This window comes from Streptomyces sp. NBC_00466, assembly GCF_041433995.1.
GTDB lineage: Bacteria > Actinomycetota > Actinomycetes > Streptomycetales > Streptomycetaceae > Streptomyces.
Map to the genome: position 1 here is coordinate 2,241,623 of NZ_CP107896.1, position 115,343 is coordinate 2,356,965.

General features: G+C 70.9%; 96 protein-coding genes (2 of these 96 running past the window's edge). 45 read left to right on the forward strand and 51 right to left on the reverse strand.

Annotated features, from left to right (window positions below):
* The 3 genes from OG210_RS09765 to OG210_RS09775 all read left to right on the forward strand — a co-directional run.
* Positions 1–489: the end of an aldehyde dehydrogenase family protein gene (locus tag OG210_RS09765; protein WP_328330444.1), read on the forward strand. It extends 939 nt beyond the left edge of the window; 489 of the gene's 1,428 nt are visible here — the last part of the coding sequence; its start codon lies beyond the left edge, outside the window; it ends in the stop codon at positions 487–489.
* The gene (locus tag OG210_RS09770) at positions 486–1,580 is read left to right on the forward strand and encodes an NAD(P)-dependent alcohol dehydrogenase (RefSeq protein ID WP_328330442.1); all 1,095 of its coding nucleotides are present in this window, start codon (positions 486–488) and stop codon (positions 1,578–1,580) included. The genes OG210_RS09765 and OG210_RS09770 overlap by 4 nt, the downstream gene beginning before the upstream one ends.
* Before the next feature lie 169 nt (positions 1,581–1,749).
* Positions 1,750–2,658, forward strand: coding sequence for a class I SAM-dependent methyltransferase (locus tag OG210_RS09775; RefSeq protein WP_328330440.1), 909 nt, complete (start codon positions 1,750–1,752; stop codon positions 2,656–2,658).
* Positions 2,659–2,743: 85 nt separating this feature from the next.
* Here OG210_RS09775 and leuE read toward each other — a convergent pair whose 3' ends face one another.
* From leuE to OG210_RS09810, 7 genes are all read right to left on the reverse strand, one after another.
* Positions 2,744–3,403 (reverse strand): leucine efflux protein LeuE, encoded by a 660-nt coding sequence (gene leuE / locus OG210_RS09780; protein ID WP_328330438.1) that lies wholly within the window; start codon positions 3,401–3,403, stop codon positions 2,744–2,746.
* Between the two features lie 176 nt (positions 3,404–3,579).
* Entirely contained in the window at positions 3,580–5,178 is a 1,599-nt protein-coding gene (locus tag OG210_RS09785) for a methylmalonyl-CoA mutase family protein (RefSeq protein ID WP_328330436.1), read from the reverse strand.
* A 640-nt stretch (positions 5,179–5,818) separates the two neighbouring features.
* Positions 5,819–6,850, reverse strand: a complete 1,032-nt coding sequence (locus OG210_RS09790) for a hypothetical protein (RefSeq protein WP_328330434.1) — start codon at positions 6,848–6,850, stop codon at positions 5,819–5,821.
* On the reverse strand, positions 6,850–7,524 hold the full coding sequence (locus OG210_RS09795) for an RNA polymerase sigma factor (protein ID WP_328330432.1): 675 nt from the start codon (positions 7,522–7,524) through the stop codon (positions 6,850–6,852). Before OG210_RS09795 ends, OG210_RS09790 begins: the two co-directional genes overlap by 1 nt.
* Before the next feature lie 394 nt (positions 7,525–7,918).
* On the reverse strand, positions 7,919–8,263 hold the full coding sequence (locus OG210_RS09800) for a hypothetical protein (protein WP_328330430.1): 345 nt from the start codon (positions 8,261–8,263) through the stop codon (positions 7,919–7,921).
* 325 nt (positions 8,264–8,588) lie between these two features.
* Positions 8,589–9,038: an ATP-binding protein gene (locus OG210_RS09805; protein ID WP_328330428.1), complete on the reverse strand. Its 450-nt coding sequence runs from the start codon at positions 9,036–9,038 to the stop codon at positions 8,589–8,591.
* A 505-nt stretch (positions 9,039–9,543) separates the two neighbouring features.
* Positions 9,544–9,966: a DUF6003 family protein gene (locus OG210_RS09810; protein WP_371535832.1), complete on the reverse strand. Its 423-nt coding sequence runs from the start codon at positions 9,964–9,966 to the stop codon at positions 9,544–9,546.
* A gap of 268 nt (positions 9,967–10,234) precedes the next feature.
* Here OG210_RS09810 and OG210_RS09815 point away from each other — a divergent pair, with 268 nt between their 5' ends.
* A complete protein-coding gene (locus tag OG210_RS09815; RefSeq protein WP_371535835.1) occupies positions 10,235–10,459 on the forward strand; it encodes a hypothetical protein in 225 nt (74 codons plus the stop codon).
* A 194-nt stretch (positions 10,460–10,653) separates the two neighbouring features.
* On the opposite strand, the gene OG210_RS09820 is transcribed toward OG210_RS09815, so the two are convergent.
* Complete coding sequence (locus tag OG210_RS09820) at positions 10,654–10,845, reverse strand: thiomuracin/GE37468 family thiazolyl RiPP peptide (protein WP_328330422.1); 192 nt, start codon at positions 10,843–10,845, stop codon at positions 10,654–10,656.
* 236 nt (positions 10,846–11,081) lie between these two features.
* Here OG210_RS09820 and OG210_RS09825 point away from each other — a divergent pair, with 236 nt between their 5' ends.
* From OG210_RS09825 to OG210_RS09860, 8 genes are all read left to right on the forward strand, one after another.
* The gene (locus OG210_RS09825) at positions 11,082–12,125 is read left to right on the forward strand and encodes a hypothetical protein (protein WP_328330420.1); all 1,044 of its coding nucleotides are present in this window, start codon (positions 11,082–11,084) and stop codon (positions 12,123–12,125) included.
* Between the two features lie 68 nt (positions 12,126–12,193).
* The gene (locus OG210_RS09830; protein ID WP_371535840.1) at positions 12,194–13,651 is read left to right on the forward strand and encodes a nitroreductase family protein; all 1,458 of its coding nucleotides are present in this window, start codon (positions 12,194–12,196) and stop codon (positions 13,649–13,651) included.
* A gap of 149 nt (positions 13,652–13,800) precedes the next feature.
* Positions 13,801–16,527: a lantibiotic dehydratase gene (locus OG210_RS09835; RefSeq protein ID WP_371535844.1), complete on the forward strand. Its 2,727-nt coding sequence runs from the start codon at positions 13,801–13,803 to the stop codon at positions 16,525–16,527.
* Positions 16,521–17,489 (forward strand): lantibiotic dehydratase C-terminal domain-containing protein, encoded by a 969-nt coding sequence (locus tag OG210_RS09840; RefSeq protein ID WP_371535847.1) that lies wholly within the window; start codon positions 16,521–16,523, stop codon positions 17,487–17,489. Before OG210_RS09835 ends, OG210_RS09840 begins: the two co-directional genes overlap by 7 nt.
* A 135-nt stretch (positions 17,490–17,624) precedes the next feature.
* Positions 17,625–18,932, forward strand: a complete 1,308-nt coding sequence (locus OG210_RS09845; RefSeq protein WP_371535850.1) for a thiopeptide maturation pyridine synthase — start codon at positions 17,625–17,627, stop codon at positions 18,930–18,932.
* Positions 18,929–20,257, forward strand: a complete 1,329-nt coding sequence (locus tag OG210_RS09850; RefSeq protein WP_371535853.1) for a nitroreductase family protein — start codon at positions 18,929–18,931, stop codon at positions 20,255–20,257. The genes OG210_RS09845 and OG210_RS09850 overlap by 4 nt, the downstream gene beginning before the upstream one ends.
* 52 nt (positions 20,258–20,309) lie before the next feature.
* Entirely contained in the window at positions 20,310–21,821 is a 1,512-nt protein-coding gene (locus OG210_RS09855) for a hypothetical protein (protein WP_371535857.1), read from the forward strand.
* The gene (locus OG210_RS09860; RefSeq protein ID WP_328330406.1) at positions 21,814–23,793 is read left to right on the forward strand and encodes a TOMM precursor leader peptide-binding protein; all 1,980 of its coding nucleotides are present in this window, start codon (positions 21,814–21,816) and stop codon (positions 23,791–23,793) included. Before OG210_RS09855 ends, OG210_RS09860 begins: the two co-directional genes overlap by 8 nt.
* Before the next feature lie 104 nt (positions 23,794–23,897).
* Here the strand turns inward: OG210_RS09860 and OG210_RS09865 are convergent, their stop codons facing one another.
* Complete coding sequence (locus OG210_RS09865; RefSeq protein ID WP_328330404.1) at positions 23,898–24,365, reverse strand: lamin tail domain-containing protein; 468 nt, start codon at positions 24,363–24,365, stop codon at positions 23,898–23,900.
* A gap of 334 nt (positions 24,366–24,699) precedes the next feature.
* Here OG210_RS09865 and OG210_RS09870 point away from each other — a divergent pair, with 334 nt between their 5' ends.
* A complete protein-coding gene (locus tag OG210_RS09870; protein WP_328330402.1) occupies positions 24,700–25,392 on the forward strand; it encodes a TNT domain-containing protein in 693 nt (230 codons plus the stop codon).
* A gap of 9 nt (positions 25,393–25,401) precedes the next feature.
* Positions 25,402–25,638, forward strand: coding sequence for a hypothetical protein (locus OG210_RS09875; protein WP_328330400.1), 237 nt, complete (start codon positions 25,402–25,404; stop codon positions 25,636–25,638).
* A 72-nt stretch (positions 25,639–25,710) separates the two neighbouring features.
* On the opposite strand, the gene OG210_RS09880 is transcribed toward OG210_RS09875, so the two are convergent.
* The 3 genes from OG210_RS09880 to OG210_RS09890 all read right to left on the reverse strand — a co-directional run bounded on the left by OG210_RS09880 (position 25,711) and on the right by OG210_RS09890 (position 28,661).
* Positions 25,711–25,965 carry a hypothetical protein gene (locus OG210_RS09880; protein WP_328330398.1) on the reverse strand — a complete coding sequence of 85 codons (255 nt, stop codon included), beginning with the start codon at positions 25,963–25,965 and terminating at the stop codon, positions 25,711–25,713.
* A gap of 188 nt (positions 25,966–26,153) precedes the next feature.
* Positions 26,154–26,801 carry a hypothetical protein gene (locus OG210_RS09885; RefSeq protein ID WP_328330396.1) on the reverse strand — a complete coding sequence of 216 codons (648 nt, stop codon included), beginning with the start codon at positions 26,799–26,801 and terminating at the stop codon, positions 26,154–26,156.
* A 261-nt stretch (positions 26,802–27,062) separates the two neighbouring features.
* Entirely contained in the window at positions 27,063–28,661 is a 1,599-nt protein-coding gene (locus OG210_RS09890) for a glycoside hydrolase family 20 protein (RefSeq protein ID WP_328330394.1), read from the reverse strand.
* 232 nt (positions 28,662–28,893) lie between these two features.
* Between OG210_RS09890 and OG210_RS09895 the strand changes: the two genes are divergently transcribed.
* The 8 genes from OG210_RS09895 to OG210_RS09930 all read left to right on the forward strand — a co-directional run bounded on the left by OG210_RS09895 (position 28,894) and on the right by OG210_RS09930 (position 34,765).
* Positions 28,894–29,460: a 2-oxo-4-hydroxy-4-carboxy-5-ureidoimidazoline decarboxylase gene (locus OG210_RS09895; RefSeq protein WP_371540236.1), complete on the forward strand. Its 567-nt coding sequence runs from the start codon at positions 28,894–28,896 to the stop codon at positions 29,458–29,460.
* A 168-nt stretch (positions 29,461–29,628) separates the two neighbouring features.
* Positions 29,629–30,009 (forward strand): succinate dehydrogenase, cytochrome b556 subunit, encoded by a 381-nt coding sequence (sdhC, locus tag OG210_RS09900; protein ID WP_164258559.1) that lies wholly within the window; start codon positions 29,629–29,631, stop codon positions 30,007–30,009.
* A gap of 7 nt (positions 30,010–30,016) precedes the next feature.
* Positions 30,017–30,493, forward strand: a complete 477-nt coding sequence (locus tag OG210_RS09905; protein ID WP_328330390.1) for a succinate dehydrogenase hydrophobic membrane anchor subunit — start codon at positions 30,017–30,019, stop codon at positions 30,491–30,493.
* A gap of 26 nt (positions 30,494–30,519) precedes the next feature.
* Positions 30,520–32,274: a succinate dehydrogenase flavoprotein subunit gene (sdhA, locus tag OG210_RS09910; RefSeq protein ID WP_327295746.1), complete on the forward strand. Its 1,755-nt coding sequence runs from the start codon at positions 30,520–30,522 to the stop codon at positions 32,272–32,274.
* Positions 32,274–33,050, forward strand: coding sequence for a succinate dehydrogenase iron-sulfur subunit (locus tag OG210_RS09915; protein WP_328330388.1), 777 nt, complete (start codon positions 32,274–32,276; stop codon positions 33,048–33,050). Before sdhA ends, OG210_RS09915 begins: the two co-directional genes overlap by 1 nt.
* A gap of 174 nt (positions 33,051–33,224) precedes the next feature.
* Positions 33,225–33,632 (forward strand): hypothetical protein, encoded by a 408-nt coding sequence (locus tag OG210_RS09920; protein ID WP_328330386.1) that lies wholly within the window; start codon positions 33,225–33,227, stop codon positions 33,630–33,632.
* A 6-nt stretch (positions 33,633–33,638) separates the two neighbouring features.
* The gene (locus OG210_RS09925; RefSeq protein ID WP_328330384.1) at positions 33,639–34,049 is read left to right on the forward strand and encodes a DCC1-like thiol-disulfide oxidoreductase family protein; all 411 of its coding nucleotides are present in this window, start codon (positions 33,639–33,641) and stop codon (positions 34,047–34,049) included.
* Positions 34,050–34,060: 11 nt separating this feature from the next.
* Entirely contained in the window at positions 34,061–34,765 is a 705-nt protein-coding gene (locus OG210_RS09930; protein ID WP_328330382.1) for a TetR family transcriptional regulator, read from the forward strand.
* A 49-nt stretch (positions 34,766–34,814) separates the two neighbouring features.
* Here the strand turns inward: OG210_RS09930 and OG210_RS09935 are convergent, their stop codons facing one another.
* The gene (locus OG210_RS09935; protein WP_328330380.1) at positions 34,815–36,368 is read right to left on the reverse strand and encodes an ABC transporter substrate-binding protein; all 1,554 of its coding nucleotides are present in this window, start codon (positions 36,366–36,368) and stop codon (positions 34,815–34,817) included.
* 361 nt (positions 36,369–36,729) lie between these two features.
* On the opposite strand from OG210_RS09935, the gene OG210_RS09940 reads away from it, so the two are divergent.
* Both OG210_RS09940 and OG210_RS09945 read left to right on the forward strand, forming a co-directional pair.
* A complete protein-coding gene (locus OG210_RS09940) occupies positions 36,730–36,969 on the forward strand; it encodes an SCO4848 family membrane protein (RefSeq protein WP_328330378.1) in 240 nt (79 codons plus the stop codon).
* Between the two features lie 50 nt (positions 36,970–37,019).
* Entirely contained in the window at positions 37,020–38,330 is a 1,311-nt protein-coding gene (locus OG210_RS09945) for a D-alanyl-D-alanine carboxypeptidase (protein WP_328330376.1), read from the forward strand.
* Here the strand turns inward: OG210_RS09945 and OG210_RS09950 are convergent.
* The 4 genes from OG210_RS09950 to OG210_RS09965 form a co-directional block, all read right to left on the reverse strand.
* Positions 38,233–39,192: a YihY/virulence factor BrkB family protein gene (locus OG210_RS09950; RefSeq protein ID WP_328330374.1), complete on the reverse strand. Its 960-nt coding sequence runs from the start codon at positions 39,190–39,192 to the stop codon at positions 38,233–38,235. The two genes, OG210_RS09945 and OG210_RS09950, sit on opposite strands and share 98 nt — an antisense overlap.
* On the reverse strand, positions 39,180–39,602 hold the full coding sequence (locus tag OG210_RS09955; protein ID WP_328330372.1) for a GtrA family protein: 423 nt from the start codon (positions 39,600–39,602) through the stop codon (positions 39,180–39,182). Before OG210_RS09955 ends, OG210_RS09950 begins: the two co-directional genes overlap by 13 nt.
* Positions 39,603–39,690: 88 nt before the next feature.
* Positions 39,691–40,695: a decaprenyl-phosphate phosphoribosyltransferase gene (locus OG210_RS09960; protein WP_328330370.1), complete on the reverse strand. Its 1,005-nt coding sequence runs from the start codon at positions 40,693–40,695 to the stop codon at positions 39,691–39,693.
* Entirely contained in the window at positions 40,679–41,167 is a 489-nt protein-coding gene (locus OG210_RS09965; RefSeq protein WP_328330368.1) for a phosphatase PAP2 family protein, read from the reverse strand. The genes OG210_RS09960 and OG210_RS09965 overlap by 17 nt, the downstream gene beginning before the upstream one ends.
* A gap of 491 nt (positions 41,168–41,658) precedes the next feature.
* On the opposite strand from OG210_RS09965, the gene OG210_RS09970 reads away from it, so the two are divergent.
* Entirely contained in the window at positions 41,659–43,005 is a 1,347-nt protein-coding gene (locus OG210_RS09970; protein ID WP_328335581.1) for an FAD-binding oxidoreductase, read from the forward strand.
* 139 nt (positions 43,006–43,144) lie between these two features.
* Entirely contained in the window at positions 43,145–43,900 is a 756-nt protein-coding gene (locus tag OG210_RS09975; RefSeq protein WP_328330366.1) for a decaprenylphospho-beta-D-erythro-pentofuranosid-2-ulose 2-reductase, read from the forward strand.
* Between the two features lie 108 nt (positions 43,901–44,008).
* Here the strand turns inward: OG210_RS09975 and OG210_RS09980 are convergent, their stop codons facing one another.
* A complete protein-coding gene (locus OG210_RS09980; RefSeq protein WP_328330364.1) occupies positions 44,009–44,596 on the reverse strand; it encodes a 2'-5' RNA ligase family protein in 588 nt (195 codons plus the stop codon).
* Positions 44,597–44,705: 109 nt separating this feature from the next.
* On the reverse strand, positions 44,706–45,719 hold the full coding sequence (trpS, locus tag OG210_RS09985; protein ID WP_328330362.1) for a tryptophan--tRNA ligase: 1,014 nt from the start codon (positions 45,717–45,719) through the stop codon (positions 44,706–44,708).
* Between the two features lie 244 nt (positions 45,720–45,963).
* Here trpS and OG210_RS09990 point away from each other — a divergent pair, with 244 nt between their 5' ends.
* Together OG210_RS09990 and rocD are read left to right on the forward strand one after the other, a co-directional pair.
* Positions 45,964–46,605 (forward strand): sigma-70 family RNA polymerase sigma factor, encoded by a 642-nt coding sequence (locus OG210_RS09990; protein ID WP_328330360.1) that lies wholly within the window; start codon positions 45,964–45,966, stop codon positions 46,603–46,605.
* A gap of 611 nt (positions 46,606–47,216) precedes the next feature.
* On the forward strand, positions 47,217–48,422 hold the full coding sequence (gene rocD, locus OG210_RS09995; RefSeq protein WP_328330358.1) for an ornithine--oxo-acid transaminase: 1,206 nt from the start codon (positions 47,217–47,219) through the stop codon (positions 48,420–48,422).
* Positions 48,423–48,437: 15 nt separating this feature from the next.
* Here rocD and OG210_RS10000 read toward each other — a convergent pair whose 3' ends face one another.
* Together OG210_RS10000 and OG210_RS10005 are read right to left on the reverse strand one after the other, a co-directional pair.
* Positions 48,438–49,625 (reverse strand): glutathionylspermidine synthase family protein, encoded by a 1,188-nt coding sequence (locus OG210_RS10000; protein WP_328330356.1) that lies wholly within the window; start codon positions 49,623–49,625, stop codon positions 48,438–48,440.
* 47 nt (positions 49,626–49,672) lie between these two features.
* Positions 49,673–49,981: a hypothetical protein gene (locus OG210_RS10005; RefSeq protein WP_328330354.1), complete on the reverse strand. Its 309-nt coding sequence runs from the start codon at positions 49,979–49,981 to the stop codon at positions 49,673–49,675.
* 152 nt (positions 49,982–50,133) lie between these two features.
* On the opposite strand from OG210_RS10005, the gene OG210_RS10010 reads away from it, so the two are divergent.
* A complete protein-coding gene (locus tag OG210_RS10010; RefSeq protein WP_328335580.1) occupies positions 50,134–50,961 on the forward strand; it encodes a hypothetical protein in 828 nt (275 codons plus the stop codon).
* A 160-nt stretch (positions 50,962–51,121) separates the two neighbouring features.
* Here OG210_RS10010 and OG210_RS10015 read toward each other — a convergent pair whose 3' ends face one another.
* Positions 51,122–52,513 carry a PLP-dependent aminotransferase family protein gene (locus tag OG210_RS10015; RefSeq protein WP_328330352.1) on the reverse strand — a complete coding sequence of 464 codons (1,392 nt, stop codon included), beginning with the start codon at positions 52,511–52,513 and terminating at the stop codon, positions 51,122–51,124.
* 82 nt (positions 52,514–52,595) lie between these two features.
* Between OG210_RS10015 and OG210_RS10020 the strand changes: the two genes are divergently transcribed.
* A complete protein-coding gene (locus OG210_RS10020) occupies positions 52,596–53,135 on the forward strand; it encodes a carboxymuconolactone decarboxylase family protein (RefSeq protein ID WP_328330350.1) in 540 nt (179 codons plus the stop codon).
* Between the two features lie 32 nt (positions 53,136–53,167).
* Positions 53,168–53,884: an isocitrate lyase/phosphoenolpyruvate mutase family protein gene (locus OG210_RS10025; protein WP_328330348.1), complete on the forward strand. Its 717-nt coding sequence runs from the start codon at positions 53,168–53,170 to the stop codon at positions 53,882–53,884.
* Positions 53,885–54,032: 148 nt separating this feature from the next.
* Here OG210_RS10025 and OG210_RS10030 read toward each other — a convergent pair whose 3' ends face one another.
* The 3 genes from OG210_RS10030 to OG210_RS10040 form a co-directional block, all read right to left on the reverse strand.
* On the reverse strand, positions 54,033–55,022 hold the full coding sequence (locus tag OG210_RS10030) for a malate dehydrogenase (protein ID WP_266854112.1): 990 nt from the start codon (positions 55,020–55,022) through the stop codon (positions 54,033–54,035).
* A 594-nt stretch (positions 55,023–55,616) separates the two neighbouring features.
* Complete coding sequence (locus OG210_RS10035; RefSeq protein ID WP_328330345.1) at positions 55,617–56,222, reverse strand: DUF3017 domain-containing protein; 606 nt, start codon at positions 56,220–56,222, stop codon at positions 55,617–55,619.
* 121 nt (positions 56,223–56,343) lie between these two features.
* Entirely contained in the window at positions 56,344–57,198 is an 855-nt protein-coding gene (locus OG210_RS10040; RefSeq protein ID WP_328330343.1) for a bifunctional methylenetetrahydrofolate dehydrogenase/methenyltetrahydrofolate cyclohydrolase, read from the reverse strand.
* A 213-nt stretch (positions 57,199–57,411) separates the two neighbouring features.
* Here OG210_RS10040 and OG210_RS10045 point away from each other — a divergent pair, with 213 nt between their 5' ends.
* Positions 57,412–58,020, forward strand: a complete 609-nt coding sequence (locus tag OG210_RS10045; RefSeq protein ID WP_328330341.1) for an RDD family protein — start codon at positions 57,412–57,414, stop codon at positions 58,018–58,020.
* Positions 58,021–58,153: 133 nt separating this feature from the next.
* Here OG210_RS10045 and purH read toward each other — a convergent pair whose 3' ends face one another.
* Positions 58,154–59,782 (reverse strand): bifunctional phosphoribosylaminoimidazolecarboxamide formyltransferase/IMP cyclohydrolase, encoded by a 1,629-nt coding sequence (gene purH, locus OG210_RS10050; RefSeq protein WP_328330339.1) that lies wholly within the window; start codon positions 59,780–59,782, stop codon positions 58,154–58,156.
* Complete coding sequence (gene purN, locus OG210_RS10055) at positions 59,694–60,392, reverse strand: phosphoribosylglycinamide formyltransferase (protein WP_328330337.1); 699 nt, start codon at positions 60,390–60,392, stop codon at positions 59,694–59,696. The genes purH and purN overlap by 89 nt, the downstream gene beginning before the upstream one ends.
* Positions 60,393–60,549: 157 nt before the next feature.
* Here purN and OG210_RS10060 point away from each other — a divergent pair, with 157 nt between their 5' ends.
* Entirely contained in the window at positions 60,550–61,494 is a 945-nt protein-coding gene (locus OG210_RS10060; protein ID WP_328330335.1) for a hypothetical protein, read from the forward strand.
* Positions 61,495–61,527: 33 nt separating this feature from the next.
* Here OG210_RS10060 and OG210_RS10065 read toward each other — a convergent pair whose 3' ends face one another.
* Entirely contained in the window at positions 61,528–63,528 is a 2,001-nt protein-coding gene (locus tag OG210_RS10065; protein WP_328335579.1) for a DUF6350 family protein, read from the reverse strand.
* Between the two features lie 279 nt (positions 63,529–63,807).
* Here OG210_RS10065 and OG210_RS10070 point away from each other — a divergent pair, with 279 nt between their 5' ends.
* The gene (locus tag OG210_RS10070) at positions 63,808–64,743 is read left to right on the forward strand and encodes a DNA-directed RNA polymerase sigma-70 factor (protein ID WP_371535879.1); all 936 of its coding nucleotides are present in this window, start codon (positions 63,808–63,810) and stop codon (positions 64,741–64,743) included.
* A gap of 158 nt (positions 64,744–64,901) precedes the next feature.
* On the opposite strand, the gene sucD is transcribed toward OG210_RS10070, so the two are convergent.
* The 6 genes from sucD to OG210_RS10100 all read right to left on the reverse strand — a co-directional run bounded on the left by sucD (position 64,902) and on the right by OG210_RS10100 (position 74,430).
* Positions 64,902–65,789: a succinate--CoA ligase subunit alpha gene (gene sucD / locus OG210_RS10075; protein ID WP_328330331.1), complete on the reverse strand. Its 888-nt coding sequence runs from the start codon at positions 65,787–65,789 to the stop codon at positions 64,902–64,904.
* A gap of 20 nt (positions 65,790–65,809) precedes the next feature.
* Positions 65,810–66,985, reverse strand: a complete 1,176-nt coding sequence (gene sucC / locus OG210_RS10080) for an ADP-forming succinate--CoA ligase subunit beta (RefSeq protein ID WP_327295775.1) — start codon at positions 66,983–66,985, stop codon at positions 65,810–65,812.
* 776 nt (positions 66,986–67,761) lie between these two features.
* The gene (locus OG210_RS10085; RefSeq protein ID WP_371535882.1) at positions 67,762–68,151 is read right to left on the reverse strand and encodes a hypothetical protein; all 390 of its coding nucleotides are present in this window, start codon (positions 68,149–68,151) and stop codon (positions 67,762–67,764) included.
* A gap of 1,084 nt (positions 68,152–69,235) precedes the next feature.
* Positions 69,236–70,396, reverse strand: coding sequence for a VWA domain-containing protein (locus OG210_RS10090; RefSeq protein ID WP_371535886.1), 1,161 nt, complete (start codon positions 70,394–70,396; stop codon positions 69,236–69,238).
* Positions 70,397–70,615: 219 nt separating this feature from the next.
* The gene (locus tag OG210_RS10095; protein ID WP_371540240.1) at positions 70,616–73,207 is read right to left on the reverse strand and encodes a DUF5682 family protein; all 2,592 of its coding nucleotides are present in this window, start codon (positions 73,205–73,207) and stop codon (positions 70,616–70,618) included.
* Positions 73,208–73,326: 119 nt separating this feature from the next.
* Positions 73,327–74,430, reverse strand: a complete 1,104-nt coding sequence (locus OG210_RS10100; RefSeq protein ID WP_371535889.1) for an AAA family ATPase — start codon at positions 74,428–74,430, stop codon at positions 73,327–73,329.
* 118 nt (positions 74,431–74,548) lie between these two features.
* Between OG210_RS10100 and OG210_RS10105 the strand changes: the two genes are divergently transcribed.
* Both OG210_RS10105 and OG210_RS10110 read left to right on the forward strand, forming a co-directional pair.
* Positions 74,549–75,940, forward strand: a complete 1,392-nt coding sequence (locus OG210_RS10105) for an SWIM zinc finger family protein (RefSeq protein WP_371535892.1) — start codon at positions 74,549–74,551, stop codon at positions 75,938–75,940.
* A 203-nt stretch (positions 75,941–76,143) separates the two neighbouring features.
* Positions 76,144–77,772 carry a DUF5691 domain-containing protein gene (locus OG210_RS10110; RefSeq protein WP_328330319.1) on the forward strand — a complete coding sequence of 543 codons (1,629 nt, stop codon included), beginning with the start codon at positions 76,144–76,146 and terminating at the stop codon, positions 77,770–77,772.
* A gap of 280 nt (positions 77,773–78,052) precedes the next feature.
* Here OG210_RS10110 and OG210_RS10115 read toward each other — a convergent pair whose 3' ends face one another.
* Positions 78,053–78,466, reverse strand: a complete 414-nt coding sequence (locus tag OG210_RS10115) for a cobalamin B12-binding domain-containing protein (RefSeq protein ID WP_266854138.1) — start codon at positions 78,464–78,466, stop codon at positions 78,053–78,055.
* A gap of 351 nt (positions 78,467–78,817) precedes the next feature.
* Here OG210_RS10115 and OG210_RS10120 point away from each other — a divergent pair, with 351 nt between their 5' ends.
* Together OG210_RS10120 and OG210_RS10125 are read left to right on the forward strand one after the other, a co-directional pair.
* Entirely contained in the window at positions 78,818–79,813 is a 996-nt protein-coding gene (locus tag OG210_RS10120) for an alpha/beta fold hydrolase (protein WP_328330317.1), read from the forward strand.
* 266 nt (positions 79,814–80,079) lie between these two features.
* Positions 80,080–81,663 carry a M23 family metallopeptidase gene (locus tag OG210_RS10125; RefSeq protein WP_371535896.1) on the forward strand — a complete coding sequence of 528 codons (1,584 nt, stop codon included), beginning with the start codon at positions 80,080–80,082 and terminating at the stop codon, positions 81,661–81,663.
* Between the two features lie 74 nt (positions 81,664–81,737).
* Here the strand turns inward: OG210_RS10125 and pcrA are convergent, their stop codons facing one another.
* A complete protein-coding gene (gene pcrA / locus OG210_RS10130; protein WP_328330313.1) occupies positions 81,738–84,233 on the reverse strand; it encodes a DNA helicase PcrA in 2,496 nt (831 codons plus the stop codon).
* Positions 84,234–84,808: 575 nt separating this feature from the next.
* Between pcrA and OG210_RS10135 the strand changes: the two genes are divergently transcribed.
* Positions 84,809–85,963 (forward strand): C40 family peptidase, encoded by a 1,155-nt coding sequence (locus OG210_RS10135; protein WP_328330311.1) that lies wholly within the window; start codon positions 84,809–84,811, stop codon positions 85,961–85,963.
* Positions 85,964–86,026: 63 nt separating this feature from the next.
* Here the strand turns inward: OG210_RS10135 and OG210_RS10140 are convergent, their stop codons facing one another.
* Positions 86,027–86,380: a hypothetical protein gene (locus OG210_RS10140; protein WP_328330309.1), complete on the reverse strand. Its 354-nt coding sequence runs from the start codon at positions 86,378–86,380 to the stop codon at positions 86,027–86,029.
* Between the two features lie 530 nt (positions 86,381–86,910).
* Between OG210_RS10140 and OG210_RS10145 the strand changes: the two genes are divergently transcribed.
* Positions 86,911–88,020: an NlpC/P60 family protein gene (locus OG210_RS10145; RefSeq protein ID WP_371535901.1), complete on the forward strand. Its 1,110-nt coding sequence runs from the start codon at positions 86,911–86,913 to the stop codon at positions 88,018–88,020.
* Here OG210_RS10145 and OG210_RS10150 read toward each other — a convergent pair.
* Positions 87,975–89,150: an alpha/beta hydrolase-fold protein gene (locus tag OG210_RS10150; RefSeq protein ID WP_328330305.1), complete on the reverse strand. Its 1,176-nt coding sequence runs from the start codon at positions 89,148–89,150 to the stop codon at positions 87,975–87,977. The two genes, OG210_RS10145 and OG210_RS10150, sit on opposite strands and share 46 nt — an antisense overlap.
* A 380-nt stretch (positions 89,151–89,530) precedes the next feature.
* On the opposite strand from OG210_RS10150, the gene OG210_RS10155 reads away from it, so the two are divergent.
* Both OG210_RS10155 and OG210_RS10160 read left to right on the forward strand, forming a co-directional pair.
* On the forward strand, positions 89,531–90,460 hold the full coding sequence (locus tag OG210_RS10155) for an SPFH domain-containing protein (RefSeq protein WP_328335577.1): 930 nt from the start codon (positions 89,531–89,533) through the stop codon (positions 90,458–90,460).
* Positions 90,461–90,564: 104 nt separating this feature from the next.
* Positions 90,565–90,870 (forward strand): hypothetical protein, encoded by a 306-nt coding sequence (locus OG210_RS10160; protein ID WP_371535904.1) that lies wholly within the window; start codon positions 90,565–90,567, stop codon positions 90,868–90,870.
* Between the two features lie 119 nt (positions 90,871–90,989).
* Here OG210_RS10160 and OG210_RS10165 read toward each other — a convergent pair whose 3' ends face one another.
* On the reverse strand, positions 90,990–91,748 hold the full coding sequence (locus tag OG210_RS10165) for a LuxR C-terminal-related transcriptional regulator (protein ID WP_371535907.1): 759 nt from the start codon (positions 91,746–91,748) through the stop codon (positions 90,990–90,992).
* Positions 91,745–93,031 (reverse strand): PspC domain-containing protein, encoded by a 1,287-nt coding sequence (locus OG210_RS10170; RefSeq protein WP_328330299.1) that lies wholly within the window; start codon positions 93,029–93,031, stop codon positions 91,745–91,747. Before OG210_RS10170 ends, OG210_RS10165 begins: the two co-directional genes overlap by 4 nt.
* Positions 93,032–93,161: 130 nt before the next feature.
* Here OG210_RS10170 and OG210_RS10175 point away from each other — a divergent pair, with 130 nt between their 5' ends.
* Positions 93,162–94,454 (forward strand): PspC domain-containing protein, encoded by a 1,293-nt coding sequence (locus OG210_RS10175; RefSeq protein ID WP_328330297.1) that lies wholly within the window; start codon positions 93,162–93,164, stop codon positions 94,452–94,454.
* A 333-nt stretch (positions 94,455–94,787) separates the two neighbouring features.
* Here the strand turns inward: OG210_RS10175 and OG210_RS10180 are convergent, their stop codons facing one another.
* Together OG210_RS10180 and OG210_RS10185 are read right to left on the reverse strand one after the other, a co-directional pair.
* Complete coding sequence (locus OG210_RS10180; protein ID WP_328330295.1) at positions 94,788–95,315, reverse strand: DoxX family protein; 528 nt, start codon at positions 95,313–95,315, stop codon at positions 94,788–94,790.
* A gap of 163 nt (positions 95,316–95,478) precedes the next feature.
* The gene (locus tag OG210_RS10185; RefSeq protein WP_328330293.1) at positions 95,479–96,582 is read right to left on the reverse strand and encodes a WYL domain-containing protein; all 1,104 of its coding nucleotides are present in this window, start codon (positions 96,580–96,582) and stop codon (positions 95,479–95,481) included.
* 174 nt (positions 96,583–96,756) lie between these two features.
* Between OG210_RS10185 and OG210_RS10190 the strand changes: the two genes are divergently transcribed.
* Positions 96,757–97,155 carry a VOC family protein gene (locus OG210_RS10190; protein ID WP_328330291.1) on the forward strand — a complete coding sequence of 133 codons (399 nt, stop codon included), beginning with the start codon at positions 96,757–96,759 and terminating at the stop codon, positions 97,153–97,155.
* A 67-nt stretch (positions 97,156–97,222) separates the two neighbouring features.
* Here OG210_RS10190 and OG210_RS10195 read toward each other — a convergent pair whose 3' ends face one another.
* The 3 genes from OG210_RS10195 to guaA form a co-directional block, all read right to left on the reverse strand.
* Positions 97,223–98,506, reverse strand: coding sequence for a hypothetical protein (locus OG210_RS10195; protein ID WP_371535911.1), 1,284 nt, complete (start codon positions 98,504–98,506; stop codon positions 97,223–97,225).
* A 224-nt stretch (positions 98,507–98,730) separates the two neighbouring features.
* Positions 98,731–99,546, reverse strand: a complete 816-nt coding sequence (locus OG210_RS10200; protein WP_328330287.1) for a class II aldolase/adducin family protein — start codon at positions 99,544–99,546, stop codon at positions 98,731–98,733.
* A 359-nt stretch (positions 99,547–99,905) separates the two neighbouring features.
* A complete protein-coding gene (gene guaA, locus OG210_RS10205; RefSeq protein ID WP_328330285.1) occupies positions 99,906–101,480 on the reverse strand; it encodes a glutamine-hydrolyzing GMP synthase in 1,575 nt (524 codons plus the stop codon).
* Positions 101,481–101,892: 412 nt separating this feature from the next.
* On the opposite strand from guaA, the gene OG210_RS10210 reads away from it, so the two are divergent.
* The gene (locus tag OG210_RS10210) at positions 101,893–102,183 is read left to right on the forward strand and encodes a chorismate mutase (RefSeq protein WP_371540242.1); all 291 of its coding nucleotides are present in this window, start codon (positions 101,893–101,895) and stop codon (positions 102,181–102,183) included.
* 839 nt (positions 102,184–103,022) lie between these two features.
* Here OG210_RS10210 and OG210_RS10215 read toward each other — a convergent pair.
* From OG210_RS10215 to OG210_RS10240, 6 genes are all read right to left on the reverse strand, one after another.
* Positions 103,023–104,894, reverse strand: coding sequence for a GMC family oxidoreductase (locus OG210_RS10215; RefSeq protein WP_328330283.1), 1,872 nt, complete (start codon positions 104,892–104,894; stop codon positions 103,023–103,025).
* A 117-nt stretch (positions 104,895–105,011) separates the two neighbouring features.
* A complete protein-coding gene (locus tag OG210_RS10220) occupies positions 105,012–106,634 on the reverse strand; it encodes a succinic semialdehyde dehydrogenase (protein ID WP_328330281.1) in 1,623 nt (540 codons plus the stop codon).
* 264 nt (positions 106,635–106,898) lie between these two features.
* Positions 106,899–108,731 carry a serine/threonine-protein kinase gene (locus tag OG210_RS10225; protein WP_328330279.1) on the reverse strand — a complete coding sequence of 611 codons (1,833 nt, stop codon included), beginning with the start codon at positions 108,729–108,731 and terminating at the stop codon, positions 106,899–106,901.
* A gap of 188 nt (positions 108,732–108,919) precedes the next feature.
* Positions 108,920–110,698: a serine/threonine-protein kinase gene (locus OG210_RS10230; protein WP_328330277.1), complete on the reverse strand. Its 1,779-nt coding sequence runs from the start codon at positions 110,696–110,698 to the stop codon at positions 108,920–108,922.
* A gap of 106 nt (positions 110,699–110,804) precedes the next feature.
* Complete coding sequence (locus OG210_RS10235) at positions 110,805–113,771, reverse strand: protein kinase (protein ID WP_371535917.1); 2,967 nt, start codon at positions 113,769–113,771, stop codon at positions 110,805–110,807.
* Between the two features lie 133 nt (positions 113,772–113,904).
* On the reverse strand, positions 113,905–115,343 hold the 3' portion of the coding sequence (locus OG210_RS10240; protein ID WP_328330273.1) for a serine/threonine-protein kinase. It continues 475 nt past the right edge of the window; the window shows 1,439 of its 1,914 coding nt (coding positions 476–1,914); its start codon lies off the right edge, out of view; its stop codon occupies positions 113,905–113,907.

Consider the following 115,343-nt stretch of genomic DNA (forward strand, 5'->3'; position numbering starts at 1 on the left):
GATCCGGGCACGCAGCTGGGGCCGGTCAACAACGCCCCCCAGCTGGCACGGGTCGAGCGCTGCACGGCCCAGGCCCTGGCGGACGGCGCCCGGGCCGCGGCCGGTGGCCACCGGCTGGACCGGCCGGGCTACTTCTTTGCCCCGACCGTTCTGTCCGATGTGCCGCCCGCCGGACCGCTGGTGACGGAGGAACAGTTCGGCCCGGTCCTGCCCGTACTGCCGTACAGCAGCCTCGACGAAGCCGTCGACGCGGCCAACGGCACCGGGTTCGGTCTTGGCGGCTCGGTGTGGGGGACCGACCTCGACCGGGCCGAGGAGGTGGCCGGCCGACTGGAGTGCGGCACGGCCTGGATCAACCACCACGCCGAACTCTCCCTCGCCCAGCCCTTCGCCGGCATCAAGGAGAGCGGAGTCGGCGTCGCGGGCGGGCCGTGGGGGCTCTACGGAAACCTCAGGCCGTTCGTCGTGCACCGCCCGGAGGAGGCGTGACGACGCGGTTCGGCGCGGCGGTACTGCGCTCGTACGAGAGCCGCTTCGCCCTGGAGGAGGTGGTCCTGACCACCGGGCCGGCCGACGGCGAGGTCCTGGTCAGGATCGCGGGCTGCGGGATGTGCCGGACCGATCTCGCGGTCCGGCGTTCGGCCGGCCGCTCACCGCTGCCGGCCGTGCTCGGCCACGAGGGGGCCGGAGTCGTGGTGGGGACCGGCGGCCCGGCCACCGGCCTGAGCACCGGCGACCACGTCGTGCTGAGCTTCGACTCCTGCGGGCACTGCCGGAACTGCACGGCCGCGGCCCCCGCCTACTGCGACTCCTTCGCCTCGCTCAACCTCTTCGGCGGACGTAGGGAGAACGCGGGCCGGTTCACCGACGCGGCCGGGGGCGCACTGGCCCCCCGGTGGTTCGGCCAGTCCTCGTTCGCCGAGTACGCGATGGTCCCGGCCCGCAACGCCGTACGGGTCGATCCCTCGCTGCCCGTCGAACTCCTCGGACCACTCGGCTGCGGCTTCCTCACCGGCGCCGGAGCGGTCCTCAACTCCTTCGGTGTCCGTCCCGGTGACACCCTCGCGGTGTTCGGCGCGGGCGCGGTGGGCCTGGCCGCGGTGATGGCGGCCACCGCCGCCGGAGCGGTGGCCGTGGCAGTCGACCGGCACCCGGAACGGCTGGCCGTCGCCGAGCGGTTGCACGCGATCCCGCTCGACGCCGCATCGCCCGGCCTGCCCGACCGCATCCGGCGACTCACCGGCGGCGGTGCGCGGTACGCCCTGGACACCACGGGCTCCGCCCGGCTGATCAACGACGCGCTCAGGGCCCTGCGCCCGAAAGGCCACCTCGGTCTGGTGGCACGGCTCCACACCACGCTGCCGCTCGAACCGGGGGCGCTCGACCGGGGCCGCAGGATCTCGCACATCTGTGAGGGGGACGCGGTACCGGGGCTGCTGATTCCACGGCTGACCGGGCTGTGGCAGGCCGGGCTGTTCCCTTTCGACCAGCTGATCCGTACGTACCCGCTCGCCGACATCAACGAGGCCGAACGCGACTGCGACGCGGGCCGCGTGGTGAAACCCGTACTGATTCCGTAGGAGGGAGGGGTGGGGGGGACGGTGAGCGCCCCACTGCCCTGCTGACCGGCCTGTTGGGCGACCGGCTGACCAACCCGCTGACCGACCAGCTGACCGACCGGCTGACCGACCGGCACACGATCCCTGTTTCCCGCTTTTCGTGGTCCCTGCTCGTACCAACGGAGGACGCATGACCGGCACAGCACATCGGAGCACCAGTGCGGAGGGCGTAGCGGGGGGTGTCGGTCTGACCGCTCTCCTGGTCGCCGCGGCACGGGCGATCGAGACCCACCGCCACGACAGCCTGGCGCAGGACGTCTACGCGGAGCACTTCGTACGCGCCGCACCGGCGTGCGCGGGCTGGCCTGTCCGCCTGCGACAGGTCCCGGACGGGGACGCGGACCCGCTGTGGGGGCGTTTCGCCCGCTACTTCGGTCTGCGGACGCGGGTCATGGACGACTTCCTGCTGCGGTCGGTTCGTGACGGGGGTGCCCGTCAAGTCGTCCTGCTCGGGGCGGGGCTGGATACGCGGGCCTTCCGGCTCGACTGGCCTCCCGGCTGCGTGATCTTCGAGATCGACAGGGAAGGCGTGCTGGCCTTCAAGCACCAGGTGCTCGGCGGGCTGTCGGCCACCCCGAAGGCCACGCGGGTACCGACCCCCGTCGACCTGCGTGCCGACTGGGCCGGAGCACTGACCGGCGCGGGCTTCGACCCGGCCGCGCCCAGCGTCTGGCTGGCCGAGGGGCTGCTGTTCTACCTGCCCGTCACCGCCGAGACCCACCTCATCGACACAGTGGACCGGTTGAGCACCGGGGGAAGCGCCCTGGGGTTCGAGGTCAAGCTCGACAAGGACCTGCTGGAACACCGCGACAGCCCGCTCTACACCTCCACGAAACAGCAGATCGGCATCGACCTTCTCGACCTGTTCGACCGGGCGCCACGGCCCGACTCCGCGGGCCGGCTGGGGAGCAGGGGCTGGTCCACATCGGTCCACACCCCCTTCCAGTTCACCCATCGCCACGGCCGCGGCCCGCTGCCCGAGCCGAACGACGCGCTGCAGGGCAACCGTTGGGTGTTCGCGGACAAGCCCCGGGGGTGACGCGGCGGTCAGGAGCGGCAGTGGAGGGACTGTTCCGCTACCTCACACTGCTGCTCCCTTCGCTGCCTCTGCTCACTTCGCTGTCTCACACACTGCTGAGCGAGAGCTTCACCGCGAAGCCCAGGAAGAGCGCGCCCGCCGCCGTCGTCACCCCGGCCGAGAGACGCCTGCGGCGGCGGAAGGCGGCGGCGAGGCGGGTGCCGCCGAATATCAGCAGGGTGAGGTACAGGAAGCTCGCCAGCTGCGCCAGCCCGCCGAGCACCACGAAGGAGAGCGCCGGGTAGGCGTAGTGCGGGTCGACGAACTGCACGAAGAAGGAGATGAAGAAGAGGATCGCCTTCGGGTTGAACAGGCTGACCACCAGGGCCCTGCGGTACGGCCGCTCCAGCGCGGTCGCCTGCTCGTCGGTGGACTCCGCGGCCGGCTCGCTCCGGTCACGCCGGTCGCGCCAGAGCCCCCGGGCGGTGCGGACCATGCCGAACGCCAGATACGTGAGGTAACCGGCGCCCGCGTACTTCACCAGACCGAACAGCAGCGGATTGGCCTGGAGCAGCGAGGCGACCCCGGCGGCGGAGAGCGTCATCAGCACGGTGTCCCCGCAGAACACCCCGGCGGCCGCCGTGTATCCGGTACGGACGCCACGCCGGGCGGCAACCGAGAGCACATACAGCGAGTTGGGGCCCGGCAGCAGAATGATCAGCGCGAGGCCGGCGAGATAGGTCGGGAGATCCGTGACACCGAGCATGGACCGAGTCTCGCACGCGGGTACGACAGTGCGGGAGTGACCCTCAGCACCCCGGAAACCCGGAGCGGCCACCAGCGCCTCAGAGCCTCAGAGCCGCAGGACCACCGCACCTCAGCCCCTCGGCCCCGCAGCCCCGCAGCACCCCCTCGGCACCTCCTCGGCAGCTCCTCGGCACCTCAGAAAGCGTCGACCGGTACGTACGTCCCCCACACGTCCCGCAGCGCGTTGCAGACCTCGCCGACCGTGGCCCGTGCCCGCAGCGCGTCCTTCATCGGGTACAGGACGTTGTCCGTTCCCCCGGCCGCCTTCTTCAGCGCGGCGAGCGCCGCGTCCACGGCCGGCTGGTCGCGGTCGGCGCGCAGCGCGGCCAGCCGGGCCGCCTGCTGGGCCTCGATGGCCGGGTCGACGCGCAGCGGTTCGTACGGTTCCTCGGTGTCCATCTGGTAGCGGTTGACGCCGACCACGACCCGTTCGCCGCTGTCGGTCTCCTGCGCGATCTCGTAGGCGCTGCGCTCGATCTCGCTCTTCTGGAAACCGTTCTCGATGGCGCTCACCGCACCGCCCATGTCCTCGACCCGTGCCATCAGCGCAAGGGCCGCCGCCTCCACGTCGTCGGTCATCGCCTCCATGACGTACGAGCCGGCGAACGGGTCGACGGTGGCGGTGACGTCCGTCTCGTACGCGAGGACCTGCTGGGTGCGCAGGGCCAGCCGGGCCGACTTGTCGGTGGGCAGGGCGATGGCCTCGTCGAAGGAGTTGGTGTGCAGTGACTGCGTACCGCCGAGGACCGCCGCGAGACCCTGGACGGCGACCCGCACCAGGTTGACCTCGGGCTGCTGGGCGGTGAGCTGGACGCCCGCGGTCTGTGTGTGGAAGCGCAGCATCAGCGATTTGGGGTTCTTCGCGCCGAACTCCTCGCGCATCACCCTGGCCCAGATCCTGCGTGCCGCACGGAACTTGGCGACCTCTTCGAGGATCGTCGTGCGCGAGACGAAGAAGAAGGAGAGGCGGGGTGCGAAGTCGTCCACGTCCATCCCGGCGGCGACGGCGGTCCGTACGTACTCGATGCCGTCGGCGAGCGTGAACGCGATCTCCTGCGCGGGCGAGGCCCCCGCCTCCGCCATGTGGTATCCGGAGATGGAGATGGTGTTCCAGCGGGGGATCTCGGCCCGGCAGTACTTGAAGATGTCCGCGATCAGCCGCAGTGAGGGCTTGGGCGGGAAGATGTATGTCCCACGCGCGATGTACTCCTTGAGGACGTCGTTCTGGATGGTCCCGGTCAGCCGGTCGGCGGCCACGCCCTGTTCCTCGCCGACCAGTTGGTACATCAGCAGGAGCAGGGCCGCCGGGGCGTTGATCGTCATCGACGTGGAGACCTGGTCCAGCGGGATCCCGCCGAACAGCACCCGCATGTCGTCGACCGAGTCGATCGCGACCCCGACCTTCCCGACCTCCCCCGACGCGATGGCGGCGTCGCTGTCGTGGCCCATCTGCGTCGGCAGGTCGAACGCGACGGACAGACCCGCCGTCCCGTGGGCGATGAGCTGCTTGTAGCGGGCGTTGGACTCGGTGGCCGTACCGAAACCGGCGTACTGGCGCATGGTCCAGGGCCGGCCCGTGTACATCGACGGATACACACCCCGGGTGAAGGGGTACGCGCCGGGCTCGCCCAGCTTCTCGGCGGGGTCCCAGCCGTCCCGCGTGTCGGGGCCGTACACCGGCTCGATCGGAAGTCCGCTCTCGGTCAGCCGGTCGCTGCCGGTTTCGCGTGCCATCTGCTGCTGCCTCCCGCATTGAAAGGTTGCCCACCAGGAAAGCCGCTCCGGAAAGTTACCTCGCAGTAAGCCCTGGCTCTCGCGACGGACTGTAGCGGCGGGGGTGCAGCGGGTGGAGACGCACACGCTGGGACCTTGCTCACAGCATGGGCTTCGCGGCGCCCGGAGGGGGAATCACCCGGTACGAGGCCGGAGAAGAACGCTGAAGCGAGAAGAGCGAAGAGAGAGAAGAAAGAGGTGGTCGTGTACAGGTGAAGGGACCGGTGAGCCCGAGGGCTCCCGAGGGCTCCCGGGAGTTCCTCGGAAAGGTTGGGGGCGCGGGTGGGTCCGGGGGAACGTAACCCACCCGCGCCGGGTGCGCGGAGCCGAAGGTACGGGGGGAACCCCGGCTCACACGCGGCCGATGACCAGTCGGCTCACTCTCTACTGCGCCGGGCTCCCGGAAAGTGTCACACCCGCGGATCGGTACGGCGGCGGAGCCGGTCGGATGCGGCGGTCAAGCCGGTCGGATACGGCGGCGGAGGCGATCGGTCACAGCGGCGGAGCCGGTTCCGGCGAGGCCGTCAGCCGTTCCCAGCGAGCCAAGCAGCCGTTGCGGAGGCGGTTCCAGCGAGCCCGTCAGCCGTTCCCGACGAGCCCGTCAGCCGTTCGCCGTTGCGCCGTTCCCGTCGCTCGGTGAGGGCGAAGCCGGAAGGTCCAGCGTCGGCGAGGGGCCGGGCGACAGGGAGGGCGCCGGCGCGGGAGACGTGGCAGGGGCGGCGGGGGTGAGCGGAGACGGGGGCGTGAACGAGACCCGGTGGCCGCCGGAGCCGCCGTTGCCCAGCACCCGTCCGCAGAACTTCTCGACGTTCGCCGCGCCGCCGGCCTTCGACTCCAGAGCCCGTCTGCGCTCGGCGCCACCCCGGCCCGCGCGGTAGTCACGGCAGGCCGAGGCCAGCTTGTGCAACACCCCGGCGCCCGGCTGGTGGCTGCCTCCGGGCGGCGTCGGCCGGCCCTGGTTTCCGGCGCCGGGACCCCGCCCGTTGCCTGCGGACGGGGTCCCGTGCCGACTGCCCTCTCCCTTGCCGCTGTCCCCGTCGCTCGCGTCGCCGCTGGGCTCGCTCGCCGGGGGCGAGGTCCGCGGGCTGTGCTGTCCTGAGCCGGGCTTCCCGCTGCCGGGGCTGTTGCTGTCCGGCCCCGGCGAGGCGCTGGCGGACGTACCGGAGGAGGATCCGGAGATGAGCGGCCGCGGTGTCGCGGCGGACGAAACGGACGAGGCGGGCATCGGTTCGCTGCGGCCGAAGGGAGAAGGCAGCATGCCGGTCCCCGCGGCGACCGCCACCCCGCTCAGTGCGCAGCCCGCCACCAGGGCGGCGACACTGAACCGCACCGGCCGGCCCCAGCGACCGGCGGCCGACGCCCGCGCCGGTTCCTGCGCCTGCGCCCTACGCCGCAGCGGTCCGAGCGCGTCCGCGCCGCCGTCCCTGGCCAGCCGGAATGCCTCCAACGCCGCTTTCTCGCCGGGGAGTTCATCGGTCTCGGCCCAGCCGGCCGACGGCACCGCACCGTCCAGCGCGGCGTGCAGCCGCGCGGCCTGCGCCCTCGCCTGATCGTCGACGGCGCCGACAGGCCCACCGCTCAGCAGCCGCTCAGCCGTGTCCTTGTCAAGCCATTCGCACCGCTCGTCGGCCATCACATGTCCTTCTGCGTCCACGGACGCGAATGCGTCACACCGACCGCGGCTTTCGGCCCCTCTTGCTTCGACCCCTCGCGTGAGGAGCGCTGCGTGGGTACGGCGTCGAGTCCGTGCGGGCCCGCCTCGGGGCCGAGCAGTTCGGCGAGCTTCTTCAGCCCTCGGTGCGCGGCGGTCCGCACCGCACCGGGCCGCTTGCCGAGCGCCCTGGCGGCGCTCTTCGCGTCCAGGCCGACGACGACCCGCAGCACCACCGCTTCGGCCTGGTCCTGCGGGAGCTGGGCGATGAGCCGCATCGTACGGCCGGTGGCCAGGGCTTCGATGGCCTCTCCCGCGGTGTCCGAGTCACCCGGCTCCGCCACCAGTTCGGACTCGTCGCCGCCGCCCGCGGGGCGCCTGCCCCGCATCCGTATGTGATCGAGCGCGCGGTTACGGGCTATCCGGGCAGCCCAGCCACGGAACCGGTCCGCGTCGCCGCTGAACCGCCGGAGGTCGCGGGCGATCTGCAGCCACGCCTCGGACGTGACGTCCTCGGCATCCGGATCGCCGACCAGCGTCCGTACGTACCCGAGCAGTCGCGGGTGCACCGCGCGGTACACAGTCCGGAAGGCGTCCTCGTCCCCGTCCTGCGCCGCGAGCACCGCGGTGGTCAGCTCCGCGTCGTCCCCCAGCACTCCCTCAACCTGTCCTGCCGCACCGCTCCCCCACTGTGCAGCTGGTCGCCACTGTCGCGCCGCTTTGCGCAATCCGTCACGCTACGGCCTGTGCCCGGCCCACGTCCACGACTTGTACGACCTGCGACAACGCGCTGACTCTGCGCGGTGTGACAGAAAACGCACGTTCGGCGCTGAGAGAGATACGGGACCGTACCGCGGCTCCCGCGGACGACGACCGGGGCCTCTCCTGTGGGGGGTGGCGGCCCCGGTCGTCCTCCCGTTCCGCACCGCCCCGGCTTCGCCACCGTGCACTGACCTGGCCGGCGTCCTGCGGGCCCCCGGGCCTGACCCCGTCCGCGCGGAGCAGGTACCCGTCCCGCGCGGTCCGGGCAGCGCAGTCCTCCACGGTTACTCATCGCTCGGCGTCCCCTTGCGGATCGTTGTCGCTCTCCTCGATTCCGTACTCCCCGCGGTGCTGCGCGACCCGCTTGTCCTCCGTTCCGCGCCGCGCCAACAGACCGGAGATCAGCGCGGCGCCCCCACCGACGACGAGTGCTGTTGCCGCTACCAACACGGCGCGGAGTACAGGCGACAGCTGGTGGTGCGCCGACAGCTTCCATGCGATGTACGCGCTGGCGCTCAGCGCGCAAACGCCCCACACGACGGAGACGCAGCCATTTACCTGCCGTTCTGTGTACTTCTCCGCAACTCCGGGCCCGAAGATGTACTTGCCGGCAGGGGCAGGGGGTTCAGTCATGCTAGTTGCTCACCACTCGTACTCGTCGTTTCAGGGCGGTAGTTGCTACCGACCCCACCACTCCTGTTGTGCTCAGGGAAAGAACAATCGGCCTACCCAACTCCCCGACTCACACACCCGCATAGGACGACGTCTGAGCCCGTTCGGTGATGCGAACGGTGAGGACCAGGGTGCCGTCGGGCCTGCGCGAGCTCAACACCAACCCGACCGCGCTGACTCGACATAGCCGGTCAGTCGCACCGGGTTCGGGGCTTTGGCGCGTGGACACGGCCTCCGTGGAGGGGTTCTCCGGGAGAGGGACGGGGGCATGGCTGCACGGTTGCTGTCAGCGGTGCGGCGACGGTGCTGTCCTTGTCGGCAGGCGTCGTGTAAGGCGGGCGTGCATGGTTTTCCCCTGCCCGGGGCCGGGCGTGGTGGTCACGCTGTCGGTGAGGCGGCGAATCATGTGCCAGCCGAAGCCCCCGGTCCCGCCGTTCAGGTCAGGGGTGCGTTCGCGCGGGGGCGTGGGGCTGGGGTCGCTGACAGCGAGGCACACCGCTTCAGGGGTGACGGTGAGGCGGAGGGTGTAGCGGCCGCCACCGTGGCGCAGTGCGTTGGTGGCGAGTTCCGAGACCACCAGGGCGAGAGTGTCCGCCATTTCAGTGTCCAGGGAAGGGTCGAGGTTTTCGGCGAAGGCGCGGGCTGCGTCGCGGGCGCGAGGGATGCCGCCCGGGCTGTCGCCCTCGATAGCGAGGGTCGGGGGAGCTGCCGTTCCGGTCGTTTTCGTGCTGTTCATGCGCGATCCACCCCACTGTTGTCGGTTGTGTCGCTGAACAGTGCTTCTGCCCGGCCCTTTGGCTTTCACGCTCGCGGCACATGAGGTTCCCTCGCGCAGGTGCCATAGAAGGCCCGTTCTCCGCTTCGGAGGAAATCGATTGTGGCCACAGTAGAAATTCGGTGTTTGTTCTGGTGAGATTTTTCACCTAATGCATGAACTGGCGTGCGTGCAGGTTCGAAGTCCGAAGCGGACCGGCGCATCGTCATCCTCGAAGACCAGCTCGAAGAAGCGCTGCGTCACCGCCACGTCGAACGGAGTCAGACGCCACCCGTACCCGGCCGGTGAAGTCGCCGAGGTCGAATCCGAGCCGGGGGGCGGCGCTGTTGTAGGCGGCGCCCAGGCCGGTTTCGCCCTGAGGGCGAACGCATACCGGAGTAGCTCTGCGGCGCAGGAGCCATCACCCGCAACAAACACCCGCGGCGGCTCAGCCGATCCACGCGGTGGCCGCTTTTCGCCGCTGAGGTCACACGGTCAGACGGCCGATGTCCTGCGGGTCCAGACCGGTCAGCTGGACGATGCGCGGGGCGGGAATCCCTGCGGTAAGCGCCCGGTGGACCAGCCCCTCCCAGTCCTGGGTCGTCTCCCGGAACTCCAGCAACTCGCTCTCCATATCCGTGACGGACTGGGGCGCACACTCCTTCCCGACCCGCAGGATCTCTTCCTCGCTCAGGGGGACAGGCAGGCGCTCTGCGTCCTCAGGGATAAGTCTCTCCGCGTCGGCGGGGACGATCCGAACCCGCTCGGAAGAGGCGGAGACATTGTGAGCCTGCAGCCAGCCGTGTACGGCTGGTGATTCCGCGCACTCCACCATGCCGACGGCAGCAAGGGCTGCCCCCAGCTGAGGATGCCGGTCGGGGAGGAGGAACAAATAAGCGTCATCGGCCATAGCGCGGAATCGCCTTTTCGATGGGACATCAGCGGCCCACTGATGCTAGCGCCCCTGCCGCAACAACCACGCCCGCTCGCAACGACCGTGGTGCACAGGACAGAGCCCCGCCGCTTCAGTGGCGGGGTTGTAATGTTCCGGAGGCTGACGCGAGCCCGGTAAGAAGAACGGCGCTGCTCCGTCGTCGGTGGTGACGGTAGATGACATGCCTCGTCGACGTCGTATGCGAGACGTCAAATCCCTTGTGAAACGGCTGCTTTCAGGGCTCTTGGCGCTGGTCACCGATGATGTGGCGGAGGACAGCGAGGCAATCCGAGGCAACGACATCACCGCCCGCACCAACCGCGTCGTCCCGCACACCCCGCGGATCTCGCTGTCTTGCCCGCAACGGTCGCTCGCCACCGTGTGGGCGGCCCCGCTGCACATAACCGCCGAGGACACTCACCTCTTCGAGGAAGAACGCCGAAACCGCTGGATCCCGGGGTTGTTCTGACGGTTCCACCAACCACCGACGGATCTGACTTCCTTCCGGGCAGCCTGCGGAACGGGGCGCGAAGCCGGGCACGGAGTGCGCGCACCGAGACAGGCGGCGGCTTCGGACGGCTCGGAAGGCCAAGGCCGGCCGGGGCCGACGGAGCCGACGCGCGTGCCGGGCAGGGTGTCCGCCGCCCGGCACGCGCTACTTGCTCAGGAACAGCTGCAGTTACAGCAGTTCGGCGGCGGAGCGCAGCAGAAGGACGCACTCGCCTCCGTCATGCCGTGGCCCGCCGTGAGCGACTGGCTGTGCTCGTCCCCGGCCAGCGAGCCCAGGTCGAGGTCCAGCGCGAGGTCGGCCACCGCGGCAGCGAGCGACGGTGAGCCGTTGGTGTTCTCGTTCATCAAAGCCCTCCTTTCGAACGTAATGGAGCATCAACAGACATGTTCGGGCGCCCAGTTCGGACATTAGCGTGACAGTTGGGAACTGTGAAGGGGATGGACTAGACCATTTGGCTCCGCTAGTGTCGGCCGCCCGGAGGCCCCGGGCGCAGCTTCGTCCGGCGGCCCTGCACAGCTTCTTCCGGCGCTTTCACGCCTGCGAAAGCGCGTTCCCGCTGAGGAATCCGATGGAGGTGGTGATGAGGCCGAGGCTCCTTCCCGACACGCATCTGCTGCCGTCCGACCGGGGCGTGGTGATCAGCGGGCCCCGGCACACTGCTGCCTTCGCGCTGCCGGGGATCCACCCATGGCTGGAACGGCTGCGGCCGTTCCTGGACGGTCGCAGCAGCCTGGACCAGCTCACAGCCGACCTCCCGCCACAGGCGGCGCAGCATGTCCGCGCACTGGTGGAACTGCTGGCCCGGGAAGGTTTCGTACGCGATGCCACGGTGGATCTGCCCCACGGGCTGAGCCCGCAGGTCCGTGCGCACCACGCCGCGCTGATCGACTTCATCGCTGCGCGCGCGGACTCGCCCGAGCACCGCTTCGAGCGATATCGCGAATGCGCTCCCCTGGTGGTCGGTACCGGACGGATGGCGAGTGCACTGGTCCTCGCCCTGCTCGCCTCGGGTGTGGCACATGTCCGGCTCGGCGGGCCTGTCCGGCTCGGCCCGGCCGAAGAGAGTTCCGGGGCCGCGACGGATGTGGCCCGGCTGCACGAATGTGTCGCGTTGCTCCAGCAGGAGGGTGGGTGCTTCCGCTACGAACAGCTGAGCGGCGACCTTTCCGAACTGCCCGCGGACGTCGGTGTGGTGCTGCTCGGCTCGGACGTGTCCGACCCGGAGCCGGCGGACCGGGCCCGCGCGCTCGCGCTACGTGGCGGGGCGCGGTACGGACAGGCGGTGGGACGAGGCGAACACATCGTGATCAGTGCGGTGAGTGACCCCGGAGGCGCATCCGAACCTCCAGCCACCGGTGGGTCGCCGGGCAGTGGGCCCGATCGCCACGGAGCAGGCGGCGCGGGTGCGGATGCGGGTGCGGGGGATCCGACTCGTGCACGTGAGCCGAGCCCGTACCTCGGTGGTCCGGTCGCGGCCCTCGCCGCCAACCAGCTCTGCCTGCACCTGCTGCGCCGGGTGGCGGGTCTGGACAGCGCCGACGGGGAGACCGATCCGTCAACGGGGACGGATACCGCGGTGCTGGATCTGACCACCGGCCGCTTCCTCGGCGCGGAGTCGGAGTGACCGGCAGGGCCCAAAGGGCGGGCGGGACCGGCGCGACCAACGGGACCGACAGGGCGGGTGGGCCCGGTGTGACTGGTGCGACCAACGAGACCGACGGGACAGGTGGGCCCACTGTGACCGAGGAGGCCACCGGGGTCACCGGGGTCACCGGGGTCACCGGGGCCACCGGGGCCACCCGGGCCGATGGAACCGGCCGGACCCCCCGGAGCTTCGCGGGCGAGGACCCGTTTCCCCTCGCGCTCTGGGCGGAGGCCGTCTACTCCCGCAGGGCCATCCCGGCCACACTCGCCTCTGGATACCCGGCCCCGGGAACGGCCGACGCGGAGCCCGACCCGCTCCCCCACGGGCCGCGCCTTCAGCTGGTGTCGCCGCCGCTCGACCTGGTGCCTCCCGCCGATTCCCCGGCCGCCCTCACCGACCCGGCCGTCCTCTCCGCACTGCTGCACTATTCCTACGGCCTGCTCCAGCACGACCTGACCCCGGGCGGCTGGCCGCTTCACCGTGCGGTGGCCTCCGCGCGATGCCGCTACCCGAGCGAACTCACCCTCGTCACACCCACCGCGGCGTTCCGGTTCGATCCGCTTCATCATCAACTCGTCGTGCTGACCGGGTCAGTGACGGGTGATCAGGCGAATGATCAAGAGGGCGATCGGACGGGCGACGGGGGAGGCGATCCGGGGACGTCCCGGTTCATCGTGATCACCAGCCGGTTCGCCCGGACCGCCCGGCTCTACGGCGGCTACGCTCCGCGGCTCTGCGCCCAGGAGGCAGGCATGCTGCTGGGCGCGGTGCACCTGGTCGCCGCCGCACTCGGCCTGCGCACCCGGCCCGGCCAGGACCAGGAGACGCTGCGCGTCCTCTGCGCGGACCGGCTGCCGGACGCGGCGGAGCACCCGATGGGTTACCTGGAGATCCTGCGGTCGGTGGAGCAGCCCGCCGACCCGACCTGGCCCCCGCCCGACCTGGCCCCGGCGCTCCGTGCCCGCCACTCCGGCGCCGCGATATTCGACCCCGTACCGACGCCGTCCCCGCGGGCACTGCTCACCGATCTCGGCGCCGCCCTCGCGGCGGCGCCGTTCACCGGCTTCTCCAGCCACCTGCTCGTACAGCGGGTCGCGGGATTCCCCCCTGGCCACTACGTCCACAGCGACGGCCGGCTGCGGCAGGTCAGCGACGGCGACCCGCTCGAGCTGCTCGAACAGACAGGGCAGACCGAGGGCCGGGTGTCGGTGAACTTCCGCTCGACCGCCTGTACCGCCTACATCGCCGTCCGGCGCGGCACCGCCGTCGCGCGGTACGGCGCGGACGCCTTCCGCAGACTGCACCTGACCGCGGGGGCGGCGGCCCACCTGCTCTGCGTGGTCGCGGCCCGTCATGGCCTGTCCGCCCGGATCCACAACGGCTACGACGCCGCCGTCGCCGAGCGCCTCCTCGGGCTGACCCCAGGTGAGGAGACAGTCCTCTTCCAGGTGGCCATCGGCACGGCGCGACCGGGCGCCGCCTTCCGCATACCGGTGGTGTTCTGATGAGCCGGAACACCCGGAACACGCCGCCTCCGGCCGAACCCCCCACGGTCACCGCCACCGCCCCCGTCCTCGCTCCGGCACCGGCTCCGGCACCCGCTCCCGCTCCCGCTCCCGCTCCCGCTCCCGCTCCCGACCCACGCTCCCACCCCGTGGGGGTACGGATCGCCGGACTGCCCACCACCGCGCTCGACGCCTCCCGTATCCCGCGCAGCACCGAACTCGCCCTGCGCATCACATCGTTGGACCAGCGACTGACCGTCGACGCGGCGCAGCTCGGCGAAGCGCTGTACGCCCTGATCGGCACCGAGCCTGCCCGCCCCTTCAAGGGCCGGCTGGTGGGCCTGCGCCGGGCCGTGCACCGAGGCGCCCGCATCGGCACGCTGCTGGACGCGGCGGCCCCGCCGGACGTGCTCGGCGCCGCGCTCACCGGACGTCTCCACCACCATGCCGCTCTCCGCCGCAGCCGGGCCGAACTGTTCGCCGAACTGGAGCACGTACTGCCGGCCGAGACCCGGACGGCGGCAGCGGCCCTCGGCGCGCTCGTCCAGGACCCGGCGTTCGCCGCCGGTCTCGACTACGCCAGTCCGGATCTGTACGAGGACCTGCTGCGCTGGAGCGAACGCGACGCGCCCCGGCGGCGGCCGCTGGACGGGGCAGCCGTCCGGCTGGCCAAGTACGCGGGCCGCGCGATGGCCAAGCCCAGCCCGTTGACCACCTTCGCCGCCAGCGGCTTCGGCCACTGGGTGGCGGATGCCGGAGCCGGCGTACGCCTGGCGAGCTCCGTCCGGGCCGAGGTGGCCGAGTCGAGTCTGCTGCCGCTGTCCCGGATCGCCGCCGCTCTCGCCCATGTGCCCGAGCTGGCCGCGGCCGTCCGACTGCGCGTCAACCCGTCGGCCACACGGGTGCCTTCCCCCGAGGGAGAACAGTGGCTGTTCACCGCGCCGGGCCCCTCCGGCGCGGTGCGTACCCTGCCCGCCACGCCCGCGCTGGCCGCGATCCTGGCGGCGACCCACGAGGCGGGCAGCCCCGAGCGGCTGCGCACCCTGCTCGCCACGCCCGGCCCGGGAAACCCCACGACCACAACCACATCCGCCACCGCCACCACCGCCACCGCCACGACAGACACCGCCACCGCCGATGCCGTCGTCGCCCGGCTCGTCCGGATCGGTCTGCTGGAGGTCCGCCTCGGACTGTCCGATCAGGAGCTCGACGCCGCCACGCTCTGCGACTGGCTCAGCCGGCACCTGCCCGAGCCGCACCAGGGCGACCGGGCCGACCGGGGTAACCGGGGCGACCGCGGCGTCCACCTCGCCCTCCTGCTCGCCGACCTGCGCGCCATCCGCGACCGGACCGACGCCGCCCGGGGCGCCGCGCCCGGCTCCCACCGGGCCATCGCCGCCGCCCTGCGGCAGCACACCACGAATGCCGCCCGACGGCTGCAACTGCTGGGCCCGGGGGCACAGTTGGACTCCGGCCCGCTGTACTTTCACCACACGGTCGCCGTCGGCACCGCCGCCGTACTCGACCCGGCTCTCTGGCAGCCGGCTCTCGCCGACCTCGCTCTGGTCCCCGCGCTGCTCGCCCCGTTCGACACCCTCGCACCGCCGCGCGAAGCACTCCGGCAGCACTCGGTGGCCGCCTACGGTCCGGGTTTCAGGCGACCGTTCACCGGTTTCCTCCAGGACTTCGGCGCCCGGTGGGCCGCAGCCGGGCCGCACACTCCCACCGAGCGCGACGCACGGCGGCAGGACGAGCTGCGCAGCCTGATCGCCGGCACTCCGCCCGCGCCCGACGGCACCGTCCGTCTCGAACCCCAGGCCGTCCGTGAGCTGTGCGGCAGCTGGCCCGGCCCGGACACCACCGGCGACCGCCATGCCTGCTACGTCCAGACACTGCCCGACCCGGCCACCGGGCTCGGACTGGTACTCAACACGGTCACCTGCGGCCATGGCACCGGCCGGACCCGGATCGCCCGCCTGCTCGACGTACCGGCCGATCCCGCGGCAGCCCACGGCGGGCCTCCCGGCGACGGCCCCCAAGGCACCCCCCTCTACGCCGAGTTCGACGCCGTCTTCGGCAGCGCACTCAACCAGCGTGCGGCCGCCACCCGTTACGCGATCGACCTGGACGGCGCCACCTCGCACCGGCCCCCCGAGCAGCTGATCCGCCCCGCCGACCTGGATGTCGTGCACGACCGGCACACCCAGCGACTTCACCTGGCCCACCGCCCCACCGGCCGGGTCGTACGGCCGCTGCACCTGGGCCTGCTCGCCACGCCACTGCTCCCGCTGCCGGCCCGGTTGCTGGTGGAGGCCTTCGGTCAGACCTCCTACGCCTTCTGGTCGGACTGGCCCCAACTGTGGCGGCTGCTCCCGCCGGAGCCGACCGTTCCACCCGGCCGAGGCCCGGCGGTGACACCCGGTGCGGGCTGGACGAAGATGCCCCGTCTCGCCATCGGGGCCCTGGTGCTGCGCCGTGCGACCTGGTTCATCGACGGCGGCCGGGCACCCGCCCGTACCGCCGGGGAGCCGGACGCCGCCCACCTGGTCCGCGTGCACACCTGGCGCGCGGCGCTCGGCCTGCCGCAGCGCTGCTTCCTGCGCGTCCTCACCCCGCGCCCCGCCGACGGCTTCACCGGCCCCGCGCTGCACGACAAGGACCGCAAGCCGGTCTACCTCGATTTCGCCCACGCCCATCTGGTGCGCGTCTTCGAGCGGGCGGCGGCCACCGGCCGGCCGCTGCTGCTCACCGAGGCCCTGCCCGACCTCCACGACGCGCCGGCCCACCGGGACGGCGACCGCTACGCGACCGAGTTCCTGATCGAGCTGCCCACCGCCCCGGTCCCGGCGGCAGACCGGCGGGTGCGGACATGGTGACCCGTCCGCCCGGCGGCGTACCGGACCCGGAACCGGAACCGGAACCGGAGGACCGCTGGGTCAGCGCCCATGTGTTCACCGGGCACCCGCTCGACCTGGTGGTGCGCGCGCTGATCCCCACGGCCGTCGCGGAGCTGCGGCAACGCGGGCTGGCCGACCGCTTCTTCTTCCTCCGTCACTGGCAGGGCGGCCCGCACCTGCGTCTGCGGGTGCGGGCCGCCACCCCGGCGGCCGAACCCGCGGTACGCGCCGCACTGGAGGCACACGCCTCGGCGCTGTTCCGTACGCTGCCCCCTTCGCGGCCCATGACGGCACAGCAATACCGGTTACTGGCAGACCAGTTGGCCACCCTGGAGCCGGAGAGCGTGCCCGGGACGCTCGCCCCCAACGACAGCCTCGCCTTCCACGCCTACCGTCCCGAGCACGGCAAGTACGGCCATGGCGTCGCCCTGCGGGCCGTCGAGGACGCGTTCGCCACCTGCAGCGAGCTGGCCGTCGCCGCTGTGCTGGCCGAATGGAGCCCGGCGCAGCGCACGGCCCACTGTTTCGCCCTGTTGACCGGCAGCATGGACGCGAGTGCTCCGCCGGTACGTCCGGCGCCGGAGGTGCTGGCTCAGTACCGGAACGGGCGTACCGCCCTGCTCACCGTCGCCCGCGCGGCCCGCGCGGCAGCACGGGCGGGAGCTGCCGGCCCGGCCGGCGCCGACCCGGTCACCCGCTGGCTCGCGGCCTGCCGGAGTGCCCAGCGGCAGGCCGCCCTCCCCGCCCGGCTGGCCGGTCATCTGACCCACCTGGCATGCAACAGGCTCGGGGTGCGGCTCGGCCAGGAGGCTTCCCTGCGCGCCCTGGCTCTGCTGGCCGTCGCGGAGTTGACGGTCGATGACCGACCGGGTCAGCACAGCACCCGTCGGCACCGGGGCGACCACGACCACGCTCGGCACGACGGCACCGGCCCGCCGTGAGGCCGGTCCTCCGCGCCGAGAAGCCCGCCCCGAGAAGCCCGGACGGCACAGACCGAAAAGCCCGGACAGCACAGACCGGACAGCAGAGACCGCAGCAGAGCCCGGACAGCAGAGAACCGCCAAGGAGGGACTCCCGTGACAGCCACCCCGCAGAAGGAAGAGCCGCAGTGGCGCGCGGCCCACATCGCGTACTTCGGTGACGACACCGACCAGCTGATACTCGGAGCCGTACGGCCGGTGATCGAGCGCTGCTCCGGTCGCGTCGAATCGGCCTACGTACTGCGGCACTGGCGCCGCGGTCCCCATCTGCGCCTGGTGGTCCACGCCACACCCGCCGTCTTCGCCGAGCTGGTGGTACCCGCCGTTTCCGAACTGGTCGGCGGATATCTGAGGGCCCGGCCGTCCACCGCGGCCCCACTCGACGAGGCCGCTCTGCTGCCGCTGCACCGCCGCCTCGCCGCAGCCGAACGGGAACCCGGCCCGCTGACCCCCTTCTATCCGGACAACTCGATCACCTGGGAGGAGCACGACCGCCGGGTGGACGTGCTGGGCTGCCCGGTCGGCGCCGACGAGCTGGCCCTCTTCTACCAGCGGACCAACGGCCTGCTGTTCGAGCACCTGGAGTCCGTCGCCGCGGGGCTGCCCCGCGAGACGCTGGCCCTGCGCCTGATGCTCGCCACCGCGCACACCCTCTGCCGGCACCCGCAGGATCCTTCGATCCGTCGCGGGTTCGTCTCCTTCCGTTCGCACGCCGAGGGTTACTTGAGCACGGTCGGCCCCCAGGTGCGGGCCGCCTTCGAGCAGCGGTACGCGGCCAACAGTGCGGTGCTCACCGCACAGGTGCGCGCTGTGGTCGCGGCCTTCGATTCCGCCGTGACCGGACCCGGGGCGCCGGACACCGGTACCGGGCCGGAGCGGGCGGCGGCCCTGCATCGCTGGGTGGCCGCGATCGACCCGCTGGGCACCCGCTGGACCGCGCTGTACGAGGCCGGCGAGATCCCCGAGATGGAGATCCCGACCGACGAGGAGAACGGCATCGGCGAACTGCTCACGACCAGCCCACTGCACCGGGCGATCAGCGGCAGCGCCACGTACAAGCACATGATGTACCGGGATCCGCGCTTCCTGCGCTACCGCCTGATGCTCAACTACACGTATCTCCATCTGTCCCGTCTCGGACTGCCCGGCCTGACCCGCTATCTGCTCTGCCACCTCGCGGCGAACGCGGTGGAGGAGGTCTACGGGGTCAGCGCGCTCGAACTGGTCCTGGCCACCGCCGCGGACGCCCCCGGTACGCCGGACAACACCGCCGCCGCGGACGCCTCCGGTGCGCCGGACAACACCACCGCAGCGCACGCCCCCGGTGCGCCCGAGAACGCCATCGCCGCGAGCACCTCCGGTGCGCCCGAGAACACCACCGCACCGGCGCGGACACGCGGATGAGGACCGCCCCGCAGGCTCCCCCGCCCGACGCCTGCCCTCCGTCCGCCGGGACCGGAGGTGCGGCGGCGCGCCGCTACCACGCACAGCACGGCAGTGTGCTGCCCACCATCGACCCGGCGGCGGGCAGCACAGCGCCCAGGCGCCATCCGGGCGTGCCCGTCATCCCGCTGCCGTACCCGCCGGTCTTCCCGTCGCCCCCGGCCGACCGCGGTCCGGCCGCCTCCCTGGAGTGTCTGGGCGCGCTCCTCGCCCTGCTCAACGGCGTCACCCGGATCGACTGGACCGACGCGGGCGTGGGCGCCGGCCGACCGGTGCCGTCCGGCGGTGGCACCTACCCGGGTGAGGTGTACGCGGCCACCGCCTCCGGGCTCTGCCACTATCTGCCGTCGGCTCACGCACTCGAACTCCTCTCCCGCGCCGACCTGCGCGCCGAGCTCGCCCGCTCACTGGACCAACCGCCGCTGGACCAACCGCCGCTGGAACAGCCGGAATCGGTCCTGCTGATCACCAGTCGGCTGGACGCGAATCTGGCCCGCTACGGCCCCTTCGGCCACCGTCTGCAGGCACTCGACACCGGCGTACTGACCGGGCAGGCGCTCACCCTGCTGGAGTCGGCCGGCGCCGCGCCGACGGCGCACGCGCGCTTCGCGGACGAGGAACTGGGCCGCCTGCTCGGCCTCGACTACGGAGCGGAGCGCGTCCACGCGGTCGTCACCGCCCGGGCGCCGGGCGCGATCGCGCCCGGCGCCCCGCTGCTCCGCCGCCGTACGGCCCGCTCCGGCTTCGAGCCGGTTCCCGTTCCGTCGGCCGCCCTGCGCACGGTCCTGGAGGAGGCCGCCCGCCCGGTCCCCCTGGACCATGCCGCGCCCGCCGACTGCGACCTGTACGTGGTCGCCCACCGCGTCACCGGGCTGGAACCCGGCTGCCACCGGCTCGACCCGCGTACCGGCCAGCTCGCACCGGTCACCGGGGACGCCACGCCCCGGGGCCTGTTCCCACCCGGCGGGCCGGGTGAACTGGCCGGTTTTGAGGCTGCCTGCGCTGTGCTCGTGACCGGCGACTACGAGTCGGGCTACCCCGGGTACGGCGACCGCTGGTACCGGATGCTCAACCTGCGGGCGGGCGTCATCGGCCAGCGGATCGGCCTGGCCGCCGCGCGCGCCGGGCTCGGCGCCGGGCTCCGCTGCGATGTCGACACCAGGGCCGCCGACGCCGTACTGCGCACGCACCGCGACCGCACCACGCTGCTCGCCGTCCTGCTCGGCCAGGAACGCGGCAACGGCTCCCCGTCCTGTCAACTGCTCGGCGGGAAGGGCCCGTTGTGACCCTCTCGGACATCCCGACCGTACCGCCGCCCCCTCCCCGGCCGAGGACACAGTGATCACTTCCGACTCCGCCCCACTCCTGCGCCCCGATGTCTTCCTGGTCCCGAGCGGCAGCGGCACCGTCTACGTACGCTCCAGCCGCGGCACCGACCTGATCGCCGCCCCCGGTATCGCCGGCTGGCTGGAGCGGCTCGCGCCGTTCCTGGACGGCACCCGCACGGTGGAACAGCTGCTCGACGGCCTCGAAGGAGACCGCCGCACCACGGTGCTGCGGGTACTCGAACTCATCGACCGGCACGGCCTGTTGGCGGTCCGGGCCGCTCCTGGCCCGGACCGGGACACCGCCTCGTACGCACGGCTGAGGGTGCTGGCCCTCGGTGCTCCGGCCGCGGTGGGCGCGCTGACGAACGCGCTGCGGCTGACCGGCCTGCCGGCCGTCACGCCGGTGACCGGCCACGCGGCGGCCAGGACCGCGGTGGCGGCCGGCGGCCACGACGCGCTGCTGCTGCTCGATGCGGGCGACGATCCGCAGTCCGTCGCCCGGCTCGACGAGGACTGCCGCGCAGGCGGCCTGTGGTTCGCCGCCGCCGTCCGTGACGCGGAATCCTGGTGGCTGGGCCCGACACTCTCCCCCGGCCCTGACCGCACCGCCGGCGGCTGGCTCGGCGCCTGGCAACGCGTGCACGGCACGCAAACCACCCCACGCACCCCTCAGCACCCGTCCGATCAGCGCCCGTCCGATCAGCACCCAACGGATGAGCGCCCGCCCGATCAGCACCCACCTGAACAGCGCCCGTCCGGTCAATGCCCGTCCGATGCCGCCGAGTTCGCCGCCACCCTGCTGGCGCACCGTTTCCAGCGAGCCTTCCTCGGCCCCTCCACCAGTGCGGCGGACGAGCCGGAGCCGCTCGTCCGGCTGGACTCCGCGACCCTGACCACCACCCGCCACCCCTACCGGCCCCACCCGGCCGCGCTGCCCGCGGCGCCGGAGTCCGCAGCGGGCTTCCTCGCCAGGATCGCTTCCCTGCGCGGCGGGCCGGCCGTCGGGCCCGAGGAGTTCTCCAAGCGCGCCGCGGGCTGCATCGACCAGTACGGCGGACTGCTCGCGGACCTGGACGAGGGAGCTCTGCCGCAGTTCCCCCGGCATGCCTCCAGGGCCCTGGTCCGCGACCCGCGCACCGGCCGGTCCGAGCACCAGGTCCACGCCACCGGCCCCGACTTCACCACCGCACGCCTGCGCACCGCGCGACGCGCTCTGACGCTCTACGCGCTGCTCGCCCTCGACCCCCGGCGGTTCGTTCCGGCGTCCGGTGGGCCCTCGCTGTGGGCGTGGTCTCCCGAGGACGGCACGGCCCGCCTGGTTCCGGTGGCCTCCGTACGCGCGGGGGGTCCGAACCCGCCGCGGGGTCTCGGCTCGGGTGCCACCTTCGACGAGGCGGTGGCGGCCGCGCTCCGCGACCGGCGCGGCCCCGCGCACGGCGCCCTGATCGTGCCGCTCGATCATGACCCGGCCGCCACCGGGATACTGCCCTACCTGTTGAGAACGGTGCGCTGCGATGACTGAAGACCTCCTGCCGGCCACCTCCCGGACGCACCACGACGGCGGCCTGCTCGGCCAGGCCCTCGTCCGCCGGTCGGACGCCATGCCGCACCCCCTGACCGGTGTCCGGCTTCTCGCGGCCGACACACCCGACGCGGCGTCAGAACGTGTACGTGAGCTGGTCGCCGACGGATACCCGTTCCTGCTCGTCGTCGCGGAGCTGGACCGGGTGGTCATCGGTCCGCTGGTCCGCCCCGGCGCACCCGGCTGCCACCGCTGTCTCGCCACCCGCCGCGCCGGAGCCCGGGCCGACGCGGCCGAGGAGGCGGCCCTGCGCACCGCCTACGGCAGCCGCCTCACCGACACGGTCTCCCCGCTGCTCACCCCCATCGCCGCAGACCTCGCCGCGCACCTCGCCCTGAGCCGGCTCACCACCGCCACGGCCACCGGGCATTCCGTCACCATGCTCCGCCTCGCCGACCTGGAGATCACCCGGCACTCCTTTCTGCCCGACCCCCACTGCCGCGACTGCGGCAGCCTGCCCGACGACGCTCCGGCCCGCGCCGCGATCCCGCGTGTCACCCGGCCCAAGCCGGACCCCGCGGTCCTGCGGCTCCGGGACCTGCGCGCGGAGCGGACGGTGCTGGAAACCCGTTACGCCGACGACGAGACCGGCGTACTCAAGGGGTTGCGGTCCCGCGGACTGCACACGCTGCCTTTCGCCGAGGCCAAGGTCGGCCCGCCCGAGTCGGTCGACGGCGGTTACGGCCGCGCGCTCGACTTCCGCACCGCCAGGGTCACCGCGATCGCCGAGGCACTGGAGCGGCTCGGCGGAGGCCGTCCGGGAGGGCGGCGCACCGTGGTGCGCGGCAGTCACCGCGAACTCGCCGCCCGGCACCCCGGCGGCGTACTGGACCCGGCGGCCACCGGCAGCCACGAACCCCACCGCTACCAGGAACCCGGCTTCCCCTTCCAGCCGTACCACCCCGACCTCGTCCTGCCGTGGGTCTGGGGCTACTCCCTCACCCGCGAACAGCCGGTTCTGGTCCCCGAGAGCCTGGCGTACTACCGTCTCGGCCGGCACCACCCGCAGTCCGCCCGGCCGTTCGTCTCCGAGATCTCCAACGGCTGCGCGCTCGGCGGCTGCGTCGAGGAGGCCGCCCTGTACGGCCTCCTGGAACTCGCCGAGCGCGACGCGTTCCTGCTCACCTGGTACGCCCGGCTGCCGGCGCCCGCACTCGACCTGCACACCGCGCGCGACCGGCGGATCGGCCTGCTCGCCGACCGGATCCAGGAGCGCACCGGCTACCGCGTCGAAGTCTTCGACGTGACCGGTACCGAGGGCATCCCCTGTTTCTGGGCCGCCGCCGTGGACACACGGCCGCGCTCCGCTCCGGGTACGGAGCCCGCGGAGCCCCGTCCCAGCGTGCTGTGCGCCGGCGGCTCGGGGCTCGACCCCGAACGGGGTGTCTTCGGGGCACTGCACGAACTGGTCACCGCCATCGAGGCGTACCGGCTGATCTACCCGCAGCGCGCGGAGGACGCCGCCCGGATGCGCGAGGACCCCGAGCAGGTCCGCCTGATGGACGATCACGCCCTGCTGTACTGCGACCCGGTCGCCGCCCGCCGCATCGACTTTCTGCTCGCCCCCGGCGGCCGGCCGCCACAAGAACGCCGGAACCTGCGCGAACTCGCCGACCGCTGCGCCTGGCCGCGCCACGCCGATCTGCGTGCGGATCTCGACGAGCTGGTGGGCCGTTTCGCCACGACCGGCCTCGAAACGATCGTCGTCGACCAGACCACGCCGGTGCACGCCGCATCCGGTCTCTCCTGCGTCAAGACCCTCGTCCCCGGCCTGCTCCCGATGACCTTCGGACACCGGCTGCGCCGCATCACCGGACTCGGCCGGGTGCTGACAGTCCCCCACAGCCTCGGCCACACCTCACGGCCACTCAGCCCCGAGGAGGTCAACCCGCATCCGCACCCGTTCCCCTGACCGGCACGACAGGGCGGGTCCCACACCACCGGCCTCACGGGTCAGCACACAGCAGTGCGCCGCGAGCGGGCCCACTCGCGGCGCACCTGATGTCACCTCAGCCGTCAGCGGTGATGGTGACGCTGCCCCAGACGCTCGATGTCCACGACGTGACCGCGCGCGTCGCGCAGGGTCGCGGTGTCGAAGCGGTCCCAGATCGGCGAGCGCCGGTTCTGGTAGACGTCGTTCCAGGTGTCACGGCCGTGGCCGGTGTGGACCTTGACCGACTTGTACGCGCCGAGCCGCAGCGCGTGGAAGCGGTACGAGTGGTGCTGCGCGTCGGTCAGCGTCCAGCCGCGCAGTTCCACGGGACGGCGGGAGTTGTTGGTGACGGTGATCCACTCCGCGTCCAGCCGGTTGCCGCGGTGGTGCCCGCCGGCATGGCTGTCGACGTGGTGGACGGCGCCCACCTCCACGGCCGAGCGCTCATGGCGCGGGGCGTGGTGGTGGTCGGCGGCCGCTGCCGGGAAGGCGGCGGCCAGCAGGGCCCCGGAGGCCAGAACAGCTGCGGCGAGACGGGAACCTGAAGACAAAGACGACATGGAACCCCCAGATCAGGGCATGCGTGCGCCGGTCGGCCCACGCATGGTGCAGATGAACTTCCGGCTCTGTGCCGGACCATCACACTCTGAACCGAGCTGGTTCCGATGTCAGGAGAACCTTCGCCACTTTGCCAAAAGCGGACAAAAGACACCCCGTCAGGTCATCCGGCGCATACGCCCCCGCGCACCCCGCCAGGCGACGCGCTCCCCACAGACACCGGCCCCCACCGCGGGCAACTCCGCCATCCGGCCCCGCACACGGTGACCGATCCGCTACCGTGCGTGATACAGCCCAGCTGGGTTTCGGACCACAAGGGGACCTTGAGTGAACCGCATTCGCACCATGCTCGCCGCGCTGACCGTCACCGCTGCGACCGCGGCGGCGCCCGCAGCCGCGAGCACCGCTCCGCAGCAGCACCCGGACCCGTCGGCGGCCACCCGGCCGCAGCACGCCCCCTGCTCGGGGCAGTTCCAGGGCGACGCCCGGCTGGGGCCGCAGTGGCTCCCGTCGAAGCACGAGAAGCCGGTGGGTCCGCTGCTCAAGGGCTACCACCGGACCGGAAAGCTGTCGTCCGGGGACTTCCTGAAGAAGTACTGGGAGGGGCCCGCGGACACGGGCAGCTGGAAGTACCCGCCGAACGACGGGTTCAAGGAGGTCAACGGGCAGGTGGACAAGGAGCCCGAGAAGCTGCGGACCGGCGAGCGCCTGGACCGCTTCGGCTCCGAGTACGGCTCCTATCTGGCACCCGCGGGCGACTCGTACGCCAAGCGCGCGCTGCCCCCGCAGAGCCTCAACACCCGGGACGCCGCGGTGCCCTGCGACTACCACGTCTACCGGGTGGCCAGGCCGTTCTGGGTATGGCAGGGCGGCATCGCGCCGTGGTTCGAGCAGCCCGGCAACGGGCAGCAGATCAAGCTCGACCCGCTGTTCCTGAACCCGGGTGAGGGCCAGCGGCTGAACGTGAAGTGGCTGCTCGACCACCACTACCTCGCCCAGGCCGCCCCGGCCGGCGAGTAGCGAGGCCCCATGGACCGCCACGAACTGCGTGCCGCACTGCGCGAGGCCGGGGTACCCGACGGCTACTACCGGATCGAGGGGGTCCATGAACCGGTCCCCACGCCCCCCGACTTCCTCTATCTGAAGCGGACCGAGGACGGTACGGCGTGGGAGACCGGTGCGTACGAACGCGGCCTGTCCGAGGTCATCGGCCGGTACGACACGGAGCCGGACGCCTGCGCGCACCTGCTGCGGCTGCTCGTCTGACGCCGGCCTGAAGAATCGAAGAATCACCGGCAGGCGGAGGACGGCACACGGCCCGGCTGCTGGTGGTCAGGGCTACTGGTCGCCCACGTCCCGCCGGTTCGACAGGGCCGACTCCGCGAGGGACGACAGGCCCTCGACGTAGAAGGTGCCGTCCGGCGCGGACCGTACGACGAGCCAGCCGCGTACACCCAGGCTGCGCACCTGCCCCCGCACCTCGTCGCCGAGCTCGGCCGCGAGGTCGTCCTCGCGGGGGGTGCTGCCCGCGTGCAGATGCTCGCGGATCCGGAGGAGCAGCGCCTCTTCCTGCGCGGTGATGTTGAAGTCCATCCCTGGACGCTACGGCCCACCGGGCACCGCCGCGCGCGGAGGGCCGAACCTCACCCGGAACCGCCCCGGCTCCACCCGGAACCCGCACCGATGCCGTGAGGCCCGCAGCGCCTTCGCAGGGCGCAGCGGGCCTCTCGCACGCGGGCCCGGTCCGCCCGCTCACGGCGGGGGGACCGGGCCCGGGCCGGTCAGGCGCCCGGCAGGGCCGGCAGCTGGGCGACGCCCGGCACCGTCGGCAGCTTCGGGAGACCCGGCAGGTTCGGGGCCGGGAGGCCGCCGCCGAGCACGATGGCGACCAGGACGTTCACCTGGGAGGTGAGCACGGCCTGGGCCGCCGCCCCGACCTCGGCGGGCTTGCCGGTGGTGGCTGCCTTGACGAGGGTGTCGACCTTGGCCTGGAGGTCGGCCGCCGCCTTCGCCTTGAGTGCGGCGCCCGGGTCGGGTGCGGCGGGCGCGCCGGACACCCCGGTCACACCGCCCGGGATGCCGGGGGCCGCGGGTGCCGCGGGGGCGGATTCCGTGACCTTCGCCAGGGCGGCCTTGACCGGGTCGGCCAGCTTGGTGGCGTCCGCGGCGGGGAGCTTGCCGTCCGGGGCCTTCAGCACGGCGTTGACCAGGTCCGTCACCGGCTTCAGTACACCGCCGGCGTCGCCCAGCAGCTTCGCCTGGCTCGCGAGCTTGTCGGCGCCCGGCACCGGGACGGCCGGGGCGCTCGCGGGGCGGGCCGCGGGGGCGTGACCGACCGCCGCATAAGCCGCCGGGCCCGCGACGCCGAGGGCGAGGGCGCCGCAGACGGCGGACGAGACGAGGAGGCCGGCCTTCGGGGACATACGCATGGAAAGCGTTCCTTTCGGAGGTGCGGGAAGTACTCACCGCCACCGTGCGAACGGCCGGATACACCGCGCAATCGCTGAGTCACTTGGCGTAACCCCCGACCGGCCGCCCAAAGCCGCTCTGACCTGCACGTCTCCCGGCCGCCCCGGGCCGGGCCGATACACCCGCCAGAGGGAACGGCACCCGGGCCGCCGGAGACCGGGCACGGGTACGGCCGCGGCCCCCGGGACGGGGTCCCGGGGGCCGCCTTCCGTACGGTCCCGTCAGTTCAGCTTCGCCGCCAGCGACTTGAACTGTGTCCATGTCAGCGTCGGCTTGTCCGGGTCCCAGAGCTTCTGGGCCGTCGCCGCCAGCGGCAACCGGATGCCCGCGGCGACCTGCGCCGGGGTCTGGGCGTTCGGGAAGTCGCCCCAGACGGCGAACCCGCCGCCGTCGATGAGGTGGGCGTACTTGGCGGGGACCGCCTTGGTACCGCGCACCACCCGCGGGGTCCACTGCTCGTAGATACGCTGGCCGGTCGGATAGGTGAAGTTGTTGGGCTGGCCGAGCACGTAGTACATGTACTCGTCGTTGAGGTTCACTACCTGCCGCCCCGCGGCCAGGTACTCATCGGGCGGCCGGACCCCGAACTCCTTGCCCGTCCAGTACTCGACCTGGAGGGCCGGGTCGGCCTTCGCCACTCCGCCGCGGAAGAACCCGTCGTTCCACGCCTGCGGTGTCCTGCCCGCCTTGCTGATGACCGCGGCCCGGTCGTTCAGCCAGGCCACCGCCAGGTCCTGGACCGTGCCCTTCGCGCCGTACTTCTTCCGGGCCAGCGCGGCCAGCTGCGGGAAGGACGCTTCCGGGTTCTTCACCGTCAGCGCCTGGTACTCGTCACCGCCGACGTTCCAGTACGGGCCGGGGAAGAGCTTCATGTACTCGCGCAGCAGCGAGTCGACGATCTGCGCCGCCTTCGGGTTCGACACGTCGACCGCGCCCTTGATGGGGGTGCCGTCGACCGTCTTCAGCTGGAGGTCCGGGTGCGCCCTGATCACCGCGCCCAGGTGTCCGGGCGAGTCGATCTCCGGGACGACGGTGATGTGCAGGCTGGAGGCGAGCGAGACGATCCGCTGGACCTGTGCCGTGGTGAGGTGGTCGGGAGAGACCACCTCGGGGTGCGACGTGGACGCGATACGGAAGCCCTGGTCGTCCGAGAAGTGCAGCCCCAGCTGGTTCAGCTTGAGGTCGGCCATCTCGTGCAGCCGGTCCTCGATCCAGGCGGCGTCGAACGGCTTGCGTGCGATGTCCACGTTGAACCGGCGCTGCGCGCTGGCCGGCTTGTCGTGCACGACGCCCTCGGGCACCTTCCCGTCGCCCTGCACGGACTGCTTCAGGGTCCGGGTCCCGTAGAAGACCCCGGCCTCGTCGGGACCGGTGATCGTGACCCGGCTGTCGCGGGCGCTGAGGGTGTACGACTCGCGCGGGGCCTTCTTGTCCGGCTTCAGCGCGAGCTCGATGTCGCCCGCGCGGGCCGTGCCGCCGTACGCGTAGCCGATCTTCAGTTCGTGCGCGAGGAGCCGGCCCTCGTCGGTGAGGCCCTTGCACCCCTTGTCCACCAGGACCCGGGAGCTCTTCTCCGGGTGCCAGCCGGGGCCGCGCGCCGGGCCGTGTTCGCGTACCGACGGGATGGCACGGGGCGCCGCCGACAGGGGGTAGTGCGTCGCCGACGGGTCGGACGAGGGGGCGGTCATCGCCGAGCCGCGGCCCGCGGGGCCGGTGCCGCCGTACGTGTCGTCGTCCGGCCAGACCGTGACGGCCAGCGCGACGGCGGCGACCGTGGCGGTCAGGCCCACGGCAAGAACCGGTGCGTTGAGTCTTTTCATCAGTCCGAAACCTCCCGTGCACGGCTGGGCGAGGGTGAGGATGAGGGTGAAATGCCGACCAGTTCGTCCATCACGCGCCTTGAAACTCTCCCTTCCGGGTGAAAATCGCGCATCCGTCGGACACTTAACTCTCCGCATCGATAGCGTTGCGGCTCATTCACCGCCGTCATCCGACCATCCTGTCGTGTTCGAGGAGCCCACGCTGTCCAGCGAGTCCCACGCCGGCCCTCCGATGCGACCGCCGTCACTTCACCACAGAACGGACGGCCCGGCATGCGCAGCCATACCGGCGCAGCACCGTGGCCCCTCCGGCCTCCACTGGTTCAACTCTGCACCCGCCGGCACCGCCGAGAGCGCACTGCTCGGCTGCTGCGGCAGCCCCCGGTGGGCCCGGCGGCTGGCCGCACACCGCCCCTACCCCGACCTGACGGCGCTGCTCGCCGCCTGTGACGAAGCCAGTTACGACCTGTCCCCGGCCGAGCTCGGCCAGGCCCTGGCGGGCGAACCGGCGTCCTGGCTGGTCCACGGCCGGACACCGCGGGCCGCCCACACCGCGCTGAGCGCCGCGCACGCCGCGTACGAGAGCCGCTTCGGCCACCCCTTCGTGATCTGCCTCGACGCCTTCCGCCCGTCCGAGCACCTCGACCAGGTGCTCGCGAGCATCCGTTCCCGGCTCTCGCACGAGCCGGACGAGGAGCGAGCGGTCGCCGCCGACGAGCTGCGACGGCTCGCCCGGGGGCGAATCACCCGTCTTGTGGCGGATACGGGCCACGCCGGTAGCCCGTCCGTGGCTGTTTGATTGCCTGTTTGATCACACCGGAACCCCCCGCGCGAAGGAACCGACAAGTCGTCGCTACGATGGCCAGGGCCGGTGGACCGTACCCGGCCGGGCCAGACCGACACAGCTCCTCTCAGCGAGAGAAGCTGGCGGCATGACCCCCGTCCCCCGCTCCCGGAGGGTTTTTCCGTGCCGGCTGGAACGCTGTACCGCGGCCGGGAAGGTATGTGGTCCTGGGTGGCTCATCGAGTCACCGGCGTCCTCATTTTCTTCTTCCTGTTCGTACACGTCCTGGACACTGCTCTCGTCCGTATTTCTCCCGAGGACTACGACAAGGTCATCGCTACCTACAAGACGCCGATCGTGGGCGTTCTTGAGTACGGTCTTGTCGCAGCGATCCTCTTCCACGCTCTGAACGGCCTGCGCATCATCGCCGTGGACTTCTGGTCCAAGGGCCCGCGCCACCAGAAGCAGATGCTGTGGTCTGTCGTGGGCATCTGGGTCCTGCTGATGATCGGGGCGATCTACCCCGTACTCGGCCACGCCGCACGCGAACTGTTCGGGAGCTGAGGACTGAATGTCTGCTGAGACCTCCGCCGCTGTCGGCCCCGTCGAGGGTGTCTCTCTCTTCGACGCCGACCACCCCGCGCCGCTCATCGAGGCCCCGCGCCAGCGCACCAAGAAGACGCCGAAGACCACACGCGGCAACTTCGAGATGTACGCCTGGCTGTTCATGCGCCTCTCCGGGATCGTCCTGGTCGTCCTGGTCCTCGGTCACCTGCTGATCCAGCTGGTGCTCGACGGCGGTGTGACCAAGATCGGCTTCGCCTTCGTGGCGGGCCGCTGGGCCTCTCCGTTCTGGCAGGGCTGGGACCTCACCATGCTCTGGCTGGCGATGCTTCACGGCGCCAACGGCCTCCGTACCGTCATCAATGACTACGCGGAGCGCGTCGGCACGCGCCTGTGGCTCAAGGGCCTGCTGTACACCGCCACGGTGTTCACCATCCTGCTGGGCACGCTGGTGATCTTCACCTTCGACCCGAACATCTCCTAGAAGCCCGGGACCGAGGCGCTTTCATCATGAAGATCCATAAGTACGACACCGTCATCGTCGGCGCCGGCGGAGCCGGCATGCGCGCGGCCATCGAGTCGACGAAGCGCAGCCGCACCGCCGTGCTGACGAAGCTCTACCCGACCCGCTCCCACACCGGTGCCGCCCAGGGCGGCATGGCCGCGGCCCTCGCCAATGTCGAGGAGGACAACTGGGAGTGGCACACCTTCGACACGATCAAGGGCGGCGACTACCTGGTCGACCAGGACGCCGCCGAGATCCTGGCGAAGGAGGCCATCGACGCGGTCCTCGACCTGGAGAAGATGGGCCTGCCGTTCAACCGGACGCCCGCCGGGGAGATCGACCAGCGCCGCTTCGGCGGTCACTCGCGCAACCACGGTGAGGCCCCGGTCCGCCGCGCGTGCTACGCCGCGGACCGCACCGGCCACATGATCCTCCAGACCCTCTACCAGAACTGCGTCAAGGAGGGTGTGGAGTTCTTCAACGAGTTCTACGTCCTGGACCAGCTGCTGGTCGAGGTGGACGGCGTCAAGACCTCCGCGGGCGTCGTGGCCTACGAGCTGGCGACCGGCGAGATCCACGTCTTCCAGTCGAAGTCCGTGATCTACGCGTCCGGCGGCACTGGCAAGTTCTTCAAGGTCACCTCGAACGCGCACACCCTGACCGGTGACGGCCAGGCCGCCTGCTACCGCCGCGGTCTGCCCCTGGAGGACATGGAGTTCTTCCAGTTCCACCCGACGGGCATCTGGCGCATGGGCATCCTGCTGACGGAGGGCGCCCGTGGTGAGGGCGGCATCCTCCGCAACAAGGACGGCGAGCGCTTCATGGAGAAGTACGCGCCGGTCATGAAGGACCTCGCGTCCCGTGACGTCGTCTCCCGCTCCATCTACACGGAGATCCGGGAGGGCCGCGGCTGCGGACCCGCCGGTGACCACGTGTACCTCGACCTGACGCACCTCCCGCCGGAGCAGCTGGACGCCAAGCTCCCGGACATCACGGAGTTCGCGCGTACGTACCTGGGCATCGAGCCGTACACGGACCCGATCCCGATCCAGCCCACCGCGCACTACGCCATGGGCGGCATCCCGACCAACGTCCAGGGTGAGGTCCTCGCGGACAACACCACGGTCGTGCCCGGCCTGTACGCGGCCGGCGAGGTCGCCTGCGTCTCGGTGCACGGCGCCAACCGCCTGGGCACCAACTCGCTGCTCGACATCAACGTCTTCGGGCGCAGGTCGGGCATCGCAGCCGCCGAGTACGCGGCGAAGCACGGCTTCGCCGAGCTTCCCGAGAACCCGGCAGCACAGGTCGAGGCCCAGGTGGAGCGGCTGCGCGACGCCACCGGCACCGAGCGGGTCTCCGTGCTGCGCACGGAGCTCCAGGAGTGCATGGACGCCAACGTGATGGTGTTCCGCACCGAGCAGACGATCAAGACGGCCGTCGAGAAGATCGCCGAGCTGCGCGAGCGCTATCTGAACGTGTCGGTCCAGGACAAGGGCCGCCGGTTCAACACCGACCTCCTCGAAGCGATCGAGCTGGGCAACCTGCTGGACCTCGCCGAGGTCATGGCGACGTCCGCCCTGGCGCGCAAGGAGTCCCGCGGCGGTCACTACCGCGAGGACTTCCCGAACCGCGACGACGTCAACTTCATGCGCCACACCATGGCGTACCGCGAGGTGGGCGACGACGGCTCCGAGTCGATCCGGCTCGACTACAAGCCGGTCGTCCAGACCCGCTACCAGCCGATGGAGCGTAAGTACTGATGGCTACCCCGACCATGGACAAGGCCGAAGCGGCCGGCAAGCCGGAGGCCGGCTTCGCCGACACCCCGTTCATCACGGCCACCTTCCGGATCCGCCGGTTCAACCCGGAGATCTCGGACGAGGCGCAGTGGGAGGACTTCGCGGTCGAGATCGACCCGAAGGAGCGTGTGCTCGACGCCCTCCACAAGATCAAGTGGGAGCTCGACGGCACGCTGACCTTCCGCCGCTCGTGCGCGCACGGGGTCTGCGGTTCGGACGCGATGCGGATCAACGGCAAGAACAGGCTCGCCTGCAAGACGCTGATCAAGGACATCAACCCCGAGAAGCCGATCCTGATCGAGGCCATAAAGGGCCTCACGGTCCTCAAGGACCTCGTGGTCGACATGGACCCGTTCTTCCAGGCGTACCGCGACGTGATGCCCTTCCTCATCACCAGCGGCAACGAGCCGACGCGCGAGCGTCTGCAGTCCGCCGAGGACCGCGAGCGGTTCGACGACACCACGAAGTGCATCCTCTGCGCCGCGTGCACGTCGTCCTGCCCGGTGTTCTGGAACGACGGCCAGTACTTCGGCCCGGCCGCGATCGTCAACGCGCACCGCTTCATCTTCGACTCGCGTGACGAGGGCGGCGAGCAGCGCCTGGAGATCCTCAACGACAAGGACGGCGTGTGGCGTTGCCGCACGACGTTCAACTGCACGGACGCCTGCCCGCGCGGTATCGAGGTCACGAAGGCGATCCAGGAAGTGAAGCGCGCACTCATCACCCGCCGCTTCTGACCTTTCCGGCCACCTTCCAGGCCACTTCACGAGGGCCCCGTTCTCCCGGTTTCCGGGCGGCGGGGCCCTCGGGCTTTCTCCGGGCGCTCTCGACCCCCTGGCGTTGAACATGTTCAAAAGAAGGTCTACAGTCCATGACATCAGCTTTTGAACGCGTTCAAAGGAGGGTGGGGCATGGACCTCACAGTTGTCGCGTACGTCATCTACCTGGTCATCAGCGTCGCGTTGACCGTCTGGGTGGCCCGGACGCTCAGCCATCACGGGCGGGTCTTCCTCGCCGATGTGCTCAAGGGGAACGAGAAGCTCGCCGAGGCCGTCAACCACCTGCTGGTGGTGGGGTTCTACCTGATCAATCTGGGCTTCGTGGCCCTGTACCTCCAGGACGGCAGCACCGTCGCCGACGCCAGGGGGATCTTCGAGGCGCTGTCGACGAAGCTCGGCGTCGTCCTGCTCGTCCTCGGCGCGATGCACCTCGGCAACGTCTACGCACTCAACAAGTTCCGCCGGCGGGGCATCATGGAGCGCGAGCAGACTCCGCCGGTACCGCCGCAGGGCTGGGTCGCGCCGACTGCCGGGGCCTGAACCGCGATGAGCGACACCGCCGCCCCTGCCGTCACCGCCGTCAAGAGGCTGACCGTGTTGTACGACGCCCAGTGCCCGCTCTGCGTCCATCTGCGGCACTGGCTGCGCGGACAGCGTCAGCTCGTACCGCTCGACCTGGTGCCGGCCGCGTCCGCCGCGGCCGTGGAGCGATTCCCCGGGCTCGACCACAGGAGCACCCTGGAGGAGATCACCGTGATCGGCGACCGGGGCCAGATCTACCGGGGACCCGCCGCCTGGATCGTCTGCCTGTGGGCGCTCGCCGCCCACCGGCCCAAGGCCCACTGGCTGGCCACCCCGGCTGGCGCGCCCTTCGTCAGGGTCGCGATGCTCACGGCGGCCAAGTACCGCGACGTCACAGCGCCGCCCTGCGACGAGCGGTGCGCGGTCCCCGGTTAGGCTCGGGCACCGTGACTGATGCGAAGCCTCCCAAGAGCGAGCAGACCCGGACGCTCATCCTCGAAACCGCGCTCCGGCTCTTCCAGGAGCGCGGTTACGACAAGACGACGATGCGGGTCATCGCCCGGGAGGCGGGCGTCTCCGTCGGGAACGCGTACTACTACTTCGCCGGCAAGGAACACCTGATCCAGGGGTTCTACGACCGCATCGGCGCGGAGCACCGGGCGGCGGTGCGCGATGTGCTCGACCACGAGACCGATCTGGAGAAGCGGCTCTCGGGGGTCCTGACGGCCTGGCTCGATGTCGCGGCGCCCTACCACGAGTTCGCCGCTCAGTTCTTCAAGAACGCGGCCGATCCCGAGAGCCCGCTCAGCCCCTTCTCGGCGGAGTCGGAGGCCGCCCGTGAGACGGCCATCTCGATCCACCGCGAGGTGCTGGCGGGCGCCAAGGCGAAGATCCCCGGCGAACTGGCCGACGTACTACCGGAGTTGATGTGGCTGTCCCAGATGGGACTGGTCCTGTACTGGGTCTTCGACCGGTCACCCGAGCGGGAGCGCAGCAGGCGGCTCGCCGGGCGCGGAGCGCGGCTCACCACCAGAGGCATCGCGCTGGCCCGCTTCAAGGCGCTGCGCCCGCTGGTCCACGAAGTGCACGAGCTGTTCACGGACTTCCTGCCGGGCATGGCCGAAACGGCGACGGCCCGCAAACGGTCCTGACCTGCGGGCCGGCGGACCGCCGGAACCAACGGAACCTGCGGGCCGACCGCTACAGCCAGCCGAGTTCCCAGATCCGCCAGACGCCTGTCCCGTCGGACAGGTACTGCCCGCCCGACACGTCGTCGCTGGTCAGCACGTAGTCCTTGCGCTGCCAGAGCGGGACCAGCGGCACGTCCTGTGCGACATCGTCCTGCAGCGCCTTGAAGTCGTCGGCGGTCCTGCCCCGGTCGGTGTACTGCTGGGTGCGGCCGATCAGCCGGTCGACGTCCTTGCTGCTGTAGCCGTTGAAGAGGCTGTTGCCGGTACCGACCAGCGGCTGCGCGTAGTTGTCGGCGTCCGGGTAGTCCGCGATCCAGCCGACGGCGTACGCGTCGAACTTGCCGAGCCGGTAGTCGTCCTGGAACTTCGTCCAGTCCGTCATCCCCTTGAGCGTCACCTTGAACAGGCCGCCCTTCTCCAGCTGCGTCTTCAGCGTCCGGGCCTCGTCGTCGGTGACGTTCGTGCTGGAGTACGCGTACGTGAAGGTCACCGGGGTCTGCACACCGGTCTGCTGGAGCAGCTGCCTGGCCGCGGCCACATCGACCTTCGGGTAGGCGTCGAAGAACGCGGTGGTGTGGCCGGTGAACCCCTGCGGGATCAGCGAGTAGAGCGGTTCGACCGTGCCGCTGTAGACCTTCTCGGACAGCTGCGCGCGGTCGACCAGGTCGGCCGCTGCCCGCCGCACCCTGGCATCCGCGAGCGCCGAGCCCTTGCGGACGTTGAAGACCAGGTTGCGGACCTCGCTGCCGGTCGCCTCGGTGACATGCGCGTCCGGGTCACTGGGCGAGAGCTTCGCCAGCGTCGCGGGGGTCATCACCCGGTGCGCGACGTCGATGTCCTTGTGCTGCCAGGCGGCGTCGAGCTGGGCGGGCTGCTTGAAGTAGCGGATCTCGATCGGTACGCCGGTCTTCTTGATGACGCCCTTGTACTTCGGGTTCGGCTCCAGGAGCGCGCTGACGCCGCTCTTGTAGGACTTCAGCACGTACGGCCCGGAGCCCACGACCGTACTGCCCTTGCGCCCCTTGTCCGCCGGGTACGCGGTGTGGTCGACGATGGCGCCGCCGCCCGTCGCGATCTTCGAGGCGAAGGTGGCGTCGCGGGACTTGAGGTGGAAGACGACCTTGTTGCCCGACGCGTCGACGTTCTTGAGCGTGGGGTACAGCGGCGCGGGGCCGTTCCCCTTCATGCGCAGGACACGGTTGAACGAGAACGCCGCGTCTTCCGCCGTGACCTTGTGGCCGTTCGAGAACGTCAGGTCGTCACGCATGGTGCAGCTGAAGGTACGCAGGGCGCCGTCGGTGAACTCACAGCTGCTCGCCGCGTCCGGGACCGGGGTGGAGGAACCGACGTTGAACGTCATCAGCGACTGGTAGAGCGGGCTGTAGAGGGCCCAGGAACCGGCGTCGTACGCCTGGGCCGGGTCCAGCGACGAGACGACGTCGGTGGTTCCGATGACGATCGGCTTCTTCTTGCCGCCGTCGCCGGACAGCAGCTGCCAGGCGCCGGTACCGGCACACACCAGAACGACGCATATGACCAGAATCCGTATGCGGATCGAACGCATTGTGCTGTTCTCCTCAACCCACCCCGTGGACGCGCGGACCGGCGCACGTCAGGCCCGTCAGACCCGGGTCGGCGCCAACCCAATCACACGAAATTCACAACTGGAAGAGAAAATCTTCACGTGGGCCAAGTTGTTAGGCAACCTTCATAAGGGGCCTCACCAGGAACCCCACCAGGGGCCGTCACACGCCTCCGACCTGCAGGTCCACGCTCCGGAGAGGGGCGCGGAGAGGGCTGCGGGAGGGTTTCGGAAGGGCTTCGGAAGGGGCTCCGTGCCGTAGGGCGTACCCCCTCGGCAGGCCGCGCGGGCCGGGGTCACATACTGGCAGGAACGCCCCCCACCGGCTTCGAAGGACGACCCCATGAAACTCAACCGCACCGCCTCCTGGTTCCTCGCAGCGTTCGGCGTGTGGTCGTGGGTGGTCTGGGCGACCTTCGCGAAGAACCTCTTCAAGGATGCGAGCGGGCTCGCGTTCGACGGTGGCAAGCCCACGGCCTACCTGTGGATCCACCTGACGCTGGCCATCGTCTCGTTCATCCTGGGCACGGTCATCGGCGCGATCGGCCTCCGGGGCATCCGCGCCCACCGCCGCGCCGCCTAGGCCACCCCCGCACTGTCGGTCCACCGTGGGCTGCCTGTACTTTCACCACCGTGCCTGCCGTTGATAAGACCGCGAAAAAGACCGTACTGACAGTCATAGCCGCCGCGTTGCTGCCCGCCCTCTGCGCCGTACCCGCGTCGGCCGCGACCGCGACGGGCCAGAAGCCGTCCCCCACCGAGACATCGAAGAGTTCCAAGCCCGCCGGCCCTTCGAAGTCCGCACGGTCACAGATCGGCGGTGCGCGGCTCGGGCGGACCGGCACCCAGGTGCAACTCGGCCCCGGTGCACCAGTGTTGCCGAAGGACCTCTCCGGAGAGTCCTGGATCGTCGCCGACGCCGAGTCCGGCGCTGTACTCGCCTCGCACGACGCGCACCGGAGGCTGGCCCCGGCCTCCACGCTCAAGATGCTGCTCGCGGACACGCTCCTGCCGAGGTTCCCGGCGACCGAGACCCACAAGGTGCTGCCGTCCGACCTCGCGGGCATGGGCGAGGGCAGCAGCCTGGTCGGCATCAAGGAGAACCTCACCTACACCGTCCACGACCTGTGGCTCGGGGTCTTCCTGCGCTCCGGGAACGACGCGGTGCACGTGCTGGCCGCGATGAACAGGGGCGTGCCGAAGACCGTCCGCGACATGCAGGCGCACGCCGACAACCTCCAGGCGCTCGACACGCACGTGGTGTCGCCGGACGGGTACGACGCCCCGGGCCAGGTCTCCAGCGCGTACGACCTGACGCTGTTCGCCCGCAGCGGCCTGCAGAAGAAGGACTTCCGCACCTACTGCTCGACGGCGACCGCGCAGTTCCCCGGCATGAAGAAGAAGGGCAAGAAGCGCGAGACCTTCGGGATCCAGAACACCAACCGCCTGCTGACCGGCGCCGACGGCGTCACCCAGTACAAGGGCATCGCGGGTGTGAAGAACGGCAACACCACACACGCCGGCGCCACCTACACCGCGGTCGCCGAGCGCAACGGCCATGTGCTCCTCGTCACCGTCATGAAGCCCAGCTCGACCGAGAGCCACGCGGTCTACAAGGAGGCGGCGCGGCTGCTCGACTGGGGCTTCGCGTCGGAGGGCAAGGTCACGCCGGTCGGCGAACTGGTCGCCCCCGCCACTTCCGCGGCGGCCGGGTCCGGCGGAACGGCGAAGGGCGGCGGAGCCAAGCAGGACGGCAAGGGCGGCGCCACGGGGAACGGCAAGGCGTCCTCGCGGCCGGCCGCAGCACAGAAGGGCGGCTCCACCGGGATCGGCACCGCTCTGGCGATCAGCGCAGGGGCGTTGCTCCTGTTGGCGGCCGGGGTGTTCCTGGTCCACCGGCGCTGGCCGCTGCCGGGTCTGGTACGACGTTCTCCACGTCGCTGATCTCTTCCTCGTCCGGGTGCCCCGTCGCGGTCCAGGCGGCGCAGTAGAGGAGCATCTTCACGGTGAAGCTGATCCACAGCAGCAGGGCGACAGGCACGCCGAAGGCGCCGTACATGCTCCTCGACGCGACGCCCCGCATATAGCCGCTGAGCAGCAGCTTGAGCAGTTCGAAGCCGAGGGCGCCGATCAGCCCCGCGGTGATCAGCCTGCGGCGGGGAGGCTCGACGCCGGGCAGCAGGGTCAGTACGTACAGGAGCACCAGGAAGTCGGCGAGGACGGCCAGCGCGAACGCCACGCCCTGGAGGAGCGCGCTGCCCCAGCCGGTGTGCGCGATGCCGAGGTGCCCGGCCGCCCAGTTGGCCGCGCTCGAACCGATGGTCGACGCGCCGGACGAGACGAGCACGGCACCGCCCGTCCCGAACAGAATCACGCCGTCCTTGAGCTTGCGCACGATGGCGTTGCCCTGGTCCGCGTTGTCGAGTTCCCACACCGCGCGCAGGCAGTCCCGCATCGAGCCGACCCAGCCGATACCGGTGAAGAGCAGCAGCGCTCCGGCGACGACGCCGACCGTGCCCGCGTTCTGCACCAGCGTGTTGAGGTCCAGCTGATCCGAGATGCCGGGCACCTGGCGGGTGAGCGAGTCCTGCAAGGCGTGCAGTCGGGACGGGCTGAGCAGGGCGGCGCCGATCGCGGCGGCGACGGTGATCAGCGGGAAGAGTGCCAGAAAACTGACAAAGGTGATCGCGGCCGCGAGCCTGCTCCAGTGCACCCGGACGAGGGTCTCGTACGCGCGCCAGGCATGCGTACGCATCAGCCGGGCCACCCAGGGGCCGATAACGGGGAGCTTCGTCAGCCAGTCCATGGCGTACGCCTACCCTCGGAGCGGAATACCAGCCTCCGTGTCCCCCAGAAGCGCAGGCAGGTGGCGAGCGCCATGCCGACGACCGCTCCGGAGACGGTGTCCGCGCGCGGGGACGTCAGCCCGAAGCCGTAGTGCGACACGGCCAGGCAGAGCAACTGGACGGCCGCGCCCGCGACGTTCACCCCGAAGAAGACGGTGTACCCGCGCCAGCCGACCCGCCGCCCCCGGTACGTGCCGAAGGCGTTGCCGAGGTACGCGACCGTGCAGCCGGCCAGGAAGGAGACCGACTTGGCGGTGATCGGGCCCCAGCCTGCGACACCCCGCAGCCAGACGAAGAGGCCGAGGTCGACGGCGTACGCGCAGCTCCCGGCGAGCGCGAAGCCCGCGATCTCACGGCGGCTGATGGTCACGGCCCGGCCCTCCCGTATCGCCTCTCACCCATCGCCTCTCACTCATCACCCGTCACTTGTCGCTCTTCGCCCTCCCCCGCCCCCGCCCTCACAGCTGGGCGACCGCGAGGCCGTACATGGCGATCCAGACGACGCCGATCACAGCGAGCGCGCGGTCGCCCAGGATGACGTCCTCGGGCGCGCCCGCGGTGCCGCGGTCGGCGAAGACCGCGTACCGGAGGATGGACAGGATGAACGGGACCATCGACAGCTGCCGCCAGGGCAGCAGACCCGCGCCGGGCGGGCCGCTGCTCTCCATGGCCCAGAGGCAGTAGGCGAGCACGGCGACACCGGCCGCCAACTGCCAGACGAAGCGCAGATATCCGGTGGTGTACTGGGAGAGCAGCGCACGGGTCCGTCCGTCGCCCTCCATCTGGACGGCCTCGGAGTAGCGCTTGGCGCCGACCATGAAGAGCGCGCCGAACCCGGCGGTGATCAGGAACCAGCGCGAGAGCGGGATACCGAGCGCCACCCCGCCGATCATCGCGCGCATCAGGAATCCCGTGGTGACCACGGTCAGGTCGACGACCAGGACATGCTTCAGGCTGACGCAGTAGGCGAGTTGCATGGCGATGTACGCGGAGAGCAGCGCGGCTGTCATGTCGTTGCAGAACACGACAGCGGCGGCGGTGGTCGTCACGGCGAGCGCCGCTCCCGCGGCGTACGCGACGGGTACGGGCACCTGCCCCGCCGCCACCGGGCGCCGGCACTTGACCGGGTGGGCCCGGTCGGCCTCGGCGTCCCGGGCGTCGTTGACCAGGTACACGGAGGATGCCGCAGCCGTGAACAGCACGAATATGAGCCCCAGTTGGGCGACCGCGCCCCGGGAGAGCGGTTCACCGGCGGCGGCGGGCGCCGCGGCGACAAGGACGTTCTTGACCCACTGACGGGGGCGGGCGGTCCTGAGCAGTCCCAGCGGCAGCGCGAGCGCCCCGTGCCCGTCGCCGGGAACAGCAGTGGGCGGCGGAGGTCTCGGCGGCACCTGGGCGGCGGCGCCGCGCTCGGGCAGGGGAGGGAGCTGGGTGACCCGGGAGACGTCAGAGAGATCGGACATGAGCGCCTCGCATCCATTTCGCACCGAGTCCGGCGGTGACCCCGCCGAGCAGGGCGCCTGCGGCGACATCGGTCGGGTAGTGGACGCCTACGACCAGCCGGGACACACACATCGCGGCGGCGAGCGGCGTGACGAGACCGCGGCCCGCCGGGCGCAGCGCGCCGAAGGCGACGGCGGCGGCCGCCGCTGAAGAGGCGTGCGAGCTGGGGAAGGAGTACCGGCCCGCGGTGCGTACGAGCGGCAGCCGGGCGGCGAGCCGGGGGCGGGGGCGGCGCACCACCCGTTTGATGCCCATGCTCGCGAGATGGGCCGTGCCGACCAGCGCGGTGGCCCGCAGCCAGGCGGCGCGCCGCTCGCGGTCGGCGACCGCGCCGGTGATCCCGGCGGCGAGCCAGAGCGCACCGTGTTCACCGCTGAAGGAGAGGACGCGCGCGGCGCCGCCCACCCGTCGATCCGTACCGAAGTCGCGCATCGCCGACAGAAGGCGGCGATCGGTCGCTATGGACCGCAACGTTTCTGTGGACGGCACTGTGCCTGTGGACTGCACCGTTTCTCTGCACGGCACTGTGTCTATGGACGGCACCGTGTCTATGGACGGCACCGTGTCCATGGACGTCACTGTCTCGACGGACCGCGCTGTCTCGACGGACCGCACTGTCTGTATGGACCGCACTGTTCGTATGGACCGCACTGCTTTGATGGACCGCACTCCCTCACTCCTCTCCGCTGCTCTGTGTGCACGGCCCTCACCACGGCGGGAAGGCTCTTATATGACATTGCCCGATAATCACGGCCATACTGGTTGACACTCCCTCAATCACCCATTTCCCCGCGTATTCGGGCGATACGGTCTACTCCATGTCTGCCGAAACCACCGCGTCAGTGCGCGGCACCACGCCCGCGAGCACGGCGGGCCCCGTGATTCCGGTGCGTTCCACGAGTCCGGTGCGCTCCCTGCGTGCCATGAGTTCCGTGGGCTCGGTGACGGGCTGGGGCCGCACCGCACCGACGACGTCGCTGCTGGTCCGCCCGCGTACGTACGAGGAGGCGGCGGCAGCGGTGCTCGGATGCGGGGCGCGCGGCTCGATCCCCCGCGGCCTCGGCCGGGCGTACGGCGATGCCGCGCAGAACGCGGGCGGCGCGGTGCTCGACATGACCGGCCTCGACCGGATCCGCTCCATCGACTCGGACGCCGGGGTCGTGGTCTGCGACGCGGGGGTGAGCCTGCACCGGCTGATGGAGGTGCTGCTGCCGCTGGGCTGGTTCGTGCCGGTGACCCCGGGGACCAGGTACGTCACGGTGGGCGGCGCGATCGGCGCCGACATCCACGGCAAGAACCACCATGTGTCGGGCTCCTTCTCCCGCCATGTGCGTTCGCTGGAGCTGCTGACGGCGGACGGCACGGTGCACACGACCGTCCCGGGCACCGCGCTCTTCGACGCGACGGCCGGCGGGATGGGGCTGACCGGCGCCATCCTCAGCGCGACGGTCCAGCTCCTGCCGGTGCGGACGTCCTTGATGTCGGTGGACACCGAGCGGGCCAAGGACCTCGACGACCTGATGGCCCGTCTCACGGCCACCGACCACCGCTACCGCTACTCGGTGGCCTGGATCGACCTGCTGGCACGGGGCGCGGCCACCGGGCGCTCGGTCCTGACCCGCGGCGACCACGCGCCGCTGGACGCGCTCCCCGCACGCCTGCGGCGCGCACCGCTGGCCTTCCGCCCCGCCACACTCCCCGCGCCCCCCTCCTTCATCCCGGAGGGGCTGCTGGGCCGCACCTCCGTCTCGCTCTTCAACGAACTCTGGTACCGCAGGGCGCCACAGCTGCGGACCGGGCAGATCCAGCGGCTCGCCACCTTCTTCCACCCGCTCGACGGGGTCCCGCACTGGAACCGGATCTACGGGCGCGGCGGCTTCGTCCAGTACCAGTTCGCCGTCGGGTACGGGCAGGAGGAGACCCTGCGCCGGATCGTCCGGCGCATCTCCCGGCGCGGCTGCCCCTCGTTCCTGGCGGTGCTGAAGCGCTTCGGCGAAGCGGACCCCGGCTGGCTCTCGTTCCCGGTGCCGGGGTGGACGCTCGCCCTGGACATCCCGGCGAACCTCGGCGGGCTCGGGGCGTTCCTCGACACTCTGGACGAGGAGGTGGCGGAGGCGGGCGGCCGTGTCTACCTGGCGAAGGACTCCCGGCTGCGCCCGGATCTGCTGGCCGCGATGTACCCCCGGCTTGCCGACTTCCGGGCACTGCGCGCCGAACTGGACCCGGGCGCGGTCTTCACGTCGGACCTCTCCCGCCGCCTCGGCCTCTGACGGGACGCACCCGGCCGCGAGGCGCCCGGCCCCCGCTTCCCAACCCCCGCCCCGTCCCCATCCCGGTCTCCACTCCCATCTCCACCCCCCTTCTCCACCCCCCATCTCCGACCGCATCTCCGACCCCGAGGAAGCAGCCATGAAAGACGCTTTCGGTGCCCCCCAGTCCCTGCTGATCCTCGGAGGTACGTCCGAGATCGCCCTCGCGACGGCCCGCCGGCTGGTGACCCGCCGCACCAGGACGGTCTGGCTGGCCGGACGCCCCTCCCCCGCGCTCGACGCGGCCGCCGCCCACGTCCGCACACTGGGCGCGGAAGTCCGTACGGCCGCCTTCGACGCCCTGGACCCGGACTCCCACGAGGAGACGCTGGGCAAGGTGTTCGCAGAGGGCGACATCGACATGGTGCTGCTGGCCTTCGGCCTGCTGGGCGATCAGGCCCGCGACGAGAGCGCCCCGCTGTCGGCGGTCCGGGTCGCGCAGACCAACTACACCGGGGCGGTCTCCGCCGGCCTGATCTGTGCCAAGGCGCTCCAGGGGCAGGGCCACGGTTCGCTGGTGGTGCTCTCGTCGGTGGCGGGCGAGCGCGCCCGCAGGGCCAACTTCATCTACGGGTCGAGCAAGGCGGGCCTCGACGCCTTCGCCCAGGGACTCGGCGACGCGCTGCACGGGACCGGCGTCCATGTGATGGTGGTGCGCCCCGGCTTCGTACGCTCGAAGATGACGGCGGGGCTGGAGGAAGCTCCCCTGGCCACCACGCCGGAGGCGGTGGCACTGGCCATCGAGACGGGCCTGCGCCGCCGGTCGGAGACCGTCTGGGTGCCGGGCACCCTGCGGGTGGTGATGTCGGCTCTGCGGCATGTCCCGCGGCCGCTGTTCAGGCGGCTCCCGGTCTGATCCGGACGAGGGCCGCCGGGTGGCTCCAGGGCGGGAACGGCCAGGCAGGCCCTAGGGCAGGGACGGCCAGGCAGACCCTGAGGCAGGGACGGCCAGGGCAGGGACAAGCTAGGGCAGGGACGGCGCCGTGGGTGCTTCGCGGGAGACGCTCGGTCCGGGGACGACGCCGCCCCCGCCGCCGAACGCGTACTCGCGCAGCTTCCGCCACACGCCGTCCGACCCCTGCTCGTACAGCGCGAAGGAGCCGCAGGTCCACGTCGCCTCGAAGGTGGCGAGCGCCTCGTACGCCCGGTCCATCTCCTCGTCGGAGATGGCGTGCGCGATCGTCACATGCGGGTGGTACGGGAACTGGAGCTCGCGCACCAGCGGCCCCGAAGGGTCCCTGATCTGCTGCTGGAGCCAGGAACAGGCCGAACCGCCCGTCACCACCTGGACGAAGACCACAGGCGAGAGGGGCCGGAACGTTCCGGTCCCGAACAGCCGCATCGGGAAGGCCCGGTTCGCTGCCGCGACCGAGGCGAGATGGGCCTCGATCGCGGGCAGCGACGCGGAGTCGGCCTCCGTGGGCGGGACGAGGGTGACGTGGGTCGGGATGCCGTGCGCGGCAGAGTCCCCGAAGCCCGCGCGCTGCTCCTGGAGCAGGCTGCCGTACGGCTCCGGGACCGCGATCGAAACGCCGAGCGTTACGGTCCCCACGTCGTTCTCCTCCGCTGTCGGATGCTTCCGGATGCCTGCCCGACCATTATGCGAGCAGTGTGGCGGCCCCCCGTCCGCCTGGCCAGAGTCCAAGGTCACAGACTCCGGATCAGTGCTTGGCCGGCAGGAACCCCATCCGCTCGTACGCCTGGGCCAGGGTCTCGGCGGCGACCGTGCGGGCCTTCTCCGCGCCCTTGGCGAGGAGGGAGTCCAGCGTCTCCGGGTCGTCCAGATACTCCTGGGTGCGGGTCCTGAACGGTGTCACGAAGTCGGCGACGATCTCGGCGAGGTCGGTCTTGAGGGCGCCGTACATCTTGCCCTCGTACTGCTGTTCCAGGTCGGCGATGCTGGTGCCGGTGAGCGTCGAGTTGATGGTCAGCAGGTTCGACACACCGGGCTTCGCCACCGGGTCGTAGCGGATCACCGTGTCGGTGTCGGTCACCGCGCTCTTGACCTTCTTCACCGAGACCTTCGGCTCGTCGAGCAGGCTGATCAGGCCCTTGGGCGAGGCCGCCGACTTGCTCATCTTGGCCGAGGGGTCCTGGAGGTCGTAGATCTTCGCCGTCTCCTTGAGGATGTACGGCTCCGGAACCGTGAACGTCGCACCGAACCGGCTGTTGAACCGGTCGGCGAGGTCGCGGGTCAGCTCGACGTGCTGGCGCTGGTCCTCACCGACGGGGACCTGGTTGGCCTGGTAGAGCAGGATGTCGGCGACCTGGAGGATCGGGTACGTGAAGAGGCCGACGGTCGCACGGTCGGCGCCCTGCCTGGCCGACTTGTCCTTGAACTGGGTCATCCGGCTGGCCTCGCCGAACCCGGCCAGGCAGTTCATGACCCAGGCGAGCTGGGCGTGCTCGGGCACATGGCTCTGCACGAAGAGCGTGCAGCGCTCGGGGTCGAGGCCGGAGGCGAGGAGCTGGGCGACCGCGAGCCGGGTGTTGGCCCGCAACTCGGCGGGGTCCTGCGGGACGGTGATCGCGTGCAGGTCGACGACCATGTAGTACGCGTCGTGCGACTCCTGCAGGGCTACCCACTGGCGCACGGCGCCGAGGTAGTTGCCGAGGTGGAACGAGCCTGACGTGGGCTGGATCCCGGAGAGCACCCGGGGACGGTCTGAGGCCATGTACAGCATTCTCTCAGGTGCGGAACCGATCTCAGTCGCGCGGTGTATGAAAGATGTGAGAACGCGGGAGGGGAGCCACGTCGCGGTTGCCGACGGGGCCACAGACAGAGACACAACGGGCAGAGGCACGGGCGCTGGCGCGGGCAGAGGCACGGGCGCTGGCACGGCCACAGGCACAGGCACAGCCAGAACTCCGGCCATAGCCACAGGCGCGGTCACGGACACCGCGGCGGGCGAGGCCGGAGTGATTGCGCGTGTGCGTGCGGGAGACACCCAGGCGTACGCCGTGCTGGTGCGTGCGTACACAGGAATCGCACTGCGCGCGGCGGCTGCGTTCGGGGCCGGTGCGGACGCGGAGGACGTGGTGCAGTCGGCCTTCTTCAAGGCCTACCGGGCGCTGGACCACTTCAAGCCGGGCGCGTCGTTCCGCCCCTGGCTACTGCGGATCGTCATGAACGAGACGCGGAACACACTGCGCTCCGCGGTCCGGCAGCGGTCCGCGGCGGGACGTGAGGCCGCGCTGGCGGAGGCGGAGCCGCTGATACCGGAGTCGGCGGATCCTGCGGTGGCCGCGCTGCTGCAGGAACGCAGGGCGCTGCTGCTGGAGGCGCTGGACCGGCTGAGTACCGAACAGCGGCTGGCTGTGACGTACCGCTATCTGCTGGAGATGGACGAGGCGGAGACAGCGGAGGCGCTGGGCTGGCCGCGCGGCACGGTGAAGTCACGGCTGAACCGCGCCTTGAAGAAGCTGAGCAAACTGCTTCCGCCGCCGGACGGCAGCCATACGCCGGAGCCGGACGAGGGGGACGCGGGGGACAAGGCCGGAAGCACGAGGAACGCGAGGAACACGAGCAGCGTGAGGGGTGACGCAAGACATGCACGGTAAGGACGAGTGCGGCCGGGGCGAGTACGGACGGCGTGATCCGGATCCACGGCTCCCGGCAGAACTGCGGGCCCTGGGCCGCGCGCTCGACGGCCGGGGCGGGAGCGGAGGGCGGGGTGGGTCAACCGGACCGGGCGGACTGCCCGGGTCGGCACCGAAGCCACGGTCGACATCGGGGTCGGGGTCGACATCGGAGCCGGGGCCGACATCGGAGCCGAAGTCGGGGCCGGAGCCATGGTCGGAGCCGGACGCGTGGTCGGAGTCGGGGCAGTCGATGGCCGAGCGGGTGCTGGCGCGGATCGTGGCCGAGGGAGTACCGGCTCCCGCCAAGGACCCGGCACGGCCTCCGGAGCCGGGCCGGTTCGAACGGGCCCGCGCCTGGGCGCTCAGCCGGCTCGACTGGTTCGGGGGGCCCGGCGGGGCGGACACCGACGGGATCGACGTGCGGTACGCCCCGGCACCGCATACCCACCCGGCACGCCGGTCCACAAGGTTTCTTCCTGCCCGCCGTGGCCGACGATAGGAAGGAGCACACGATGACCCGAACACCGTAGGACCCGCGCCCGTATGGCCCGTACGCCGTAAAAGCCGTACGCCCTCAGAACGGAGAACCCGTGTCAGTTACGGAAACATCGATCTCCTCCGCCGAAGCGCACAGCGCGCACAACTACCACCCGCTGCCCGTAGTAGTCGCGTCCGCGGACGGCGCCTGGATGACCGATGTCGAGGGGCGCCGCTACCTCGACATGCTCGCCGGTTACTCGGCGCTCAACTTCGGCCATGGGAACCGCCGGTTGATCGACGCGGCCAAGGCCCAGCTGGAGCGGGTCACGCTCACTTCGCGGGCCTTCCACCACGACCGGTTCGCCGACTTCTCCACTCGGCTCGCCGAGCTGTGCGGCATGGAGATGGTGCTGCCGATGAACACCGGTGCCGAGGCGGTCGAGACCGCGGTGAAGACGGCCCGCAAGTGGGGATACAAGGTCAAGGGTGTACCGGACGGACAGGCGAAGATCGTCGTCGCCGAGAACAACTTCCACGGCCGGACGACCACGATCGTCAGCTTCTCGACGGACGCCGAGGCCAGAGCGGACTACGGCCCGTACACCCCCGGCTTCGAGATCGTGCCGTACGGGGATCTCGCCGCCCTGGAAGCAGCTGTCGACGCCAACACCGTGGCCGTGCTGCTCGAACCCATCCAGGGTGAGGCCGGGGTACTGGTGCCACCGGCCGGCTATCTGCCGGGCGTACGGGAACTGACGCGCGCCAGGAACGTGCTGTTCATCGCCGACGAGATCCAGTCCGGGCTCGGCAGGACCGGGAAGACCTTCGCCTGTGAGCACGAGGGGGTCGTGCCGGACATGTACATCCTGGGCAAGGCGCTCGGCGGCGGGGTGGTGCCGGTGTCGGCGGTCGTCTCGTCGGCGGAGGTGCTGGGTGTCTTCCGGCCCGGCGAGCACGGATCCACCTTCGGCGGGAACCCGCTGGCGTGCGCCGTCGCCCTGGAGGTCATCGCGATGCTGCGGACCGGCGAGTTCCAGCAACGGGCAGCCGAGTTGGGTGATCACCTCCACCGTGAACTGGGGCTGCTGGTGGGGAGCGGCGCGGTGGAGGCCGTACGGGGGCGCGGGCTGTGGGCCGGAGTGGACATCGCCCCGGCGCTCGGTACCGGCCGGGAGATCTCGGAGAGGCTGATGGATCTCGGGGTGCTGGTGAAGGACACCCATGGATCGACCATCCGGATCGCCCCACCGCTGGTGATCAGTAAGGAGGACCTGGACTGGGGGCTCACCCAGCTCCGGAGCGTGCTGAACATCTGAGGCGGCGGCCCTGGACTACAGGATGACGTGGGGCAGGAAGCGGGCGTACTCGTCCGTCACCGGCCCCGCCGACTCCCGGATACCGAGTCCCGCCGCTTCGTCCTCGACGACCCACGCGCCGAGCACCACCCGGTTGCCGTCGAAGTCGGGCAGCGGGGCCAACTCCTGGTAGCAGCAAGCCTCATCGGCCCGAACGCCGACGGCGCCCGCGCTCGGCTCGTGGAGCAGGACCCCGGCCCCCTCGCGGCCGAGCAGGGGCTTGGAGACGTACCCCTTCGACAGGGCGAGTTCGCGCGGTCCGTCCAGGTAGGCGGGCAGCAGATTCGGATGCCCGGGGTACAGCTCCCACACCACGGCGAGCAGTGCCTTATTGGAGAGGAGCATCTTCCAGGCGGGCTCTATCCAGCAGGTGGAGCCGGTGGAACCGCCGTTGTCGAGCGTGTCCAGGACGTGGGGACCGAAGCCGTCCGTCGTCAGCCACTCCCACGGGTAGAGCTTGAAACAGCTGCGGATGAAGCGCATCCGCTCGTCGACGAACCGACCGGACAGCGGGTCCCAGCCGATCCGTTCCACCGAGAGGGCCTCGGTGTCGATCCCGGCCTGCTGGGCGGTTTCGCGCAGATAGGCGGCCGTCATCAGATCCTCGCCGAGTTCATCGGCTTCGGAGTGCACGAAGTGCAGGGGCCCCGTCGGCAGTAGCGGTGCCTGCCGTTTCCAGGCGGCGACCAGCCGTTCGTGCAGGGAGTTCCACTGGTCGGCGCCCGGGAAGCGGTCCTCCATCCAGAACCACTGGGCGCTGGCGGCCTCCACCAGCGAGGTAGGGGTGTCGGCGTTGTACTCCAGCATTTTCGCCGGACCGCTGCCGTCGTACCGGAGGTCGAACCGTGCGTAGACGGACGGCAGTTCATCCCGCCGGCGCCAGGATTCGCCGACAAGCCGGGCCAGCCGGGGATCGGTGATGCCCAGCTCGGCGAAGCGGTCGTGGTCGACGATGTGGGCGGCCGCGGTCAGACACATCGCGTGCAGCTCTTCGACCACCTCCTCCAGCGCCTCGACCTCGGAAAGAGAGAACGAGTAGTACGCGCTCTCGTCCCAGTACGGACGCAGGGAGTCGTCGGGATAGCGGGTCAGTGGATAGATCAGACCCTGCTCCTCGACGATCTGCTGCCAGCCGGGGCGCGGTTCTGTGGTGTGCCGCTGCATGATGTCGCCTGTTCCCGTACGTTCCGCAGTTCAGGTGCGTACCCGGCTCAGCCTCCGCTGGAGTGGGATCCACCGCTGGAGTGGTATCCGCCGCCGGAGTGGGACCCGCCGCCGAAGCCGCCGCGGTGCACCGAGGGCTTGCTGAAGCTGCCGCCCGAGATCTTGCCGTGCTTGGACGAGCCGCCGTAGTAGTACGTGCCGCGGCCGTTGGTGGTGGTGCACTCGTACTTCGGCAACTGCTTGTGCGTCTGCGGATCGACGCACCGCTTGTCCACATCGGAGCCGCAGGCGGTGAGTGTCGCCGCCAGCATCCCCATCCCCCCGAGCACCACAGCACCCGACCCCATCTTGCGCATGCGCTGACCTCCCCCGAATTCCAGGCTCTTGGCTCTTGGTACAGGCAGGCCCTCCGGTGACGCCTGTCGGTGTACAGACTAGATGTCGTGCCTACGGGAGGCCGGTGCTGGGCCCTTCCCTGCCCAACTAGAGTCCTTCCGTGCTCCTTGGAATGATTTGCGCTCTCGGTTCAGCGGTCTGCTTCGGCACGGCCTCCGTGCTCCAGGCTGCCGCGGCCCGCGCCTCCGCACCGGGAACCGGCTCGGGTGTGGACGCCGCGCTGCTCCTGCGCGCCGCGCGCCAGTGGCGCTACATCGCGGGGCTCGGCCTCGACGGGATCGGTTTCGTACTCCAGATCATCGCCCTGCGCACGCTCCCCATCTACGCGGTCGGCGCCGCGCTCGCCGCGAGTCTCGCGGTGACAGCCGTGGTCGCGTCCCGCATCCTCGGCGTCCGGCTCTCCGGCACCGAATGGGGTGCGGTGGCCGTCGTCTGCGCGGGCCTCGGGATGCTCGGCCTCGCCTCCGGGGCCGAGGGCCACACGGCCGGATCGTCGGCGCTGCGCTGGTCGATGCTCGGGGTCGCGGTCGCGGTCCTCCTGGTCGGCACGGTGGCCGGCCGCCTCAAGGGCAGGGCGCGGGCCCTGGTGCTCGGTCTCGGTTCCGGAGTGGGCTTCGGGGTGGTCGAAGTCTCGGTGCGCCTCATCGACTCCGTCGACTTCACCAACCCGGCGCTGTACGCGCTGCTCGTCGGAGGCGGTTCGGCCTTCCTGCTGCTCACCTCGGCGCTGCAGCGCGGTTCGGTGACCACGGCCACGGCGGGCATGGTCATCGGCGAGACGATCGGCCCCGCACTGGTCGGCGTGGTCTGGCTCGGCGACCGTACGAGGGAGGGGCTTGCCCCGCTGGCGGTGGCCGGCTTCGTGGTGGCCGTCGCGGGAGCACTCGCACTGGCACGGTTCGGGGAGGCCCCGGCCACATCGGCCCCGGCCGAGGTCTGAGCCGAAGCCCTGCAAAGCCCAGTCCAGCCCTGCAAAGCCAAGCCCTGCACAGCTCAATCCTGCAAAGCCCAGCCCTGCAAACCCGCGCCCCGCAGCCCGAGCCCTACCGCTCCAGCCCCCAGCCCGATTCGCCGGCACGCCGTCGCGCCGGCGCGCGCCCCTACGGCAGCACCCGGCACAACGCCTCCAGCGTCCCCGCCCACGCGCTGTCCGACGGCGTTCCGTACCCGACGACCAGCATGTCGCGCCCGTCCCGCACATCCGCGTGCCGGAACTGGGAACCGCCGTCGAGCGCGAGGCCCTGCCAGGCCGCCGCCTGGACGACCGACTGCTCGGTACCCGGGGGGAGTTCCAGTACGGCGTGCAGCCCGGCCGCGATCCCGGACACCCTGATGCCGGGCGCCCGTTCGGCCAGGGCCGCCACCAGCTGGTCGCGCCGCCGCCGGTAGCGCAGCCGCATCGAGCGGACATGCCGGTCGTACGCACCGGAGGCGATGAACTCGGCCAGCGTCAGCTGCTCCAGCGAGCTGGACATCCAGTCGGAGTTGCCCTTCGCCCGCACCACCTCCGCCACCATCGGACCGGGGAGCACCAGCCAGCCGAGCCGCAGCCCGGGAGCGATGGACTTGCTGGCCGTTCCGCAGTAGACGACCCGCTCGGGATCCAGTCCCTGCAGCGCCCCGACGGGTTGCCGGTCGTAGCGGAACTCCCCGTCGTAGTCGTCCTCCAGAATCACCCCGCCCGTGGTTCTGGCCCAGTCGACGGCAGCCGTGCGCCGGTCCGGGTGGAGCGGGACGCCCATCGGGAACTGGTGCGCCGGTGTCATCAGCACCGCGCCCTCCCGCCCCAGCTCGTACGTGCGTGAGCCGAACTCGTCCAGCGGCAGGGCCTTCGTGCGCAGACCGGCGTCGACGAGCAGGTTCCAGTGCAGGTCGAGCCCGTACGACTCGACGGCCACGTCCCGTACCCGCCTCCCCCGCAGCACCTTCCCCATCAGCATCATCGCGTGGGCGAACCCGGCGCAGACCACGATGCGGTCCGGGTCGGCGTGGACACCGCGCGCCCGCGCCAGATAGTCGGCCAGCACGGTCCGCAGCTCGGAGCCGCCGCGCGGGTCGCCGTAGCCGAACGCTTCGTGGGGCGCGGCGGTCAGCGCCCTCCGCGACGCCCTGAGCCACTCCGTGCGCGGGAACGACGCGAGGTCGGGCAGACCCGGCCGGAGGCTGTACGTGGGCACGCTCCGCCGCTGCCGCCGGACAGCGGCCGGCTTCGGCTCCCCGCGCGGTACGGTCCGCGGGGCCACGCGGGTCCCCGACCCCTGCCGGGCGGTCAGCCAGCCCTCGGCCACCAGTTCGGCGTAGGCGTCGGCAACCGTGTTGCGGGCCACACCCAGATCGACGGCGAGCGCACGCGAGGAGGGCAGCCGGGTCCCCGGCGCCAGCCGCCCCGTGCGGACCGCTCGGCGCAGCGCATCCGTGAGGCCGACCCGCAGTCCGGGCCCGGCGAGTTCCAGATGCAGGTCTACGCCGAAAGTGGCCCAGGAATCCGTCACGGAAATGGACCATACCCCTGCGCCATGTCCCACGTAGCGTCGTACTCACACCACGAACAAGGACAGGAAAGGCAGAAAAGACATGACGGACACCGCAGCCCCGACGAACAGCACGAGCGCCTCGGACTCGGCGCCCGAGTACCTCCCCGAGCACACCCCCCGCCTCAACGTGGCGAAGCTCGCCCCCGAGGTCTACAAGGCCATGGTCAACCTGGATGCGGCGGCCCGGCGCGGCATCGATCCGACACTGCTCGAACTGGTGAAGATCCGGGCCTCCCAGATCAACCACTGCGCCTTCTGCCTGGACATGCACACCAAGGACGCTCTCGCGGCGGGCGAGACGGTCGAGCGGATCGTGCAGCTGAGCGGCTGGGAGGAGTCGAAGCACTTCTACACCGCGAAGGAGATCGCGGCGATCGAGCTGACCGAGGCCATCACGGTGCTCACCGACGGATTCGTACCGGACGAGGTCTACGCGCACGCCGCCGAGCACTTCGACGAGACCGAGCTGGCCCATCTGATCGCGGCGATCACCGTGATCAACTCCTGGAACCGCTTCGCCGTCTCCACCCGCATGGTGCCGGGCCACTATACACCGGGCTCGGTCGCCCACCGCCACTGACCCGGCCACCGCCGCCACTGAAAGGCCCCGCCATGACGGACTTCCGCAGCCTCCACCTGGGCCGGTCCCCCGGCGATCCGCTGGTGCTCCCCGGCCCGTGGGACGCGGCCAGCGCCCGCGTCTTCGCGGAAGCCGGGTTCCCGGCGCTCGCCACCCCGAGCGCCGGGGTGGCGGCCGCACTCGGCTACGCGGACGGGGCGGTGCCGGCCGACGAGATGTTCGCCGCGATCGGCCGGATCGTCCGGGCGGTCGAGGGCTTCGGAGTGGCCGTTTCGGCGGACATCGAGGCGGGGTACGGTCTGCCGCCGGACGAACTCGCCGGGCGGCTGCTCGAATCCGGCGCCGTCGGCTGCAACCTGGAGGATTCCTCCGGCGGAGTCCTCAACGACCCGCAGGAGAACGCGGACCGGCTCGCGGCGTTCCGCGCGGCGGCGGGAGCCGGCCTGTTCATCAACGCCCGCGTCGATACGTACATCCGGGGCGTACGCGATCCGGCGCAGACCGTCGACCGCGGCCTCCGCTACATGGCGGCCGGCGCCGACTGCGTCTACCCGATCATGGCGCCGCCGGACCAGCTGTCCGGCCTGGTGTCCGGGATCGGGGCGCCGCTCAACGCACTCTTCCGGCCGGACGGTCCGTCGCCCCGGGAACTGGGCGAACTGGGCGCCACCCGCATCACGTTCGGCCCCGGCCTGCACCGGCAGTCGATGGAACGGCTGCGCCAGGACGCGAACGCCCTGAAGAGCTGACGGGCCGACGGGCGACGGGCGACGGGCCGACTGGCTCGGCGCACAGGCGCACAGGCCACCGGCCCCGACGACACAGAACGCCCCCGGCGACCACATGGTCACCGGGGGCGTTCCTACGAGCTGCAGAGCGGACGAACGGGCGTCCGGCTCAGATCAGGCCGAGCTCGCGGACCGCGTCGCGCTCCTCGGAGAGCTCCTTCACCGACGCGTCGATACGGGCGCGCGAGAAGTCGTTGATCTCCAGGCCCTGGACGATCTCGTACTTGCCGCCCTTCGTGGTGACCGGGAAGGACGAGATGAGGCCCTCGGGGACACCGTAGGAGCCGTCCGACGGGATACCCATCGAGGTCCAGTCGCCGTCCGCCGTGCCGTTGACCCAGGTGTGGACGTGGTCGATGGCGGCGTTCGCGGCCGAGGCGGCCGAGGACGCGCCACGCGCCTCGATGATCGCCGCGCCGCGCTTGGCGACGGTCGGGATGAAGGTGTCGGCCAGCCACTTCTCGTCGTTGACGGTCTCGGCGGCGTTCTTGCCCGCGACCTCGGCGTGGAAGATGTCCGGGTACTGCGTGGCGGAGTGGTTGCCCCAGATCGTGAGACGGCGGATCTCGGAGACCGGAACGCCGGTCTTCTGCGAGAGCTGCGAGATCGCACGGTTGTGGTCGAGGCGGGTCATCGCGGTGAAGCGGTCGGCCGGTACGTCCGGGGCCGAGGCCTGCGCGATGAGCGCGTTGGTGTTGGCCGGGTTGCCGACGACCAGGACCTTGATGTCGTCCGCGGCGTTGTCGTTGATGGCCTTGCCCTGCGGGCCGAAGATGCCGCCGTTGGCCGCGAGCAGGTCACCGCGCTCCATGCCCTTGGTACGCGGGCGGGCGCCGACCAGGAGCGCGACGTTGGCGCCGGCGAAGGCGACGTTCGGGTCGTCCGTGATCTCGATGCCCTGAAGCAGCGGGAAGGCGCAGTCGTCGAGCTCCATCGCGGTGCCCTCGGCGGCCTTCAGCCCCTGCGGGATCTCCAGGAGACGCAGCTTGACCGGCACGTCCGAGCCGAGCAGGTGGCCCGAGGCGATGCGGAAGAGCAGCGCGTAGCCGATCTGGCCGGCCGCGCCGGTGACGGTGACATTCACAGGAGTGCGGGTCATGGCGTTCTCCGTAAGACAGCTGGCGGTGGGGGTCCCTGCCCCTGGTGCGGGAAATCTCGGGGGCTCACACCACGAACTGAATCTTGATGTGAAGAGACTTCCGACGTCAGGCTATCCGACCCCGCACGCGGCCAACCCCCACCCCCGTGTGGCACGCCGCACACCGGTCTCGTACACCCCGTACAGGAGCGCGCGTTGACCCTGCGGACCGCTTCACGGGCGGAACAGCGCGGCGTCCCCGCACCGGCGGATCCGGGGCCTCGGGGATCCGGGGCCCAATCCGAGAGCCTGGAGATCCGGGGGCCTGGGGATCCGGGATCTGCACCGGCGCATCTGCGGACCCACGGAACGGGGGCCTGCAGACCTGCAGCGGCGGTGGCCGCCCGCGTCAGAGGGGGGGGGAGACGCGGGCGGCCACCGCCGGGTGCAAGCACCCGTGGGGGGATAGCCATCGCCTGCCCCGGGAATCGCGGGCCACTCCCCCGATTTCTTTTTTATTTTCCGGTGGCCTTCCTGGGCCCGTCCGCCGGTCTTCCTCCCGCCGTACGCACCGTACGGACGGTCAACGGCCCACCGTCACACCGCAGTTCCGTGTCACCGCACGGTGAACCGCATCAGCCCTTCGAGGAACGGCACCGGCAGCCACGGTTTGGGCTGCACCATGAGCGCGAGCAGTGTGATCAGGAAGCCCAGCACGCCGTACGTCAGCATGTCCGTGAAGCGCGAGCGCACCGCGAGCATCCCGACGGACCGCACACACCAGCGCATCACGGCGCCGCCGAGCAGAGCGACCCCGACCAGCAGCAGCCCCACGCGTGTCACGTCGAAGGCGACGAGCAGCAGTCCGACGCCGATCGTGACGAGCACCGTGAGCAGCGGCCACTGCCTGGCAGGCGCGGGCGCGCCACCGGGAGCCGCCCGGCCGCCGCCCTCGGGCCGCGCGGTGTCCCGCGTCACGGAGGGAAAGCGCCGGGTCGTCCGGACCGGCTCGCCGTCCGGACCCGGCGCGCTGACGGCGTCCTCCCCTTCGGGCGCGTCCTCCGCTTCGGGAGCCTCGGACTCATCGGACCCGGCGTGCTTCTCCGACGCCGCACCCTTGGCCTCAGAACCCTTGGAGTCAGAGCCCTTGGACTCGGCAGACTCGGAACCGGCAGGCTTCTCCGACGCCGACGCCGACGCCGACGCCGCGCCCGCGTCCACGCCCGTGCCTTCCGCCCCAACCGGCTTCCCGGGCTCCGCCGGCTTGCCCGCACCGGCCCCCGTGCCCTTACGCCGTGCTCCGGGCCTTCCCCACTCCCCGGGCCCCGTCCGTGCGGCCGCGTCAGCCGACACTGCGCTCCGCCGCCTCCACGACGTTCACCAGCAGCTGCGCGCGAGTCATCGGGCCCACACCGCCCGGGTTCGGAGAGACCCAGCCGGCCACCTCCGCGACGCCGGGGTGCACGTCTCCGGCGATCTTGCCGTTCTCGTCCCGGCTGACGCCGACATCGAGGACAGCGGCCCCCGGCTTGACGTCCTCAGGGTTGATGATGTGCCGGACACCGGCCGCGGAGACGATGATGTCCGCCTGCTTGAGCAGCGCGGGAAGGTCACGGGTGCCGGTGTGGCACTGGGTCACGGTCGCGTTCTCGGACTTACGGGTCAGCAGCAGCGGGATCGAACGGCCGACGGTGATACCGCGGCCGACGACCACGACATGCGCCCCGTTGATCTCCACACCGTGGTGGCGGAGCAGCTGGATGATGCCGAACGGGGTGCAGGGCAGCGGCCCCTCCTCGTTCAGCACCAGCTTGCCGAGGCTGGTCGGGTGCAGGCCGTCGGCGTCCTTGGCCGGGTCCATCAGCCCCAGGACGCGGTTGGTGTCGATGCCCTTGGGGAGCGGCAACTGCACGATGTATCCGGTGCACTCGGGGTTCTCGTTGAGCTCCCGGACGACCGCCTCGATGTCCTCCTGCGTTGCGGTGTCGGGGAGTTCGCGCTGGATGGACCCGATACCGACCTCGGCGCAGTCTCGGTGCTTGCCGTTGACGTACCACCGGCTGCCGGGGTCGTCACCGACGAGCAGGGTGCCGAGACCGGGGGCCACACCCTTCTCCTTGAGGGCCGCCACGCGGACGGTCAGATCGGACTTGATCGCGGCAGCGGTGGCCTTGCCATCGAGAATCTGGGCTGTCATACGAGCCATTCTTTCAGGGGGCGTCATGATCGCCCAAGTTGCACTTGCACAACACATAGGGACTGCGACTGGACAAACTTACGCGCCGTTTAGAAGCATGTGGTCCGCAGTGCCGCGGGCCGGTGTCGGGGGGCAGACCGCTTTGACGTTTCTCTCACCAATCCTCCGATCGAACCGCGACGTCCCCGCATGAACCAACGGAGGAATCCAGCCATGAGCTTCGGCGACCCGAACCCGAACAACCCCTACGGCCAGCCGCAGGGCCAGCCCCAGCAGCCGCCGCAGCCGGGTTACGGATACCCGCAGCAGGCCCCGCAGGGAGTGCCGCAGCAGCCCGGCTACGGCTACCCGCAGGCCCCGCCGGTCCAGCAGCCCTACGGTGGCGGCTACCCGCAGCAGCCCGGTTACGGCGGCCGGCCCCCGTACGCGGGCTGGTGGAGCCGGTTCGCCGCCCTCCTGATCGACGCTGTGTGCATCGCCGTCCCGTACGGCATCCTCATCGGCATCGGCAGCGCCATCGGTGGCGGCGTCGGCTCGACCGTCGCCGTGCTCGGCGTCGTCGTCGGCATCGGGCTCGGCCTCTTCAAGATCTACAAGGAGGGCACCACGGGCCAGTTCCTCGGCAAGAAGGCCGTGGGTATCAGCCTGCTGCGCGAGGCCGACGGCCAGACCCTGGGCTTCGGTATGGCCTTCGTCCGCTACCTCGCCCACTTCGTCGACAGCATCGCCTGCTACCTGGGCTGGCTGTGGCCGGCGTGGGACGCCAAGAAGCAGACGTTCGCGGACAAGATCTGCTCGACCGTGGTCGTCAAGGTCGGCTGACCCGCATCCTGCTGGGCCCGAGGGCCGTAACCCGGCGCGTATCGCGCTGAGTTACGGCCCTCGGCCGTACCCCGGTGCAAGCACCGGAGCGCCCTGGTGCGGGCAGTCCGGCGCTGGCGGCTCAGCCGGTGGCTCAGTGGAAGAAGTGCCGCGTACCGGTGAAGTACATCGTCACGCCCGCCTTGTTGGCGGCCTCCACGACCAGCTCGTCACGGACCGAACCGCCCGGCTGCACCACGGCCCTGACCCCGGCGTCCGCCAGGATCTCGAAGCCGTCGGGGAACGGGAAGAAGGCGTCCGAAGCCGCGTACGCCCCCCGCGCCCGCTCCTCGCCCGCGCGCTCCACGGCGAGCTTCGCGGAGTCGACCCGGTTGACCTGGCCCATCCCGACGCCGACGGACGCCCCGTCCTTGGCGAGCAGAATCGCGTTGGACTTCACCGCGCGGCACGCCTTCCAGGCGAACTCCAGCTCGGCAAGCCCCGCCGCGTCGAGCGCGTCGCCGGACGCGAGCGTCCAGTTCGCCGGGTCGTCGCCCTCGGCCTGGAGCCGGTCGGCGACCTGGAGCAGCGCACCGCCGTCGATCTGCTTGACCTCGGCCGCGGCCGAGGGGGCGTCGGGACAGCGCAGCACCCGGATGTTCTTCTTGCGCGCCAGCACGTCGACGGCGCCGTCCTCGTACGCCGGGGCGACGACGACCTCGGTGAAGATCGGGGCGATCTGCTCGGCGAGTGCCACGGTGACCGGACGGTTGACCGCGATCACACCGCCGTACGCGGACACCGGGTCGCAGGCGTGCGCCTTGCGGTGCGCCTCCGCCAGGTCGGCGCCGATCCCGATGCCGCACGGGTTGGCGTGCTTGATGATCGCCACGCAGGGCTCGGTGTGGTCGTACGCGGCCCGGCGCGCGGCGTCCGTGTCCGTGTAGTTGTTGTACGACATCTCCTTGCCGTGCAGCTGCTCGGCCTGGGCGAGGCCGCCCGTACCGGAGACGTACAGCGCGGCGCCCTGGTGCGGGTTCTCGCCGTAGCGCAGGACGTTTCCGCGCTGGTACGTCGCGCCGAGGAACTCGGGGAAGCCGCTGTCGTCGGCCGCCGCGTAGTCATCGGCGAACCAGCCGGCGACCGCCACGTCGTACGCGGCGGTGTGCCGGAACGCCTCGGCCGCGAGCCGCTTGCGGGCGGTCAGGTCGAAGCCGCCGCCCCTGACCGCGGTGAGAACGTCCGTGTACCGCCCGGGGCTGGTGACGACGGCCACCGACGGGTGGTTCTTGGCCGCGGCCCGGACCATCGAGGGGCCGCCGATGTCGATCTGCTCGACGCACTCGTCGGGCGTGGCACCGGACGCGACGGTCTCGGTGAAGGGGTAGAGGTTCACCACGACCAGGTCGAAGGGCTCCACCTCCAGCTCGGCGAGCTGCCTGCGGTGGTCCTCCAGGCGTAGATCGGCGAGGATCCCGGCGTGCACCCGGGGGTGCAGCGTCTTGACCCGGCCGTCGAGGCACTCCGGGAAACCGGTGAGCTCCTCCACCTTGGTGACCGGCACACCGGCAGCGGCGATCTTCGCCGCGGTGGATCCGGTGGAGACGAGCGTGACGCCCGCCTCGTGCAGCCCGAGGGCCAGCTCCTCCAGACCCGACTTGTCGTAGACGCTGACGAGCGCGCGCCGGATGGGCTTAACGGTGTCCGTGTTCTCGGTGTGCACCGACCTGAACCTTTCGTCCCTCAATGCGGTAGCCGTTACGGGCCAGACGCCCCACGACATCGACGAGCAGCTTCCGCTCGACTTCCTTGATGCGCTCGTGAAGAGCGCTTTCGTCGTCCTGCTCCCGGATCTCGACCACACCCTGCGCGATGATCGGTCCGGTGTCGACGCCGTCGTCGACGAAGTGGACGGTGCAGCCGGTGACCCTGGCCCCGTACGCGAGCGCGTCGCGCACTCCGTGGGCGCCGGGGAACGCGGGCAGCAGCGCCGGATGCGTATTGACGATCCGGCCGCCGAAGGCCGCGAGGAACTGCTTCCCCACGATCTTCATGAAACCGGCCGAGACGACCAGGTCGGGTGTGTAGGCGGCGGTGGCCTCGGCCAGCGCCGCGTCCCACGCGTCGCGGTCCGCGTACTCCTTCACCTTGCAGACGAAGGTCGGCAGCCCCGCGTCGCGGGCGCGGTCGAGTCCGGCGATGCCGTCGCGGTCAGCGCCGACCGCGACGATTTCGGCTCCGTAGGCCGGATCGGCGGCGATGGCGTCGAGCAGGGCCTGCAGATTGGTTCCGGAACCGGAGACCAGCACGACCAGGCGGGCGGGAGAGGACGGGGAGGCCACGGCGGGGCCCTTTCTGGATACGACTTGTGCGGTCGTACGAATAGATCGCATCCCCCGATACGGGGAACTCTACGAACGCGCCGACCGTCGGCAACGATACCGGCACACCGAATGGCCCCCACGGGACGGGGGCACGGCCGAGAGGTAGCGTCTGGGGACAGGACCTGTCTCCCGGGCAGGAACCGAATGAGGGGAAGACGTTCACCAGATGCAGGACCGACGCCACCGCGCGACTCTCCGCACCCCGCTGCACGGGCAGGGTTCACTGCTGCTGCGGGAACGCCGGCCCTCTTCGACGGAGCCCGACGACAACCCGTTCGCGCCGCCACCCGCGGACCGGCCGGACCAGCCGTGGCGGCCCCGGCAGCCACAGCACCCGGCGGGCGGCGACGGCCAGGGCGGCGGAAACGGTGACGGGAGCGGTCAAGGGAGCGGTGACGGAAACGACGGGGACGGCTCGTCGCCGCCGTCTTCCGACCGGGGGAGCCAGTGGAGCCCGGTTCAGCCGGGCCGTCACGAAGGCGGGTTCGGCGGCGGTCCCCAGCGGCCGGCGGGAGGGCCCAACGGTCCGGGCAACGGGCGGAACGGTGGCCAGGGCGGTCCCGGTCCGAGCCTGCGCTGGGACCCGAAGGACCCGGCTCAGCGCCGGGCGCGCTACGCGCTGCTCGCCGGAATGTGGGCCTTCTTCTTCGCCCTCTTCAACCTGCCGGAGATCGGCCTGCTCCTCGGCGCGCTCGCGCTGTACTGGGGCATCAGCGCCCTGCGCGCGAAGCCGCAGTCGCAGTCGCAGTCGCAGTCAGGCGGCAGCAAGGGTGCTGCGGCGGCGCCGCAGCACCAGGCCGCACCGACCGACGGGCCCCCGCCGGGCCCGGGTGTTCCCCCGGCGCCCACGGCGCCGCCCGCTCCCGGCCCGTACGCCCGTCCGTACGCGGGCGCGACGGCCTCCTCCTCGAAGCAGCAGATCACCGCTGCGGTGAGCGGCCTGGTGACCGCGGGGCTCGCGCTGCTGATCGTGATCCTCACGTTCTCGGCGCAGCTGACGTACCGGGACTACTACACGTGCGTGAACGACGCGCTGACGAAGCAGGGCCAGCTCGCCTGCAACAAGAAGCTGCCGCCTTCGCTGGTTCCGGTTCTCGGCACGCAGAAGTAGGGCGGAAGCAGCCACGAGGGGGGGCAGGTAGCCTCAGTCCTCGTCGGCGTAGGGCATCGGCGGCCAGATATCCGGCCGCGACCCGGCCGGCTGTGACGGAAGGTCGCTGTCGGGGAGATGGTCCGGCCTGTCGGCGTCGTCCTTGTCCGGCGCGGCGGGTACGGCCGGGACGGCGGGCACGGAGGTATCTGCGGGCACTGCGGGCACTGGGGGCACTGCGGGTGCCGGAATGTCTCCCTCCTGTTCGGGGCGCTCGGAGTGAACGGGCTGCTCGGGGTGAACGGCGGCGGCGCTCTCAGCGACCCCAGCACCCTCCCCCGAGCCCGAGTCCGAGTCCGAGCCCGATCCTGAGTCCCCCGGCTCCTTGGTCTCTCCAGCCTCTCGGGGTTCTCCCGCCTGTTCTCCCGCCTTCCCGGACGGGAGCGATGGCGCGGGAGAATCCGGAGACGCGGGAGACTCGGTCAGCACATTGGCATGGGTCAGCACGGATGACGAGCCTCTGTCCTGCTCATCCGTGAGGGGGAACTTCGCCAACAGCCTCCCGGAGTACGCCCGCAGCGCAGCCCACCGCCCCACCCGCGCTCCACTGCCCGCTCCCCTGTCTGCTCCGTCGCCTTCCCTTCTGTCGTCTTCCCTGCTGCCGTCCGCGCTGTCGTGCGCCTCAGGTTCCACCACGGCCGGAACTTTCACAGCGGCTGTCACAGCGGCGTTCACAGGGGCCGGGGCTTTCACCGGCACTGCGACGTCCACAGCAGGCGCCACCGGGTCGGGCCTGCTGCTCCGCAGCGCCGACCAGCGCCGGACCAGTGCCACCGGAAGTCCCGTTCCCACGGTCCAGGCGAGAGTGGCCACGCTCGTCTGCCACCACACCGGGCCGAAGGACGTCAGCCTCCCGGTGCCGAGCGGGCCGCCGGACAGCGCAGCCAGAGCGGCCATGGCCGCCGCACAGACGACCGCCGCCGACAGCGCCATGAGCGCGGTCACGCCGAGGCTGTCGGCCCGGTCGTCCTCCCGTACCCGCGTCACGAACCAGCCGAGGACAGCACCCGCGGCCAGTGGCACACCCGCGACCGCCCAGTTCAGCGGCGAACCGCCCCCGGGGCCCGGCAGAGCGGCCAACAACGGGAAGTAGGGCAGCGCGGCGTTGCCGGTCACCATGAGCGGCGTCACGGCCGAACCGGTACCGAGGGCGAAGCCGGGGCCGAGCGCGTACGAAGCGCCCCACAGCGACGCGTTCGGTACGAGCGCGGCGGCAAGCAGCAGGACCGTGAACCGCCCCGACGAGGCGCCGGTCAGCCGCAGAAACGACTCCTGCGCGGCGCCCCCGTGCCACACCAGCGAACCGCCGACCAGCAGCGCACCCCCACCGGCCAGTACGGCGGCTCCGGCGGCACCGGCTCTGAGTGCGGTCGGCACCCGGTGGGCGAAGGCACGCCGTACGTCGGCGGGAAGCACCCTGCCACCGGGCAACCGCATGCGCCCCCAGCCACTGAACGGCTCGCGCGGGAAGACGCGCGCCCGCCACACACCCACCGCAGCCGCGGCACCGGCGACGAGCGGCAGATGCCACAGCGCGCTCAGCGGCACGACGGACAGCGGCCCGCCCGACGCGTACGCCGTGACCGCGGCGGCCACCAGCAGATAGCCGCAGGGCACCGCGCACAGGGCGCCCGGCACCGATGGCCCCGGACGGCCGTTCGCGGGGTCGAGCGCGTCACGCGCGGCCCGCTGGACCAGCCAGACGGGAAGGACGACCAGCAGCATCGGCACCACGCCCACCGGGGCGGGCACACCGGAAGCGGTGTCCTGCCTGGTCAGCTCCGTGCCGTGGGCCAACAGCCACAGCGCGGCGGTGACATGCAGCGCGCCGCCCGGCCCGCTGTCGGGATAGGGCGAGCTGATCCACAGCAGCATCACCAGCACGGTGAGCGAGCCGAGTCCGAGAGCCGCCGCGAGTCCGCCTCGCAGCACGCAGTCGGCCAGCACGGCGGATCGGCTCCGCACAGGGGCGAGCGACGGACGGCGGTCGGTCATCTGGGTCACGCGGGTCATGCTGCCAACGACACGCGCTTTCACCGCGTAACAGGCAAAGACCGGTCGTGTCACTCAATATACGTTTATGTACTTTTCGGCCTGGCGTCCCGCCATGAGCAGCACTGGGGACACCCCATGACGGAACTGCGCTCCCCGAAGAAGCGGCGCCGAGTGCGGCGCGAGGCGAAGTCACCGAGCGCCGGACAGGCAGCGGAGGCTTCAGAAACGACACCTGCACCGGACCCGCAGGAAGCACCATCGGAACAGCCGACACAAGAGGTGCCGAAAGCGCAGGAAGCACAGGAGGCACAGGAGGCACAGCAGGCGCGGGAAGCAGAGGAAACAGAGGAAGCACAGAGTCCTGAGGGCCCGCAGGCCCCGCCCGATGCCTCACCAGACCCCGAACAGCCGCCCGGTGTCACCCCGGCCGAGGCCTTCGACATGCTCTACGCGCGATCCGCGTCCGGTCTCGTACACCAGACGTATCTGCTCACCGGCCGCCACCGGCTAGCCAGGGAGTCGGTCGAGCGCGCGTTCCACCTGGCGTGGCAGACCTGGCCGGAGGTCGCGACGGACCGCGACCCGGCGGGTTGGGTACGCGCGGCCGCGTACGAGTACGCGATGTCGCCCTGGCACCGGCCGAACCGCAGGCGCAGGCATCGCGACCGCCGGACCACCGATCCCGCGGAGCTGCCGCTGCGGGACGCGGTACTCCGCCTGCCGCCCGCCTACCGGCGCACCCTGCTGCTCTACGACGGGCTCGGTCTCGACCTCCCCGAGACTGCGGCCGAGACAGAGGCGAGCACGCCAGCGGCCGCGAACAGGCTGCTGTACGCGCGGGCCGCCGTGGCCCGTGCCCTGCCCGGTCTGGAAGAACCCGGACTGCTCCAGGAGCAGCTGGGCGCCCTCACCCTGACCGGTCCCGAAGCCACCCTCCCGGAGCCTCGCACCGTCCGGAAGGGGAGCGAGCGGCGGACCCGGTTCTGGACACGGCTCACCATCGGCTTCGCCGTCCTGCTCACGGCCCTGACGGCGTTCACACTGGCCACCGCCCCGACCCACTACGCGCGGCCGACCGGGCCACCGCAACGCGTGGGGGGCGTCCCGCCGCGCGGGGGCCCGCAGAAGCTGACCGCCGAGGACAAGAAGCTGCACCAGCGCCTCCAGGCCGTCCCGGCGAACGGCCCGGAACGCCTCGTACCGCAACTGCGCTAGCCCAGAACAGGAGGCCCGGTCCGGTCCGGTCCAGCCGAGTCCGGCCAGGAGCACCCTGCCGCGCAACACGAGAGCGGGCCCGCACCCCCTGAAGCCAGGAGGAACGGGCCCGCTCCGCAGTGCTCGGAGTTGCCGAGCTGCCGGAAGAACCGGGTCAGCTACGCGCCGGCGAGGATCGCCCGGGCGAGCTTGGCCGTCTCGGTCGGCGTCTTGCCGACCTTGACGCCCGCAGCCTCAAGCGCTTCCTTCTTCGCCTGGGCGGTGCCGGAGGAGCCGGAGACGATGGCGCCGGCGTGGCCCATGGTCTTGCCCTCGGGCGCCGTGAAGCCCGCGACGTAGCCGACGACCGGCTTCGTCACGTTCTTCGCGATGTAGTCGGCCGCACGCTCCTCGGCGTCGCCGCCGATCTCACCGATCATCACGATGAGGTCGGTCTCGGGGTCGGCCTCGAACGCCGCGAGGGCGTCGATGTGCGTCGTACCGATGACCGGGTCGCCACCGATGCCGACGGCCGACGAGAAGCCGATGTCGCGCAGCTCGTACATCATCTGGTAGGTCAGCGTGCCCGACTTGGAGACGAGACCGATACGGCCAGGCTTGGTGATGTCGCCCGGGATGATGCCGGCGTTGGACTGGCCGGGGGTGATCAGGCCGGGGCAGTTCGGGCCGATGATCCGGGTCTTGTCGCCCTTGGCCTTGGCGTACGCGTAGAACGCGGCCGAGTCGTGGACGGCGATGCCCTCGGTGATGACGACGGCGAGCGGGATCTCGGCGTCGATCGCCTCGACGACGGCGGCCTTCGAGAAGGCCGGCGGCACGAAGAGGACCGAGACGTCTGCGCCGGTCTTCTCGATGGCCTCGGCGACCGTGCCGAACACGGGAACCTCGGTGCCGTCGAAGTCGACGGACGTGCCGGCCTTGCGGGGGTTCACGCCGCCGACGATGTTGGTGCCGTCAGCGAGCATGAGCTTGGTGTGCTTCATGCCGGTGGCGCCGGTCATCCCCTGGACGATGACCTTGCTTTCCTTGGTCAGGAAAATAGCCATGGTGTTGGTGACCTGTTCCCTTACTTCGCAGCCGCGAGCTCGGCGGCCTTGTCGGCCGCGCCGTCCATGGTGTCCACACGCTGCACGAGCGGGTGGTTGGCGTCCGACAGGATCTTGCGACCCAGCTCCGCGTTGTTGCCGTCGAGGCGGACGACCAGCGGCTTGGTGACCGCTTCGCCCTTCGACTTGAGGAGCTCAAGCGCCTGCACGATGCCGTTGGCGACCTCGTCGCACGCGGTGATACCGCCGAAGACGTTGACGAACACGGACTTGACGTCCGGGTCGCCGAGGATGATCTCCAGGCCGTTCGCCATGACCTCGGCGGAGGCGCCGCCACCGATGTCGAGGAAGTTGGCCGGCTTCACGTTGCTGTGCTTCTCACCGGCGTACGCGACGACGTCGAGGGTGCTCATGACGAGCCCCGCGCCGTTGCCGATGATGCCGACCTCACCGTCGAGCTTGACGTAGTTGAGGTTCTTGGCCTTGGCGGCAGCCTCGAGCGGGTTGGCTGCTGCCTTGTCCTCAAGAGCCTCGTGGTCGGGCTGGCGGAAGTCGGCGTTCTCGTCGAGCGAGACCTTGCCGTCAAGGGCGATGATCTTGCCGTCGCCGGACTTGATCAGCGGGTTGACCTCAACGAGGAGCGCGTCCTCCTTGATGAAGACGGTCCACAGCTTCTGCAGCACGTCGGCAACCTGGCCGGCGATCTCGGCCGGGAACTTCGCCGCAGCAACGATCTCGGCGGCCTTCTCCGGGGTGCAGCCCTCGTTGGCGTCGACCGGGATCTTGGCCAGCGCGTCGGGGTTCTCCTCCGCGACGACCTCGATCTCCACGCCGCCCTCGACGGAGGCCATGGCGAGGAAGGTGCGGTTGGTGCGGTCGAGGAGGAAGGAGACGTAGTACTCCTCCGCGATGTCCGCCGTCTCGGCCAGCATGACCCTCTGGACCGTGTGGCCCTTGATGTCCATGCCCAGAATGGCGTCGGCCTTCGCCACGGCGTCGGCCGGGTCGGAGGCAAGCTTCACGCCGCCGGCCTTGCCACGGCCGCCGACCTTGACCTGCGCCTTGACGACGGCCTTGCCGCCCAGACGCTCGGTCACCTCGCGCGCCGCCTCAGGCGTGTCGATGACTTCACCGGCCAGCACCGGTACACCGTGCTTGGCGAAGAGGTCCCTCGCCTGGTACTCGAACAGGTCCACGCGCGTCCGTCTCCCTTTGCTTTAAATCGTCGTCGCAGTAGTGATCGCGGTTACTTGTCTGCGTGGGCGTGCCGCGAAGGGCAACGTGACTGCGCTGTCACTAGGGAGGCGTAGACGGTGTCCGAGTACGCGGCATGTCCGTCTCGCAGGTTATCCCCGTGGGCGCCGGGTCCCTAAATCGCAGATCACACCTGCGCGGTGATTACGGTCACAGGCCCCCGGCGCGGACCGGGCGGCCCTCCTGCACTGGGGAACCGCCCGGTGAGCTGCGCCAACGCGCTGAGAGAGAGGGCAGGAGAGCGGCGAAGCGCCGGTGGGGAGCGCGTCCGCCAGGTCGCCCGGGGTGACCGATTCCACAGCGGCCGAGGCACCGGAAACAGCGTGTCCGACGACCGGACGCGCGTGCCGGGCCACGGTGGTGCCGAGGCTCTGGGCAGAGGTCTGAGCCACGCTCCGGGCCACGTTCTGAGCCACGTTCTGAGCCACGTTCTGGGCCAAGGGCTTCACCTGCACCTGCGCGGTGACGCCGTGAACAGACTGCTGCGCCGCCGAGACGACACCCCGGGCCGGCTTCCGCACCTGCGAGACCACGCCCCGCTCGGCCGCCTCGGAGTACCCGGGAATCCGGTCGATCGGACCAAAGAGGTAGTCGATCGTGTCCACACCGTCGACCCCGCCGATCTCGTCGACGGAGGGGCCAGAGGGGACGGACGGGACGGACGGGACGGGGGAAAGGGAGGAGGCGACGGAAGCCATCGCGGTCTCCCCGCCACTGTTCACCACACCCGTGACGGCATGAGCGGCATGAGCAGCGTGAGCAGCGTGAATAGCGCGCAGGCCGTGTGCGGCATGAGCGGCCCGCGCGCCACGCGTGACGTGAGAGGCGCGGCGTGAGCGACGTGGTCGACACCGGCCACGTGTCCCGTGCGAGCGATGTCCTTGGCGTGACCGACTGCACCATCGACACCCTGGCCTTCGACACCCTGAACGTCGGTGGCGATGTCTGTGGCGGTGGCAATGACGGTGTCGGTGTCGGTGACGGTGTCGGGCGCCATGTGCGGTACGGACACGAGCAGTTCGGCCGCACCGGCAGCCGCTGCGCCCGACGCCCACACCCCGGATGCGGTGGCAGCGACAGCTACGGAACGGCGGATGTTCTTGTTCATGCTGGTGTCAGATCCTTCGAATTCGACGGTCCGGAAACCGGAGGCCTCCGGCTGGCGGGCAGACCTGTTCCGCCCCCGCGCGGCAGGTACAAGGCGGGAACGGTTTGCCCTATCCGGGGAATTCGAGGATTTCGCGTGCTCTCTCGCGGGTGGGTGCACCGACGTCGGGCAACCCCGCTCCCCGCGGCAGCACGAACCTGGCGCCGCTACCGTCGACGGGTGCCGCACAGGGCGCGCCGCCGCCCGGACCGGACCCCTCAGCGGTCCGTTTACCGGGGCCGGTCAAGCCGTGGGGACCCTTGAGGCCGCAGGGCTGCTGCCCCGACAGATCCCCACAACGCATCCCGGTGCCCGGCTTCCTGATCTCGCGGTACGGGTACGCCGCAGCCGCCGCGGCCCCCAACCGGCCCCGAAATCACCGCGCGCCGCCCGGACCCGGACCGCTGACCGACAGCGACCGCACGGTGGTGAGCGGTCGCCCAGTCCGTGGCTTGCCGCTCAGGCGCCGTGTGCCTCGACGGCTCCGGGGCGGTGGATGCCGGAGAACGCCTACCCGGTCCGCATCGGTACGTCGGACTGAATCTCCCGGGTCAGCTGACGGACCGGCCGGACCGACGGCTCGACGATCCGCCCCACGTCGGACACCGGCTCGTGCCTGCTGCTGGGCCTGATGAGTCGCGCGCCGACCGTCGGCGTCGGCCGCACCGTCACTGGACTTCGCCCCAGCAGCAGTTGCACTGTTCCCTGCCACGGGCACGGTTGTCCCGGACGGCCCGGCCGCATGCGCCTGGCCCCCGTACAGGAAGCCAAGCGCCAGCAGGACGCCGAGAAACAGCAGCACCTGGACCGAGCGCCGTCCCGCCACCATGCGCACGGCGCGCGGGGCGGCAGTAAGCGGAGCAGCGGCGGAATTCAGGATGAGGAACGGCCTTCGCTTGTGCAGGCGTACGTGGTTGTCCTTGCCAGTACGTTCTCGTTCAGGCCCAGTTCTTGCACCGGAACAGCCAGAACAGCCAGAACGGTCCCCCCACGGGTGACGGAGCGATGTTTGTACAAGCATCGGGGGGGGTCGCGCAAGTGCCTGTTACTGATGCACGGCCATGTCCGGTATGGGCAGGGCCCTTCGCTCGATCGCTGCCGCCATGACGTCCGGGAAGAGGTCGGGCGTACAGGCGAATGCCGGTGCTCCCAGCGCGGCCAGGGCCTCCGCGTGGGCGTGGTCGTACGCGGGTGCGCCCTCGTCGGACAGGGCGAGCAGCGTGACGAACTGGGTGCCCGATGCCTTCATCGCCGCGACGCGCTTCAGCATTTCGTCCCGTATTCCTCCCTCGTAGAGGTCGCTGATCAGGACTACGACCGTGTCGGTCGGCCGGGTGATCTGCGACTGGCAGTACGCCAGCGCCCGGTTGATGTCGGTGCCACCACCGAGTTGGGTACCGAAGAGGACATCGACCGGATCATCGAGTTGTTCCGTCAGATCGACAACGGCCGTATCGAAGACGACGAGGCGGGTGGAGATGGACCGCATCGAGGCGAGAACCGCGCCGAACACCGACGCATAGACCACCGAGGCAGCCATCGAGCCCGACTGGTCGATGCAGAGGATGACGTCCTTCTTCACCGACTGCCCGGCGTGGCCGTAGCCGATGAGCCGCTCCGGAACGACCGTGCCGTACTCCGGCAGATAGTTCTTCAGGTTGGCGCGGATGGTGCGGTCCCAGTCGATGTCCCGGTGGCGCGGTCTGCTGATCCTCGCGGAACGGTCCAGTGCCCCGGTGACGGTGGCCCGGGTCCTCGTCGCGAGCCGCTTCTCCAACTCCTCGACCACCTTGCGGACTACGGCGCGGGCTGTCTCCCGGGTCGTTTCGGGCATCGCTTTGTTGAGCGAGAGCAGCGTCCCGACCAGGTGCACGTCCGCCTCGACGGCTTCCAGCATCTCCGGCTCCAGCAACAGCGCGGACAGACCGATCCGTTCGATGGCGTCGCGCTGCATCACCTGGACGACGGAGCTCGGGAAGTACGTACGGATGTCGCCCAGCCAGCGCGCGACGGACGGCGCGGATGCTCCGAGCCCCGCCGAGCGGTCGCCGCTGCGCCCGCCTCCCTTCTTTCCCTTCCCGTACAGCGCACTGAGCGCCCCGTCCATCGCTGCGTCCCGGCCTCCGAGTGAGGCACCGGTGGTCTCTGCCGCATCGCCCCCGAGGACGAGCCGCCAGCGCCGCAGCCGTTCATCCACCACGTTCATCCGCCTGCCCCCATCAGATCGTTGACGCCCGGACCCGCAACGCCCCAGTCGTCGCTTCCCGGCCCCACATCGCCGCAATCGCAACCGCTTCCCTTACCGCAACCGCTGTCGCACCTCCTGCCGCTGACACCACCGTCCAGCCCATCGACGCACCGGCTATCGACGTAACAGCCAGCAGTGCAACGGCCACCAGCAGGCCGGACATCAGCGCGTCGACCATCAGCAGCCGCCCCCGCCCTCGCCCCGACGGTCAGCGCCCGGCCCGCCGCCCGCACGATCGGTCCCGTCGCTCCCGCTGCTCCCGTCCCATCCGGCCGGCGGGCCGTCAGCGGGCCCGCCGCTCCCGATGAGCAGCCGCAGTACCGGCAGGACCGCGTCGGCACGCTCCGCGTCGAGCCCGGCCCCGAACCCGGGCGCCGATTCCTCAGCCCGGCCGGGCCCCCCACCGGCCACACTGGTCCCACCAGCCCCACCAGCCCTACCGGACCCACCGGACCCGGCTCCGCGCCTGACGAGCTCGCCGAGCATGCGGCGTACCCCCGGCTCGTACGCCGAGAACGTACGGCGCAGCAACGGCAGTACGTCGGTGAACGCCTCCGGCTCCACACCCGCCAGCCATGCGTCGACCAGCCCGAGCAACCGCTCATCGTGAACCAGGAGCGTCCCTGCCCCGGACGACCCGCCGACGAAGCCCTCGATCCAGCCGGCCGCATCAGCGGGCAGCGCACCCGGCGACAGGGCGAGGCCCATGAGCCGTGCTGTCTCGTCCTCGGCAAGCTGTCCGTCGTCGAGCAGGAGTCGGACAGCCCGCCCGCGTATCAGCCCGGCGACGGAGTCCCGTCCGGACAGTCTGCGCAGCACCTCGCTCCACCGCTCCCGCAGCCCTGCGGCGTCCGGCAGCAGTCCGATCGCGGTGTGGACCCCCTCCAGATGGCCCCGCATCTCGTTCGCACCGTCCGCGTCCAGTCCCGTACAGGCCGGCGGCAGGACGACGCAGATCCGCTGGGCCAGACCCGCGGCGACCTCGCCGAGCGCCGCCGTGCCGGTGGAGCGCACGTCTCCGTACCGCAGCGAACGGGCCAGCGCGGGCAGCGCACCGGCGAGGTGCCCGACATCGGTGTCGAGCGCGGCACGGTCGGCCAGGGCCCGCATCACCACCGGGAGCGCGTCGGGCAGTTCAGCCAGCAGGCACTGCTCGGCGAGTGCGGTGACGGAGGCGAGCGCGGTCGCGGACACGGCCTGCGACTCGGCTCTGGCAGTGGCCGCGGAGAGCACGGTCGTCCCCCACATCCCGGCCTCCGCGACCCGCAGGGACAGCTCCGGCTCCCAGCGGAGACGCCAGCTCTCCCGGAAGGTGCCCGTGCTCGCCCGGCCCCGTCCCGGTTCACCCCAGCCGACCCCGAGAAGCCGCAACCGGTGCAACAACCGGGACCGAGCGGAGTCGGTCTCCTTGCGCAGATCGAGGTCCAGGTCCCGTTCCACTGCTTCCGGCCTGAGCCGCAGCGTGCGCTGGGCCCGGGTCAGATCGCGCTGGAGCGGCACGGCAGGCGCGGCGTCCGGGACCTCGCCCATCACCTCGCCGACAACAAGCCGGTCCTGGACGAGCATGAGCGGTACGTCGGATCCTTCACACATCACCGCCCTCACGGCATCGGTCGTCTCCGTCAGCCCGGGCAGCGGACGCCCGCGCAGGGCGGCGAGTGTCCCCGCGAGCCGCACCGCTTCGATGACATGGGCGGAGGAGACCATCCGGTCCTCGTCCCGCAGCAGCCGTGCGACCTTGGTCATCCAGCGCTCGACCGGGCGGTCGTCGGCACTGAACAGATGCCCGTACCAGCCGGGCGACTCGATTCCGGCTCCGTAGCCGCTGTGCCGGGCGAGCCGACGGTGTGTCCAGGGCACCCAGGTCATCTCGGCCTTCACCTTGGGCAGCGCCTTGAGCAGGGCGCGGTCGGCCGCAAGGGTGGTCTTCACGGCCAGGGCAGGGACGTGCCAGGCACCGCAGACCACTGCGACCGGTCCGCTGAACTCCTTCCGTGCCGCGCGAAGTTGGATCCTCATGAAGGCCTCACGTACCCGGTCTCGGGGAAATCCCGCGTCGCCGTAGGTCTCGCGGAGGACCGCCATGGCTTCGGCGAGCGCGGCGAACGGCGTGAGGGGGTCCTTCCCCAAGCCGGGACCGCCTGGACCACTGGGACCACCAGGACCACGGGGCCCGGGACCCCCCGGCCCGCTGAGGCCACCAGGACCGCTGGGGCCACCCGGACCGCTGGGGCCACCCGGACCGCTGGGACCGCGGTGCTCGACGACGTCCTCCCACCAGCGCTCGGCGTCGTCGTATCCGGCGGTTTCGGCCAGCACGCCGATCGGGTCGATCCGTACCGCAGCGGAAGATCCCAGGGACCCGCTGTCTCCGGCGTGTTCGGTCCCGCCCTCCACCCCCTCCACGGACTCCTCCGCAGACTGCTCCCCGGGATCTTCCTCGGTCATCGCAAGGGAGTGCGCCGCAGGCAGATCGATGAATCGGACCGGCACCCCATGGCGCTGTGCCCAGCGGATCGCCACCCACTCCGGAGAGAACTCCGCCAGTGGCCAGAAAGCCGCCCGGCCCGGATCGCCCACCACATGGGCAAGCAGTGCGACCGGTGGCCGCATCTCCGTGTCCGCGGCGAGCGGCAGCAAGGCGTCACCCTCGGGTGGCCCCTCGATCAGCACGGCGTCGGGACCCACGGCGTCCAGCGCGGCCAGCACCGCACGAGCCGAGCCGGGACCGTGGTGCCGCACGCCGAGCAGCAGAGGGTCGGCCGCCACAGGGCGCGTCGCGGACGCGGACGGTGCGGCATGGGCCGCGGGAACGCCCTGTCCGGAGAGAGCGGGCTGCCGCACCGAGGGCGCATCGGATTCGGATACGGGACAAGCCGTGGATCCGGTCATACCGATACCTCCCGGCAGGCCCGGTAGAAGTCCTTCCAGCCGTCCCGTTCCCGCACCACGGTCTCCAGATACTCCTGCCAGACCACCCGGTCGGCCGCTGGATCGCGTACGACGGCGCCCAGCAGGCCGGCGGCGACATCGGCCGACCGGAGCACCCCGTCGCCGAAGTGCGCTGCCAGGGCGAGCCCGTTGGTGATGACGGAGATCGCCTCGGCTGTGGAGAGCGTGCCCGACGGGGACTTGACCTTTGTCCGCCCGTCAGCGGTGACCCCGCCGCGCAGCTCACGGAACACGGTCACCACCCGGCGGATCTCGTCCGTCCCTTCGGGCGCGGCGGGAAGATCGAGCGAACGGCCGATCTGTTCGACGCGCCGCGAGACGATGTCGACCTCCGCATCGGCGGTGGAAGGCAGTGGCAGAACCACCGTGTTGAAACGCCGGCGCAGCGCACTGGACAGCTCATTGACTCCGCGGTCGCGGTCGTTGGCCGTGGCGATCAGATTGAATCCGCGGACTGCCTGCGTCTCCTGGCCCAGCTCCGGGATGGGCAGCGTCTTCTCGGACAGGATCGTGATCAGAGTGTCCTGCACATCGGCGGGGATCCGGGTCAGTTCCTCGACGCGTGCGGTCATGCCGTCCGCCATGGCCCGCATGACGGGGCTGGGCACCAGGGCGTCACGGCTGGGTCCGTGGGCCAGCAACTGCGCATAGTTCCAGCCGTATCTGATCGCTTCCTCGGGCGTCCCGGCCGCGCCCTGGACCAGCAGGGTGGAGTCACCGCTCACGGCTGCGGCGAGGTGCTCGGAGACCCAGGTCTTGGCGGTGCCGGGAACACCGAGAAGCAACAGCGCACGGTCGGTCGCGAGCGTGGTCACGGCGACTTCGACGATGCGGCGCGGTCCGACGTACTTGGGGGTGATCACCGTGCCGTCCGGCAGCGTGCCGCCCTGGAGATAGGTGGCCACGGCCCACGGCGAGAGCTTCCAGCGCTCGGGGCGCGGGCGGTCGTCCGCAACGGCAAGTGCCCTGAGTTCGTGGGCGAATGCGTCCTCGGCGTGCGGCCTCAGAACCTCTGTACCGGTGTTTTCGGACGTGGTCATGGATCCCCCTCCAGATCGCTCGACCGGATGTGGTCACCACCGTGCACCATGGCACTGACAATCGACCGTTTCCGCAGCTCAGGGCCGTTTGTCAGTGGCGGCACGTACCTTCGGAGCCATGAATCAGCAGGGGGTTCTGCAGGAGGGTCGGCAGGGGGTGCGCTGGTCCTCGGACCAGGTACTGGCACTGGCTCCTGACGCGGCATCACGCAAGGCGGGGAGCAGGCTCGGCGGATCGTCCGGGTCGTGGTCGGAAGCGGGGTGGGCGGGTGGCTCGGGCGCCGTGTGGGGGCTGTGCAGCGGAAGCGGTGGCAAGCCGTACCGGACTGTCGTCGACACAGCGGGGGTGGCGTACAAGTGCAGTTGTCCCAGCCGGAAGTTTCCATGCAAGCACGCGTTGGGCCTGCTGCTGCTCTGGGCGGCTGCGGACGAGGCGGTGAAGGACTCACCGACGCCGCCGGAGTGGGCCGCCGAATGGCTGCAAGGCCGCAGGGCGGCCCGGCCCGACGGCCGTTCGGCGGGTGGTCCTGCTCCGGGTCCTGGGAAGGCGACGGATCCGGAGGCGGCGAGGCGGCGGGCGGAGCGCCGGGCCGAGCGGGTCACCGCGGGCGCCACGGAGCTGGAACAGCGCCTGGACGACCTGCTGCGGAGCGGTCTGGCGGGGGCGGAGCAGGCGGGGTACGCACTGTGGGAGGAGACCGCGGCCCGCATGGTCGACGCGCAGGCCCCCGGGCTCGCCTCCCGGGTACGGGAGTTGGGCGCCATCCCGTCGTCCGGCCAGGGCTGGCCGGTGCGGCTGCTGGAGGAGTGCGCGATGCTGCATCTGCTGGACAGGGCCTGGCTCGGACGTGAGCAGTTGCCGGATGCGCTGGCCACGACGGTCCGTACCCGTGTCGGCCTGCCCGTATCAGCCGATGGACCGCCGGTCCGGGACAGGTGGCTGGTCCTCTCGCAGCAGGACTCCACCGACGGGAAACTCACCACTCGCCGCATCTGGTTGTACGGATCCCGGACGGGGCGCACTGCACAGTTGCTGGACTTCGGTGCGGCGGGCAGAGCACCGGGGGTGGCCCTGCCCGTGGGCCTGACGCTGGAGGCGGACCTGATGCCGTATCCGGGTTCAGGTCAGCTACGGGCCGCGCTGGGCGAGCGGTTCGGCCCTCCGGGGCGGTCGGACGGCCCACCCGAGGGCATATCGACCGGCGCCGCCCTCAGCGCGTACGGGCAGGCCCTGCGTGACGATCCCTGGCTTGGTTCCTGGCCGGCGACCCTGTCTTCCGTCATACCGGTGCCCGGTGCCGGCGGAAGCAGCGGCTGGCAACTGGCCGATGTCGAGGGAGAGTCCGCTCTGCCCATCACCCCGGACGCATCGGCCAGGACAGGGCTGTGGAAGCTCACCGCACTGTCCGGTGGGAGCCCGGTCACCGTATTCGGCGAGTGCGGCCACCGCGGATTCACCCCGCTGACGGCATGGACACCAGGCGCCGCCGAAGCCGTGCCGCTGACGTGAGGTGACCTGCCTGGCTGGACCTGACCTGACCGACGTGGCCTGCCCGGCCCGACCTGACCTGACCTGACCTGACCGGCACCGTGGCTGACCGCCCGGTGGGCCAAGCACTCCAACGCGCTCACACCCACCTTCACCTTTACGTTCACACACGTTCACGCACGCACGCACGTTCACGCATGCACGCACGTTCACGGAGGGGACCGATGATCAGCACCCGCACCACCGCCTGGCAAGAGCTCGTCACCTCGGCCCTGCTCGGTACCGACCGCAGGCCGACGCCGAACGGGGACTATCCACTGCTGGACACGGCTGCTCTGCACACCGTACGGCGCAGGGCAGGGCTGCTTCCCGCTGCCGCAGCCGCGCTGCCCTCCCCCGCTCCGGACGATCCGCGGCCCGAGCCGCCCGAGCCTGCCAGGCGAAGACTTGCTCAACTGCTGGCCGACCGGTCCGGGCCCCCGGGATCGGGCGGACGGCGCGGCGCGGCGCCCGATCTCACCGAGTTGCTGCCCCAGTGGCTCGCGGCAGCTCTCCGGCATGGCTACCGCGCGCCGGCCTCGCAGTTGGACGCGCTGCTCGACGCGGCGCGTGCCCGTACGGATCTGCGGCCGCAGGCACTCGCCTTCGCCGGAGCACGCGGATTGTGGCTCGCCCGGCTCAACCCAGAGTGGAAGTTCGCGCTGCGCAGCACGTCGGGCGGTGGGGCACTACCCGCACCCACCGACCTGGAGGCGGTCCAAAGCCTTTGGGAGGAAGGCCTGTTCGTCGAGCGCGTGGCACTCCTCACCTCCGTACGGGCGCATTCACCAGCAGCCGGGATCGATCTGCTCGCCACCACATGGTCCACGGAACGGGCCGAGGACCGCCTGATGTTCCTCGACTCGTTGCGCACCGGGCTCACCGCCGGGGACGAACCCTTCCTGGAACAGGCCCTGGCCGACCGGAGCCGCAATGTCCGCTCCACCGCGGCCGAACTACTCTCCGCGCTGCCCACGTCCGCGCTGGCCGGGCGAATGGCCGACCGGGCAATGACATGCGTCAATCTGGACCTGTCCGAGGACCAGGTCCGGATATCGGTCGAAGCGCCGCACGAGTGCGATGCGGCGATGCAGCGCGACGGCGTATCCGCGGTGCCGCCGGCCGGACGGGGCGAACGGTCCTGGTGGCTGGGCCAGTTGGTGGAGGCGACTCCGCTCGGCGTCTGGACCACCAGGCTGCGGGGCCGCACGCCCGACCGGATCGTCACGCTGCCGGTGGCGGACGGCTGGGGCGAGGAACTGCGCGCCGCATGGTGCCGGGCCGCTGTGCGGCAGCGGGACACCGAATGGTCGCGAGCGCTGCTCTCGGGTCCCGGCACGACGTCCCTCGCCGAGCGCTCCAAACTACTGGCCGCACTGCCGGACGGCGAACGGGCGGGCTGGGTGGCCGAGTTCATAGCCGGGCACGGATTGTCGGAGGCGTTCCAGCTGCTGGCCGTCTGCGATGTCCCCTGGGCGGAGCCGCTGGGCCGGGCTGTGGTGGACGCACTGGAAATCGCGCGGGACGCGGGCAGTTATCCCTGGAGCTTCAGCGGCGTCATGGGACTGGCCGAACGCTGCCTGGACCCCACGGAAGCACCACGCCTTGAGGTCCTCACCGCGCTACCGGACGAAACGGAGGGGGCGTCCCCGGGGGCCGGTGGCTACTGGTCGGAGGCATTCCAGCGGCTGGTGTCGACGTTGAATCTGCGGGCCGCGATGGCTGCGGAACTGGCAGGGAAACCGGCAGGGGAACTGGCAGGGGAACTGGCGGGGGAGGCGCGCTCGGCAGAGGCGATGGAACCGCCGGCGTGATGCTGCGTAACCGGTTTTCACAGCACGGCTCCGCAGGGAACCAGCCCTGTGGGCGCCGGGAAGGGGGTCACAACCTGCCGCAGATACGATGCGACGCGCCCGCGACGTGCTACCGCGTTGCGCGCTCCCCCGAGCACGCAACGGACAAGCACGCAACGGCCGAGCACGCAACGGCGAAGCGCGCAACCGGAACCCGGCGACAGGCGGCAGGCGGCAGGCGGCAGGCGGCAGGCGGCAGGCGGCAGGCGGCAGGCGGCAGGCCAACCGAGAAACCGGCCGGTCAGGCGCCCGCGGGCTGGCGTACGTTCGCGTGGACCCAGTCCACGATGGAGGTCGTGGTCGCGCCCGGTGTGAAGATCTCAGCGACACCCAGTTGCTTCAGCGGTGCGATGTCGGCTTCCGGGATGATCCCGCCGCCGAAGACCTTGATGTCCTCCGCGTCGCGCTCCTTCAGCAGCTCAAGCACCTTCGCGAAGAGCGTGTTGTGGGCACCGGACAGGATGGAGAGCCCGATCGCGTCGGCGTCCTCCTGAATGGCGGTTCCCACGATCTGCTCGGGCGTCTGGTGGAGGCCGGTGTAGATGACCTCCATACCGGCGTCCCGCAGCGCACGCGCGATGACCTTCGCCCCGCGATCGTGCCCGTCGAGACCCGGCTTGGCGACCACTACGCGGATCGGACCGACCACACCCATCACTGCCTCCATGCACGATGCGAACGAACGTGAACGAACGTTATCCACAGCATCCCGCAACCAGCCGTTTCGCGGTGCTCAGGGAGGGGGAAATCACACATGGGACACATTCACTACGCGTCACACCCCGCGCCGGGCCGGACATGCGTATACCGGCTCCGCGCCAGGCGTACCGGGGTGCCGCGTGACGGGAGCCGCAGGCGAGAGCGCCGCATTACCCGTACCATCGGCTGCACGGTGGATGGCACGGAAGCTGACATGTCCGTCATGTCGGCCAGGGACTCTTCCGTGGCACCCATGAGTGCGTGTGGGGACAAGGTCGCCCCCGTACGCCGTTCGGGAGGTCGCCCCATGAAGGTGCTGCCGGATTTCCTCTCCCCCCAATGGCTGCTGCACCAGCTCCAGATTTCCTCCGTGCCACTGCGCGCCACAGCCCTCGACCTCGCGATCCTGGCCGGGCATATGCTGCTCTACCCGTCCGGCATCGCGGATGAGCGCCGGATCGACCTGCCACTGGGTGCACCCCCCGGCGGGCATCCGTCGACCGGGCTCTCAGGACCGCCTGTCGGCGAAACCCTCGGCGCCCCCTTCCGCAACCCGCGCGGGCGGTCGCTCGGGCACCCGCGCGCCGGGGACTCCACGGGGGACTCCACGGGGGACTCCACGGGGGACTCCACGGTCGAGCACCTCCCCCCTCCCGGCCAGGGGCACCGGCCCGTCGTACTGCTCCACGGTTTCGTGGACAACCGCTCCGTCTTCGTCCTGCTGCGCCGCTCCCTCCTGCGGCACGGGTGGCAGCACCCGGAGTCGCTCAACTACTCGCTGCTGACCTGCGACATCCGTGCGGCAGCCGAGCTGCTGGGGCAGCACATCGAGGAGATCTGTGCCCGCACGGGACACCAGGACGTCGACATCGTCGGACACAGCCTCGGCGGCCTGATCGCCCGGTACTACGTACAGCGACTGGATGGCGACAGACGGGTGCGCACGCTCGTCACTCTCGGCACGCCGCACGAGGGAACCCAGATCGCTCAATTGATGAGCGCCCATCCACTCGTCCGGCAGATGCTGCCCCACTCGGACGTGATCGAGGAATTGCACAAGCCCGCACCTGGCTGCCGCACCCGGTTCGTCAGTTTCTGGAGCGAACTCGACCATCTGATGATCCCGGTCGAGGCCGGCTGTATCGACCACCCCGACCTGATCACGACGAATGTCCGGGTCAGCGGCATCGGACACCTCGCCCTGCCGGTGCACCCGGTCGTGGCCGCCGCCATCAGGCAGGCACTCGACTCATCCGACGAGAGGGCCACGGGTTCCGTGGAAAGCGTCCTCTCGGTCGCCTGACAGTGGCCGGAAAACGCGTGAATGAACGACTGAAAGAAAGGGAAGCGAGATCGATCAAAAGGCATTGATACGTCGAACGCTTCCCGAACGCCGGGCCAAGGCTGTGCACATAGCCCCTCGAAAGACGGCCGAATGCCCGATTCCCGCGCGTCCGATACCTGCCGAAGATTGTCGCCGCCACGTACTGCCGGGTACAGTCGCGCCACTGCTTCCACCGGGGGTGCCCCCGAACGCAGGGCCCTGCTGCCGAGGCGAGAGAGACGTTGGTGAACGACCAGCAAACCCACGCCGGGTATGTCGGAAACGACGATTACTCCGCCGGCAGCCCCACCGGCACTTTTGCCGTCGACCCGCTTTTCGGCGATATGCCGGGCGGGTACACGCCTCAGCCGCACGAAGCCCACCACGCAGGACACAGCGGAGAGTACGACTCCACCCAGTGGGACACGGGTTCCCACGGAACTCTCGGATACGACGCGACGTACCAGCCGACCGGCCAGTGGCCGGTTCAGCCGCAGACGGAGCGGCAGTCACAGCCCCGGAGTTACGGCTATCCGACGCAGGTCGTCGCCGGTCATGACACGGCCGGGTACGACACGACGGGCCAGTGGGACGCCGCCGCCTGGAACTCCAACGCCGGGAAACTCACTGGCCAGTTCGAGAATGCCGACGCCACCCAGCAGTGGCTCGCCCAGCCCGACGCCGCCGCCGCCCCGCACGACACCGGTACGTACGACATCAGTACGTACCACACCGGTACGTACGACACCGGCCTCTACAACACCGGCACGTACAGCACTGGTGCGTACGGCACCGACACCGGCGCCCATGACGCCACCGCCTGGAACTCCGCCGGTGAGGCGACTCCCCACGCGACCCAGCAGTTCGCCGCCGTCGACCTCCCGGACGCCACCCAGCCGGAACACACCGCCGAATTCGCGGCGTTCGCCGACCACGACGGGCTCGCGGAGTTCAGTGAGCCCGAGTTGCCGGACGACGAGTCCGACCACACAGCAGGTTCCCCCTCGGACGGCACCCCGCCCACCGCACCGCACCCGGCACCCCACCCTGAATCTCCCCCCGCCGCACGCCGCGCCCCGGGTGGCCGGGGCGGTCGTCGCCGTACGCCTGCCAAGCGTTCCGCGCTGCTGACCATTGCCGTCCCCTCCGTCTGTGTGATGGGTGTGGCCGGAGTTGCCGCTGCGACCGTCGGAGGAATCGGGGAGAGCGGCAAGGACAGCGACACGGCCACGCAGGCCGCCGCCGATCCGTCGTCCGTCAAGCCCGTGGCCGCCAACAGCAAGCTGGACAGCCAGCTCGCCGACCTCAGCCACGAGGCCGACGACTTCGCCGACCGCGCCAGCCGTACGCAGGAGCGCATCGACCTGAAGCAGCGGCAGGCCTCAGCGAAGAAGAAGGCCGAGGAGGAAGCCGCACGCAAGGAGGCGGCCCGGCCGAAGTTCGTCCTGCCGGTCAAGCAGAAGGGGCTCAGCGCCTACTTCGGCCAGGCCGGTGACAACTGGATGTCCGTCCACACCGGGATCGACTTCCCCGTCTCCTACGGAACGCCTGTCATGGCCGCCACCGACGGCACCGTCCGTACGCAGTGGAACAGCGCCTACGGCAACATGGCCATGGTGACGTCACCCGACGGCACCGAGACCTGGTACTGCCACCTCAGCAGTACCAAGATCCGCTCGGGCTCCGTCAAGGCGGGCGAGGTCATCGCGTACTCCGGGGACTCCGGGAACTCGACCGGGCCGCACCTGCACTTCGAAGTACGGCCCAACAGCGGCGCGGCCATCGACCCGCTGCCGTGGCTCCGCGCCCACGGCCTCAACCCGACATAAACCGGCCCGGCTTGACGGAGTCGGGCCCGGCAAGTCCCGGAGACCCCGCAGATTCGCAGCCTCCGCAGCCCCGCCTACAGCTTCTCGACCGGTGCGTAGCGCAGCAGCAGCTTCTTCGGGCGTTCATCGCCGAAGTCCACCGTGACCTGGGCATCCGCGCCCGACCCCGTCACCTGCATCACGGTTCCCAGGCCGAACTGGTCGTGCGTGACCCGGTCCCCCACGTTCAGCGTGATCACCGGCTTGTCACCGGCGCGCCGGGTCGCGAATCCCGAAGCTCCGCCGGAGCCCGCACGCGAACGTGACGAGGACAGCGAGGACGACAACGACGAGGTGATCCCCGACGTCGGACCCGCCGGGGCCGCCATCGCGCCCAGGCGCCTCCACTCCAGGTGCTGCGCGGGGATCTCCTCAAGGAAGCGCGAGGCCGGGTTGTACGAAGGCTGGCCCCATGCGCTGCGCAGCGTCGAGCGCGTCAGATACAACCGCTCGCGGGCGCGCGTGATCCCCACGTACGCCAGCCGCCGCTCCTCCTCCAGCTCCTTGACCTGCCCGAGCGCACGCATGTGCGGGAAGACGCCGTCCTCCATGCCGGTCAGGAACACCACGGGGAATTCGAGCCCCTTGGCCGTATGGAGCGTCATCAGGGTGATGACACCGGAGCCGTCCTCGTCCTCATCCGGGATCTGGTCCGAGTCGGCGACCAGGGCGACCTTCTCCAGGAATTCGGCGAGCGTGCCCGTACCCTCCTCGTCGCCGCGCTCCTGCTCGAACTCCAGGGCGACAGCGGCGAGTTCCTGAAGGTTCTCGATCCGGGTCTCGTCCTGCGGGTCGGTGGATGCCTGCAACTCGGCCAGGTAGCCGGTCCGTTCGAAGACAGCCTCCAGCACCACAGCGGGCCCCGCACCCGACTCGACGATGGTGCGCAGCTCCTCCATCAGGACGTTGAACCGCTTCACCGCGTTGGCCGAGCGGGCCGCCATGCCGTACGCCTCGTCGACCCGGCGCAGCGCCTGCGGGAAACTGACCTTCTCCCGCTGCGCGAGTGCGTCGATCATCGCCTCCGCACGGTCGCCGATACCGCGCTTGGGCACGTTGAGGATCCGGCGGAGCGGGACGGTGTCCTCGGGATTGGCCAGGACCCGCAGATAGGCCAGCACATCGCGGACCTCCTTGCGCTCGTAGAACCGCACCCCGCCGACGACCTTGTACGGAAGGCCGACCCGGATGAAGATCTCCTCGAAGACACGGGACTGCGCGTTCGTCCGGTAGAAGACGGCGACGTCGCCGGCCTTCGCGTCGCCCGCGTCGGTCAGCCGGTCGATCTCGTCGGCGACGAACTGCGCCTCGTCGTGCTCGGTGTCCGCGACATAGCCGATGATCTTCGCGCCCTCACCGGCCTCGGTCCAGAGGTTCTTGGCGCGGCGGTTCTCGTTGCGCTCGATGACCGCGTTGGCGGCGGAGAGGATCGTCTGGGTGGAGCGGTAGTTCTGCTCCAGGAGGATCGTCGTCGCGTCCGGGTAGTCCTCCTCGAACTGGAGGATGTTACGGATCGTGGCCCCGCGGAACGCGTAGATGGACTGGTCCGCGTCACCGACGACGCACAGTTCGCCCGGCGCCCTGCCCTCGCCCGACGGGCCGACCAGTTCGCGTACCAGCGTGTACTGGGCGTGGTTGGTGTCCTGGTACTCGTCGACCAGGACGTGCCGGAAGCGCATCCGGTAGTGCTCCGCGACGTCCGGGAACGCCTGGAGCAGATGGACCGTCGTCATGATGATGTCGTCGAAGTCCAGCGCGTTGGCCTCGCGCAGCCGTGCCTGGTAGAGCGCGTACGCCTCGGCGAGGGTCTTCTCGAATCCATCGGCAGCCTGCCCCGCGAAGGTCTCCTCGTCGATCAGCTCGTTCTTCAGGTTCGAGATCTTGGCGTTGAAGGACTTCGGCGGGAACTTCTTCGGGTCGAGGTCCAGATCGCGGCAGACCAGTGCCATCAGCCGCTTGGAGTCGGCGGCGTCGTAGATCGAGAACGACGAGGTGAAGCCGAGCTTCTTCGACTCGCGGCGCAGGATCCGCACGCAAGCGCTGTGGAAGGTCATGACCCACATCGCCTGGGCGCGCGGGCCGACCAGCTCCTCGACGCGCTCCTTCATCTCACCCGCGGCCTTGTTGGTGAAGGTGATCGCGAGGATCTGGCCGGGGTGCACCCCACGAGAGCCGAGCAGATGCCCGATCCGGTGGGTCAGCACCCGGGTCTTGCCGGATCCGGCACCGGCCACGATGAGCAGCGGGGAACCGGCGTGCACGACGGCGGCGCGCTGCTCGGTGTTCAGCCCTTCGAGCAGCGCCGCGGGGTCCACGGCGGGGCGCGGGGCGCCGTCGCGGTAGTACCCGTCACGCCGGGGCGGCTCCCCTTCCGTGACGGGCCACGCACCGGCGAAGAGGTCGTGCGGAACCTCCTCCGGGGGGTGGCTCCCTCCGGCGTGGCCGCCGGAGGAGTCCTCGGCGGGCGGCGGGGGCTCTTCCTCCGGGGGCTGGAGGTTCGCCAGAAAGCTGTCATCAAAGAGGCTGCTCATCGTCCACCGAGTCTAGGCCGAGCCAGTGACAGTCCGGAGCGGTACGTCCGACCGCCCTGTTCGCCTCCCGCCATCCCCGCCGGTCGCCCGTCCCGCCCCACGGTGTTCCTCGACCGCCCCCGTCCCGTCCCCGTCCCCGTCCCTCGACCGGCTACCGGCTACCGGCTACCGGCTACCGGCTACCGGCTACCGGCGGCAAGGTCACAGAAATGTATCGGGCATATCGAACATCAGCCTTCCCACCCGTCACAGGAGTTGGCTATCTTGCTCGCCCAGGACCGCACGTACCCCCCTCGGCGAACCGCGCCGGAGCGAGCGGTCCGCGCCGAGTCCGCTCTGCCGTACGACGTGCCATGCGATGCGATGTGTGACGTATGTGACGTACGACGCGTGGCAGATGGAGCCGGGGACCCACCAAGCACCACCGGGGTGAATCGGTCCGCACCACCCAGCATCTCCCCACGGACCGTAGGGCGACCTTCCGGACGAGCCCGAACCCTCCCCCAGGACCTGAACGGCCTGGGAGGTACCCCCACCGCAACCCGGTAGGCGGTCCACGGAAGGAGTTGCCTGTCTTGGCAACGCACCGCAAACCGCGTTCCCGCGTACGCAGTACCGCCCCCGCCGTCGGCATAACCACCGCGGCCCTCGCCTCTGTCTCGCTGTTCACCCAGAGCGCCGGTGCCGCACCGGCGCCCACCGCGAAGGCGAAGCCGGGCATCGAAGAGGTACAGAAGAAGGTCGACGGTCTCTACCGCCAGGCCGGCACCGCCACCCAGCAGTACAACCAGGCCCAGGAGGCCACGGCCACGCAGCGCAAGACGGTCGACACCCTCCTCGACCAGGTCGCCCAGCGCACCGCGAAGCTGAACGACTCCCGCCGCACCCTCGGCAACTACGCCGCGGCCCAGTACCGCGAGGGCACCCTCTCCACCACCGCCACCCTGCTCCTCGCCGACAACCCCCAGTCGTACTTCGACCAGGACGAGCTGATGAAGCGGCTCGGCGACCGCCAGGAGAAGGCCGTCTCCGACTACCAGACGCAGCAGCGGTCGGCGGCCAGGAAGCGCGGCGAGGCGGCGCGCAGCCTGGAGAATCTGACCGCGTCGCAGGCGGCGCTGAAGACGAGCAAGGAGTCCGTCCAGTCGAAACTCACCGAGGCGCGCGAGCTGCTCTCGAAGCTGACGGCCGAGGAGAAGGCGCGGCTCGCGGCGCTGGAGAAGAAGAAGGAGGCCGCGGCCAAGCGCAAGGCCGACAAGCTGGCGCAGGAGCAGGCAGCGGCGGAGAAGAAGCGCGAGGCGGCGGAGAAGCCGAAGGGCACCGGCACGAGCACCGGTTCTTCCTCCGGATCCGGATCCAGCTCCGGCTCCAGTACGTCGTCGAGCAAGGCCGCCGCAGCCCTCGCCTTCGCCCGTGCGCAGATCGGCAAGCCGTACGTCTGGGGCGCCACCGGGCCCAGCTCCTACGACTGCTCGGGTCTCACCCAGGCCGCCTGGAAGGCCGCGGGCGTCAACCTCCCGCGGACCACCTGGGACCAGGTAAAGACCGGCACCCGGGTCGCGACGAAGGATCTGCGCCCCGGTGACCTGGTGTTCTTCTACGACGACATCAGCCACGTCGGGATGTACATCGGAAACGGGATGATGATCCACGCCCCGCACCCCGGCGCGGACGTGCGCGAGGAGTCGATCTACTACATGCCGATCCACGGCAGCGTGCGGCCCGGATAGCAGCAGGTCAGCGGGGGCGGAGCGGATCAGGGCCGCTCCGTTCCCGCAGGACCCGGCGTGTGCTCAGGTCCAGAGCAGCGCGATGAAGATGTTGACGATCGTCAGGCCGCCGACCACACCGAAGAGGCTCTTCTCGATCCGCTCGTCGTCACGCTTCACATAGACGAGTCCCAGGATCACCACCAGGAACGCCAGCTTGATCCCGATCTTGATGGTGTTGATGGTGTTGCCGTCGGCCTGGTTCAGGCCGACCAGCGCTACGCCGGTCACCAGCATCGTCAGCGCGCCGTGCAGCATCGCGGGCCCGAACCGGGCGTCGCCGGTGCGCATCGCCTTCATCTGTGTCAGGAACCCGCCGAGCAGCGCGGCGATACCGATGATGTGCAGGCCGACGACGGCATTGATGAGTACGTCCATGGGATTCGACCTTAGCCACCGCTCTCCGGGCCCCGGCCACCGGTAGGCCCGTGACCGCCCGCACCCCTGACCGGCCCCGGCACGACGGGTCCGCCCTCTCAGCACGACGGGCCCGTCCTCTCAGCACGACGGGTCCCCACAGCACATCCCCACGACGCACCCCCACAGCAGGTACCCGCAGCGCATCCCCACAGCAGGTCCCCGTAGCGCACCCCCGCAGCGCGCCCCAAGAATCAGTCCCATACGGTCACCAGCGGCCGCATAGCGCAACGCAACGGCCAGATTCGACCACTATGTCCCATGAGGTCTCGTTCCCATAACCCCAGGTTTAGCGTTCTTGCTCAGGTGACCGGCTCCCCACTGCTGTCCCGTAACCGGGCGGCCGTCGGTCATCACCGCCGAGAGATCCGGCGGCGGCCCGTTCCCCTGTGCGGGCCGCCGCCGGACGCGTATCCGCTCCGCTCCCTCCCCGAATACGGCAGGGACATGGCGGATACGGCAAGGACGTACGGAAGGACGTGAACGCCCTCGTGGCCGCTCACCGAAAGCCCAGGCAGCGCCCGCTCACCGGCCCCGCGGCCCGGACCGCCGCGACCCTCACCCTCGCGGGAGCCGCGTCCGCCACCGCCTTCCAGGGTGTCGGCCACGCGGAGCCGCGCCTCACACCCGCGCAGGTCAAGACCCAGGTCGACAAGCTGTACCAGGAGGCGGAGGCCGCCACCGAGAAGTACGACGGGGCCAAGGAGAAGGCCGCTGCGTCGGAGAAGTCGCTGCGCTCCCTGCGCGACCAGGCCGCCCGCCGGACGGCGCAGCTCAACACGGCGCGCTCCGCGCTCGGTTCGACGGCGTCGGCCCAGTACCGCAACGGCGCCATCGACCCGTCGCTGCAGGTGTTCCTCTCCTCCGACCCGGCGCAGTACCTGGACCGGGCCGCCTATGTGGAGCGCGTCGGCGACCAGCAGGCCGCCGAGGTCACCGGGGTGCGCCGGCAGATCGGGCAGCTCGCCCAGCTGCACTCCGAGGCGGACACCGCCCTCAGTGGGCTGCGGACCCAGCAGACCGACCTGAAGAAGCAGAAGACCACCGTGCAGAGCAAGATCCGCGCGGCCGAGGCACTGCTCTCCCGGCTGTCGGCACCCGAGCGCTCCCGGTACGAGTCGCAGTACGAGTCCCAACAGGAGTCCCAGCCGGAGTCGCAGCAGGACCCTCTGGGCAACGACCGGTCCGCCGCCCCGCAGGCCGCCGACCGGTCGGCCGTGCGCGGCCCGGTCACCGCCCCCGGTTCCCGGGCGGCGCGGGCGGTCGCCTTCGCCTACAGCGCGCTCGGCAAGCCCTACGTCTGGGGGGCCACTGGCCCCTCTTCCTTCGACTGCTCGGGCCTGACCCAGGCCGCGTACCGCTCGGCGGGGGTTTCACTCCCGCGCACCACGTACACCCAGATCAACTCCGGACAGCGGGTGAACCGCTCCGAACTGGCCCCTGGCGACCTGGTGTTCTTCTTCTCGGGGATCAGCCACGTCGGCATCTACGTGGGCAACGGGCAGATGATCCACGCCCCGCACCCCGGCGCCCCGGTCCGGCTCGCGCCGATCGATCAGATGCCCTTCGCCGGTGCGACGCGGCCGGTTGCGGGCACGTGACCGATCGGTGCACCTGAGCGGACCCCCGGTCTGAACTGAGCGCTCAGCCAGGTGAAGACATCAGGCACCTGCTTGCGCCAGACCGCCAGACTGTGTCCGCCCGTCACCGGGATGACCTCCACCGACGTCGGTGGCTTGGCGGCTGCGCGCAGCGCCAGACCGTCCCGGTAACCGTCGTGCGGCGCACCGGAGATGAAGAGGGAGACGCGCGGCGGGGTCTTGGCGTGGCGCAGGATCCACAGCGGATTGTTCGTACGCCGCAGCCCGGGGTCCCTGGCGGTGATGGAGGCGCGCTCGGCCGCCGGGTCGTTGTACCCGGAGAGCCCGGCCGCCGCGCGGTACCGGTCGGGGTGCGCCAGCGCGAGCTTCACCGCGCAGTGCGCCCCCGCCGAGTACCCGGCGACCGCCCACCCGGCCGCTCCGCGCTTCGCCCGGAAGGTGTCGGTCACCATCTGCGGCACGTCGACACTCAGCCAGGTGTCCGCGTCGATCACGCCGGTCACATTGGCGCAGCCGGTGTCCTGACTGCCCAGGAGCGAGGTGCGCGGCGACACCAGGATGAACGGCGCGACCTCGCCCCGCTGCATCATCGGCGCCAGCTGCTTCTCCGCGCCGAGGCTGGAGAACCAGGCCTTCGCCGTGCCGGGGAACCCGGAGAGCAGCTCGACCACCGGGAAGGAGTGGTGGCGGTAGGCGGGCTCGTGGTACTCGGGCGGCAGCCAGACGTACACCTCACCGCGCACCCCCGACACCTGCCCGGTGAGCACCGTGCTGCGCACGCCGTGGCCCATGCGTGGGTCGGTCACCGGCTTGAACACGGCCCGGTGGTGCGGTTCGGAGGCCAGCTGCCGCCCGCCGAGGCCGTCGGCGCCGAGGTCCGGCGCGGCGACCACATGATTGCCGGTGCCGAGCAGGTCGGCCCAGTTGTCGTACAGGCCGTTGCTGTTGTTCACCGCCACGAAGACGACCAGCACCGCGGTCGCCTGCGCGAACAGCACCATCACCAGCCGGGCCGCACCGCGCACGGCCGCGGGGCCGGTCACGCGCCCCCACAGCAGCAGGGGCAGCAGCACCGCGACGCCCATCATGGCGATCGCGGCGAGGAAGAACGGGGTTCCCGTCAGGCTCATCACGTGGGGAAAGATGCCCTATTGGGGCCTGGGGTTACCTGTTTTGCGCCCTTTTTACGTCGTCACGTACGGCGATGACCCAACACGTACGGTATACGCCCGTTCCCTGCCGTGCGCTGGCCGACTCTGCCCGCACCTGCCCCTACCCGTACGCACGAACCGCCGGTCGCCACGGACACGAGAACGCCACGGACACGAGAGCAAGCGGGTGGCGGTCGTTGCCCACGCTGCGACGCCATGCTTAAATTAGATATCACTTTGATTAGCCACAGACATCAGTCTGGGTCTCGAAGAAGCAACGCCCCAAGAGGGAGAACACCATGACTGGAACACCCGGACAGGACCCCGCGCCCACCGGCAGGCCCACGACAGCCAACGCCATGACCACCGCGGCCGGGCTGGAGGCGGACACCCCGGACATGCCGGCTCCGCATGTGCACGAGACCCAGGCGCACGGCATCGCGGGCGGTGCCGCACTGTTGCTGACCCTGCTCGGCGCGGTGGTGGGGATCGGGCTGCTCGTCGGTGGCGGTGTGGCCGCCGACGGCCTGGGCGTCACCATGGTCGTGGTGGGCATCGTCGTACTGCTCGGCTCCCTGTTCTGCATGACCGGCGTGAAGATGGTGGCACCGGGCGAGGCCCGCGTCATCCAGCTGTTCGGGCGGTACGTGGGCACGATCCGCCAGGACGGGCTGCGCTGGGTGAATCCGCTGACCAGTTCACGGAAGATCTCCACCCGGGTGCGGAACAACGAGACGTCGGTCATGAAGGTCAACGACGCCTACGGCAACCCGATCGAGCTCGCGGCGGTCGTGGTGTGGAAGGTCGAGGACACCGCGCAGGCGCTGTTCGATGTGGACGACTACCGCAAGTTCGTCGCGACCCAGACCGAGTCGGCGGTCCGGCACATCGCCATCGAGTACCCGTACGACGCACACGACGATGACGCGCTGTCCCTGCGCGGCAACGCGGACGAGATCACCGAGAAGCTCTCGCTGGAGCTGACGGCACGGGTGCGGGCCGCGGGGGTCCGGATCGTCGAGTCCCGGTTCAGCCACCTCGCGTACGCACCGGAGATCGCCTCCGCGATGCTTCAGCGCCAGCAGGCCGGGGCGGTCGTCGCAGCCCGTCAGCAGATCGTCGAAGGCGCGGTCGGTATGGTCGAGCAGGCCCTGGTCCGGATCAGCGAACAGGGCATCGTGGAACTGGACGAGGAGCGGAAGGCCACCATGGTCAGCAACTTGATGGTGGTGCTGTGCGGTGACCGCGCCGTCCAGCCGGTCCTGAACACCGGTTCCCTCTACCAGTGAGTGCGGAGGGGCCGGCGGGTGCGGAAGGACCGGTGAGCGAGGAAGAGCCGACGAGCGCTGAGGGTCCTGCAAGTGCTGAGAGCCCCGCGAGCGCGGACGGTCCCGTGAGCGCGGAGAGTCCCGTAAGTGCTGAGCGCGTCGGTGCCCCGGACCCTGCCGGCCCGGACCCTGCCGGCCCCGCACCGCGGCGAGCGGCCAGGGCGCGCAAGCAGGTGCTGTTGCGGCTGGATCCGTCCGTGCACGACGCCCTGGCGCGCTGGGCGGCGGACGAACTCCGCAGCGCCAACGCCCAGATCGAGTTCCTGCTCCGCAAGGCCCTCTCCGACGCCGGACGGCTGCCGCGCGACGCGGGCGCACTCCCCCGCCGCGGCAGGCCCCCGAAACCGGACCGCGGCGACGGGACGGGCTGACCCGAGCAAACCGTCGGACTGAACTGCCGGACAGAGCTGCCGGACAGAGCTGTTGGACAGAACTGCTGGACAGAGGGGCCGGACACAGAACCGTCAGCCGGCCCCCTCGGGCAGAACCGTCAGACCAGCCGGCGCGCCGTCGCCCACCGGGTCAGTTCGTGGCGGTTCGACAACTGGAGCTTGCGCAGCACCGCCGAGACGTGCGACTCGACCGTCTTCACCGAGATGAAGAGCTGTTTGGCGATCTCCTTGTACGCGTATCCGCGCGCGATGAGGCGCAGTACCTCCCGCTCGCGCTGCGTCAGCCGGTCCATGTCCTCGTCGACCGGCGGTGCGTCCGTGGAGGCGAACGCGTCGAGGACGAACCCCGCGAGACGGGGCGAGAAGACCGCGTCGCCGTCCTGCACCCGGAAGATCGAGTCGACCAGGTCGGTGCCGGTGATCGTCTTGGTGACGTAACCGCGGGCGCCGCCCCTGATGACACCGATCACGTCCTCCGCCGCGTCCGACACGGACAGGGCGAGGAAGCGGACCGGGTTCTCCGTGTCGGACATCAGCGCGGCCGAGCGGCGCAGCACCTCGACGCCGCCGCCGCCCGGGAGATGGACGTCGAGGAGGACTACCTCGGGGCGGGTGGCCTTGATGACGGTGACCGCCTGGTCGACGTCGGCCGCCTCACCGACGACCTCGACACCCGTCGACTCGGTGCGGCCGATCTCCGCCTGCACCCCCGTGCGGAACATCCGGTGGTCGTCCACGAGAACGACCCGGACCCTGCGGTCGGTTCGGTCGCCGGGCTCGGTCCGGTCACTGGGCTCGGTCCGGTCACTGGGCTCGGCTCGGTCGGTGGGCTCGGCTCGGTCGGTGGGCTCGGTCATGCTCGCTCCATCTCCAGTTCCACTACGGTGCCGCCGTCGGGAGCGGAACGCAGGCTTGCCGTACCGCCGTTGCGCTGCATACGGCCGATGATCGATTCTCTTACGCCCATCCGGTCCCCGGGCACCGCGTCCAGATCGAACCCGGGTCCCCGGTCCCGTACCGACACGAAGACCGTACGGCCTTCGACTTCCGCGTACACCTGTACGGCCCCGCCCTCGCCACCGTACTTGGCCGCGTTGACCATGGCTTCGCGTGCCGCCTGCATCTGCGCCGACAGCTTCTCGTCCAGCGGGCAGTCCCCGACGACCACCACTTCGAGCGGCACCCCGTGCTTGTCCTCGACCTCGGCTGCGGACTTTTTGACGGCGTCGGCGAGGGTCTCGGGTTCGTCGTCCTTGTCCTTGCCGGTGCCCTCGGGCCGGTAGAGCCAGGCGCGCAGTTCGCGCTCCTGGGCGCGGGCCAGTCTGCGGACCTCGCCCGGCTCCTCGGCGTTGCGCTGGATCAGGGTGAGCGTGTGCAGCACCGAGTCGTGGACATGCGCCGCGACCTCCGCGCGCTCCTGGGCGCGGATACGCATCAGCCGCTCCTGGGAGAGGTCCTGGGTCATCCGGATGAGCCAGGGGCCGACCAGCAGGGCGATCCCGGCGACCACGGCGAGTGCGGCGGTCAGGACGTTGCCGAGCTGCGCCGACGAGCCGCGGATCACGATGAACGCGGCGAGCCCCGCGCCGACCAGCACGACACCCGCCAGCGCGCGGCCCAGCGGGAGCAGCCTGCTGCTGCGGCCGACCTCCGCCCAGTGCGCGCGCCGTGTGTTGTCCGCCTGGCGCCAGACGAGGACGACACCGGCGCCGATGAGCAGGACAGGCCAGATGTACGGGCTGGCCTCGCCTCCGATGTCCACGTTCCCGATGAAGGCCGCCACGCCGATGATCAGCGCGATGAGGGCGACGATCTGGCCCCGGTCCGGCTTGCGCAGTCTGCGGCGGCCGTCCGGGGACTCCTCGAACGGCGACTGCGCGCCGGGCTGCTCGACCCCGCCCGCGCCGAGCGGCACGACGAACCAGAACGCGGCGTACGGCAGCGCCCCGAGCCCCTCCAGGGCGAAGAGCACGATGAACGCGGCCCGCACCCAGGAGACCGGCACCCCGAGGTGTCCGGCGAGCCCGCGCGCGACGCCTCCCAGCATCCGCCCTTCGGCGCTGCGGTACAGCTTGCGCGGCGCGGGCTCGTCCGGGGCGTCGGATGCGGCACCTGCGGCGCGGGGCGGGGCGACTGGCATGGTTCGATCGTCACACGGACGGACCGCCGCGGGCATCAGGGAAAACCCCCTGGTTCCGGGGCCCGAAATCAGGGATCGCCCAGGGTCGACACCGTCCCCGCCCGCGGGGGACGCCCGTCACCATGGGGGTATGACAACCCCGCCGCAGAACGAGCCGCGACCGCACCTGCGGCGCGACCGGAACAACAAGGTGGTCGCCGGGGTCTGCGGAGGGCTCGGCAGACACTTCGACCTGGATCCGGTGATCTTCCGCGTCGTACTCGGTGTCCTGGCGGTGACCGGCGGTATCGGGCTGATCTTCTACGGGTTCGCCTGGCTGGTGATCCAGCTGGAGGGCGAGGACGAGAACGAGGCGCGCAGGCTGCTGACCGGCCGGGTGGAGGGCGCGTCCATGGCCGCGGTGCTCTTCGCGCTGGGCGGCTGCGGGCTGTTCCTGTCGATGCTGCACTACGTGTCGGTGCTGGTCTTCGCCGCCCTGCTGTCGCTGGCCACCGCGGGCTCAGCGGTCTGGTCGGAGCGGCGCCGGCTCGCCACCCCCGAGCCGCCGGAGCCCGCCGCCGGGCAGCGGGCGCCCGCGCAGAAACCCGCCGGGCAGAAAGTGGCGGACGCGCCACCGGAGACGAAAGCCCCGCCGGCGCCGGCCGGCCCGTCCTGGTGGCGGGACCCGATCATCAAGGACGGCACCACCGGACCGGTCGGTTCCGGGTATCTCTGGGGCCCGTCGGACACCACACCGGATCCGCCGCCGTCCCGCAGGTCTGCCCGGTCCGCCCCGGCCGCGAGCCGGGGGCCGCGCGGTATCGGCGGCCGGCTGTTCCTGCTCGCCCTGATCGCCGCCTGTCTCGGCACGGGCCTCTCCCGGCACAGCCAGCCGGTCGCCACGAGCCTGCAGATCGGGCTGGCCTGTGCGCTCGCCGTATTCGGGCTCGGCATGCTGCTCAGCTCGTTCGTCGGGCGTACGGGGTCCGGCACAATCTTCCTGGTGGTGGTCACGACGGCGCTGCTGGTGGGCGCGAGCGCCCTGCCGAAGACCGTGACCACGCACTGGATGCGTACGGAGTGGCGGCCCGCTTCGGTGTCGGCGGTGCACCCGCGGTACGAGGTGGGTACGGGGGTCGGCACGCTGAACCTGCGGCAACTGAGCGTCCCACCGGGCACGTCCGTCCGTACCCATGTGGAGGTCGGCGCGGGCCGGGTGGTGGTCGTCGTACCGAGGAACGTGACGGTGCGGCTCCATGCCGAGGTGGGTCTGGGCGACATCCAGTTGCCCGGTGAGAACCAGAAGGCCACCAACACCGATATCTCCCCTGCCCGGGAGAGAACGGTGACGCTCGCCCCGCAGGGCGGCGGCAAGGCCGGAGGCACGGTCGACCTCCGCCTGGAGGTCGGCCTGGGACAGGCGGAGGTGACCCGTGCACGGTGACGGAGCAGGGACTGGCGGACCGGCGGCGGGCGGACCGGCGGCGGGCGGATCAGCTCCCTGGGGAGCACCGCCGGAAGACGGGCAGCCCGGCGGGGCGCACCCCTATGAGCCGCGGCCCGGCGAGCCGCGCCCCGATGAACCGCGGCGCGGTCGGCCGCACCGCGCGTTCCTGCACGAGTTCCGGCCGGGAAAGGCCGTCGCGGGTCTTGTGCTGCTGGGTATCGCGGCCGTCTACCTCGGCGACGCGGGCGGCCTCTGGCGGACACCGTCACTGGCCGCACTGCCGATGCTTGCCGCCGGTCTCGTCCTGGCGGGGATCGCCAGCACGATCGGTTACGGCATCCGGCGGCGGTCGGCCCGGAGGGCGTCCAGCGAGAGCAGCGGCGATCCGGCGAGCAGGAGCGGCAGCCAGGCCATGAGGTAGGCGAGGTCGTTGCCGTAGTAGTACGGCGTGGACTGCCAGCTCACGGTCAGCCAGAGGCTCAGCGAGATCAGGGCGCCGCCGAGCGCCGCGACCCGGCCGTACAGCCCCAGCAGAGTGCCGATGCCGACGGCGAGTTCACCGATGGCGATCGCGTAACCGAAGCCCGCAGGGCTCTTCAGAGCCAGGTCCACGAGCGCCGGGACAGCAGCGGAGCCGCGTACGGAGTGCATCAGCTCGCCGATGGAACCGCTGCCTGTCGCGTGCAGGAAGGCGGAGCCGGTGAGCTTGTCGATACCGGCGTAAAGAAAGGTGACACCGAGGAAGATCCGCAGCGGAAGCAGCGAGTACCGCCGGGCGGTGTCCTTCCAGCCACCGTTCCGGCTCCGCACACTGCCGCCGATTCCGATGGGTGTGCCCGTCCGGTACCCCTGAACCATGGCTGGTCCTGCCTCTCCGATTGCCCCGTGGCGCGTGCCGGTGTGGCGGACGCGTCCACATTTTGCGTCCTGCGGCGACGCACCCTGCGGACGGGGTGCCTCTGCGGGGGCTCAGGTCTCACGGTCCGGATTCGCCGGGCCGGGCTCATGGTTCACATGTACGTCAGGTTCGCCGGGCGCGGGAAGCGAGACGGTCGGCGAGAGCGGCGACGAGGTCGCGCAGTTCGCCGGGGCGCTCGATGACGAACGGCCGGTCGAGCGAGGCGAGCACCGGTGGCAACCAGTCGAGCCGCTCCACCCGGAGTTCGACCCGCAGCCAGCCCCCGGCCGCCGGATCCGCTCCTGCGTAGGGCTGGGGCTGGGGTTCGGGCTCAGCCCCGGGCTCGGACTCAGGCAGAGACTCAGCCCCGGGCACAGCCTCAGCCCCGGGCTCGGACTCAAGCACAGACTCAGGCTCAGCCCCGGGCTCGATCTCCGTCACGCTCGCGACGGTGGCCGGGAGGCGGGCGCGGATCTGGTCGACGGTCCCATGGATCCGCAGGACCACCTCGTACCGGTACTCGGCCGTGGCGAACCCCGACAGCACGCGCTGCGCCGGATCAGGTCCGGCGGGCTCGGCGAACGAGCCGGGCAGGGTCCTCGCGTCCGCGATGCGGTCGAGCCGGAAGGTCCGGTCCTCGCCGATCCCGGGGTCCGTGCCCGTGACGTACCACCGGCCCGAGTGGGCGACGATCCCGTACGGGTGCAGCGGGCGTTCACTGCGCCGGCCGTCGCGGTCGGTGTATCTGATCGAGACCGGCCGCCGGTGGCGCACCGCATCGGCGACGGTGAGCAGGACATCGGCGTCCGGTGTGGCGGACTCGCCGGGCGGCGCCGTGAACGCGAGGGATTCCAGGACCGTGTCGAGCCTGCGGGCCAGGGGCGCGGGGAGCACCCTGCGGATCTTGGCCGCTGCCGTCTCGCTCGCCGTGTCCGCCGCCGTCATCAGCCCCGCCCGGCGGCCGGCGACCAGGCCGAGCAGCACGGCGAGCGCCTCGTCGTCGCTGAGCATGAGGGGAGGCAGGCGGTATCCGGAGGCGAGCCGGTAGCCGCCGTACCGGCCTCGTACCGCCTCCACGGGCAGGTCGAGGTCGACCAGCTGGTCCACATACCGCCGTACGGTCCGCCCGTCGACGCCGAGCCGGTCGGCGAGCTCGGCCACGGTCCGGATTCCGCCCGACTGCAGCAGCTCCAGGAGAGTCAGCACCCGCGCGGTAGGTCGAGACATGCTGCAGAGCCTAGTCCTCATACCGGACCGATTCTGTCCTCTATTTGTCCTAGCCTGCGAAGCGAGCACCACAGCTCAGCGCACCACAACTCAGCGCATCACGGCTCAGGGCCACGGCTCAGCACCACAGCCTCAGCACCGCAGCCTCATCGCCCAGGAACCAGGGAGAACGCCATGGACTTCGTCTCGATCCGCATCATCACCAGCGACGTGGCGCGCCTCGTCGAGTTCTACGAGAAGGCCACCGGGGTGCAGGCGGCCTGGGCCACCGAGGACTTCGCCGAGCTCCGTACCCCGCACGGCACCCTCGCCATCGCAAGCACGCGAACCGTCCCCCTGTTCGCTCCCGGTTCGTCCCGCCCGGCAGACAACCACAGCGTGATCATCGAGTTCCTCGTCGACGACGTGGACAGCGTGCACCGGAACCTCGGCGGCCTGGTGACCGACTTCGTCAAGGAGCCCACCACGATGCCCTGGGGCAACCGGGCCCTGCTCTTCCGCGACCCCGACGGCAACCTGGTCAACTTCTTCACCCCGGTCACCCCGGCCGCCATCGAGAAGTTCGCCCGCTGACGCCGGACACCGCCACACCACCCCGGCCGAGCGCGACCGACGAAGCCACTGGCCTGGCCAAGGGCTGCTAGTCCGTCACGTCGATCTCGCACGCCGCCGTCTCCACCCCGGCCGCCGTCACCACGCGTACCTGCACCCGGCCCGGCTCGACCTCCACCGGCACGGGCACCGTCAGCACCGTGTCCGACGGGTTGGCGAAACCGCCCGGCACCGGGACCAGCGGCACATGGACGTGCACCGTGCCGATCCGCACCACCATCCGGGCCAGCCGGTCCGGGGTCCCCGCCCCCGGCGGTACGAAGCCCGCGCCCCGGATCTCGATGTCGTCGCCAGTACGGACCGGGGCATCCAGATCCCCGGCCTCCCGCGACCGGACCACCGAGAGCACCACCGGCCTGCCGCCCTCCGCGTACTTGGCCGCGAAGTACGTCGCGGCCGAGACCACGACCAGGAGCGCCAGCCCCCACGGGAGGTCGGGCAGCTGGTCGGGCCGGCGGGCCAGGCGTACGGCGGCGAACAGCACCGCGGCCGAGCTGACCAGGACGTACTGCACGTCCGCGAAACTGCCGCGCCCGGAGTCGTCGGTGAGCAGATCGGCGGCGCGGGGGCGGTCGGCGCGCACCTTCTGGAGCTTCTGCGCCAGGACCCGCAGCGCGACCACGCGCCGCACCACCACCGCCACGGCGCAGACCAGCGCGAGAACAGTCACCATGCCCGCGCCCCGGGCCAGGCCGAGTCCGGCGATCAGGGCGTCGCGCCTGCCGTGGCCGGACGCCCCGGCGAGCTGGAGCGAGAGGACCAGGACGGAGAAGACGACCAGCAGCACCCACGCCCCGGCGACCGCACGCGAAGTGGACAGGCGGTTGTCCTCGCCGATCACGGGGGCCAGCAGTCCGCCGCGCGCCCGGTGCGTGCGAGCCGCGCCGGTCAGCAGTGCGGCGGTGAGCACCGCGGCGATCAGCCCGGCGGTACGGGCCGTGCTCCAGCCCGCGCCGATCGCGGTCAGCGCCTCGGCGAGCACGAGAACCACCGCGCCACCCCACACGATCAGCAGCGTCCGCACCCACACCTGCTGGAACCAGGCTTCGCCGGCCTCCCGGCCGCGTTCGGCCACCGCACGTGCCGACTCGGTCAGTTCGTCGGAGACCCACTGCCGCGACGCTCCGGCCGAATGGGCGACTCCGGCGGGCAGTCCCTCACCGGCCGCCAGCCCGTCCCGCCGGGCGAGGAACGCGGCAACGGCGCGCCGGTGCCCCTCGCGTGCGCCGTGCGGGCAGTCCTGGCAGGTGCACCCGCCGCCGTGCGCTCCGGCGCGCGGACCGTCGCCCTGTCTTGCTTCCTGTACCGCCACGCAGAACGCCGCCCTTTTCCCGCCCCGTGAACTTCCGTGCACGCCATTGAACTTCCTTGCAGTTCAAGGGAATTGTGCCGCATTCCCGGAGCCGCACCGGCAGCAGGTCAGGTCAGGCAGGGTGATTGACGGCACGTCAGGTTGACGGAAGGGCGCGGAGACGCGCCGGACGTGCACAGGGGGCGCACCGGACGTGCACGGGGAAGCGCCCGCACGGCTGCCGTTCACGCCCCCGCGTCGGGTCCGGTTCCGCTGATCTGCCGCCACAGCGGCTGGTAGTTGATCCAGGCCACCAGGTCGCTGCCCAGCTGCTCCCGGGTGGCGACCGCGTTCCTGTGGTCGATCAGTACGGGCTTCCCGGCGGCCCGCGCGGCGAGCTGGACCTGACAGGAGCGCTCCAGGGTGATGAACCACCAGGCCGCCGCGTCGACCGAGTCGCCCACGGTCAGCAGCCCGTGGTTACGGAGGATGACCGCTTTGCGGTCGCCGAGCGCGGCGGCGATGCTGCGGCCCTCCTCCTCGTCCACGACGACGCCGGTGTAGGAGTCGTAGAGCGCGAGGTCCTCGTAGAAGGCGCAGGCCTCCTGGGTGATGGGGTCCAGGAGTTCGCCCAGCGTGGACAGCGCCCGCCCGTGCAGCGAGTGGCTGTGTGCGACCGCGACGACGGCGGGCCTGGCCCGGTGCACCTGGGCATGCACGGCGAAGGCGGCCTGGTTGACGTGGTGGCGCCCCTCGACGACCTGCCCGTCACCGTTGACCAGGATCAGATCGCCGGCCCCCAGCTCCGCCATCGGCGCCCCGAAGGGGTTCACCCAGAAGCAGTCGGGGTAGCCCGGGTCGCGGGCGGTGATGTGACCCGAGACGCCGTCCTCGTACCCGTACCGCGCGAAGAGCCGCAGCGCCCCCGCGAGCCTCGCCTTCCGGTACTGCCGCTCCTCCGCCAGAGTCTCGTGGACCGGCGGCATCGCGAACCGGAGCTGATCGACCGGTACGGGCTCGGGCGCCGCCGACGGACCGACGGCGTGACCAGCAGTGGGCACAGGGGTGGAGAGGGGGCTGGAAAGAGGGGTGGGAACAGAGCCGGGGGCAGAGGCCGGTATAGGGGCTGGCATCTCAGTCATGGCCGGAAGCTACCGCGCGTTACCGCAGGTGAACAGAGTCATGCGGTGAACGAATCATGCGGTGGACAGGTCATGCGGTGAAGGGGTCATGCGGTGGACACAGTTCACGCAGCGAACAGAATCATGACCGCCGGCCGAGTGCCGCGTGCGCTCCAGCAGCGAAGCTGCCGCACTCTGACTGCTGCCCTCCCGGATGCAACGAAGCGCCGCCGTACCGGATGTCCGGTACGGCGGCGCTCGTCAGCTGCGGAGGTGTCGGCGGGGCCGGGCGGCCGGGCCTACTCCCACTCGATGGTGCCCGGGGGCTTGCTCGTCACATCGAGCACCACACGGTTCACATCGGCGACCTCGTTGGTGATACGCGTCGAGATCTTCCCCAGCACCTCGTACGGCAGGCGCGTCCAGTCCGCCGTCATGGCGTCCTCGGACGAGACGGGCCGCAGCACGATCGGGTGGCCGTAGGTACGGCCGTCGCCCTGGACGCCGACCGACCGGACGTCCGCGAGCAGCACCACGGGGCACTGCCAGATCTCGCGGTCCAGACCGGCCGCCGTGAGCTCCTCACGCGCGATGGCATCGGCCTCGCGCAGCAGGTCGAGCCGCTCCTTGGTGACCTCTCCGACGATACGGATGCCGAGGCCGGGGCCGGGGAAGGGCTGGCGCTGGACGATCTCGTCCGGCAGACCGAGCTCCTGGCCGACCATCCGGACCTCGTCCTTGAAGAGCTGGCGCAACGGCTCGACCAGCTTGAACTCGATGTCGTCGGGGAGTCCGCCCACATTGTGGTGGGACTTGATGTTGGCGGTGCCGGTGCCGCCGCCGGACTCGACCACGTCCGGGTACAGCGTGCCCTGCACCAGGAACGCGACGTCCTCGCCCGCGTCGGCGATGATCTCGGCCTGGGCCTGCTCGAAGACCCGGATGAACTCACGCCCGATGATCTTCCGCTTCTCCTCGGGGTCGGAGACCCCCTTGAGCGCGGTCAGGAAGCGGTCCTCGGCGTCGACCACCTTGAGCTGGACGCCCGTGGCGGCGACGAAGTCCTTCTCGACCTGCTCCGTCTCGCCCTTGCGCATCAGCCCGTGGTCGACGTACACGCAGGTCAGCTGGGAGCCGATGGCCTTCTGCACCAGGGCGGCCGCGACAGCGGAGTCGACACCGCCGGAGAGCCCGCAGATCGCACGCTTGGTGCCGACCTGCTCGCGGATCAGGGCGACCTGCTCCTCCACCACGTTCGTCGTGGTCCAGGCCGGCTCGATGCCCGCGCCCCGGTAGAGGAAGTGCTCAAGGACCTGCTGGCCGTGCGTGGAGTGCAGCACCTCGGGGTGGTACTGGACGCCGTACAGCTTCTTCTCGTCGTTCTCGAAGGCCGCGACCGGTACGACGTCAGTGGACGCGGTGACCGTGAACCCCTCGGGGGCGGCCGAGCAGGCGTCGCCGTGCGACATCCACACGGACTGCTCGGCCGGGGTGCCCTCGAAGAGCGTGGAGGCCGACTTGGAGACGGTGAGCGCGGTCCGGCCGTACTCCCGGGCGCCGTTGTCGTCGACCGTGCCGCCGAGGGTGGTCGCCATGAGCTGGAATCCGTAGCACATGCCGAAGATGGGGACCCCGGCCTCGAAGAGCGCCCGGTCGAGGACGGGCGCGCCCGGCGCGTACACGGACGACGGGCCGCCCGAGAGGATGATCGCCTTCGGGTTCTTCGCCAGCATCTCGGCCACCGGCATGGTGGACGGCACGATCTCGCTGTAGACCCGCGCCTCACGGACGCGACGGGCGATGAGCTGGGCGTACTGCGCGCCGAAGTCGACTACGAGGACGACCTCGGGGGCGGCGGGGGGTGCTGCTGGCACGGGGCGGCCTTCCGGCGGGAAAGGAGGGGTCTTGTATGTCGATTCTAACGGGGCCGGCGGAACCGGCTTGTCTCTCCCTCCGAAGGCCGTCCATACTGGCCCCATGCATCAGCAGCTGACCTTCGTCTTTACCTATGGCACCGGCCCGTCCGGCTGCCATGGTCGTGCTGCTTGATCACCCACTGATCAGTACTTCCCCAGGCGCCCCGGACCGGCAAGGTCCGGGGCGCCTGTGCATTCCGGACCGTGCCGCGCCGGGGGACCGCACCCCTTCAGGTTCAGGAGTTCCGGACACATGAGCACCGACATCAGCACCGCGACGCACAGCACTGGCACGAACAGCACTGGCACGAACAGCACTGACACGAACAGCAGTGAGACTGACACCACCGGCCTGCACAGCACCACGGACCTGCACAGCACCGGCGCCCAGAGCAGCACCGGCGCGCACAGCAGTGAGGCGGCGGGCGTGGTCACGGGTGCGCGCGGGCGCATCGACAGCCTCGACGACCGGATCATCGGCCTGATCCAGGAGCGGATGGCAGTGTCCGCCGTCATCCAGGACGCCCGGATGACATCCGGCGGGCGCCGGGTGAACCTCTCCCGCGAGATGGAGGTCCTGGGCCACTACAGCGAGGCACTCGGCAAGCCGGGCACGGGTCTCGCGATGACCGTGCTCGAACTGTGCCGGGGGCGGATCTGAGACCGCCGGGGACAGCCCGTATCTGAGTTCGGGCCCGCTCTCACCCGTACGGCGCGTGACCGGGCCCGGCGGGCCTTCGTTGGTCCAAGCGTCCGTGTCAGCCAGGGGCGGCCTGTTGGAAAGAGAAAACCACGCGTGGCTTCGCTGAGGCGTGTGACGTACTGCAGGTGCGTCGTGGGACCACATCTCAGCGCGTGTGACCGGGCGGCAGGGGACAGCGGCCCGGTCACCCACGGCCGTCGGTTCCGGGGACGCCCGGAGCCGACAGCCCGGGACTGACAGCCCAGTCCCAGTCCCGGTCAGCCCATTCCTGACAGACTCGAGCCGGTCAGCTCCAGTCCCGGCAGTCCCGAGACGGTCAGCCCAGTCCCGGCAGGTCCAGTCCCGGCAAGGTCGGCACGTCCCACATACGCATACGCATCCCGCATCCCGTGCTTTCCCCCTCCCTCTCCGCGGCGCACACCCCCCGGCGCCGCCTCCCGGCACCGGTGCTGCCCTGACGCCGGTGCCGAAGCCAGGGGCCTCTGGAATCACTTCCACGGGCCCCTGGCTTCGTACTGTTCCGGTGACGCACGTCACACGAGGAATACGTGGGTCCGGAAGCAACCATTCAGCGGGCCGGTCGGTCATCCATGCGTACCCACCAGTGGCCCCACACGTGTGCACGAACAACACGACAGGGCCGGTCGGCACGGACTCGGGAGGGCTGCACTCGGAGGGGGGTGCAGCCCTCCCGCCATGCGCGAGGGCCTACGGGGCAGTAGGCAACGGGTCAGCGGAAAGCAACGCAGTGGAAAACGGGGCAGCGGGAAACCGGGGCAGCGCGCAAAGGGGAAAGGCTATTTCCCCGACTCCGCCGGCTCCGCATGCTCCGTAGGCTCCGTGCCCGCCGTGCGCCTGGGCGGGACCGCGGGCATCCTCAGGAACGGCAGCCTGAGCGCCCCGAAAGCCTCCGCCGGTACGGCCGGCGAGTTCGGTTCGACGGCGGTGAGACGCTCGTACGCCTGCCCCTGCTCGGGGCGCGCGTCCGCATCGCCCTTGTTGGGCCAGTACGACATGGCGCGCTCCGCCTGCGCGGTGATGGTCAGCGAGGGGTTGACGCCGAGGTTCGCCGACACCGCCGAACCGTCGACCACCGAGATGCCCGGATGTCCGTACAGCCGGTGGTACGGGTCGATCACCCCCTCATCGGCGGACGCGCCGATCGGGCAGCCGCCCAGGAAGTGGGCGGTCAGCGGGGTCCCCATCAGCTCGCCGACGTTCGAGCCGGCGAAGCCGTTGATCTCCTCGGCGATCAGCGTCGCGGCCCGGGTGCCCTCGGCGATCTGCTTCGGGTTGGGCGCGCCGTGGCCCTGCCTGGCAGTGAGCAGACCCCGGCCGATCCCGCCCGGTTTGCGGTACGTCGTCAGGGAGTTGTCCAGCGACTGCATCACCAGGCCGATGATGGTCCGCTCGGACCAGCGCCGGTTGGAGAGTGAACGGGCCGTCAGCCAGGGGTGCTTGGCGACGTTGCCGAGCCAGCCGAGGACCCGCCGCGAACTGAAGGGCACCTGGAGGATGGTCAGGGCGCCCATCGCGTTGGATCCCTTGCCGTACCGCACCGGCTCGATGTGGGTGTCCGCGTCCGGGTGGATCGACGAGGTGATCGCGACGCCCTGGGTGAAGTCGGCCTTCGGCGTGCCGTGTTTCCTGTGGTAGCGGCGGTCCGTGGTCTGCGAGCCCACCAGCGCCTCGGAGTTGGTACGGGTCAGCTCCCCGAGCTTCGGTGAGATGCGCGGCAGCAGCCCCTGGTCCTTCATGGTGTGCAGCAGGGTCTGCGTGCCGTACGTGCCCGCGGCGACCACCACCTGCCGGGCGCGCAGCACCCGCGGCCCACTCTTGCGGGCGTCGGTCGGGACCGTGGAGACCCGGTATCCGCCCTCACCGTGCTCCGCTATCGCGGTCACCGAGGTCAGGGGGTGGATGACCGCGCCCGCCTTCTCGGCGAGGTAGAGGTAGTTCTCGGTGAGGGTGTTCTTCGCGCCGTGGCGGCAGCCCGTCATGCACTCGCCGCACTCGGTGCACGCCTTGCGGGAGGGGCCCGCCCCGCCGAAGTAGGGGTCGTCGACGGCCTTGCCCGGCTCCGCCCTCACCGTGCCGTCCGAGTCCTCCCCGTCGCCGAAGAAGACTCCGACGGGCGCCATGTGGAACGAGTCCCCCACGCCCATCGCCTCGGCCGACGCCTTCAGATGAACGTCCGATGGCGTCATCGTCGGGTTGAGCCGCACGCCGAGCATCCGCTGCGCCTGGTCGTAGTACGGCGCCAGCTCGGCCTGCCAGTCGGTGATGGACGCCCACTGCCGGTCCTGGAAGAACGGCGCCGGGGGGACGTACAGCGTGTTCGCGTAGTTGAGGGAGCCGCCACCGACCCCCGCGCCCGCCAGCACCATCACATTGCCGAGGAGGTGGATGCGCTGGATCCCGTAGAGGCCGAGCGCCGGGGCCCAGAGGTAGTTCTTGATGTCCCAGGAGTTCTTGGGGAGCGTGCCAGGGGTGAAACGGCGGCCCGCTTCCAGGACGCCGACCCGGTACCCCTTCTCGGTGAGCCGCAGTGCGGTGACCGAGCCGCCGAAACCGGACCCGACCACCAGGACGTCGTAGTCGTACGGCGCGTCGGCCCCGTCGGCCCCGGCCCCGTCGGCCTCACTGCGGACAGAGTTCTCCTGTGACATGGACTCTCCTCAGAGAAGGAATGGGCGGAGGCGGAGGCGCAGGGAATCGGAGGGGCAGGGGCCAGGGGCAGAAGGCAGAGGACGGAGGGCAGTGGGAAGCGGGCTGGGCAGCGGCGGTCAGCGCAGGCGCAGGGCCTTCATCGCCTTGAGGCTGCGGCTCATGAACGCGGCGTACTTCTCGTCGTCCATCCCGAAGGACGGCGCCATCGGCATGACCCGCTGGTGCGCGACGGTCTGCGCCTCGGTGTACTTGAGGATGCCTTCCGAGCCGTGCCTGCGGCCGAGCCCCGAGTCCTTCATGCCGCCCATCGGCGCCTGCACGCTGCCGTACGCGGGCGCGTACCCGTCGTTGATGTTGACCGTGCCGGTCCGCAGCCGGGCGGCGACGGCGTGGCCGCGGCTGCCACTCCTGGTCCAGACACTCGAATTGAGGCCGTAGGGCGTGGCGTTGGCGGTCGCGACGGCCTCGTCCTCGTCCTTGAAGCGGTAGACCGAGACCACCGGACCGAATGTCTCCTCGGTGCAGACGGCCATCGGGGCCGCGACGCCGTCCAGGATGGTCGGCTCGTAGAAGAGCGGGCCGATGTCCGTACGGTGCACACCGCCCGCGACCAGGGTGGCGCCCTCGGAGACGGCCTCCTCCACATGTCGCCGTACGGCCTCCAGCTGCCGTTCACCGGCGAGGGATCCCATGTCGGCGCCGTAGGCGAGGGAGTTGCCGAGGCGCATCGCCTTGGTGCGCGCGGCGAAGCGCTCCAGGAACGCGTCGGCTATCGACTCGTGGACGTACAGCCGCTCGATGGAGATGCAGAGCTGGCCCGCCGATGAGAAGCAGGCCCGGACGGCGCCCGCGGCCGCCTTCTCGATGTCCGCGTCCTCCAGGACCAGCATGGCGTTCTTGCCACCGAGTTCGAGGGAGACGCCGACCAGCCGGTCGGCCGCGCCACGGGCGACCTCGCGGCCGGTGCGGGTCGAGCCGGTGAAGGAGACGAAGTCGGCGTGCTTGACCAGCTCGGGGCCGATGACCGGGCCCTCCCCGAGTACCACGTGGAAGACCTCGGCGGGCAGTCCGGCCTCAATGATCAGATCGCGGGCCCACAGTGCGGTCAGGGCGGTCTCGGTGTCGGGCTTCATCACGAGGGCGTTGCCGGAGACCAAGGCGGGCAGCGCGTCACCGATGGACAGCTCGAAGGGGTAGTTCCAGGGGGCGATCTGGCCCACCACACCGCGCGGCTGGCGCAACTCGGTGACCTTGGTGAGCGTGGGGATCGCACCCGTGTGGCCCTTGGGCTTGAGGTACGAGGGCGCCTTGCGGCCGTAGTGGCGCGCGGCGACGGCGACGGCCTGGACCTCTTCGTGGGCGTGCAGCCTGGCCTTGCCGGTCTCCAGCTGGATGAGGTCGAGGACCTCGGCCTGCCGGGAGAGCACCAGGTCGTGGAAGCGCAGCAGGACGGCGGCCCGGGTCCTGGCCGGGGTCGCGGCCCACGCCGCCTGGGCCCTACGGGCCCGCTCGAAGGCGGTCGCGACGTCCTCGGGGCTCGACTCGGGCAGCTCGGCCAGCTTCTCGCCGGTGAAGGGAGTGTGGTTGGCCGTGCGTCCGGAACCCACCACGCCGCGCGTCAGGTGAGCGACCACTTCGGGGGTGACCACATCGGCCGCGGTCCGCGCACCGGAGGGGGCGGGGGCTATCGGGTTCGTGCCGTGGGGGGCCGTGGCGGTGGGAGCCTGCGAGTCCGTCATGAGGGGAGGCTATGCCTCGGTGGAGAGTTTCGATACCCAGGAGTAATAACTTTTCACCGTCCCTCCATACACCGCCAGTGATCGCTGGCGACACAAACCCTGATCAGGCGGGTTGGCCGGCTGAGCGGTGGCTGCCGGGCATTTCTCCCGGGTTCGCTGCTCCTGGCGGCTGGGCTGTTCCTGACGGCCGGGCTGTCCCTGGCGGCGGAGCTGTCCCTGGTGGCCGAGCTCTCCCTGACGGCCGGGCTGTCCCCGCCGTCCAGGTCAGTGGTGATCTCCGGTGCCGGACGCTGAAGCCGACGCCGACGCCGACGCCGAGAAGGTACCGATGGCCGTGGTGAAGTGCCGTTGCGCGGTGTCGAGGCTGCCGACCGGCGCCGACACCCAGACGTCGTAGAGACGGCCGTCCTGCTCCCAGCAGAGGTCGTACGTATGACGGGCGCCCTCGCCCTTGGAGTAACCGTTCCAGGTGAACTCCCAGAGCGCCGCGTCATGTCCGTCGTGCGTCGTCGCGGTGACCACGCCGTCCCGGTAGCCGGGATTGGTCCGGGGGCCCGCCGAGTCCGATGCGCGCTGTGTCGCCATCGGTCCGCCGCCGGGGCTGCTGTGAATCCGGATGCCGATACGGAAGATCTGGCCCGGCGTCATGTAGTAGACGCGTGTGCCGTCGGTGGAACGGGTGGCATCGGCCGGGACGGCGAGGGAGAAGCCCCCGGGGTCGTCGACAGCCCGGTACCCGGACGGCGCCGGTGACGCCCGGTGGGTCAGCGTCATGGTGGGGCTGACGTCCGGGGCGGGTACGGCAGCGCGATGAGGCTTCTGCTGCGGTCCGCGATCCGAGGTGGCCGTGGGCTCCGCGGTCGGCGCGGAGGTCACGCTCCCGGAAGGCGCGGCACTGTCCGTACGACCTGTTCCCCCGCCGCCAACCGCGTACAGGACGATCCCGGCACCTGCGGCCGCGGCGACCAGCACCCCCGCGACGAGGGCGGCCGGCCGGAGCGCGGGACGCGGGGACCAGAGCACGGGACGCGGGGACCTGGGCGGCGAATCGGCGGGCGGAGTGGCGGCCGGAACGGCGTCCAGCGTGGCGGGCGGGGCGGCGGACGATGCGGCAGTCGGAAAGGCGGCGGGTGCAGCGGGCGGAACGGCGGCCGGTGCAGCGGGCGGGGCGGATGCGGCTCCTGGCACAGATCCGGCGCTCGGGGCACCCGCACCAAGACCGGCACCAGCAACGCCGCCTGCACCCTCTGCGCCGCCCCCGCGCTCCCCACCGGCACCCCCGGTGACGTACGCGGCCGCATACGCACCCAGCAACCGCTCTGCCTCGTCCACCCCCATTCTGCGCACCGCGTCCCGATCGAGCAGGCCCAGGACGACAGGCAGCAGCGGCCCGGCCTCGGCCGGCGGGCGGATCTCGTCGGCGACCACCGCGTGCAGCACCCCGCCCAGCGAATCCCGGTGGAAGGGCGACTCCCCGCTCAGCGCGGCACACAGCAGCGCGCCGAGCGACCACAGATCGGACGCGGGCCCCGCCTCTTCGCCCAGCATCCGCTCAGGCGATGTGTACTCGGGCGAACCGACGAAGGCCCCGGTCTCGCTGATCGTGGTCGCCCCGGCGAGCCGCGCGATCCCGAAGTCGGTGAGGACCACCCGGCCGTCGTCCTCCAGCAGGACGTTGGCGGGCTTGATGTCCCGGTGCAGTACGCCCCTGGCGTGCGCCGCCCGTAGCGCGCCCAGCAGTGCCATCCCGATCCGGGCGGCCTCCCGGGTGTCCACAGGGCCGTACTCGGAGAGGCGGCCCGCCAGCGAACCGCCGACCACCAACTCCATGACAATGTAGGGGTGTTCGGCGTCCTCGACGACCACGTCGTGGACGACTATCACATGCGGATGCTTGATCTGGGCGACCGCGCGTGCCTCACGCAGCGCCGACGCCGTGGCGGCTCCGGTCTCCGGGTTCAGCTCCTTGACGGCGACCTCACGCCCGAGCAGCTGGTCGGTGGCCCGCCAGACCGTACCCATGCCGCCCCGGCCGATCCGGTCCCCGAGCAGATAACGTCCGGCGATCAGACGGCTGTTGCGCGGATCCTGTGCCACTGGCGCTCCCCCCACGTCCCCCTGGGCCCATCATGCCGCACGGCATCCGCAGCCGGAGCGCGTACCGGACGCCGTACGGCACGCCTCGGTGCGCAGGCAGTCTCGGTGCGCGGTGCAGTCCCAGTACGCGGTGCCGACTCGGCGCGCGCGGTTCAGTCCCAGTGCGCGATGCCGTCCCAGTGCGCGGTTCAGCGCGGCGGCTGCCAGTAGCGCAGGACCGTGTCGAACCGGCTGCGGTCCCAGTCCTTGGCTGGGCCGCCCATGTAGATCGCGTACTCGGCCTGCCCCTGATCCACGTTGTACATCTGGTCTATGGCGCGGCGCCGCCCCGGCTGCCCCTTGGTCTCGGTCCAGGTGAACTCCCAGAGCGCGGCGTCCTGGTCCCGGAAGTTGTTCACGTGCAGCGTGATCCGCCGGTAGTCGGGGAGCCGCTTGAGCTGTGGTTCCAGGGCCAGTTCGTGCAGATACGGGGTCGAGTAGTCCGGGTTCTTGTCGATGCTTATCCGGATGAAGTGGTTGCCGTCGTCCGGCGTGTAGTCGATCTCGTTGGAACCGTCCATCTGGCGCTTCCAGCCGTTGGGCAGCACCAGGCTGAAGCCCTCGGGCTCGTTGACCCGGTGCCAGCCCGCCGGCACGCCCCCGTGCTGCTTGTTCTTCCCGCCACCATCGTCCGGCCCGCCGGAACCGGACGCCGAGCCACCGGACACCGGGCCACCGGACGGGCCGCCATCGGAATTCGTGGGCCGGTTCTCGTACTTCATGACGCCGAAACCGACCCCGGCACCGACGATCACGGCGAGAGCCACGACCAGTGCGCCGGTCCGCTTACGGCCACGCTTCCGTTCGGTCCGCCCGGCCCGTCCGGTCCGCCCGCTCCCTCCGGCGGGGGCGGCCTCGGGCACCCCGGCCCCGGAAGCCGGTACTGGTGCCGGCATGGGAGCCGGTACAGCAGCCGACGCCGGCGCCTGTCCCTGGCCATGCCCCTGACCCTCTGCCTGCGCCTGCTCTGGTTCGGGCGGGGCCGCCGCCGACGCCACCGGCGCACCGGAGGTGCTGATCCGGCTCGTGGGTGTGGCGTCCTGGAGCATCCCCTCGGCCACCAGCTGCGTCGGGACGTACGCTTCGGCCTGCCGGGGCCTGCGCCCCTCCATCGCGTCGAGCAGCATGCGCTCCGCCTCGGCGGACCCGGGCCGTTCGGCGGGGTCCTTGCGCAGCAGTCCGGTGATGACGGGAGTGAGCGGCCCGGCCTTCGTGAGCTTCGGCGGCTCGTCGTTCACGACGGCCTGGAGCGTGGAGATCGGCGATGTGCGGCGGAACGGTGAGCGTTCCTCGACGGCGGTGAAGAGCGTGGCCCCCAGCGACCAGAGGTCGGACGCGGGGCCGGGCGCCTCGCCGTAGACCCGCTCCGGCGCGAGGTAGTCGATGGAACCGACGATCTCGCCGGTCCGGGTGATCTCCGAGTCGCCCTCGATGGCGGCGATGCCGAAGTCGGTGATGAGGACCCGGCCGTCGTGGGCGAGCAGCACATTGCCGGGCTTCACGTCCCGGTGCAGCACCCCCGCCGCGTGCGCGGCGCGCAGAGCCCCCAGGACGTGCAGGCCCACCCGGGCGGCCTCACGGGGGTCGAGCGCCCCCGACTCCTTGACCACGTCGGCAAGTGAGGGGCCGTCGATGTACTCCATGACGATCCACGGCCGGTCGTCGAACTCGATGACGTCATGAACGGTCACGACACCGGGGTGGTTGATACGGGCGGCGGCGCGCGCCTCCTTCTGCGTTCTGGCGTGCAGTACGGCCCGGTCGGCCTCCGACACATACAGACCGGCCGTCAGTTCCTTGACGGCGACCGTCCGGTGCAGCACCTCGTCGTGAGCGCGCCAGACCTTGCCCATGCCGCCGCGACCTATGAGTTCGCCCAGCCGATAGCGACCGGCGAGCACCAAGTCCGCGCTGTGAGTGTGTTCCACGTGCCCCTGTCCGTTCCCTCGACTGCCAGGTTACGGACGGATATTCGGTCGTGGAACCTCGGGGCGCGCCGTGATACCGCACTGTGACGGGAATCGCGCAGTCCGCTCAGCTCACCGATCGGTAGGTGGCGACGGCCTGTTCGTAGATTTCGGTGACCTTGTCCCGCTGCGCTTCGGGGCCTATGACCTGCACGATGTGGTAGCGGCCCGCGATAATCATGGCCACATTCCGGACGTACACCTCGCGTCCCCTGCTGTCCTGCCAGGTGAACTGCCCTTCGGCCATCGCCTGCTTGCCGACGTCTATACGGCGCAGCCCCGAGGCGGACGACCACGTGGAGTCACGGAACGGTTTGAGTTCCCGCTCCTTGTTGCGCTGGTACGCCATGGGATCGGCGCCTTCGTCCTTGACGCTGTCGCGGCCGGGAACGACGACGAGCTCGAAGTCACCGCCGATAAAGCGCACCTGGCCGGCGTCGTTGACGGGACGGCGCTCCCAGTCGCCGGCCACCGCCACCTGAAACCCTTCAGGGTCCTTGCGGATGGCGTAACCGGCCGCCGGTCCACCGCTGTCGGGCTCCGTGCCCTGCGGCGACTGGGGTGTTCCGGCCGACCCGGACTGCTGGGACTGTCCGGACCCGCCGGAATCCGGCGAGTTCCGCTGTCCGGACGCGGAAGCGGTCGGCACCGTCGCCGGCGAACCGGCGTCGCCCTGCCGGGAGTCGTCGGCCTTCGGCATGAACTTCAGCGCGTACACGAGGGCGGCGACCAGGACCACCAGGATGACGACGAGCAGGGTCCGGCCGAGGGAGCGCGGCTTCGCGTCCGGCCCGGGCCGGCGCCCCGCAGGTGCGGGCCGCTCGGAGGAGCCCGGCGCCACGGAGTGCATCGGTTGCGCGGATCCGGCCGGGCCCTGTTCCCTCCGGCGGCCGCCCTTCCGCTGCTGGCGGTGACGGCCGTGGACACCGTCCCCGCCGGAGTTGCGACGCCACCGCCGGACGAGCTCGCCCCTGCGCCGTACGATCGGCAGCCGCGTGGCGTCGACCGGCGGGACCGGGACGATCCCTTGCCCTGCATCGGGCTCGGGCGCCGACCGCACCAGCGAGCGCAGCCAGCCGCGCAGCTCCTCTATGTCCGGCCGCTCCGTGGGGTCCTGACGCAGCAGCGACTCGACGACGGGCCGCAGCGGACCGCACTCCTCGGCGAAGGCGGGTGGTTCGGCGCAGACCAGCTGGACGAGTTCGGCGGCGCTCTCCTCCGGGTACGGGGCGTGGCCCTGGACTGCCCGGAAGAGCAGCGCCCCCAGCGCCCACAGATCGGTGGCGGGCCCGACCGGGGCGGCGAGCTGCCAGTTGCCGTGGACGGGGCCCGCCTGCTCGGGCGCCCACCGTTCGGTGACGGCGCCCACGACGGTGATACGCGCCTGCCGGGCCCGCTCGGCGGCGAGCGGCGTCCTGGGCCCCCGGAGCGCGGGCACCGCGGGCCCAGCGGCCCGATCCCACCCGTCCGGCACAGCAACGCCCGCACGGGGGCGGGGGGCGCCGGGGGCACCGGGGGCGTTGGCTGCCCGATGACGGGTGGCCTGGTCGTGAGCGGTCTGGTCGCGAGCGGTCTGCTGGTGAGCGGTCTGCTGGTGAGCGGCCTGGTCGTGGGTCTGCTCATGGGCGCTGCGGTCGCGGACGCTCTGCTCGTGGGCACCGCGCAGACCGTCGGCCTCCCGGTTCTGGGCGCTCCGGCCCTGAACCGCACGCCCCTGCGCGGCCCGTTCCTGTGCCTCCCGGTCGTGGGCGCCGCGCAGGTCGTCGGCGCGCATGCCGTCCCCGGCGCCAGAACGCGGCTGCGCTCCGTGCCAGAAGCCCGCCGGTTCCTGCCGCCCGGGCTGCGAAGGCCCGGACGCCGGACGCTGGACGGGGAAAGCCCCGGTGTTGCTCCCCTGCTCGTCCTCGCTGACGCGCGCCGCAGCCCGGGCACCCGCACGGTAGGCGGCGATGGCACCGGCCCGGGCCGCACGGACATCCTCCGCCGAAGCCCCGCCACCACCCCTGGTGGCGGGCAGTCCGGGCTCCTGTCCCGAGGCGCCCGGCGCGTCCTGCGACTGGTCGTACATCCGGCCGCCCGGCTGGCCACGCCGCTCGTCCTGGGTGTAACCGGGCGGCAGCGCAGGCCCGGCCGGGAGCGCCTGCGTGCCGTGCGGCCCCCGCTCCACCGGGAGCGCCCGCTCCCCTGCCTGCCCCAAGTCCCCAGCGGCCGGCCCCTCCACAGCCCCCGGCGCATCCGACCCGTACAGTCCCTCAGCCCCGTACGGCTCCTCAGTCCCGTACGGCTCCTCCGGCCTCTCCGTCCCGTACGGCTCCTCCGGCCCATCCGCTCCTGGCGCGGCCGGGGAACCGGGCCCGGGGCTCCCGCCCGTCCCAACCTCCGGCGGCGATAACTCCGCGGCCGGCACCGGGTCGTAACCGCACAGTGCCTCCTCCGCCGCTCCTGCCGCCAGCCCGGTCAGAACCACACGGCCGTCGTCGCATACCAGCACGGTCCGGGCGGTGATGTTGCGGTGAGTCCACCCGTGGGCGTGCAGCACCCGCAGGGCGGTGAGCACGTCGGAGGCGATCTCCGCCGCGCGGTACGGGTTCAGGGGGCGCTCGGCGAGCATCGCGGCCAACGGTGTGGCCTCGACCAGTTCGCTCACCACCCAGAGCGATCCGCCTTCCGCGAAGACGTCGAAGACCTGGTCCAGCCGGGGGTGGTCGGGAATCTGCGCCGCGGACTGCGCCGCCTCCATGGCCCGCCGTACCGCGGGGTCGGCGGGCCTGCGCGTGGTGCGGGCCGACGCGCGCCGCGCCTCGGAGACCCCGGCCCCCGTACCGCCATCCGACCCGGCGCCGAAGCCCGTCCCCGGGCCGCCCTCATCGAGCATCTCCGCGTCCACGACCTCGGGCAACGGCACCTGCCGGACGAGGACTTCCTGTCCGCTGTAGGTGTCGAACGCGCGAATCTCCGCAGGCTCGAACTCATCACCGGGCAACAGCGGAAGGCGGTAGCGGTCGGCAAGGACCCTTCCCGCGTACTCGTCCACGACGCCTCCCCGGAGCGCGCTGTTCCCTGGTTTCAGGGACCACATCAATCCGCATTAATCCGTCAAATACGGTCGATTACAGGCCCATTGCGGCTGCGTACGGTCCGCGTCCTCTCACAATACGTGTCCTGGGTCACTTCTTGGGAGCGAATGTCTTGAACGCCGTATTACGCAGCGTGGTGCACTCGTCGCCGTCCCAGTCGCTCGCCTTGCAGCTGATCATGATGGAGTAGCCGCGCTTGCTGTCCACCTTGAATCCCCGGTTCAGAACCCGGACCCGCTGGCCGTTCTGATCACGCTCGAACGACCAGTCGGCGACGGTCGGATAGCCGTTGTACTCGACCTTGTGTATGCCGAGGTGCTTGTAACCGCCGACGCTGGCCGACAGACCACCGACCGCTGCCTGCCATGCGGCGGCCGCGTCGTCCTTGGGCGAGTCGTTGAAGTCGATCTGGACGCGCGGGAAGCCGCCCCTGGACTTGTTGTAGATCCCGCCCGAGCTCACACCCGCTATAGCCGTGCGGTGGAATCCGGCCGGCATGGCCATCGTGAAGCGGAACCTACCGTCCGTCACCTTCTTGTACCCACTGGGCAGTGCGTCACCGGCGGCCGGCGTGGACGGCTTGTCGTCGGGCGAGGGCGACGAGCCGCTACCGCTCTGCCCCTTGCCCTGATCGCCGCCCTTCCCCTGGTCGCCCGTCTTTCCCTTGTCCGTGCCCTTGCTGTCAGCCCCGGCCGTCGCACCACTCGAAGCGCTCTTGTCACCCTTGGACTTGCTCTGATTGCCCTTGTCGCCGTCCCGGTTGAGAGCGAAGGCGAGGACCGTCCCGAGCACCGCGAGTGCGACAACGGCCGCGATTATCACCAGGGTGCGGCGCGGTACGACATCGGTGAGCGGCGCCCTGACGCGGGCGGGCGGCCCGGCCGGTGCAGTGGCCGCCTTGGTCGGCTTGGCCGGAGCAGGCTCGGACCTGGCGTTCCGTACGGAGTTCAGCGCGCTGCGCACCCGGTCGGCCGCAGCGGTGTCCCTGACCTTCTGAAGCTTGGGCTCCCGGGCGGGCCGGGGCTCCTTGGCGGGCTTGAGTGCCTTGGCGGGCTTCGCGGGTCTGGACTCCCCCGCGTCCCCTGACTCGTCGGGAACAGGCGGCAGCGGCACGACCCGCGTCGCGTCGGCCGCGACCGGCTCCGCAGCGGCCTCCGGCACCTCCGGAGCGTGGATCACGTCGTTCAGCAGACGGCGGGCGCCCGCGTCGTCGAGGCGCTGGTCCGGATCCTTGGCGAGCAGACCGTAGATGACCTCCGACAGGGCTCCCGCGTTCTTCGGCGGGTCCAGCGGTTCGGTCATCACCGCGGTCAGGGTCGCGATGGCCGACCCCTTGTCGTACGGCGGCACGCCCTCGGTGCTCGCGTACAGCAGTCCGCCCAGCGACCAGAGGTCGGCCGGCGGGCCGGGCTTGTGGCCGCGGGCCCGCTCGGGCGAGATGTACGAGGGGGCGCCGACCAGCATCCCGGTCGAGGTCACCGACGGGTCGCCCTCGACCTGGGCGATCCCGAAGTCGGTCAGCACGACCC

What these genes read in the sequence shown, in the direction of transcription:
- OG210_RS09775 (WP_328330440.1), top strand. Translation starts at nt 1,750, where the DNA reads ATGACCGGCACAGCACATCGGAGCACCAGTGCGGAGGGCGTAGCGGGG.
- leuE (WP_328330438.1), bottom strand. Translation starts at nt 3,403, where the DNA reads ATGCTCGGTGTCACGGATCTCCCGACCTATCTCGCCGGCCTCGCGCTG.
- OG210_RS09785 (WP_328330436.1), bottom strand. Translation starts at nt 5,178, where the DNA reads ATGGCACGCGAAACCGGCAGCGACCGGCTGACCGAGAGCGGACTTCCG.
- OG210_RS09790 (WP_328330434.1), bottom strand. Translation starts at nt 6,850, where the DNA reads ATGGCCGACGAGCGGTGCGAATGGCTTGACAAGGACACGGCTGAGCGG.
- OG210_RS09800 (WP_328330430.1), bottom strand. Translation starts at nt 8,263, where the DNA reads ATGACTGAACCCCCTGCCCCTGCCGGCAAGTACATCTTCGGGCCCGGA.
- OG210_RS09805 (WP_328330428.1), bottom strand. Translation starts at nt 9,038, where the DNA reads ATGAACAGCACGAAAACGACCGGAACGGCAGCTCCCCCGACCCTCGCT.
- OG210_RS09810 (WP_371535832.1), bottom strand. Translation starts at nt 9,966, where the DNA reads ATGGCCGATGACGCTTATTTGTTCCTCCTCCCCGACCGGCATCCTCAG.
- OG210_RS09820 (WP_328330422.1), bottom strand. Translation starts at nt 10,845, where the DNA reads ATGAACGAGAACACCAACGGCTCACCGTCGCTCGCTGCCGCGGTGGCC.
- OG210_RS09825 (WP_328330420.1), top strand. Translation starts at nt 11,082, where the DNA reads ATGAGGCCGAGGCTCCTTCCCGACACGCATCTGCTGCCGTCCGACCGG.
- OG210_RS09840 (WP_371535847.1), top strand. Translation starts at nt 16,521, where the DNA reads ATGGTGACCCGTCCGCCCGGCGGCGTACCGGACCCGGAACCGGAACCG.
- OG210_RS09850 (WP_371535853.1), top strand. Translation starts at nt 18,929, where the DNA reads ATGAGGACCGCCCCGCAGGCTCCCCCGCCCGACGCCTGCCCTCCGTCC.
- OG210_RS09860 (WP_328330406.1), top strand. Translation starts at nt 21,814, where the DNA reads ATGACTGAAGACCTCCTGCCGGCCACCTCCCGGACGCACCACGACGGC.
- OG210_RS09875 (WP_328330400.1), top strand. Translation starts at nt 25,402, where the DNA reads ATGGACCGCCACGAACTGCGTGCCGCACTGCGCGAGGCCGGGGTACCC.
- OG210_RS09880 (WP_328330398.1), bottom strand. Translation starts at nt 25,965, where the DNA reads ATGGACTTCAACATCACCGCGCAGGAAGAGGCGCTGCTCCTCCGGATC.
- OG210_RS09885 (WP_328330396.1), bottom strand. Translation starts at nt 26,801, where the DNA reads ATGCGTATGTCCCCGAAGGCCGGCCTCCTCGTCTCGTCCGCCGTCTGC.
- OG210_RS09890 (WP_328330394.1), bottom strand. Translation starts at nt 28,661, where the DNA reads ATGAAAAGACTCAACGCACCGGTTCTTGCCGTGGGCCTGACCGCCACG.
- OG210_RS09895 (WP_371540236.1), top strand. Translation starts at nt 28,894, where the DNA reads ATGCGACCGCCGTCACTTCACCACAGAACGGACGGCCCGGCATGCGCA.
- OG210_RS09905 (WP_328330390.1), top strand. Translation starts at nt 30,017, where the DNA reads ATGTCTGCTGAGACCTCCGCCGCTGTCGGCCCCGTCGAGGGTGTCTCT.
- sdhA (WP_327295746.1), top strand. Translation starts at nt 30,520, where the DNA reads ATGAAGATCCATAAGTACGACACCGTCATCGTCGGCGCCGGCGGAGCC.
- OG210_RS09915 (WP_328330388.1), top strand. Translation starts at nt 32,274, where the DNA reads ATGGCTACCCCGACCATGGACAAGGCCGAAGCGGCCGGCAAGCCGGAG.
- OG210_RS09920 (WP_328330386.1), top strand. Translation starts at nt 33,225, where the DNA reads ATGGACCTCACAGTTGTCGCGTACGTCATCTACCTGGTCATCAGCGTC.
- OG210_RS09925 (WP_328330384.1), top strand. Translation starts at nt 33,639, where the DNA reads ATGAGCGACACCGCCGCCCCTGCCGTCACCGCCGTCAAGAGGCTGACC.
- OG210_RS09935 (WP_328330380.1), bottom strand. Translation starts at nt 36,368, where the DNA reads ATGCGTTCGATCCGCATACGGATTCTGGTCATATGCGTCGTTCTGGTG.
- OG210_RS09940 (WP_328330378.1), top strand. Translation starts at nt 36,730, where the DNA reads ATGAAACTCAACCGCACCGCCTCCTGGTTCCTCGCAGCGTTCGGCGTG.
- OG210_RS09950 (WP_328330374.1), bottom strand. Translation starts at nt 39,192, where the DNA reads ATGGACTGGCTGACGAAGCTCCCCGTTATCGGCCCCTGGGTGGCCCGG.
- OG210_RS09960 (WP_328330370.1), bottom strand. Translation starts at nt 40,695, where the DNA reads ATGTCCGATCTCTCTGACGTCTCCCGGGTCACCCAGCTCCCTCCCCTG.
- OG210_RS09965 (WP_328330368.1), bottom strand. Translation starts at nt 41,167, where the DNA reads ATGCGCGACTTCGGTACGGATCGACGGGTGGGCGGCGCCGCGCGCGTC.
- OG210_RS09970 (WP_328335581.1), top strand. Translation starts at nt 41,659, where the DNA reads ATGAGTTCCGTGGGCTCGGTGACGGGCTGGGGCCGCACCGCACCGACG.
- OG210_RS09975 (WP_328330366.1), top strand. Translation starts at nt 43,145, where the DNA reads ATGAAAGACGCTTTCGGTGCCCCCCAGTCCCTGCTGATCCTCGGAGGT.
- trpS (WP_328330362.1), bottom strand. Translation starts at nt 45,719, where the DNA reads ATGGCCTCAGACCGTCCCCGGGTGCTCTCCGGGATCCAGCCCACGTCA.
- OG210_RS10000 (WP_328330356.1), bottom strand. Translation starts at nt 49,625, where the DNA reads ATGCAGCGGCACACCACAGAACCGCGCCCCGGCTGGCAGCAGATCGTC.
- OG210_RS10005 (WP_328330354.1), bottom strand. Translation starts at nt 49,981, where the DNA reads ATGCGCAAGATGGGGTCGGGTGCTGTGGTGCTCGGGGGGATGGGGATG.
- OG210_RS10010 (WP_328335580.1), top strand. Translation starts at nt 50,134, where the DNA reads ATGATTTGCGCTCTCGGTTCAGCGGTCTGCTTCGGCACGGCCTCCGTG.
- OG210_RS10020 (WP_328330350.1), top strand. Translation starts at nt 52,596, where the DNA reads ATGACGGACACCGCAGCCCCGACGAACAGCACGAGCGCCTCGGACTCG.
- OG210_RS10025 (WP_328330348.1), top strand. Translation starts at nt 53,168, where the DNA reads ATGACGGACTTCCGCAGCCTCCACCTGGGCCGGTCCCCCGGCGATCCG.
- OG210_RS10030 (WP_266854112.1), bottom strand. Translation starts at nt 55,022, where the DNA reads ATGACCCGCACTCCTGTGAATGTCACCGTCACCGGCGCGGCCGGCCAG.
- OG210_RS10040 (WP_328330343.1), bottom strand. Translation starts at nt 57,198, where the DNA reads ATGACAGCCCAGATTCTCGATGGCAAGGCCACCGCTGCCGCGATCAAG.
- OG210_RS10045 (WP_328330341.1), top strand. Translation starts at nt 57,412, where the DNA reads ATGAGCTTCGGCGACCCGAACCCGAACAACCCCTACGGCCAGCCGCAG.
- purH (WP_328330339.1), bottom strand. Translation starts at nt 59,782, where the DNA reads ATGTCGTGGGGCGTCTGGCCCGTAACGGCTACCGCATTGAGGGACGAA.
- purN (WP_328330337.1), bottom strand. Translation starts at nt 60,392, where the DNA reads ATGCGATCTATTCGTACGACCGCACAAGTCGTATCCAGAAAGGGCCCC.
- OG210_RS10060 (WP_328330335.1), top strand. Translation starts at nt 60,550, where the DNA reads ATGCAGGACCGACGCCACCGCGCGACTCTCCGCACCCCGCTGCACGGG.
- OG210_RS10065 (WP_328335579.1), bottom strand. Translation starts at nt 63,528, where the DNA reads ATGACCGACCGCCGTCCGTCGCTCGCCCCTGTGCGGAGCCGATCCGCC.
- sucD (WP_328330331.1), bottom strand. Translation starts at nt 65,789, where the DNA reads ATGGCTATTTTCCTGACCAAGGAAAGCAAGGTCATCGTCCAGGGGATG.
- OG210_RS10085 (WP_371535882.1), bottom strand. Translation starts at nt 68,151, where the DNA reads ATGAACAAGAACATCCGCCGTTCCGTAGCTGTCGCTGCCACCGCATCC.
- OG210_RS10090 (WP_371535886.1), bottom strand. Translation starts at nt 70,396, where the DNA reads ATGAACGTGGTGGATGAACGGCTGCGGCGCTGGCGGCTCGTCCTCGGG.
- OG210_RS10100 (WP_371535889.1), bottom strand. Translation starts at nt 74,430, where the DNA reads ATGACCACGTCCGAAAACACCGGTACAGAGGTTCTGAGGCCGCACGCC.
- OG210_RS10105 (WP_371535892.1), top strand. Translation starts at nt 74,549, where the DNA reads ATGAATCAGCAGGGGGTTCTGCAGGAGGGTCGGCAGGGGGTGCGCTGG.
- OG210_RS10110 (WP_328330319.1), top strand. Translation starts at nt 76,144, where the DNA reads ATGATCAGCACCCGCACCACCGCCTGGCAAGAGCTCGTCACCTCGGCC.
- OG210_RS10115 (WP_266854138.1), bottom strand. Translation starts at nt 78,466, where the DNA reads ATGGGTGTGGTCGGTCCGATCCGCGTAGTGGTCGCCAAGCCGGGTCTC.
- OG210_RS10120 (WP_328330317.1), top strand. Translation starts at nt 78,818, where the DNA reads ATGAAGGTGCTGCCGGATTTCCTCTCCCCCCAATGGCTGCTGCACCAG.
- pcrA (WP_328330313.1), bottom strand. Translation starts at nt 84,233, where the DNA reads ATGAGCAGCCTCTTTGATGACAGCTTTCTGGCGAACCTCCAGCCCCCG.
- OG210_RS10140 (WP_328330309.1), bottom strand. Translation starts at nt 86,380, where the DNA reads ATGGACGTACTCATCAATGCCGTCGTCGGCCTGCACATCATCGGTATC.
- OG210_RS10150 (WP_328330305.1), bottom strand. Translation starts at nt 89,150, where the DNA reads ATGAGCCTGACGGGAACCCCGTTCTTCCTCGCCGCGATCGCCATGATG.
- OG210_RS10155 (WP_328335577.1), top strand. Translation starts at nt 89,531, where the DNA reads ATGACCACCGCGGCCGGGCTGGAGGCGGACACCCCGGACATGCCGGCT.
- OG210_RS10165 (WP_371535907.1), bottom strand. Translation starts at nt 91,748, where the DNA reads ATGACCGAGCCCACCGACCGAGCCGAGCCCACCGACCGAGCCGAGCCC.
- OG210_RS10170 (WP_328330299.1), bottom strand. Translation starts at nt 93,031, where the DNA reads ATGCCAGTCGCCCCGCCCCGCGCCGCAGGTGCCGCATCCGACGCCCCG.
- OG210_RS10175 (WP_328330297.1), top strand. Translation starts at nt 93,162, where the DNA reads ATGACAACCCCGCCGCAGAACGAGCCGCGACCGCACCTGCGGCGCGAC.
- OG210_RS10180 (WP_328330295.1), bottom strand. Translation starts at nt 95,315, where the DNA reads ATGGTTCAGGGGTACCGGACGGGCACACCCATCGGAATCGGCGGCAGT.
- OG210_RS10185 (WP_328330293.1), bottom strand. Translation starts at nt 96,582, where the DNA reads ATGTCTCGACCTACCGCGCGGGTGCTGACTCTCCTGGAGCTGCTGCAG.
- OG210_RS10190 (WP_328330291.1), top strand. Translation starts at nt 96,757, where the DNA reads ATGGACTTCGTCTCGATCCGCATCATCACCAGCGACGTGGCGCGCCTC.
- OG210_RS10215 (WP_328330283.1), bottom strand. Translation starts at nt 104,894, where the DNA reads ATGTCACAGGAGAACTCTGTCCGCAGTGAGGCCGACGGGGCCGGGGCC.
- OG210_RS10220 (WP_328330281.1), bottom strand. Translation starts at nt 106,634, where the DNA reads ATGACGGACTCGCAGGCTCCCACCGCCACGGCCCCCCACGGCACGAAC.